Source organism: Mesorhizobium ciceri biovar biserrulae WSM1271, from assembly GCF_000185905.1.
GTDB lineage: Bacteria > Pseudomonadota > Alphaproteobacteria > Rhizobiales > Rhizobiaceae > Mesorhizobium > Mesorhizobium ciceri.
This window is the reverse complement of sequence record NC_014923.1, coordinates 2,489,431-2,604,258: the sequence shown is the minus strand read 5'-3', so window position 1 is coordinate 2,604,258 and position 114,828 is coordinate 2,489,431. Positions and strand designations below refer to the sequence as shown.

Genomic DNA, 114,828 nt, shown 5'->3' with positions numbered 1-114,828 from the left:
GGCACGGCCTTCCCTGCGACGGCGCGCCTCTTCCTGCATCAGAGCGAGGATAACATGCGCCATGTCGGTGCCGCCTTCGAGATGCTCGGCTTCGTAGAACGAGCCGTCATCCTCGATGGTGATGTTGCGGAGGTGGACAAAGTGGATGCGGTCGGCGAATTCCTTGACCATGGCGACGATGTCATTGTCGGCCCGCGTGCCATAAGAGCCGGTGCAGAACGTCAGGCCGTTGGCGGGGCTGTCGACGGCGTTAAGGATGAAACGCGCATCCTCGGCTGTCGAAACGATGCGTGGCAAGCCATAGAGCGAGAAGGGCGGGTCGTCGGGATGGATGCACATGCGCACCCCCTCCTCTTCGGCCACCGGAATGATCTCGCGCAGGAACCAGGCAAGGTTTTGGCGCAGCTCCTTTGGTCCGATCGCATCGTAGTCCGCCAGGGCCTCGCGAAAACTGTCCCTGTCATAGCTGCGCTCGGTCGCCGGCAGGCCGGCGATCAGGTTGCGTTCGATCCTGTCGATCGCTTCGCTGCTCAATTCCTTCAGCCGCGCTTCCGCTTCGGCGATACGGGCAGCGGTATAGCCGGCTTCGGCATTGACGCGCTTCAGCACGAACAGGTCGTAGGCTGCGAAATCGATGGCGTCGAAACGCAGCGCATAGCCCGTCGTCGGCAGCCGATAGGCGAGATCCGTGCGGGTCCAGTCGACCACCGGCATGAAATTGTAGCAGACCGTCGCAATGCCGGCCTTGGCGAGCGCGCGGATTGAGTCGCGATAGTAGCCGGCGTAGCGCTCGCGTTCCGGCGCGCCGATCTTGAAGGAGTTGTGGACCGGAATGCTCTCGACCACCGACCATGTCAGGCCGGCGGCCTCGATGACACGCTTGCGCTCCAGAATGCTCTCGAGCGGCCAGGCGCGCCCGTCATAGATATCGTGCAAGGCGCTCACCACGCCGGTCGCACCGGCCTGCCTGACATGATCGAGCGTTACCGGGTCGTTTGGTCCATACCAGCGCCAGCACTGTTCCATTGCCGCTTCCTTCTGCGAGAGGATGGCAACCTATTGTTGGACCACAATGGGTGTCAAACTAGGAACCGGTTTCGGACAGCGAATGAAGGAGTTTTCCCAATGAAGGATTTCGACGGCAAGGTTGCCTTGGTGACGGGGACAACCGGGATTGGCCTCGCAACCGCCAGACGCCTCGCTGCAGGGGGCGCCGCGATCATCGCCTGCGGCATCGACCGCGCGGCCAACGCTGCGTTGAAAGCGGAACTGGAAAGCTCCGGAGCCGGGGCGCTGGTGATAGGCGCCGACGTCTCCGTGCCCGATCAGGTTCGCGACGCGGTCGCGGCCGGCGTGGAGCGGTTCGGCGGCCTCGATATCGTCGTCAATTCGGCGGCGGTGCATCCGTACGGAACCGCCGTCAGCACCGATTTCGAGACCTGGAACAAGGCGATGTCGGTCAATGTCGGGTCGATCTATCTGACCGCGCATTTCGGCATCCCGGAAATGGTCCGCAGGGGCGGCGGCGCCATCGTCAACGTCGCTTCGGTGCAGGGCTTTGCCTGCCAGCAAAACGTCGCCGCCTATGCCACCACCAAGGGCGCCATCCACACGCTGACGCGTGCCCTGGCCCTGGACCATGCGCGCTCCGGCATCCGCGTCAATTCCGTCAGCCCCGGCTCGATCCGCACTCCGATCCTGGAGAAGGCCGCCCGCGGCGAGAACGGCACGGACGCCGATGTCGAGGCCGCCTACAAGCGCTTCGGCGAAGCGCACCCCATCGGGCGCATCGGCGAGCCGGAGGAGGTGGCCGAACTTATCGCTTTCCTGTGTTCGTCGAAGGCCGGCTTCTGCACTGGCGCGGACTACAAGATCGATGGCGGCCTGACCGCCGGCATCGGCGTGAAGTAGATCGCGAATGGGGCTTGGCCTTTAGCGGGAGCGGCCGGCATCCGACAATTGGTTTGCCGAATTCTTGCAGATCAATGCTCAAGCAAATCGAACACCGCACGGGCCACGCCGAACACGAAAGGGGGCGGTGCGATCGATGAAATAATAGGCATTCTTGCCGATTGACAAAAACATCAACAGGCGACCAAGATCATATGACCATCAACGATATTGGTCCCGAGGTTGCCCCTCGGCATTGGCGTAAAGGAGAGCCAGATGCCCCTTCAGCAGAGAGTGACCCATCGTCCGAAACAACGTCCCGCCGCTCCCATCCTTGCCGCCGCACTGCTAGGCCTCGGCCTGATTACAGTGCCCGGCATCGGCCACGCCGAAGGGATCACGCTCAAGATTTTCGGCGGCTCGGCGCTCGACGAACTCGCGCCGCGTCAGCCGCCGGACGAGCAGAAGAAAATCCAGCAGCAGGTTATCGACGGCTTCCTCAAGGCCAACCCCGACGTCGCCGCGATCGAGTGGGATGCCCAGGGGCCACAAACCGATTCCATTCAGCGCGTGATGACCGCAAAACTTGCAAATCAGGAAATGGATCTGATCGCCTGCCCGGCCTTCTACACCAATGGTGCCTATGTCAGGCGCAAACTGGTGATGCCGATTACCGACAAGATCAAGCCGTTCCAGGACAGGATCGACGCCGCTGCACTTGGCGCCTTCACGGTCAACGGGCAAGTCTATGGCGTGCCGATCTCGACGCTGTCGACATCGACGATCTTCTACAATGTCGATCTCTTTCAGAAGCTCGCCATTCCTGTCCCGCCAACCTATGACGACCTGAAGGCAGCCGTGCCGAAGTTCAAGACCGCGGGCGTGATCCCTTTGCTGCATCAGGGCTCGAACACCGTGATGTGGCCGATGTGGTACTTCGAGACCTTTTCGCAGGCATCGGGCGACCCGGTCGGCAAGACGCAGAAGAACCTCGAGGGCACGGCGAAGTTCACCGACGCGCCCGATGTCGAGGGGTTCAAGCTGATCAAGCAATGGGTCGATGATGGCATCCTTTCCAAGGATTCGCTTTCCGTCGACCAGGACGGCATGCGTGCGGCCTTCGCCGCCGGCAAGAGCGCCATGTATTATGGCGGCACCTGGGAAATTCCGTCGCTCCAGTCGAGCGTCAAGGACTTCAAATGGGGCGTCTTCGCCTTTCCGAAAATGGACGGAACGCCGGGCGCGCCTGGCCATGGCGGCGGTGCCGACAACGGCATGTGCGTCGCCTCCTCGATCCCGCCCGAGAAGCTCGATGCCGCGGTCAAATTCATCGAATATCTGACACGGCCTGAAGTCGCGACGCTCTACCTCGCGCCGGAACAGCCGATCGCGGCCTCGATCAAGGGCGTGCCGCAGGTCGACGATGCCTATGCCGTCGAACTGCGCAAGCAGGCCTTCCCGAACACGATCAAGTTCCTCGACTGGATCTGGCCATCGGAGGTCGCGAGCGCCACGGCTTCGGCAATCGCCGGCATCGTCGGCGGCACCACGACGCCCGAAGACGCCGCCGCATCGATCCAGACCATCTTCGACGACCTCAAGGCCCAGGGCAGCTGGCCGCCCAAATGAGGCCCTGAAGTAGCGCCTGCAAGCGAGCGCCCATCCAGCCGGGCTGATGCCAGGAAAGAAGAACAGAGGCTGCCTGCTTCGGGCAGCCTCGCCCATCGGAGAGAACACATGACGACACATCGCGCCGAACGGCAGCGCTTCTCGATCGGTTACCATCTGAACAGCTGGGACCTGACCGGCCTTCCGCTCAGGCCAGCCATCAAGTTTCTCGCCGACCAGGGCTTCGGCTGGTTCGAGATCCTCGCCTTCACCAGCCTGTCGGACCAGTACGCCCGCAAATACATGCAGCTCGGCAATCAGGCGCCGATGGGGGTGACCACCGACACCGACATCTTGCGGCGCTATGCGCTGCTGTCGGAAGGCCAGAGCGAATATGGCATCAAGCTCTCCTCCTTCTACGTCAATGCGATCTTCACCAACCCCGTCGCCTGGCCTTATGAACGTGACGTGCTCGTCGGGCTGACCAGGATGTTGAAGGGCTTTGGCTCACCGGTGCTGGTTCTCGGCGGCGGTCCCTCGGAAGCCGCTGCCGGGGCGCACACGGCCGACGACTACCGCGCCTTCTGCCGGGCGCTCGAGGATATCGGCAGGCGGACGAAGGACCTTGGCATCGAGACGGTCTATCACCCGCACCTCGACACCTTCATCGAGCGCCGCGACCAGCTCGATCGCATGATGGATGAATTGGATACCAACCTCGCTGGCCTGTGCATCGATCCGGCGCATCTCGCCCACACCAATTCCGATCCGGTCGACGCGGTCAAGACCTACATTTCGGCCGTGCGCTATATGCATTTCAAGGACACCAGGGTTGATCCGGCGCTGAAGGGCTATGACCGCTATGGCGCCTTTTGCGAGCTCGGCGCCGGGGTCGTCGATCTTGCCGGCATCGCCGACGCCCTGCTGGAGGCAAACTACGATGGCCTCGCCATCATCGAGCTGGATGCGTCCAAGAAGACAGCAGAGCAAAGCACGCTCGAGAGCATCGCCTATATCAGGGACACGCTCGGGCTGGTGCTGACCCCGCAAGGCGCGAAGGCCACATGAGCACGCGACCGCAAGAGGCGGCTCCTGTTTCGAGCCGATCCGGCACCTGGCGCTTCGACGCCGGGGACGGGGCTACGGCCTTCGTCATGATCCTGCCCGCCGCGATCCTCTTCGGTCTTTTCTACCTCTGGCCGTTCGTCAACGGCTTCTGGCTCAGCCTGCACAATTGGGACGGGTTTTCCGACCCGACATGGGCGGGCTTTTCCAACTACATGCGGCTGGCGCATGATCGCACCTTCCTCGGCGCGCTGCGCAACAATTTGATTTTCGTCGTTGCCGTCGTGGTCCTGAAAAACGCGCTCGGCCTCGGGCTGGCGCTGCTTCTGAACCGGGCGCTGCTTGGCCGCGCCTTCTTTCGCGCCGCCGCCTTCATCCCGGTGACGATGTCCTTCGTCGCCGTCGGCCTGCTCTGGTCCTGGATCTACAATCCTGTCTTCGGCCTGCTCAACAGCGGGCTCGATCTCATCGGCCTCGCCGGGCTGAAACGATCATGGCTCGGCGACGCCGACATCGCGCTCTACTCGATCATCGTCGTCGATGTCTGGAAATGGCTCGGCTTCCATGCCGTCATCTATCTGGCCGGGCTGCAGACGATCCCCTCGGAGCTTTATGAATCGGCGAAGATGGACGGCGCCGGCCCCTTGCAGCGCTTCCGGCACGTCACCGTTCCGATGATGACGCCGATCATCTTCATCAACACCATCCTCGGCCTTTCCGGCGCCTTCGTGCGCAATTTCGACATCGTCTATGTCTTGACCAAGGGCGGCCCGAACCACGCCACCGAAGTGGTGCTCACCTACATGATGAGCAAGGCCTTCCAGGACGGCGCCATGAGTTACGCCGCTGCGATCGGCTATGTTCTCTTCATGATCGTCGGGCTGGCCAGCGTCGGCCTGCTGGCCCTGATGCGGCGGCAAAGGCTCGACGTCTGATGAGAGCCGCCAACCTTTCGCTGAACGATGGCGCCGCCGGCTCTCGCCGTCGCGGGCTCATGCAGCGCCTCGGCATGCGCGGCATCCTCGAACTTGGCGGCATCTATGCCGCGCTCATTCTCGTGCTCTTCGAGACCCTTTATCCGCTGCTTTGGGTGCTGTTCGGTTCGCTCAAGACCAAGCAGGAAATGCTCAGCAATGTCTGGGGTCCGCCATCGAGCCTGGTGCTGCAGAACTATGCCGATGCCTGGCGGATCGCCGGCATGGGATCGCGCATCGTCAACAGCATCTTCGTCACCGGCTCGGCATTGATCATCCTGGTGGCCGTCGCGACGCCGTGCGCCTATGCGGTGGCGCGTCTTCGTTTCCCCGGACGCGGTCTTGTGGTCGCAGTCGCGGTTGCGGCCATGCTGGTGCCGCCGCAGGTGATGGCCATTCCGCTGTTCCTGGTGGCGCGCGATCTCGGCCTGATAAACAGCCGGCTCGGCATTGCCTTCATCTATGCCGCGACCTCGCTGCCGCTTTCGGTCTTCATTCTGCGCAGCTTCTTCATCACGTTGCCGGCCGACCTCGAAGATGCCGCGCGCATCGATGGCGCCAGCCGGCTCGAGATCCTGATCCACATCATGCTGCCCCTGGTGCGGCCGGGCGTGGCGCTGATCCTCATCTTCGGCTTCATCGAGATCTGGAACGATTTCTTCCTGGCCTTCCTGCTGTTGCGCGACCCTTTGGTGCAGACCATCCCGCTTGGGCTGGTCAGCTTCTTCCAGCAATACGACTCGCTCTGGACGCTCTATTTCGCCGCGTTGACGATCACGACACTGCCGGTGATCGTCGTCTTCGTCGCCATGCAACGGCAGTTCATCGCCGGCCTGACGGCCGGCGCCGTGAAGGGTTGACATGCAGGATCGCGTTATTGGCGTCGGCGTCATCGGCTGCGGCGAGATCGCCCAGCTGATGCACTTGCCTTATCTCATGGAGTTGCCGGCGTTTCGCATCGCCGCCTTATGCGACATCTCTCCCGGCACGGTCGACAAGGTCGCGGAACATTATGGCGTCACTGCCAGATATACGGACCATCGCGCGCTGCTTGCCGATCCGAATGTCGATGCGGTCGTGATCTGCACCTACGATCATGGCGAGATGGTTGCCGATGCAATCCGCGCCGGCAAGCACCTGATCGTCGAGAAGCCGCTTGCCTTCACGCCCGAGGAGGCGCGCCCGCTGGTCGAGCAGGCCGAGCGGAGCGGCCTCGTCGCCCTTGTCGGCTACATGAAATTCTATGATCCCGGCTATGAGATCGGGCTGGAGCGCATCGCCGCCATCGGCCGGCCGAAATCGATCCATGTCCACGATTTCGCGGGCCGTTTCGACCGTTATGGCCAACTCTACACGCAGACCAGGGTCACCGACGTGCCGGCCGATGTGTTGGCGGCGGGACGCGAAACGGTCGCTCGGCGCATCGAGGCGGCGCTCGGTGTGGACCATGCCGGCTATCGCGATCTCTATCTTGTACTGCTCAGCCTCGCTAGCCACGACCTTGCCGTCATGCGCGGCGCTTTCGGCACGCCGGACTGCGTCGTGCATGCACAGCAGACCGGTCCCAACCAGCTGCTGGCCGTGCTCGATTATGGCGGCGTCCCTTGCCTCTTCGACATGGCGCTTGCCCAGTATGAATGGTGGGACGAGTGGATCCACGTGCATGGCGAGCGCGACGAGGTGCGGATCGAATTCCAGAACCCCTATTTCCGCAATGCCTCGGCGACTGTCCGGCTACGTGAAACGACAGGCGAGGCTGCATCCGAACGCGTTTTGCCTGGCGTTCCGGATACGTCGTTCCGCCGCGAATGGCTGCATTTCGCTGATTGCATTCTTGCCGGCGTTAAGCCGCGCACGCCGCTTTCGGGCGGGCTCGCCGATCTCGATCTTGCCGTTCGGATCATCCAGGCAATGCCGCCGAAAAGACTTTAGCGAAATTTCGGAAACGCACCGCCATCAGGGGCGTTGGCCCAGCTCTGCAGGGTCTGGCCGCCGTCGATCAGCCAATCCACGCCTGTGACGTGCCTCGCCTCGTCCGAGGCCAGGAAAGCCACGGCGGCCGCGACATCGTCCGGCTGGCCGATGCGGCGCAATGGAATGCGGTCGGCGAAATGCTGGACGCTGCTCTTGAATTCGCCGTCACCGGAAGCCGGCACGCCAAGCGTCGTCTCGATCACGCCGGGGCAAATGGCATTGACGCGTATGCCGTAGGGCGCGGCATCGAGCGCCGCAACCCGCGTCAGGCCGACCACGCCGTGTTTGGAAGCGACATAGCCGGCACCGCCCGAAAGGACGTCCCAACCGGCCATGGATGAGCCCATGTTGACGATCGAGCCACCGGTCCCCGCCTTGATCATCGCCCGAAGCGATGCCTGCAGGACGAGGAAGATACCGCGCAGATTGATACGGATGGTCGTATCCCAGTCCTCGACCGGCAGGTCGTGAACGGGAGCGACGACGCCGGAAATGCCGGCATTGTTGAACGCCACGTCGAGGCCGCCGAACGTCTCGACGGTCGCCTCGACGGCGCGCCGCACATCCGCTTCATCGGTGACGTCGGCTTCGATGGCAATGGCGTTTTCACCCAGTGAGCGAGCCAGTTGCTGCGCCGCCGCGCCATTGCGATCGACAATGGCGACGCGCGCGCCTTCGTCAAGGAAACGCCGCACCGCCGCGCCGCCGATCGCGCCGGCGCCGCCAGTGACAAGGATCTTCTTCTGGTCGAATCGTTTCATGCCCCGGTCTCCGGCTTTGGATAGGAACGCCATGAATATTGTGGTTCGAAGCCGATCGTTTCGCGCGCATTGACCGTGTCGAGCACGGCGCCAAAGCCGGCGATCGGCCGCGATAGAGCGACATCGGGATAGACCCGGCGCACGAGCGCTTCGGTTTCCTCTTCCATGAAGGTGTCGGCGGCGCTGAGCAGGACGCGCAGATGGCCGTCGCCTTGCCATTCAAGCGCCCGCAGGAAGCCCTGCCCGGCGTCGCGCGCGTCGAGATAGGCCCACAGGTCGCGGGCACTGTCGGCAGTGGCGCGGCGCGGCCCGACGCCCTCGAAAAATGAACCCGGCGTCTGGATCCACGGCATACGGATACTGACCGCCGAAAAGGCGCCGCGGCGCACCGCCGCGTCGACGATTTCCTCGCCCAGCCATTTCGACAGGCCGTACGGATCCTGCGCGCCGACCGGGTGGTCCAGGTCGACCGGCAGATAGGGCGGCCGCACAGGTTTTTCGAAAAAGGGATAGCCGAAAACGCTGAAGGATGAGGCATAGATGAAGCGCCTGGCGCCGGCCATGGCGGCTGCCTCGACCACATTGTAGGCGGTCGCGATGTTGGTCTTGAACACCTCGCCGCCGGCCCGACCGGTCGGCCGCGGAATGGCCGCGACATGCACAGCGGCATCGCAATCGCGCACCAGCTGCAGTGTCGATCCCAGATCGGTCAAATCGGCGGTTGCGTGGCGCCATGCGACCTCACCCGGCACCACGGCGTCGACACCAAGCACATCGTGGCCGGCCGCAACCAGAGCCTCGGCCACATGGCGGCCAAGCAGGCCGCTGGCTCCGGTGACGATGGTTTTCATATCTCGGCCTCGGCTCCGCAATTCAGCGGCTTGAATATCATTGATGGTCATACAAATCGAGCACATGCCTGACAAGCGTTGTCAAGGCCATTTCGCGATGGGCAAATAGCGCATACGCTTGTCGGAGCGCGGTGCGCAAGGCCGACCAGCACGCTTTGCGTCGAACGGGATTGACTTGGCATCCACTAGGGTTTTTTGTATGAGCATCAACGATCGGTCAAAGGAGCTCGCCATGTCCGTGGACAGTTTTTCCTCACATCGGCACGATGATGCGGTGCGCCTCGATCCACGCCGTGCGGCCATTATCGTCATCGATATGGTCAATGAGTTCTGCAAGCCCGGCGGGGCCATGGTCCTGCCTGGGTACGAGACGCTGGTCGCGCCGCAACTGGCCGTGATCGAGGCCGCGCGCGCCGCCGGCGTGCCGGTGATCTGGGTCCATGACAGCCACCGGCCGGGCATGCGACGCGAGCGCGAATGGCTGAAGCGCACACCGCATTGCCTGGATGGAAGCTGGGGGCCGGAGATCATCGAGGATCTCGGCGCCCGCGCTGATGAGATCCATGTCATCAAGCGGCGCTACTCGGCCTTCTTTCAAACCGACCTCGACCTGACGCTGAAAGACATGCAGGTCGACCAGTTGGTCATTTTCGGCGTGGTCACCAACATCTGCGTGCGCTCGACCGTCCATGATGCCTTTTTTCAGGGCTATGAGGTGGTGGTGCCAAGCGATTGCTGCGCAGCGACGGGACCGCGCGAGCAGGAAAGCTCGCTCTACGACATAGCGACCCATTTCGGCGTGGTCAGCGATTCGGCTGATGTCGTCGCAGCCCTCCGCGACGGGACGTCGCTTCAACCAGCGGAGGTCGCGGCTTGAGCTTTTCCAAACCGGCGACATCCGAGACAGCGGCGATAGGAGTCCGGTGTGACGACTGAAAAGAAACCGCAATCCGAAAAAGGCGCGACCTCGAAAACGCCGAGCGGCGATGCACCCCCGAGCCGCGAGCAAGTGCTGCAGCAATACGCCGAGACCGGCTATGAACTGGACCGTCACCCGGCGCACGTCATCCGCCGGGCGCATCAGCGCGCGACACTGCGCTTCCAGCAGGTCATGGCCGGTGAAGACCTTTCGCCAACGCAATTCGCGGCGCTCGCCACGATCCTCAAACATGGCGAAGTCTCGCAGAACCATCTCGGCCGGCTGACGGCGATGGACCCGTCGACCATCAGCATCGTCATGCGCAAGCTGCTCAAACACGGGCTGATCACGCGCAGCGCCTCCGAAACCGACCAACGCCTGACGATGATCGCGCTGACCAGCAAAGGGACCCACTATACGCTGGAACGGCTCGAACGCAGTGTCGAGGTCGGGCGGCGGTTCCTGTCGCCGCTCTCACCGGCTGAGCAGGCGACGCTGCTTCGCCTGCTCCAGCGCATCAACGACGACGACCCATCGAATGGCGACGGCGGCAAATAAGCCGCGTCCAGTTTTTTTCCATAACAGCAAAAGTGAGAACCGATGTCGTCCGACCCCCAGTCGTCTGCCAACACGCTCGTCGTCCGCAATATCGGTCTCATGCTGAGTGGCGATCTCGGCCAGCCGATCATCGACGCCGACACCATCGTCGTGACCGACGGGCGCATATCAGGCATTGGCAAGGCGGATAACGTCGACAGCGGCAATGCGACAACAATCATCGATGCGATGGGCTGCGCGGTCGCACCAGGGCTTATCGACAACCACGCCCATCCAGTGGCCGGCGACTGGACGCCACGGCAGAACCAGATCGGCTGGATGGATTCGACCGTGCATGGCGGCGTCACCACGATCATTTCGGCTGGCGAGGTCCACACACCGGGCCGACCGCGCGATCTTGTCGGGCTGAAGGCGTTGGCGATCGCGGCGCAGCGCACCTTCTCCAACTTCCGTCCGAACGGCATGAAGATCCTGGCCGGGGCACCGATCCTGGAACCCGGCCTTACCGAGGAAGACTTCCGCAGTCTCGCCGAGGCCGGCGTGACACTTGTCGGCGAGGTCGGACTTGGCGGCGTCAAGGACGGTCCGACCGGCCGGCAGATGATCGCCTGGGCGCGCAAATACGGCATGACCTCCATGACCCACACGGGCGGTCCGTCACTGCCCGGTTCCGGCCGTATCGGCGCGGATGTCGTGCTGGAGGTCGACGCCGACATCGTCGCCCACGTCAATGGCGGGCCAACCGCCCTGCCCGACGCGGAAATACGGCAGATCTGCGAGAAGGGTTCGAGGGCGCTTGAGATCGTCCACAACGGCAATCTGCGCACCGGACTGTTCGTGCTCGACCTGGCAAGGCAGCGCGGCGAACTTTCGCGCGTCATCCTCGGCACCGACAGCCCGGCCGGATCCGGCGTGCAGCCGCTCGGCATCCTGCGAACCCTGACTATGCTGGCTTCGCTGGGCGGTATTGCGCCGGAAGTGGCGTTCTGTTTTGCCAGCGGCAACACGGTGCGCGTGCGCGGACTGGATGATCGCGGCATCATCGAGGTCGGGCGCGCCGCCGACCTGATCTTCATGGATCAAGCGATCGGCGGTGCCGGCGACGGGCTGCTCGACAGCGTGGCGCTCGGCAATCTTCCAGGCATTGGCATGGTCGTGATCGACGGCGAGGTGCGGGCAGGCCGCAGCCGCAACACCCCGCCGGCGATACGGGTGCCGGAAATCGTCCCCAGTTGACGACGTTCAGGGTATGTTGAGGTTCAGGTTGCGACGAGCCGTTATATGCGCGAAGTTTTTGCTGCCTCGGCCAGCTCGGCCATCAGCTTGCTAGCGGAACGCAGTTTTTCTTTGCCCAAGCGATTGGACAGTTCCGCTTTAGCCAAGTTCCACAACGGGAGCGCATCGACGACAAGCTTGCGCCCAGATATCGTTAGGCCAATCTGCTTTCCCAAGCGGCCGCGTCCGCCCTTTGAATGAACCAAAAGTTGCCCTTCCAAGTTCTGAAGATTTCGGCTCAGGGTCGTCGGGTCGACTCCCGCGCTGTTCGCAAGATCGACGAGTGTCGTTCCCTCAACCGCTCCGATGCCCACGAGGAGGCTGAACTGCTCGGCCGTCAGCCCGAGCGGTTTGAAGCAGGCGTTGTAATAGCGCGTGACCGCACGCGCCGTCGCACGAGCCTGAAAGCCCGGACACTCCGCCGCGACGCCTTTCAAAGTTTCCGGATCAAAACCGCTCACGTCCGCCCTCTAGACAATTTCATCCTCGGATAATAGTGTATATGCATTATTAGGAGAATTCCATGCCAGCGTACGTGCATATCAATCTGCGCATCATCGACGCCGCCAAACAGGCGGCTGTCGCTCCGCGCTTTCAAGCGGCTCTGCAAGAGGCCGGCGGGCGCATCTTACATTTCGGCCCTGTTGCGCAGGTTCTTGAGGGCGAGGACGCGCCGCTCCCGATGGCCGGCGTATTTGAATTTGCAACCCTCGCTCAAGCGCTGGCGTTCTACAATTCCGAGAGATACGCGCCGATCAAGGCCGAGCGTCGGGAAGCCCAAGAGGCACGGATGTTCATAGTCGAAACCGGCTAAGAACGCCCTCGTCGAGTTGCATCATTTCGGACGCCAAACAGAACTCATCCGACGGCTGGAAACTGAACTCCGGTTCTATTTCTTCGACTTTTTTGTGTGTCGCAAATATCTTTATTTCTCAGAACCGGAGCGCAGCGTACTTTCGGGTACGCGAGCACGGGAAGCGCAGGAAATCAACGTTTGCAGGCCGGCATCGCCTGAATGTCGGTTATCCTAGCTGACGCCGTCCTTGCCGACGACCTTGTCTTTGGTCAGTCCGCCGACGCGCGGGTGCGGCCTGCCGGAATCGGTGACGGCGATAGCGACGACGATCTCGTCGGCACGCGGTGCGTCGGGAACACGAACCTCCATGCCGTCGAAATGGCTGCGCACCCGCGCCGCGTCCTTGTGGCCGAGCGGAATATCGAGCGGCACGCCGAGGCCGCCGCGCTTCTTCGATGAAGGAATGAGCGCGGCGCCCTTGCCGAGCACATCGCGGAACGGGGCGCCGAGCTTTGGATGAAGGATGGCGGCGGCATGTTCGAGCTCGCCATCGGCGCCGACGGCGGCCGCCTTGCCGAAGCTCTCGACCCGGTCGCCGGCAATGCCCAGAGCAGCGACGGCGCGCCTGGGCAAGATTTCGCCCAACGCTTCGCCGATGGCGCTGAGTGCCGACAGATCCTCGACGTAGGTACCCACATAGGGGTTGCGGATGACCGCAATGGCTGCGGCACGCCGCGTCGGCGGATCGACAGGCCGCCCGCCTTCGATCCGGGTTTCCTCGACGATGGTGATGATACGGCGGATTTCCGGGCTCATCGCAATCCGTCCTCGCCCTTGATGTCGGCGGCGGCAAGGCCGCCGACCCGTGCATGGACGCGTCCGCCGGTGGTCATCGCCAGGATGACCGCCATTTCGTCGCTGCGCGGCGCATCGGCAATGCCGATCTCGATCGCATCGAAATGGCTGCGCACATAGGAGGCGTTTATGTGCGTGATCGGGATGTCGATGCGCGTTCCGGGGCCGCCGACTTTCTTGGTCGAAGGCACGATCGCCTTGGCATTGCCGAGCAGTTCGCGCATCGCGTAGCCGCCCGGATTGTGCCAGAGCGCGCCATGTTCAAGCTCGCCGGCGGCGCCGACTATGGCACCCTTGCCATAACCTTCGATGGCCTGGCCGCCCTCACCAATGGCGTCGATCAGGCGCCGAGCCATATCGAGACCGAGCGGCTTCAGGTCTTCCATGAAGCCGGTGATCTCTTCGACATAGCGTCCGGCAAAAGGGTTGGCGATGACCGCGACGATCGCGCCTCGCTTGAGCGGGCGTGCCGCGTGGGGTCCGCCCTCATGGAATATCTCTTCGATCTGAACCAGAAATTTCCTGACCACCACAGCCGGCATTGTTCTCTTCCTTCATCCCGCCGTTCATAAAACTCGTTAGAGTATCAACAATTATGCCTATCGACATTTGTCAAGCACAGACGTCGGGCAAGCGGACGAAGGGCCAAGAAAACTGCATCGGATGACGATTGACAGCCTGTTAAGCCGCTCCTAAACTCATATGACCATCAACGAACTCGCCGTTGTCCCGGCGATGTGTGGGGGATGGTCAAAGCGTGGCTTCAAAAGCTGAAAAAAGCTGAAGGGGAATGACATGAAAAGGGCGCTCAAGAGTTTATTCCTGGCCGGCACGATGCTTGCCATTTCGTTCGGACCGGCCGCCGCACAGGCCAAGGTTTCCGTGGCCGCCATCTCGGGATACTTTGCACAGGGTTTTGGCGTTTCGATCGTCAACGGCCTCAACAAGGCCAAGACCGATTTCGGCATCGATCTCAAGCTGGTCGACACCGGCAATCGCGCGCTCGACTACCAGCAGCAGTTCGAGAATCTTGCCAAGGGCAAACAGTACGACCTGATCTTCGTGATGGGCTGGGAGCTGGTGGACTCGCTGCAAAAGGTCAGCGCCGAATATCCTGACCAACGCTTCGTGTTCATCGATGGCGTCCTCGACAACCCCAAGATGATCTACGCCAATTTCGCCGAGGAGCAGGGATCCTTCGTCGCCGGCGCGCTTGCCGGCATGATCGAAGCCAAGGGCACCGCCTTCGACAAGATCGGCGACGGCAAGGCCATCGGCTTTGTCGGCGGCCGCGATATCCCGGTGATCCGCAACTTCCTGGGCGGCTACGAGCAAGGCGCCAAATATGCCGCGCCCGACGTCAAGGTGAACTCCGTCTTCGCCGGAACCTTCGACGACCCGGCCAAGGGAAGCGAACTTGCCCAGGCGCTTTACGGCCAAGGCTCCGACATTGTCTACAACGTCGCCGGCCCGACGGGTGAAGGCGTGATGCAGGCAAGTGCCGCGGTCGACAAATATTCGATCGGCGTCGACATCGACATGTGCGGCTCGGCCCCCGGAAATGTGCTCGCCAGCATGCTGAAGCGCGGCGACATCGCCGTCTATACGCTGATCAAGGACGAGGTCGAGGGCCGCAAGATCACCGCCGGCACCCGCACTTTCGACCTCGCCTCGGGCGGTGTCGAGGTCAAGGTCTGCGATGACATCGCCGCCAAGATCCCGGCAGAGATGACCGCCAAGCTCGACGAGATCAAAAAGGGCATCGTCGACGGCAAGATCGTGATCGCCAAGGCGAAATAAGCCAACACCAGCGCCTCCCTCCCAAGAAAGCGCTAGACTGATCCGCCGCGGCTTGCCGCGGCGGATCAGTGTCCAATCTGCGAGAGCCATGTTGTCGAACACGCCGGGGTCGCCGACCCTCCACAGCAATGCCGCGATGGCCGTCGAGTTGACTGGCATCACCAAGCGTTTTGGCGCATTCGTCGCCAATGACGGCATCGATCTTGCGGTCCGCCGCGGCGAGATCCACGCCATCATCGGCGAGAACGGTGCCGGCAAGACGACGCTGATGAACATCCTGTTCGGCCTCTTGCAGCCGGACGAAGGCTCGATCCGGCTGAACGGTGAAGAGATCGTGATCGCCGACCCGTCCGTGGCGATAAAGGCCGGCCTCGGCATGGTTCACCAGCATTTCAAGCTGGTTCCCTCGCTCTCGGTTGCCGACAACGTCTTTCTCAGCATGGAAATCCGTCGCCATGGACTGATCGACCACGCTGCGCAGGTGGCGCGAACGCGCGACCTGTCGAAGCGCTTCGGCCTGCAGGTCGATCCGACCGAGCGCGTCGGGTTGCTCTCGGTCGGCATAGAACAGCGCATCGAAATCCTGAAGGTCCTGGTGCGCGGCGCGCGCACCATCATCCTCGATGAACCGACCGCCGTGCTGACGCCGCAGGAGAGCCGTGAATTGTTCCAGACGTTGCGCAGCTTCGTGGCCGAAGGCATGACGGTGATCTTCATTTCGCACCACCTGGAAGAGGTGATGGAAGTGTCCGACACGGTGACGGTGCTGCGCAACGGCAGGAAGGTGGCGACCCGGCCGACGGCCGAGCTCAGCAAGGACGAGTTGGTGCACATGATGGTCGGCCGCGAAGTGAGCTTCGACCGCCGGCCGCGCGCTTCGCTGCACGGCGACGTAGTGCTCGAAGTGAAGGATCTGTGGGCGCGCGACGATCGCCTGCTGCCGGCTCTTCGCGATGCCAGTTTCACGGTCCGCTCCGGCGAGGTGGTGGGAATCGCGGGTGTGGCCGGCAATGGACAGACGGAGCTGGCGGAAGTGCTTTCGGGCCTGCGGCCGGCAAGCCATGGCGGGGCCTGGCTGAAGGGCCAGAATCTCACCGATCTCTCGCCCGCCGCGATCCGCCAGGCAGGCCTCGCCCATGTTCCAGGCGACCGCATGGTACGCGGGGTCGATCGCAACGCTTCGATAGCGGCCAACACCCTGATGGGCCGCCAGCATCGCGCACCATGGAGTCGTGGCGGCATGCTCAACTGGAATGCCATAAATCAAAACGCCGAAACGCTGATCAAGAGCTTCGATATTCGCGCGCGCGGACCGAGCGATGCGGTCAAGCGGCTTTCGGGCGGAAACATCCAGAAGGTCGTTCTGGCACGCGAATTCACCGATGGCGCCGATTTCCTGCTGATCGACCAGCCGACGCGCGGCGTCGACATCGGCGCCCAGGAGGCCATTCATGACGAGATCATGCGCCAGCGCGCCGCCGGCCGCGCGATCCTGGTGATTTCCGTGCAACTCGACGAACTGGCCGCCCTTGCCGACCGCATCCTGGTGATGTTCAACGGGCGGATCATGGGCGAGGTCTCTGGCGATGACGCCGACGAGGAGCGCATCGGCATGATGATGGCAGGCGTGGCCGCGCCGGAATTCGCCGCGGAGACCGCATCATGAAAGACCATTTGCATGCCGTTTCCGGCCAGGTCATCGCCATCGGCGTGGCACTGCTGATGGGCGCGATCATCATCCTCATGGTCGGCGAAAGCCCGGTGCGTGTGTTCATGACACTGTTGCGCGGCGCCTTCGGCGATCAGGAGAAGATTGCCGGGACCTTGCTGCAGACGACGCCGATCCTGATCTGCGGTGTCGCTGCCTGCATCGGCTTGCGCGGCGGCATGTTCAACGTCGGCATCGAGGGCCAGCTGTTCCTCGGCGGCTTCGCCGCCGCCTGGGTCGGCTTTGCCATGCCCCTGCCCGCGGGCATTCACACGCTGGCAGCACTGGCGCTGGCGGTCGTGGCGGGGGCGGCCTGGGTCGCCATCCCCGCCTATTTCCGCGCCCGCTACAACACCAACGAGGTCGTCTCGACGATCCTGTCGAACTACGTGGCGGTGCTGCTCACATCCTATTTCACCATCTTCCTGTTCAAGCGGCCGGGCGGCTGGTCGGAGACGCCGCCGATCCTGGCGACATCCTATCTGCCGGAGATCTTCGCCTTCTCGCGGTTGAACTGGGGCCTAGTCATTGGCCTGGTGCTGGCGGTCGGCGTAGCCCTTGTCTTCCGCTACACCAGATGGGGTTACGGCGTCACGATGGTCGGTTCGGCGCCGAAATTCGCCGAATATGGCGGCGTCAACGTGAAACGGCAGGGTTTCCTGGTCCTGCTGCTTTCAGGGGCCGTCGGCGGGCTGGCCGGCGGCGTCGAGACGCTCGGCGTCCATCACCGCTTCATGGAAGGATTTGCCCCCGGTTTCGGCTTCGACGGGCTGATCGCCGCCCTGCTTGCCAATGGCTCGCCTGTCGCCACCATCTTCACCGCACTGTTCTTCGGCGCCCTGCGCAACGGATCGCTGCTGCTTGAGGTCGACACCAGCGCGTCGCGCGAGATCATCACCGTGATCCAGGCGCTGATCATCCTCAGCGTGTCGGCCCAGGTGCTGGTGAGAAAGCGCGGCGACAGCCAGGCAGGGGAGCGGCGATGGAAATTCTAGACAAGCTCATCAACGTCGCGCTGATCGCGGCGACGCTTCGCACCACCGCGCCCATCCTTCTGGTCGCGCTTGGCGGCTCGTTCACCACCAAGGCCGGCATCTTCAACATCGGCCTCGAGGGGCAGATGCTGGTCGGCGCCTTCTTCGCCGTCCTTGGTTCGATCTGGACCGGTTCCGCACTGGCGGGCGTCGCCTGCGGCGTTGCGGCGGCGCTCGTCTTCGCCCTGGTTTTTGCTGTCCTGGTGGTGAGCTTCAAGGCCAATGAAGTTGTCGTCGGGCTGGCGCTCAACATCCTGGCCGGCGGCATGACGATCTCGCTGATGAAAGCGATCTTCGGCACGCGCGGTTCGATCGTCGGTCACGGCATCGTCGGCCTGCCGAAAGTCCAGCTGCCCGGCGCCCGCGACCTTCTCGGCTCCTGGGCGCCGCTGATCTCCGGCTTCACGCCGCTCGTCTATGCCGCCTTCATCGCCGTGCCGCTGCTGGTCGTCTGCTACAACAGGACGCGGCTCGGCCTCTATATCCGCGTCGTCGGCGAAAAGCCGGAAGCCGCCGAGGCGCTTGGCATCTCGATCACCCGCGTCCGCTACATCGCATCCCTGCTGTGCGGATTGCTGGCGGGCCTCGCCGGCGCGCATCTGTCCCTCGGCTACATCACCATGTTCACCGAAAACATGTCGTCGGGCCGTGGTTTCATGGCGGTGGCGATCCTGATCTTTTCCAACGGCGATCCGCTGAAGGTGCTGGCCGGCTGCCTGCTGTTCGGCTTCGCCGATGCCTTTTCGTTGCGCCTGCAGACGTTTGGCTATCCGTCCTACCTGGTTCTCACCGTCCCCTATGTCGTCGCGCTGATCGCATTGTTCGCGCTGTCCTACCGGGCGCGCCCGAGGATCATCGCGGAGACGCTGGAATCGATGCGGAAACTGCTGTCGGTAGACAGGAACACCGAACCCGGCGGCAAAAATCCCCAGTGAAGGAAGCCTTTATGGAACGCATAATCCTCGACGTGGATTCAGCCGGCGACGATATTCTCGCCGTGCTGTTTGCAGCGGTCAATCCCAAACTCCGGCTCGAGGGCGTGACCACCGTGACCGGTGCGGCCGGCCCGATCGAACAGGTCACCAACGTCGTCCTCAACACGCTGACGCTCGCCGGGCGTGACGACATCCCGGTTCACGCCGGCGCGTGGCGGCCGATCGTCGGCAACGCCAAGGCCGACATGGAGGCGCCGGTGCATTTCGAAAAGCGGCTCGTTGCCCGCTTCGGCGATCGCCTGAAGAAGTTCAACCCGCCGGCGCCGACGCCGGTGCGGCAGGCCACGTCGGGACATGCGGTCGATTTCATAATCGAGACGGTCATGGCCAATCCGGGCGAGATCACGCTGGTGACGACCGGCCCGCTGACCAACGCGGCGATGGCGCTGTTGCAGGAGCCGCGATTGACCGGTGCACTCAAGCGGCTGATCGTGCTCGGCGGCAATTTCCAGACGCCGGGCAACATCACACCCCTGTCGGAATACAACATCTGGGCCGATCCGGAGGCGTCGCGCATCGTGCTCAACGCCGATGTCGAGAAGATCCTCGTCCCCCTCGACATCTGCGAGGACAACCGCGTCGCCGACTCGATGCTGACGCGCGACGACATCGCCGACATGCAGGCCGTCGCCAGGGACAATCCCGTCCTTGAGATGATCGCCGACAGCTTCCCGATCTACATCGACATCTGGCGCGAATTCTTCGACCTCGTCGGGTTCCCGATGGATGACGTGATCACCGTGGCGCTGGCTTTCGATCCCGGCCTGGCGACGATGACCGAGCCGCTGTTCGCCGACGTCGTGCTCGACGGCCGGCTGGCGCGCGGCCAGACCGTCGCCTATCGCGGCCGGCAATTGCTGCCCGGCGGCGGGCCCAAGACCACCCGCATCTGCACCGGCCTGGACGGCCGGCGTTTCCTCGACGGCTTCAAGAAAACCATAGCGCGCTACGAGCGGGCGGCGTGAAAGACGACATGATGACCAAGCCAACTCCTATCCTGTTCGACTGCGACCCCGGCCACGACGACGCCATCGCGCTGGTCATGGCGCATCGCTCGCCGGCCATCGAACTCATCGGCGTCACCACGACCTGCGGCAATGCGGAGGTCGAGAAGACGACCGCCAATGCCTTGCGCATCCTGGAGTATATCGGCGCCGGCGACGTGCCTGTCGCGCAGGGCTGCCACCGTCCGCTGGCGCGCCCGCTGGTGCTCGGCACCGCCGATGGCCCGAGCGGGCTCGAGGGCTCGCCCTACCTGCCGCAGGCGACGATCAAGCCGGTTGACCAGCATGCCGTCGATTTCCTGGCCGACAGGCTGCGCGCCGCGCCCGAACCGATCCTGGTCGTTGCCACCGGCCCGCTCAGCAATATCGGCCTGATGATCCTCAAGCATCGCGACGTGCTGCCCAAGATCAAGGAACTGATCTGGATGGGCGGCGTGTTCTACCGCAAGAGCGAGATCATCACGCCGACCGAATTCAACGCGTTCTGCGATCCCGAAGCGCTGAAGATCGTGCTGGACAGCGGCGTGCCGATCCTGATGGTCGGCCTCGACGTCACCATGCAGGTGCTGATCGAGGCGCCGCAATATGCCGAACTCGCCACCATCGACACGCCGCTCGGCCGGCTCGTCAACGACTGGCTGCTGTTCTACGAGAAGCTGCACCGCAACTCGATGGGCGTCGGCGGCGCCATGCACGATCCGCTGGCGCTGGCGCTGGCCATCGACCCGACTTTGGTGCGCACGCGCCCTGCCCATATCGGCGTCGATCTGTCCGGCACCTACGCCTTCGGCGCGACCATCGCCGACTACTGGGGCGAGCGCGGTGAAAAGGACAATGCCCGCATCGCCCATGAGGTCGACGCGGACCGCTTCTTCAAGCTGATGTTCGATCTCCTGCGGGACTGAACATCCAACGGACTGAGGGTTAGCGGAACAGATATTTCGAGACTTCCGGGTTGCCGCGACGCCACATCACATTGTCCAGGAAGTAGTGGTGCACGTTGATGAATATCCACGCGATGAAGAGGAAAAGCGACGAGCCGAGCACCTGTTTGTCGTAGGGAACCAGGGCACTCAGCGCCATCGGCACGAGCCAGAAACCGAGAGCACCGAGAATTGTGCCGGCGACGATGAATATCAGCACCCGCAGCCTGTACATCGGCCCAAGAATGGACAGCACCCTGAATTCCGGATCCTTGACGGCATCCGCGCGGTCGCGCTCGACATTGGTCTGGTAACGCCAGACGACCGCCAGATACTGCAACGAATGGAGCGCCGGCACCACGAGCAGCCAAAGCGGATTTAGAGCCACGAACAGAATCCAGGCATAGAGCGACACGACGTAAGCGACGACGCCGTTATACGGCAGCGCGCCGCCATGTTTGCGCCAGCGATTGACGAACATCACGGCGGTGGCCGCCGAGGAGGCAGCGGCGACCGCGAGCGCGATGTTGAGGAGCCAGGGCGGGACAGCGAATGTGTAGTAGTCCAGGCCCCAGTACTGCCTTTCGGTGATCACCACGTTTGTCTGGAGCCAGGCGAACAGCCACACGGCATATCCGTTGAACAGCAGCGCTTTCTTGTCCTGGTCGCTGAAGAATTTGCGCTTCAGCACCGCGTCCACCATCAGCATGCCATAGCCTTGCTTGACGTAGTGCCAGCCGACGAAAAAGCCCATCGCGTTGGTGGCATATCCCAGCAGGCGGGCGTTGCCGGTTACGGAGCCATAGGCGAAGAAAGCGACCATGATCATTGGGACGGCAATGCCCGCGATGATGTAGCGGATCTGGAGACTTCTGTCGTATCCGTCACCGCGCACCTTGCGTGCGAAATTGCGATAGAAAATCTGGTAGGAATGGGCAAAGTGCGGCTGGTTGATGAGATGCGACAGCAAGAACGCCGCCAGCGCCACGACGCCCTCATATTTGAGCGGCACGAAATACAGGATCGGCAGGATCAGGAACGCGCTCCCGCCAAGCATGAAAAAATCGACGAACGGACCGAACAGATATTTCTGTGGAGGCGCCGCGACCGAGACCGGAGCATCCGCCGAAAGGTGAAGCGCCATGCTGCCTTCTCCCTGTGATTGTTATTTAGCCATCACCCTGATAGGAATTTTTTCTTGACTCCCTGCACTCAGCTATAGTACATTTTTGCCCATGGTGCTGATTTGCGCCAGCGACCCGCCGCACAGGCGGGTTTTTTGTTTGTTCCGTCAGCCAGCGCGCCGGCGAAGGCTTCGGGGAAGTGTCGATCGCAGCGCGTTCAGCCGCGCGAACTATCGAGGTCAGTTGAGCTGATTGAGGATCCCAGAACTGCTCGCCAGGATCAAGCTCTTGTAGATCAGGAACGCCAGCGTACAGATCGCGGCCAGCGAGATCGGCACGCCGAACGGCACCATGCCCTTGCGGTCCAGATGCTGGACGATGAGCCGAAAAGCACCCGCTGGCAGCAGGAAGGGGTTTTTCACGATCGCCGCGGTGGCCAAGGCGAAAACCAGGAGCAGCACCGAAAACACCGCGAGAGCGCCGCCGCTGATCAGGAATGGCACGACTGCTATTAGCTTGACATCGCCGGCGCCGATCTTGCGCAACGCCCAGAAGGGCAAGAACGCCACGAACAACAAAAGCCCTGCACCGGCGCTCAGTCCCATGTCCCACCACGACCCGGACTGGAGCGAGAGCAGCAACAAGCCCCCGGCGCCCAGGCAGAGCAGCAGCAGCACGTCGCGATTGGAAATCTTCTGGGTGGTGAAATCGACCCAGGCAATCCTTGCCAGCAGAGGGATTGCGAGCACCTTCAGCAGCAGGGCCTCGACGAGCAGCATGCTAGCGCTCGACGTTCTGCACACTTGACGACAAAAGCTTCAGATTGTTGGCGACGGTCGGGTCGTTGGGCGCCAGCTCATAAGCCTTGAGGAAGTTCGAGCGGGCATCCTGCAACTTGCCGCGCAGCAAGTAGGAATAGCCGACATTGTTGTAATATTCGGGCGTCGCGCCGACCAGCTTGAAGGCCCTGGCATAGGCCCGGTCGGACAGGTCGAAGCGATGGATCCGGTCGGTGCAGGCAGCCAACCCCATCCAGGCGTTGCCATCATTGGGCGCCAGCTGCGTCGCCTTGAAGAACAGCGCGCCGGCATTGCCGTAATTTTCGGCGCGGAACTGGTTCTTGGCCTCCGCGACGGCCTGGTCGGAGGCGTAATACTCGACGTCGCTGACCGTTTTCAGCCCGTCGAAAGCATCGCCAAAAGACGTCACGTCGCCCTTCGACGGCTCGTTGGTGCGCACGACACCGTCGGTTGTGTCCGCCGTCTGGCAACCGGCAAGCACCGCCATGAGCAGACAGGCCGCGGCCGCGATAACCCTCTTCATCAATGTGTCCCCTTGGGGTCCCCGACTCACATTAGGACCAAATCATATACCAAACTAGAAGATAATGCCCCTCATGCGAATGATGACCGGCAACATGATCACCATCATCACGACCGGGAAGATGCAGAGGCCCAGCGGAATCATCATCTTCACCGGCAGAGAGTTGGCGCGTTCCTCTGCACTCAGGATTCGTTGCCCGCGCATCTCCGCGCTATAAACACGCAAGGCGTCGGTGAGACTGGTGCCGAGTTCTTCCGACTGCCGGAACAGGACAGCCAGTGCCCGCGCCTCGTCAAGTCCGATGCGATCGGCGAGTTCACGTAGCGCTTCCCGCAACGGTTTGCCGGCGCGCAACTGCAAGTTCATGATCGACAGCTGTATTCCCAACCATTTGTGGGTAGCGGCCATTTCATGGCTGACGCGTTCGACCGCCCCCTCCAGGCTCATGCCGGCATCGGCGCAGGTGATCATCATGTCCATGAAATCGGGGAAGGCCCGGCGATAGATCTGTTTCTGGCTGTTCTCGAAACGGTCGAGCAGAATGGAAGGAATTACCATGCAGGCGAGACCGAACAGGGCAGACCCGGCAAGGGTGATGAAACCGGGCAGGTGCGGCGGCAGAACCCGCGACAGGAGTGCATACATTGCCAGAAAACCGAGGCAGACCGCGACAAGGCGGGACAGCGTATAAATCAGCGGTGCGGTTGATTGATAAAAGCCGGCGCGAAACAGCTTCGCTTCCAAGGCGTTTGGCTCTTCCCGCTCCTTCTCGATCGACTTGAAGTAGGCATCGACCGGCCGTTGCGCCGCAAGCTTGGCAAGCTGGTCTTGTCCCAGCATCGATCGGCGGTCGGTAATTCCTTCGCCCATCAGGCTCTGCGCGACCAGCTTTCGTGTCTGCAGAGCCGGCAAGAAGACAAGCGCACCGAACAGGAAGAAGGACACCGCCGCCACAAAGACGGCAATGGACACCAAGAAGCCCAGGTCCTGAATGTTCGAAAACAATTTCTTTTGTCGCTCCCAGTCAAAAATCGAAAGTAACCATCCGGTACATGATGAAGTCGCCAAGCAGCGCCCACAACCCGAAAATCAGGAACACCGGGAAGACGAGCGGGTTGCTCCAGACGGCGCCGTAATAGGTTGGCGCAAGGATTTGAAGTGTGAAGAACATCACAATAGGAAACAAGGAGATGATCCACGCAGAGACGCGACCTTCCGCCGAAAGAGCCCTGATCTTCATTCGCAATTTCTGACGTTCACGCATAACAGAGGAAAGATTGGCCAGAATTTCCGTAAGATTGCCGCCAGTCTTGGACTGGATCGACAGCGATACCGACAGCAGCTGAAGGCCCTCGAAGCCGACACGCTGCGAAAGCTTGCGCACGGCCTGCTCGATGCTGAGCCCAAAGGTGATCTCATCGGAGACGATGCCGAACTCGGTGCCGAGTGGATCGGGCATTTCGCGCGCAACCAGACCGATCGCGACCGACGCCGGGTGTCCGGCGCGCAGCGAACGAACAATCATGTCGAGCGCATCCGGCAGCTGTTTAGCAAATTTCCGGATTCGTTTGTTGCGGGCGCGCCGGAGGACGAGAAGCGGCAGGACAAGCCCTATGACCAAAAAGATAAGAAGCGACGCCAAAGCCGAAAAATTGAAGAATACCAGCAGCAACGCCATCGCCAGCCCTGCGAGCAGAAATGTTGCGGCGAAGGTCAGGGGATTCCCGGTGATGCCGGACTGGGTATAGAGCCTGTTCAACCAGACCATACCGAAAAGAAAATCGCCGGAGTCCGTGAGGCCACGCTCCCGCAGCAATCCCTGTAACGTCTGTTCGGCCGGGACCTCGCCAGCGAGCCGTTTCAATCTGCGATTGACTGCCATTGACCGGGAGCGGCGGCCGGCAAAGGAAAGATAAAGAGCTTCGCCTGCCAAAATGACCGAAGCTGCCGCCAGCATGTAGATGAAATATAGCAGAGCTTGACCAGTCGGCATCAGAGGGCAACCTGCGGGTTGAAGGCGTCCTTGGCGAAATGATGACCAAGCGTCGCCGCCTCCGGAGCGAAGCGCGGACGGACCCCGGTGGCGCGAAAGTCTCCGACGACCTTGCCCTCGGCCGTCACCTCACGGCGGACGAAATGATAGATTTCCTGAAGCTGCACGACATTGCCCTCCATGCCGGTCAGTTCCGATATGGAGGTGACACGCCTGCCGCCATCCGAGAGACGCTGTGTTTGCACGATAATATCGATGGCGGAGGCAATCTGCGCCCGGATCGAGTCGTGCGTCATCGGCATACCGGCCATGCCGACCATCTGCTCCAGCCGCGAGATCGCATCGCGCGGCGTGTTGGCATGGATTGTGGTCATCGAGCCTTCATGGCCGGTGTTCATCGCCTGCAGCATGTCGAAAGCTTCCTCGCCGCGAACTTCGCCGACGATGATGCGGTCCGGCCGCATGCGTAGCGCGTTCTTCAGCAATTCACGCTGGCGCACCTCGCCCCGACCTTCGACATTGGGCGGGCGCGTCTCGAGCCGGCCGACATGCGGCTGCTGCAATTGCAGTTCGGCCGCATCCTCGATGGTGATCAGCCGCTCTTTCGAGGGAATGTAGCTCGACAGGGCATTGAGCAACGTGGTCTTGCCACTGCCGGTGCCGCCCGAAACCAGGATCGATTTGCGCGCCTGGACGGCGATCCGCAGCAGGTCGATCATCGGCGGACGGATCGAATTGAATGCCATCAGACGTTCGAGCGAATAGGGATTTTTCGAGAATTTGCGGATCGACACCAGCGGACCGTCGACGGAGATCGGCCGCACCGCGATGTTAACGCGTGATCCATCTTCCAGCCGCGCGTCAACCATGGGCGACGATTCATCGACACGCCTGCCGATGGCCGAAACGATCTTGTTGATGACACGCAGCAGATGCGCCTCGTCCCGAAACCGGATTGGCGTCTCTTCGACGATGCCCCGCCGCTCGATGAAAACGCGCCTGTGGGTGTTGATCATGATGTCGGTAATGGAATCATCCTTGAGCAGCGGTTCGATAGGCCCGAGACCCAGCATCTCGTCGGCGGTGTCGCTGGTCAGTTGGTCGAGTTCGCGCGCGTTAAGGGGAACGGTGCGACCGCGCACGAACTCCCTCACGATCGGACGGATCTCATTCAGGATCTCGTCCTTGGAAGCGCTTTCGAGAGCGGTCAGGTTGAAACGATCGATCAGATGGCGATGAATCTCGACCTTGAGCGTCAGAAAATCATCGCCATGCGATTCAATATCAGCGGCGGTCGAAAGGGGCTGAGCAACAGGCGACACCGCCGGCGGCTCGACCTTTGTCACTGCCTGGTGTTCGCTTGGCCCCTTGATGAACCGCCCCAGCATAATCGCTTATACTCCCCTCGGACTCATTTTAGCGGAAACTAACTGTTAACCAAGGGCGGCACAAGCGCCCGGATGACTCGCGCACCTGCAATACTTTCTACATAGTTAAGATCGGAATCCAGTAATAACGTGTTTATTTGCCATGGCTGCCTGTTCGCGGCCAGCGTGTCCGATCCCGCGTTCCGAGCTTGTCTGGCTTTCGGTGCCCATTCGGCCGACAGACCACCTAAGCCCTTAGATATAAAGGCATATGCATTATTGCTAATGATTCCTCAATATGGCCACATCCGCGGCTAAATTGTGAACGAATGGTTAAGGGCGCCTGAAAAATGAGAAGAATCAATCTGTTGAGAACATTGGTATCTGTAACGTTCTTGCCGAATCACGTATATGAAAGTTAAGGAACCCTTAATCTCGTTTGACTCTGCGTTTTCTCGGGACCTAGGATCGAGATGACGGGGGATGCTTGGGTATGGATTTCATCCTTTGCTCTGTCTCGTCGGGTTTGAAACTCCAAAGGGAGAAATTGACATGAAGAAGCTCATGACGATGACCCGGCAGTTCCGCGATGACGAAAACGGCGCTGCCATGGTCGAATACTCTATCCTGATCGGCATCATTGCCGTTGCATCGATTATGACTGTCCTCGCGATCGGCGGATGGGTGAACGGTCGTTTCTCGGCGCTCTGCACCGCCCTCGAAGCAGCATCAGTCGGTTCGTGTAACGCGACGACTGGCGTCGGCACCTGATCGCCTGACTACATTCAGGCCCGGGTCGTTCGAGCCGGGCCTGAGTCCGATCGCAGCGGGCGAATCCCGCATTGGGGCTTGGGGCTTGGGACATGCGCGCCAATACGCTTATCATGATCGTTCTCGCCGGCGTGTTCGGCGTTCTGGCCGTTGTGCTGGTCAATATCTGGCTGGCCGGCCAGCGTAGCGCCATGGCGCAAACGGGCGTGGTCCAGGGCAGCACGGTCGTGGTTGCGGCAATGCCGCTGAAGTTCGGTGACGCTCTGAGCGCAGATAAGCTGCGCGAAGTCGCATGGCCGGCGGGCGCGGTTCCAGCCGGGGCATTCAAGTCAACAAAAGACCTGTTAGCTGGCGACGGTGCCAAGCAAGCACTGCAATCGATCGGCGTCAATGAGCCGATTCTTGCTACGAAAATTACCGGCCCCGGCCAGCGCGCCACGCTTTCGGCGGTGCTCGGCGAGGGCATGAAGGCCGTGTCCATCCGCGTCAACGACGTGCTCGGCGTCGCCGGCTTCGTTTTCCCGGGCGATCGGGTCGATATTCTACTCACCCGCACGGCGCGCGGCGACGATGGCGCGGACAAGAGTTTTGTCGACGTGCTGCTGCAGAGCATGAAGGTGCTCGCCATCGACCAGGTGGCCGACGAAAGCAAGGATAGCCCGACGGTGGTGAAGTCGGTGACGCTCGAGGCCAGCACCAGGGACGCGCAGAAGCTGACACTGGCGGCAGGGGCCGGCCAATTGTCGCTGGCGCTGCGCCAGGCCGCCGCCAGCAAGGGCGAAACGACCGAGCGGGTGACGCTTTCCGACCTGACCGGCGAAACGCCGGCCGATGTCGCCGCCAGGCAGGCGGAGCTCGACAGGAAGGCAGCGGCCGAAGCGGAGGCTGCCGCCGAGCGCAAGCGCGCCGAGGACAAGATTGCCGGGTTGACCCAGGCCGTGGAAAAAGTGGGAAGCCGTCTCGACGAACTGGGCCGGGCTAAACCGGTTCCTGTCGCGGCACCGGAGACGAAGGAAGTCCTCAAGGAAGTGGTCAGGTACGTGCAGCCGGAACCTCCGGCACGGGCGACAATAGGCGTTTTTCGGGGCGTGAAGCTCGAGACATATGACGTGCCGCGACAACCATGATAAGGTGCGGCTAATAAAACGGTGCTGCCATCGGCAGTAAATTGGGAGACGGGGATGCGGGGTTCTTGGTTAGGGATAGTGACGACCGCGTTGTCGTGTCTGGCGGCGCTGTTGCTGTCGAGCCTGGCGGTTGATGCGGCCGACCGTTTCATCGACGTCTCGACCCCTGCAGTCCATCGTATTTTCCTGCCCATGTCGCAATCGGTGACGATCCAGGTGAGTGCCAATCTGGGTGACATCGTCGTCGGCGACGAGAAGATCGCCGACGCCCAGCCGATGACCGACCGGACGCTCTATGTCATTGGCAAGGGCGCCGGCACCACCACGGTCAATCTATTTTCCACGGATAAGCGCTCGCTCGGCGCACTCCAGATCGAGGTCGGCGTCGATGTCAGTGACATGGCGCAGGCGATCCGCCAGGTCGCGCCAAAGTCGCGCATCGAAGTGGGCTCGGTCAACGGCAGGGTCAGGCTTGGCGGCCATGTGAAAGACGGCGCCACGCTGGCGGCGATCATGGCCGTTGCGCAGCAATATGGCCCCGACGCCGTCATCAACTCGGTCATCGTAGACGACAGCCAGCAGGTCAATTTGGAAGTGCGCGTGCTGGAAGCCAAGCGCAACACCGGCCGCGATCTCGGCGTATCGATCAAGAGCAGGAACGGCGATGGCACAACACGTACCGGTACCGGTGTCGCTGCGGTCGACGAGGACGGCGTCGTGCTCGGACCGGGCGGTCTGCTCAGCGGCCTCCTGTCCAACTCGGCTCCCTTCGGAGCGCTGATCACGCGCGTCATCGACAGCAACATCAAGGTCGACCTGATCATAGAGGCGCTCGAGTCCAAAGGCGCGGTGCGCACGCTCGCGAACCCCAACCTCACCACGCTTTCCGGCGAGCAGGCCAGCTTCAACGCCGGCGGGGAAGTGCCTATCCGCACTCTCGACAAAGATGGCGAGATAAGCATCGTGTACAAGCAATTCGGCGTCAATCTACTGTTCACGCCGGTCGTACTCGACGACGGCAAGATTCATATGAACCTGGCGCCGGAAGTCAGCGACCTGACGGGCTTCACCACCGCCGGCGACCCGATCTTCACCAACCGCAAGCTGGCGACCGTCGTTGAATTGCGCGATGGCCAGAGCTTCGCCGTCGGCGGGCTTCTGTCCAGCAAGACCACCAAGCTCCAGGACCAGGTGCCATGGCTCGGCCAGGTGCCTGTGATCGGGACGCTCTTTCGCAGTTCGAGCAACCAGAAGGAAGAAACCGAGCTGGTCGTCATCGTCACGCCGCATATCGTGCGGCCGGTGAAGCCTGGGGAGCAGTTGGCGACACCGTTCGACAAGACACGGCCCGCCAACGATCCGGAATTCTTCGTGCTCGGCCAGTTGGAAGTGACCAAGGACATGGTCCGCAAATATGAAACCGGCGAAGGCGTCACCGGCCCCTATGGCCACATGCTCGACTTCAAATCGAAGGACAAGATGCTCTATGTCAAGAAATAGCGCCTTGATCCTCATTCTGTGCGCCAGCGCGTTGTCGGGCTGCGCCGCGGACTATCTGAACCATTACGACTCGGTGACCCTGGCGGCCGGCGATACGCAGAAATTCAATTCGATGCTGCAGACGGTCGATCCGCTCAACCCGGCTTCCAGGAATACACATATCGAAGGCGACGGCACGCGCGCCGCGGCTGTTGCCCAAGCCTACAAATATCCACCGCCACCGCCGCCGCCACCAGCCATCACGGTCAATGTCGGCGGGTCGGGTGTGACGCAGTGAACTGAACGGAAGGATGCGGAGGGCGTCGGGCATGCGAGGGGCTCTGGCGCAAGAAAGCAGAGAGTAAGGTCATGTTGGGGACCATTCGTGCCTTCTGGAACGATCAGAGAGGAATAGCGCTGATCCTCGTCAGCATCACGCTGCCGGCAATCATTGGCTTTTCCCTATTGGCCATCGACATGAGCCGGATCAACAATCTGCACAATGATTTACAGAAGGGCGCCGACAGCTTTGCACTTGCAGCGGCGGCCGAGCTAGACGGAAGCAGCGGGGCCTGGGTGAGGGCTGAACGCGCAATGGACGTGCTTGTTCGCAATGAGAGCCAGTTCTCGACAGCAGGCCCAAGAATCCTATTGGCCGGCCAACCGGGAGGCACACAGCGATGCAATAGTGCCGGAAGTATCTCATGGTGCTTTCTGAAAGCTATCCCTGCCGCGGACGGCATTCAGATAACAGTAGCCAACCAGGCAACTTATCTCGCGGACGCCGATCCCGCCGTGGGGGAAGGGCAAACACGGTTCATCCAAGTGACTGTCACGCCCACAGGCTTTGATGCAATCTTCCCGGCTTCCTTTTTGTCGTCCGGCGCCAGCAACAGCTTTAACGTAGGGGCAGTCGCCGTGGCGGGCTTCACCTCGGGCGTCTGCGATTTCACGCCTGTCTTCATGTGCAACCCTTATGAGATGGTGAACGGGACCAATTCGGCGGGCGGATACACACTGGCGCAGGCCGTTTCTAATCCAGATGTCCATCGTCGGTTGATCGAACTGAGGAAAGTCGGTAGCGGAGCTGCCGCCGGTCCCGGTAACTTCGGCTTTCTCGAGCCTCCGGCAGGTGTGGGAAATGGTGCCCAAGCTCTGGCTCAAACCATTGCGACGTCAAAGCCTATTGGCTGCTACAATTCTGCAAGCGTCTCGACGAAGACCGGTCAGAACGCCGGTCCGGTGCAGGACGCCTTCAACGTTCGTTTTGGGATTGGAGCCGGCGGCACCTTCAATAGCCCCGAATACGGTCCTTCCGCGAATGTCCGAAAAGGGGCAAAACAGGTCAAAGGCAGCGTAAACCAATGCCCTGCCATGAACCAGCTTTCGTTCACGGAGGCTGGAACAAAGGGCCTTCCGCGCGATGCGACAACTCCCTATCAGGGGGGCCGTATGGGCGACGGAAATTGGGATTTCGCCGGCTATTGGAGCACCAACTTCGGTTCCGCTGCCCATCCATCTTCATGGGATACGACCAAACCGACGCGCTATGAGGTTTACCGTTACGAGATATCAGCCGGGTTAGTGGGCACCGCGTCGACAGGTGGAGAGCTCGGAACACCGTCGGCTGGTTGCCAACCACCTGTCACATCGGTGGACCGGCGTCTGCTCTATGGTGCAATCCTGAACTGCAATGCACTCGAAGCTGCAGGCAAGGATTTGTCCGGGCATAGCACCGATCTGCCGGTCGAAGCCTTCGGCAGCTTCTTCCTTACGGAACCGGTCATGTCAGCGTCGGATGATGCTTCCGTGATGGTTGAACTGGTCGACATCACTGGTCACGACGGTCAGAAAACGCTTGATAATTTCCTCCGCGACGAAGCCCAGCTTTACCGGTGACGATGATGATCGCAACGCTAGGCCATCATCTCAATAGATTTCAACGCGATGGGCGCGGCACAGCGCTCGTCGAAATGGCGCTGATCGCGCCGCTGATGCTGATGTTGTCGGCGGGCGTGTTCGAGTTCGGCAATTTGATCCACGACAAGCTGCTGATGGAGGCTGGGCTTACGGATGGTGCCCGCTTTGCCGCGCGCTGCAACAGTAAGTTGTATACCGATGCTGGGCTCGCGGCGATCGACTGTGCGGGCGTAGCCACAAACATCGCGGTGTTTGGGAAGACGGCAGTGGGAGTGTCAGGCGTTCCAGACGTTCCGCGTATCAGTGGCTGGCGGACAGCGGATGTCACGGTGACCATGAACAACACCTGCCAAGAGGCCGTGGTGGCCGGCGTGACCAAGTATCGCTCCACCACGGCACAAGTCTGCGTCGTCCGCGCGGTCGGCACCTACCCATACACTGGGATCGGGATGCTCTCCATCATCGGCATCGGCCCGATTATCCTCGGCGGCCTTCACGAGGAGCGGTTAATCCGGTTCTGATCATGATCAGGGACTTCGCAAAATCCGAGGACGGTGCGACGATGGTGGAGATGGCCATCGTATCGACGCTGCTGTTTACCCTTGTGCTCGGCTTCGTCGATTTCGGTTATGCGTTGTATCAATGGAACGCCGCCACCAAGGCCGTGCAACTCGGCGCACGTCTGGCCTCCATTTCCGATCCAGTTGCCACCGCACTTACGGGAGCCGGACCGACGACGACACCGGGCGCTCCGGTCGTAGCTGCCGCCTATGGACCCTTCGTCTGCAAATACACCGGCAGCGCAGGAGCGTGCAGCAATGCCGGCGCATTCAATGCCGCTAACTTCAGCCGCATCTTCCGCGGCGACACGGCAAACACCAACGATAACGCCTGTCCAGCGGCGGGCACAGACCAGCGAGTTGGCATGTGCCACTTCTTTCCCGGGCTGCACCGCGACAACGTGGTGATTACCTACAGCGCCACCGGCTTGGGCTACCAGACCCGTCTGGGCGGACCTGTTCCGACAATAACCGTCAGCCTGCAGAATTTGACCTTCAATTTCTTCTTTCTGGGCGGACTGCTCGGATTCGGAAACATCACCATGCCCTCCATGCTCAGCACCGTCACGGGCGAAGATTTGAAGAGCACCGCGCCATGAACGCCATCAACACCAAGGTTACGCCGACCAAGCGCAAGCAGGTGGCGCTGTTTTCGTCGGATCCGAATTTCAAGCGCGATGTGGCGACGCGGCTCGATGCGCTGGCGATCTATGACGTCAGGGTCTCCGAGACGAGCGACTTCCTCAAGGGGCCGCCGGCCGACACGCGCCCGGGCATCGTCATCCTCGATCTCGGCAATGGCGAGCTGCTCGGCAGGCCGGGCATCGTCGAGGCGCGCGCGCTGTGGGCCAGCGTGCCGCTGATCGCGGTTTCCGACGAGCTGAGCTCGGAGCAGACGCGCGTTTTGGTGCGCATGAACGCCTCGGACTGGCTGCACAAGCCGCTCGACGGCAAGGAGCTGCTCAATGCGGTGACCTTCCACGACACCGGCAACCAGGGAACGAAAAGCCGGATCATCACCTTCATCAGCGCCAGCGGCGGCGCCGGCGCCACGACGCTGGCGCTGTCGGCGGCCGAATTCCTGGCGTCGAAATCGGGCGAGCGCGCGGCGTCCACCTGTCTCGTGGACCTGGATTTCCAGAGCGCCAATTGCGGCGCCTATCTCAATCTGTTCAACCAGTTCGACCTTGCCGGCATCATCGGCCAGCCGGAGCGGCTCGATGTCGAGCTGATGGACGTCATCAAGCTGTCGCGCCCGTCCGGCCTCACCCTCTACGCATTCGAGCGGCCGCAACTGCCGTTCGAGCCGCATGGCAGCGATTTCGTCTTCCGGCTGCTCGACCTCGTCGCCTACCGCTTCGACGACATCGTCATCGACCTGCCCAATCTGGAAACGCCCTGGCACAATTCCGTGCTGTCGACGAGCGACGAGATCTTCATCGTGTTCGAACTCAATGTCGCTTCGCTGCGGCAAGGCAAGCGGCTCTACAAGAAGATCCGCGAGCTGCGCGGCAATGCGGTCAGCATCACGCTGGTCGCCAACAAGCACAAGCGCAAATGGTTCGGGAACCATTTTTCGCGCAGCGAGCTCGAAAAGATCTTCAAGGCGCCGCACATCAAGTCGGTCGCGCTGGACAATGCGCTTCTGACCGATGCGCTGAACAGGGCCATCCCGCCTTCCGAAGTGGATGGGCGGGCGCGCTTCAACAAGGATCTGAAGCGGATGTTCAAAGAGCGGCTCGATGACGCTGCCCGATAGATACCGGATCGCCCCAAAGCTCGCCGGCGCCTGCGTGCTCGGCATGGCGCTGGCGCTGTCCGTCCACGGCTTCGCCGAGGCGCGATCAGCACTTTCGGAGCGGCCGCCGCTGCCGGCGATGGGACCCAGCCTGCGCAAGGCCGTTACCTTTAGAACGGCCGAGCAGCCGGGAACGATCATCATCCGCAAGGACGAGAAGGCGCTTTACCTGGTGACCCGCCAGGGCCAGGCGCTGCGCTACCAGATCAGCGTCGGGCGCGACGGGTTCGGCTGGACCGGCATCGTCAAGGTGGGGGCGAAGACCGAATGGCCGGAGTGGCGCCCGCCGCAGGAAATGCGCGCGCGCCAGCCGGAGCTGCCGAAAATGGTGCCCGCCGGCCCCTACAACCCGCTCGGCGCAAGGGCGCTCTACCTGTCGCGGGACGGGCGCGACACGCTCTACCGCATACACGGCACCAACGACCCGTCGGGTGTCGGCTTCGACGGGACATCGGGCTGTTTTCGCCTCACCAACACGGATGTGATCGATCTTTTCAAACGCGTCGCGGTCGGCGCAAAGGTGGTGGTCCAATGACGATGATCAGCGAACCGGACATGCCGGCGATCGATATCGGAAACCAGGAACAGCGCGAACCGGCTGCCGCCGGGAAACCCAGCAAGGCAAAGACGATCGCCGTCATCGTCGCCGGCGGCGCGCTTCTGATCACCGCAGTCAACATGGCGGCCGCGGTCTATCTCTATCGGGGCATGAGCGACCTGCGTTTCGTCGAGGCGCGGCTGGAGCAGCTCGGCGCATTCGAGCAGCGGATCGCAGCCCGGCTCGACACGGTCAACAACGGTTTTCAGAGCCGGTTCGAGAAACTGGACAGCCAGTTGCAAGGCAGCTTCAACGAGATCGATGCCAGCATTGCCCGGCTTGGGCAGACTATGCCGGTCGCCGGCGGCGAGGCCATGCCGGGCGTGGAAGAACCGTCCGAAATCGCCACCAGCACGCTGGCGCAAGCGCCCGAAGCCCTCGGCGGCGAGAGCGCGAGCGAACCCGGCGTCATCGAAGCGCCCGCACCCAGGAGGAGAATCGCATCGGCGTCGCCCCCTGCTCCCAGCTCCAATTACCAGCGCATCCAGCAGCCCGACGGCAAGGTCTATTACCGCCGGATCAACTAGACCCGGCAGAGCCCGGATCGTGCAAGGTGTAAGTGGCGAATGATCTAGAGATCGCGCTGCAGCGCCAGGATGCGGATGGCCCGGACGGACCGCTCCCGCGCCTCGGTGAGAAAGGCGATGTGGCAGTAGGCACAGGCCACGAAGCCCAAAAGCAGCACCAAGCTGTTCTTGAAGGTGAAATCGACGGCCAGCGAATAGGGAAGACCCTTGGGCGACGTGAATTCGGCAATCGTGCTTGCCGTTTCCGAATGGCTGCCGACCGCGATCATCAGCCCGGCGAAAATCAGGGCGATATGGTTGGCGAGGAAGAAGAAAGCCGACCGCTTGGCGTGGCACGCCATCCAGCAGACGATCGATGCGGCGGCAAGGATAGCGGCTTCGAAAGCCATGGAACCGCCCAGCCAGACATCCACCTGCTGCCAAAGCACCGTCGACAGAGGGCGCAGTTCAAGCCATAGCCACCATGCGGTGGGGCTGGCTGGATAGATGCCCAGCAACAAGGTCGCCATGCGCTCCCCTGCCAGGACCGCCAGAATGAGAAACGGAAAGGCGAAAAGCAGAAGCGGCTGGCGTTTCATGTTCCCTCGACAATCTGCAGGCCAGGATAGACCGCATAGATTGCTCAAGGCTTAACAGCCCTACTTCCGGCCCTCTCCCGATTGCGAGCGTTCGAGGACGGCGAAGAAGATCACGGTGAGCAGAAGGACGATCAGCAGCAGCACGAACGCGGCTGCCGCGCCTTCGTTGAGCGAAAGGCCGAGAAAGGCGCGGCGATAGGCAAAGAAGCTCAGCACCTCGGTCGCGTTGCCCGGCCCGCCCTTGGTCAGGACATAGGGCAGATCGTAGGTCCGGAACTCGTTGATCAGCTGGATGATGATGGTGATCGCCGCAACCGGCCGGAGCATCGGCAGCGTGATGTAGAGGAATTGCTGCCAGCCGCGCGCGCCGTCCACTTCAGCAGCCTCATAGGGATCGCGCGGCAAAGCGGCGAGCCCCGCGGCGAGGATCAGCACGACGAAGGACATTTGCTGCCAGATGTCGATCGCCGCCATCGTCCAGAGTGCCATGCCTGGCGTGCCTAGCCAGTCGAGGCGCGGCAGGCCTGATATCTCCATGAGATGATTGGCGATGCCGAGATTGGGCTGGAGCAGCATGCGCCAGATCAGGGCGACGCTGATCGGCGACATCGCCATGGGAATGGTCAGAACCGCGAAATAGACCGGCTTCATCCGGACCGTCCGGTTGAGCATCAGGGCAATGCCGAGCCCGATCACGAATTCGCCGACCACGGTCACCGCCGAATAGCGCACGGTGAGCCAGAGCGCGTTCCAGAACAGCTCATCGCCGATCATCGAGGCGAAATTCTTGAACCCGACAAGCGGCAGGAGCTGCGGCTTGATCAAGGTCATCGAGGAGATCGAGAGGATGCAGGCATAGGCCAGGGGAAAGCCCATCACGATCGCCAGCAGCAGCAGGCCGGGCAAGGCAAAGGCCCAGCCGGTCCGCCACTCGCGGCCACGGGCAGCCCATCCTTTTTTGATCGCATTGTGCATCGTGGCCGAGCCTTGGTCGGGGTGGCGTTGCTGATCTCGTCAAGATCCGGGGTCTGGAAAATCCGGCGCGGCTGACATCGCCGCGCCGGGTCTCCTTGCCGAGCCGGACCGCTATTTGTCGAGGAGCCCCTGCAGGCCGTCGGAAGCCGCCTTCAGCGCCGCGTCCGATGTCGCCTGGCCGCCAGCCGCCAGCGAAAGCTGGGTACCGAGCAGATCCTCGTATTGCGCCGAATAGGTGAAGATCGGGAACGACTTGCCGGTCGCCACCACATCCTGGGCGGTCTTGTAGAAGGGATATTTCGCCAGCACCGCCGCATCGGCATAGACATCGCTGCGCACGGGCGCGTGGCCCTCGAGCGCGCGCTTCACCGAAACATCCTTGCTCTGCACCCACTGGATGAAGGTCCAGGCGGCTTCCTGCTCTTCCGGCGACGTGTTCTTGGGAATGCCCCAGCCCCAGCCGCCGCTCTCGCCATGGCCGCCCGGCATCACCGACAGGCCGACCTTGCCGGCGACCGTCGGACACTTCACGGCATCGTCCATCTGCGGCAGCATCCACCAATAGGTGACCATGCTGAAGGCGGAACCGCTGCACATCAGACGCATGGTGTCGTCGAGCGTCGCCGACACGGCACCTTGCTGGGCGCCGTGCTGGATATTGTCGACATAGAGATCGAGCGCCTTCTTGGCCTCTGCCGTGTCGAGGCTCGCCTTGCCGTCGGCATTGAGATAGCTGCCGCCGGCGGAGAACAGATAGTTGGAGAATTCCATGCTGTTGGGATCGCCGCGCTGGCCCTGCATCGCGGCTCCGGCGACGCCGGCATTGGCCTTCATGAATTTGGAAATCGCCACATAATCTTCGAGCGTCGTCGGCAAAGCGAGCTCCTTGCCGGTTGCCGTCTTGTAGGCGGCCTTGAGCTTCTCATCGCCGATCAGGTCCTTCCGGTAGAGGAGGCCCATCGAGTAGTTGTACATGGGCACCAGGAAAAGCTGGTCCTCGGTTCGGCCGAGCAGATCAAGCGTCGAGGGAATGAAGGGGCTCAGATCGTATTTGGATTTCTCGACGAAGGGTTTCAGGTCGGCCAGCCAGCCGGCCGCCGGAAATTCGCCGGCCCACAGGAAGTCGACCTCGAGCACATTGTAGTAGCTCTGCGGCGCGGTCAACTGCGACACCAGCTTGTCGTGCATGTCAGGATAGCCGATCTTCTCAAACTCGACCTTGATGCCGGTCTGCTTCTCGAATTCGGGCAACAGCGCTTCAATGATCTTGGTTTCCGGCACGTCCTCCATCAAGGCGTGCAAGGTGATGGGCTCAGCCGCCCTGGCCGGAAGCGATGCGCCGACAACAGCTGCCCCGCTCACGGCCGTCATCAGCATTTTGATCAAGGTCTGCTTGTTCCAAGTCATAACTCTCTACTCCTCTTTCCCTCTGGACGCGGCGGTGATCCCGCCACGATTTCATAACCGGCTAGCGAGCCATGTCGGCTCTCGGAGCGGCCGGCCTATTTCACGCTGCCGAACGTCAAGCCCTGGACGATGAAACGCTGGATGAAGCGGGAAGCCACGACCAGCGGCAGGATGGCAAGGACGACGCCGGCAGAAACCTTGGCGATCTGGACGCCGTTCGAGGTCTGCAACGCCGCAAGCGCAACCGGTATGGTTGCCGTCTTCGGCCCGCTCAAAACCAGGGCAAACAAAAACTCATTCCACGCCAGGATGAAGCCGAGCACGCCGGCGGCCGCGATACCGGGCATCGACACCGGCAGGACAATACGCCAGAAGGCGCCCCAGGCGGTCGCGCCGTCGGTCATCGCCGCCCATTCCAGATCGACTGGAATGCCCTCGAAGAAGCCCATCAGGATCCAGGTCAGGAAAGGCAGGTTGAGCGCGGCATAGACGATGATCAGCCCCGTCAGCGAATTGCTGAGCTCCAGGCTTCGGAACAGCGTGAAGGTCGGCAGCACCAGCGCCACGGGCGGCAACATCTGCGTCGCCAGAACGGCAAAACGCGCCCAACGACCGCCCGTGCGGAAGCGGGCGAAGGCATAGCCGGTGGTGGCGGCAAAAGGCAATGCGAGCAGAACCGAGCCGAGCGCGACGATCAGGCTGTTGAGGTAGGACTGACCGAAGCGGCTCGACAGCAGCGCCGAATAATTGTCCGTCGTAAAGGCCGGCATCAGCTCGTTGCTGTAGGACAACTGCTCGGGGACGAAGCTTGTCCGCAGCACCCAGAGCGGTGGCAGCAGCACGATGGCGCAGACGACAATCAGCCCGAAATGCAAGCCGAAGCGGCGACGAAAGGCCGGCCGTTCGTTTCTGTCCATGCTGGTCATCGCGTGGCCCCCATGAGGCTCGGCCGCGCGATGACCAGTTCGGTTTCGGGATCAAAGAGGTGCATCGGCAGCGGGTCGATGTAGAGTTCGACCATCGAGCCGACGGGCGCCGTGAAATAACGGCTGAGGCGGGCGGCGATCTCCAACGGCTTGTCGCCCCCCGCGGGGTGAGCATCATCCCTGCCGGTGGCGTGACCGGCAATCTGGCCGATCAGGACGTTCTCGGCGCCGAGAGCCTCGACGGCCACGACCCGTACGGCAATCTTCTGCCAGTCCGGCTTGTCGGGGCTTTCGTGGAAATCCTCGGCTCGCACGCCCAGAATGACGCGGCGCCCGGCACGCTCGCCATAAGCGTTGCGGTGGCGGGCGGGGACGGCAAGCACGGCACCGCTGTCGGTCAGGACGGAGAGCCCTTCGCCAGGTGCGGCCTGAAGCGTGGCCGGAATGAGGTTCATCGGCGGCGTCGCCAGGAAGCGTGCGACGAAGGTGTTGACCGGGTCGGCATAGACTTCAAGCGGCCGGCCGGCCTGAATCAGGCGACCATCGCGCATGATGCATATGCGATCGCCCATGGTCATCGCCTCGACCTGGTCGTGGGTGACATGGACGATGGTGCGGCCGAGGCGCCGGTGCAGCTTCACGAGTTCGAGCCGCATCTCGGCACGCAGTTGCGCATCGAGATTGGACAGCGGTTCGTCAAGCAGGAAGGCCGCCGGTTCGCGAACGATCGCCCGGCCGAGCGCGACACGCTGCCGCTGGCCACCCGAAAGCGCTGCCGGCTTGCGGCCGAGAAGGTTCTGCAGACCGAGCAGGTTAGCGGCGTCTGCAATCTTGGCATCGATGACCGCCGCGTCGGTGCCGCGCATCTTCAGCCCGAAGGCCATATTCTGCCGCACCGACATGTGCGGATAGAGCGCGTAGCTCTGGAACACCACGGCGACGTTTCGGTCGCGCGGCGCGACATTGGCGACGCTCTTGCCACCGATGCGAAGATCGCCGGAGGAGATACTCTCCAGGCCGGCAATCATCCGCAGCGTCGTCGACTTGCCGCATCCCGACGGACCGAGAAAGATCACGAATTCACCATCGGGAATGGTGAGATCGACCTCATGCACCCCGTAATTGCCATTGCCGTAGAGCTTGGAAACGCGATCGAGCTCGATAGACGCCATAGACTTTCCTCATGAACCCGTCTGACCCGGCTGACGCCGAAGGCCGAAGTCGAGCGAACGGTCATCTTAGAGAACAAAATATAACATTAAAAGCCTAACTTCTGATCATATGTGTTCACTTTTTTGGATAGGCGCGTGCCCGCATCAGCATCCGGCTACAGCCGCCGAAAGCCGTCAGGTCATGTAGACGCCGCCGGTCACGTTGACGCCCTGGCCGGTCATGAAGCGGGCTTGATCCGAGCAGAGGAACACGACGACGTCGGCGACATCCTCCGGCAGCTCGAGCCGGCCGAGCGGCGTCTGCGCGATATAGTCGGCGACCACCCGTTCGGGCGTGACTTGCCGCAGATGCGCCTCCCATTCGACTTCGCGCGACTGCATGCCGGTCTTGACGAACCCGGGACAGACGGCATTGACGCGTATCCCCTTGGGCGCGAGCTCGCGGGCAAAGGCCTGCGTCCAGCCGAGCACGGCGAACTTGGATGCCGAATAATGCGCCAGGAGCGGCGCACCGACCTTCGCGGCAAGCGAGGCGGTGTTGACGATGCAGCCCGTGCCCTGCTTGACAAAATGCCGTCCAGCGATCTGATTTACCAGGAATACACCGCGCGCATTGACCGAAAAGTTGAAGTCCCACTCCTCATCGGTCAGATCGAGCGCGTGCTGCATGGTGGACACGCCGGCATTGGCGATCAGGATATCGCAGCCGCCAAGCGCTTCCAGTACGGTGGCAAAGGCCGCCTCGACGGAATCGCGGCGGCGGACATCGACCGTGACGGCGGCGGCACCGCCACCAATTTCCTCAGCCGCCTGACGTGCCGCCTTGGGATCCAGATCGCCGATCGCCACGGCGACGCCCTGCCGCGTCAGGGCGGTCGCGATCGCCCGGCCGATCCCCGCGCCACCGCCCGTCACGAAGGCTCGCTTGCCCGCGAGTTCGGCAAGCACGGGAGGCGTGACGGAGACAGCCGGCATGGTCGTATTCTCTCTGCTTGTTGGCGAAACGCATTTTGTTGATATCGAGATGCATACCAATAAAATCGAACACTGCAAACATATTTTTGTTTGAAAATGTTTGATCATGCGGTAGTGTGAAGATCAGCAGACCGCTTCGTCGGCGGCTTACCCACCGGATACATCGATGGCAGACGACACCACCCTTCCTGAGACATCGCCGCATGGCGCACCGCGCGACGCCGATCGTCAGCGCCTTCTCGCGCACGACCGGCAGGCACGCATCCTGGCTTTGCTGCGCCGGACGGGGTCGCTCACCGTCGCCGCGGCAGCGGCCGAACTTGCCGTTTCCGACATGACGATCCGCCGCGATCTCGTCGAACTGGAACGCGAGGGTAGGCTGGTCCGAATCCATGGCGGCGCGATCGAGGCCGACAACCCGCCGCTGGTCGCCATGGACAGCGAAGAGCCGAGTTTCGATTCGCGCTTGCGCCAGCGCCGCGACCCGAAGGCCGCGATTGCCGCGGCCGCGGCCGCGCTGGTTTCGGGATACCGCACGATCGCTTTGGATGTCGGCACCACCACCTATCTGATGGCCGAGCACCTCAGGGACCTTCCGCACGCCAAGGTGTTCACCAACAGCCTCAGGATCGCGGCGGCGCTGAATGGCGGTGTGCCCGAAGTCTATGTTGCCGGCGGCCGCGTACGGGCCGACGAGATGTCGACCGGCGGGCCTGCGGCCATCGCCCAGTTCGAGGCGCTGTGGTTCGATGTCGCCGTGATCGGCGTCTCCGGTATCACAGCGGACGGCCTCTTCGATTATTCCTTCGATGATACCGATATGAAGCGCGCCTATCTGAGGCGGTCAGGCACCAAGATCGTCCTGTGCGATTCCGCCAAATTCCTGCGCATGTCGCTGGTGCGGATAGCGCCACTGTCGGACATCGACATCCTCATCACCGATGCCGAGCCGCCGGCCAAGATCGTCGCGGCGCTCGCCGCGGCCAAGGTCGACCTGCGCATCGCGCCGCCACTGACGCGCGACTGAGGCGCGCCATTTCACTTTATCCCCAAGGAGAAGACTCGATGGTATTTGAATTTTTCGGCGACAAGAAGAAGGCTGTCATCTCGATGGCACATATCGGTGCCCTGCCGGGAACGCCCCTCTATGATGCCGATGGCGGCCTCGACAAGCTGATCGATGGCGTACTCTCCGACATCCGCAAGCTGCAGAACGGCGGCGTCGATGCCATCATGTTCGGCAACGAGAACGACCGCCCCTATGTCTTCAAGGCGCCGCCCGAGGGCATTGCCGCCATGACTGCCATCGTCCAGGCGGTGAAGCCCGAGCTGAAAGTGCCGTTTGGCGTCAACTATCTCTGGGATCCGACTGCCAGCGTCGCGATCGGAGCCGCCACCGGAGCCCGTTTCGTGCGCGAGATCTTCACCGGCCTGTTCGCTTCCGATATGGGCTTGTGGGAGCCCGATTGCGCCGCCGCCTCGCGCCTGCGGCACAACCTTGGTCGCGACGACATGAAGCTTCTCTTCAACATCAATGCCGAGTTCGCACACTCGCTCGACCAGCGCCCGATTGAATTGCGTGCCAAGAGCGCGGTGTTCTCGTCAATGGCAGACGCGATCCTCGTCTCCGGTCCGATCACCGGCCAGCCGGCCGACCAGTCCCACCTGCGCAGCGTCTGCGAGACGATCAAGGACGTGCCGGTCTTCGCCAACACCGGCGTGAACATCGACAATGTCCGCGACGTCCTTTCGCTGGCGAGCGGCGTCGTGATCGGGACCCATTTCAAGATCGGTGGCAATACCTGGAACGCCGTCGACGGCGATCGGGTCAAGCGCTTCATGGATGTTGTCGCCACTTTGCGCTGAGGACGGCTTCCACGGCGATGCCGGCCATCGCGCCGGCTCGCGGTGATCATATCGATCGTTGCAGGCCGGCGTCCGGAATGATCGACTGGTATCGAGCAGTGCGACACAACGAGGCAGACAGGTTTCGCCCGCCTGCCCTTCCCAGCATTTCAATGGATTCGACATGGCGTTCGTTCTCGGTCTCGATATCGGCACCACCTCGACGATCGGCATCCTGATCCGGCTTCCCGATCAGGTGCTGGGCCTCGCCTCGCGCCCCGTCACGCTGCACTCCGAGCATGCGGGCTGGGCCGAGGAAGATCCCGCGCAATGGTGGACCAATGTCCGCGACATCGTGCAGGCGTTGCTCAGGACCAGCGGCATCAAGGCCGAGGAAATCGTGGCGGTCGGCACCACCGGCATGCTGCCGGCGGTCGTTCTTCTGAACGAGAAGGGCGAAGTGCTGCGGCCGAGCATCCAGCAGAGCGACGGCCGCTGTGGCGCCGAAGTGGCCGAACTGCGGACCGAATGCGATGAGACGGCTTTCATCGCCAAGGCCGGCAACGGCATCAACCAACAGCTCGTCACCGCAAAGCTGCGCTGGATTGAGCGTCACGAGCCGGAGGTGTTCAGCCGCATCGCCACCGTTTTCGGCTCCTACGATTATATCAACTGGCGCCTCACCGGCGAACGTGCGGTCGAGCAGAACTGGGCGCTGGAGGCCGGCTTCGTCGATGTTTCGACGCACCGGATCGACGATGATCTGGTGGCGCTCGCGCACATACCGCGCTCGGCCGTGCCACGAAAGATCGCCTCGCATGAGATCCTCGGTTCCGTTTCGGCGAAGGCCGCCGATGAGACCGGCCTGATGGCGGGGACACCGGTCGTCGGCGGTGCAGCCGACATGATCGCCTCCGCGCTTGGCGCCGGCGTCGCCAAGCCGGGCGATGTCCTCCTGAAATTCGGCGGCTCGATCGATATCCTGATCGCTACCGATCAGATCAAGCCCGATCCGCGCATGTATCTCGATTATCACCTGGTGCCGGGCCTGTTCATGCCCAATGGCTGCATGTCGACAGGCGGCTCCGCCCTCAACTGGTTCGTACGCAATTTCGCCGGCGGCGAGATGGCCGCGGCACAGGCCGAGGGTATTTCCGTACACCAGCGGCTCGATGCGCTGGCGGCAGAGCGTCCCGCCGGTGCCGACGGCCTCATCATCCTGCCCTATTTCCTTGGCGAGAAGACGCCGATCCATGATCCAGCGGCCCGCGGCGTGATCGACGGCCTGACGCTTTCGCACGATATCGGCCATGTCTGGCGCGCTTTGCTCGAGGCCTATGCCTTTGCCATCGCGCATCATGTCGAGGTGCTTAACGACATGGGCCATCGGACCGAGCGCTATCTCGCCTCCGACGGCGGCTCAAGCAGCAAGGTCTGGATGCAGATTGTCGCGGATGTCTTGCAAAAGCCGGTCCAACGCCTGACCGGGCACCCCGGCTCTTGCATCGGCGCTGCCTGGACGGCGGCGATCGGCACCGGCCTGACCGACGACTGGTCGGGCGTTTCCGGTTTCGTCAGCTTCGCCGACCGGCTCGATCCCGACCCGCGCAAGGCCGACATCTACCGCGACGGTTATCGCCGCTATCGCGATCTCTATGCACGCCTATCGGCTCCTGGCGCGACCAAAGCGGGATCGCCATCGTGATGTATCGCGCCGTCGCCTGGGACATCGACGGAACGCTGATCGACAGCGAGCCGTTGCATCATCAATCTCTCCTCGCCGGCTGCCGCAACTGGAACGTCGATCTTGACGACCTGCCCGACCAAGCCTTTCGCGGCATCCATATGGGCGACGTCTGGACAATGCTGCGTCCGCGCCTCCCAGTCGGGCTTGACCAGGCGGAGTGGCTCGCCGCCATCAATGCCCACTACGTCGCCAACCGGGCGGACGCCATCCCGATCCCCGAGGCGGTCGAGACGATCCGGACCCTGGCTGACCGCGGCATCCCGCAGGTCTGCGTGTCAAATTCCGGCCGGCAAGTCGTCAATGCCAATCTCGATGCGCTCGGCGTGCTCGACCATATGAGGCTCACAATCAGCCTCGACGACGTTTCGGTCGGCAAACCCGACCCAACGCCCTATCGCGAGGCCTGCCGGCAGCTCGCCATAGCTCCGGGATCCGTCGTCGCTGTGGAAGACAGCCGCACCGGCACCAAGGCCGCACGGGCCGCCGGTCTGTTCGTGGTTGGCTATCTCCCCAGCGGAGGCCCGCTCAGCGACATCGATCTCAGTGCCAACCGTCTGTCGTCGATCCTGGACCTGTTTCCCGGCTGAGGGTTTGCGCGTCGCCGCGTCCGGGTGCGCGCTTGGGCAAGCCGGAGGATCGGGCGTCCGCCGGCTGGTCCCAAGCGAATGCCTTGGCAGGAACTGACGAACGTTGGACCGGGTTCCGCTCGTTCCGCATTCGCCTTGCGTCTCGCCGAGCGAGCGGTCCATGCCGCTCGGTCTGCGCAAGTGACGGGATATTTGTTGTTAAAAGCTGCATATCCCGTTTCTCGCATAGGTCAGAGAAAATTTTCTCGCATCTCCATGATGCCTCTCAACCATTTGTTTTCCAGCATTTTTTTAATCCGGCATGATTGGCTCGCGCCGACCAATGCCAGAATTCCTCTTGCGCCGAAGCTGAATTTTAGGCATTCAGGATCAAGTTTGTATCTTTAACATGCAAACCTAATTATCGGAGGATCTGAATGCGGCGTCTTGGTATCCATTCATTTGTCTGGACAAACGGCCTGACCCAGGAGGGCCTGGAAATGGCACTCGCCAAGTCGGCGGATCATGGTTACCGGCTGATCGAGTTCGCTTATCTGCGGCCCGAGAAATTCGACCTCGACCGCCTGGCGAAGCAAGCCAAGGAACTGGACATCGAGATCGTGGTCACGATGGGCCTGTCGGCGGATGCGGACGTCTCGAGCGAGGACAAGGCCGTGGTCACCAAGGGAAAGGCGCTCTTGTCCGACGCGGTCAAGGCGGTCCGCGACATCGGCGGCATCCGATTGGGCGGCATTCTCTATTCGATGCACGGCAAGTATGACGGGCTGCCCACGCGAACCGGCTGGATGAACAGCGCCGACGCCATCGCCGCGACAGCCGAGGTGGCCAGGGATAGCGGCGTGCAGATCGTTCTGGAAGTGGTGAACCGCTTCGAGTCCAACCTCTTGAACACGACCGCGCAAGGCCTGAAGTTCATCAAGGACACCGGCCGTGACGACGTCTTCCTGCATCTCGACACGTTCCACATGAACATCGAAGAGGCGAGCCAGGCCGAGGCGATCCGTCTGGCTGGGGACAAGCTCGGTTATTTCCACTTCAACGAGAACTACCGCGGCTATCTCGGCACCGGTACGATCGATTTCGCGAGCATCTTTTCCGCGCTGGTGGACATTGGCTTCCACAATCGCGACGTCACCTTCGAGAGCTTCTCCAGCGCCATCGTCGATGAAGCCCTGTCGCGTGTGTGCGGCATCTGGCGCGACACCTGGACCGACAACAATCCGCTCGCCGCGCATGCCAAGGCTTTCATCGAAAGCCGTTGGGAAGAAGCCGTGCGCCGGGCCGAGATCAACAAGGCTGCCTGAAGACGAAAGGGCTGCGGGCCGACAAGCGCCCGCGCCATCTCATCCCGAGGAGGACGGGAAGATGACGCAGAACGAAGCTATCACCAACGAGAACGGCGCCACCGCGCCGCTTCTCCTCAGCGCCGAAAATGTCGCGAAGCGCTTTGCAGGCGTTCCCGCCCTGGTCGACGGGCGGATTCGGTTGCGCGCCGGGACGGTCAATGCCTTGTGCGGTGGCAACGGTGCCGGCAAGTCCACCTTCCTCGGCGTGTTGATGGGGATGCTGCGGCGCGACGCCGGATCCGTCACGGTGAAAGGCCGGGAGGTGAATTTCTCCTCCCCCGCCGAGGCGCTCGATGCCGGTATCGCCATCATCACCCAGGAGCTTAGCCCGTTCCTGGACATGACCGTCGCCGAGAACCTCTATCTCGGCCGCGAACAGCGGCGCGGCCGCTTCTTCGTCGACGACAAGTGCATGCTAAGCGACGCGGAGGCGATCCTGGCGCGGTTGAAATTCAACATCCCCGCTGGTGCGCGGTTGCGCGATCTTTCGATCGCGCAGGCCCAACTCGTCGAGATCACCAAGGCAATCAGCCGCCGCAGCGACATCCTGATCATGGACGAGCCTACCTCGGCCATTGGCGAGCGCGAGGCGCAGATGCTGTTCGACGCGATCCGCACTCTGACCGCGGAGGGCGTAGGCATCATTTATGTCTCGCACCGCCTGACCGAGATCTTCGAGATCGCCGACGATTATACGGTCTTCCGCGACGGCCGTTTCGTAGGCGGCGGATCGATTTCCGAAATCGACCGCAAGGGCCTGATCCGGTCGATCGTCGGCCGCAACCTGTTGGACCATCATCGCGAACCGAAGGATACCGGCCCGCAGAAACCCTTGCTCGAAGCCCGCGGCTTTGCATCGAAGGGAAAGTTCGCCGACATCGACATGACCGTTCATGCGGGAGAGATCGTCGGCATATACGGGCTTCTCGGCTCCGGTCGCAGCGAGTTCGTGAATGCGCTCTACGGAAACGAGCCGCGGGATTCCGGCCAGGTGCTGATCGAGGGCAAGCCCATCGATCTCAAGACGCCCGCCGATTCCATCGGCGCCGGCATTTCGCTGGTTACGGAGGACCGCAAGCAGACGGGCCTGTCGCTGACCGCGTCGGTCGCCCACAACATCACCGTGGCCAACCTGCCGCATTATGCGCGCAAGGGCTTCATGAACGGATCGGCGGAAGCCAGGAGCGTGGTCGAGCACATCAAGCGCTTCTCCATCAAGACGGCGTCGCCGGACCTGCCCGTCCAATCCCTGAGCGGCGGCAACCAGCAGAAGGTTGTCCTTGCGCGCTGTGTCGATACCAACCCCAGGATCCTGATCTGCGACGAGCCGACACGCGGCGTCGACGAAGGCGCCAAGCGCGAGATCTACGCCTTCCTCGGCAATTTCGTGAAGGCGGGAAACGCCGTGCTGATGATCTCGTCCGAGGTGCCCGAAATCCTCGCCAATGCGGATCGCATCGTTGTTTTTCGCCGGGGCCGCATCGCAGGCGAGGTCGCCGGACCCGAGGCCACCCAGGAAACCCTCGTTCATCTGGCTTCCTAGCCAGACGATCCATTTCGTGGAGAAGAATCCAATGGTATCCGCCAGTCAAAGCATGAGCGGCATGAGCCTGGGAAAGTTCATCGCCCGTTATGGCATCGTCATCTCGTTTATCCTCCTGTTCGTCGTGTTGTCGCTGGCGTCGCCGAACTTCCTGTCCACCAACAATCTGCTGAACGTTCTGCGGCAGGTCTCCATGAACGGTGTGCTGGCTGTCGGCATGACCTTCGTGATCCTGACGGCCGGCATCGATCTCTCCATCGGTTCGCTCCTGGCGCTGGCCGGCGCCGTGGCGGCCAGCCTGGTCACCGGCGCGGATGCGTTCAATCCGCTCCTAGCAGTCGCGGCCGGCGTCGCCGTGGGCGCGCTTTGCGGCGCCGTCAATGGCGGGCTGATCGCCTACTTCAAGGTGCCGGCCTTCGTCGCCACGCTCGGAATGCTGAGCGTGGCGCGCGGCGCGACGCTGCTTTACAGCGGCGGCCGCCCGATTCCCAATCTCAGCCTCGAATTCCGCTGGCTCGGACAGGGTCTCGTGCTCGGCATACCGGTACCGGTGATCATTTTCGCCATCGTCTTCGCTGTCGCGGCGATCGTCCTGCGCTATTCCATTTACGGAAGACGGGTCTATGCGGTGGGCGGAAACCCGCGCAGCGCGAAGACGAGCGGCATCAACACCAGCGGCATCATCTTTTCGGTTTACGTCATCATGGGCGCGCTGGCCGGTCTCGCGGGTGTCATGCTGACGGCCCGCACCACGTCCGCCCTGCCACAGGCGGGCATCGGCTACGAACTGGATGCCATCGCGGCGGTGGTCATCGGCGGAACAAGCCTCACCGGAGGCATCGGCCGCATCGGCTACACGCTGGTGGGCGTGCTGATCATCGGCATGATCAGCAACGGTCTCGATCTGATGGGGGTGTCCTCATACTACCAGCAGATCATCAAGGGTTCGATCATCGTCCTCGCGGTGCTGATCGACCGCTCCCGAGCCGGGAGAGAGTAACAGGCGCAAGCGGCGCGGCCGCACGCAACATGGAGGAAATGCACATGAAAACGACAAGACGCTTCCTGATGGGAGCAGCGGCCGGCCTTGCCCTTGCAGGCATGGTGTTCGGGGGGAGTTCGGCCGACGCCAAGACGTTGAAGATCGCGGCGATCGTCCAGAGCCTCAACACCGAGTACAATGTTCTGTGGGCCGATGCCGCCAAGGCGCACCCCGCGCTTGCGGACGGTACCGCCACGCTGACAGTTCTCGACGGTCGCCAGGACGTGCTGACGCAGTCGAACCTGTTCGACACAGCCATCACCGAAAAATACGACGCGATCATCTTCATCCCGGTCGACATCGACGCCGGCAATGAACCGATCGAGCGCGCGAAGGCAGCCGGCATCCCGGTGTTCGGCTCCAACACGATGGTTTCCAACACCGCGCTCTACGACGCCTACATCAATTCCAACGATGTCGAGGCCGGCGAAATGCTGGCCAAGGCGGTGATCGACAAGGCCGGCCCGCAGGCCAAGGTCGTGATCCTGGAAGGGATGCTGGGCCAGTCGGCCCAGGTACAGCGGCTTGAAGGGATCCAGAAGGTGCTGAAGGAAAATCCCGGAGTGACCATCCTGGAGCAGAACACCGCCAACTGGTCACGCGCCGAGGCCATCACGCTGATGGAGAATTTCCTGACCTCGCATGGCGATGCGATCCAGGGCGTCCTGGCCGAAAACGACGAGATGGCCGTCGGCGCCATCGAGGGCATCCGCAACCACGGCCTGGATCCCAAGACGGTTCCGGTCGCCGGCGTGGACGGCATCAAGGACGCGCTTGAAGCCGTCAAGCGTGGCGAACAGTCGATGTCCATCCTCCAGGATGCCAACGGACAGGCGCAAGGGGCGATCGACCTCGCGCTGCACAAGATCGTCGGCGACAGCTACAAGCCGCGCGCGGCTGTCTGGGACGTAAACGGCGGCAAGCTCGCCTGGAACGACGGCAAGGACCAGCATTACTACGTGCCGTGGCTGGCGGTGACCTCCGAGAATGTCGACAAGGTGCTTGTCGGCAATTGACGCTCCAACAGGAGGATGCCGCTCGCTCGCGGCATTCTCCTTCGCGTCCGGCGCAGCGGGAATTGCTTGCTTCCGACATCAGGCGGTTCATTCTTTTGAGGACTTTGCGTTGCCGGAGGAAAAACAAGCTCGGGTGAAGTATAGGCTGGGAACGAACATGCGGAGTCCGCCATGAACCATGTAACCTTCGCCAGCAGCTCGCCTCGCAGGATCCGCCAGAGCAATTCGGTAGCGACGCTGAACGCGCTCCACCGCTTCGGCCCTTTGAGCCGGGCCGATCTCGCCAGGCATATGGGGGTCAACCGCTCGTCCGCCGGCAATATCGTCCTGGAGTTGGTCGAGGCCGGACTCGTTCGCGAAGTCGCGGAGAACGATGTCGCGAATCCGGCGGGCCAGCCCAGGGCCGGAAGACCGGGTATCCTCGTGGAAATCGTGCCTGAAGCCGTTTTCTTCGCCGGCATAGAGATCGGTGTCGAACATATGACATGCGTCGAGATCGATCTCGCGGGCAAGATCGTTCGCAGCGCCATGACGCGCTTCGAAGGACATGACAGCGATCCGGAGGCCGCGGTCCACATGGCGATCGAACAGGTGTTTCTCGAGATGCGGAAGGATAGCCTGGCGCGATGTCAGGGCATCGGCATTGCGGTGCCCGGACAAATGAACCAGGATGGTTTCATCCACGTCGCACCGATCCTGGGGTGGCGCAATGTCGATCTCACAGGCCTTGCCCGCAGCCTTCTTCCGGCCGAGATCCCGGTATCCGCGGAAAATGACGGCAACGCATTCGGCATCGGCATCACATACAGCCAGCCGGAAGCGGCGAGCGGCGTCACCTTCTTCATGGTCATCGAAAACGGCGTCGGTGGCGGAATTGTGATCGACGGCAAGTTGTTCCGCGGCGGCAATGGCCTGGCCGGAGAAGTCGGCCACCTCAAGACACGGAACCCGACATACCGGAATCTGGAGCAGGCCTTCGGGCGCGACCGCATCCTGTCATCCTATCGCCAGTACAGGCCGGACGCCGACTTGGACTTGTTCCTGCGTGACGTCCGCGATCGTGTTCCTCAAGCGGTGCAGCTCGCCGAAGAATGGGCTGTCTTGTTCGCATTTGCAGTCGTGCAGATCTCGCGGCTGATCGACCCGAACCGCATCGTGCTGGGCGGGTCCGTCGCGGAATTGTATCCATTGGTCGCCGCACGGGTCGACGCGCATATCCGCGAGCTCCAGGCCGCGACCTTTCCTGTCCCCGAGATCGTTTTCAACGAGAGCGCCATCTATGGAGCTGCCTTCGGAGCCGCTTGCATGATGCATCAGCGCTTCATGTCGCTCGACAACCAGATGCTCAACAAGGACGCGGTTTCCGGTCCAGACGCCTCGGCGTCGTGAAACCGCAAACGACACCACACCCAGGATTGGACGCTTGATGAACGACCTCCCCCAAACGCTTGCACCGGACTCGCTCGGGCCAACCGTGACGATTGGAGAAATCCTGGTAGAGATCGTCGCGAGGCAGACAGGCACCGGTTTCCGGGAACCGATCGACCTCATTGGCCCCTTTCCGAGCGGCGCGCCCGCCATCTTCATCGATCAATGCGCGCGTATGGGCGGAGCGGCCGCGATGGTGGGCGTGGTGGGCGACGACGATTTCGGCGCGGTCAACATGGAGCGCCTGAAGCGAGATGGCGTAGACACTTCCGCCATCGCTGTTTCCGCGGATTATCCGACGGGCAGCGCCTTTGTCCGCTACCGCACGGACGGAAGCCGCGATTTCGTCTACAACATCGCCAAATCCGCCGCCGCTCGACTGGAATGGACCCCGCAGGTCGAGGCGCTGATCGCGCGTTGCGGGCATATCCACGTCATGGGAACGGTGTTCGCAAGCCCCGCAGCCTGGGCGATCACCGAACGCGCGATCCCGCTGATCAAGGCACGCGGCGGCACCATGTCGCTCGATCCGAACCTGCGCAAGGAATTGCTGGCGCACGGCCAGACCGAGGAGAAATTCGCGAGCCTGGTGGACAAAGCGGACCTGCTGCTGCCGTCGGGCAATGAATTGTTCCTGGCCGCCGGCACGGACGGGGAGGAACGCGCGATCGAGGCGCTGTTCAGACGAGGGGTCAAGGAGATCGCCGTGAAGCGCGGCGAACATGGCGCGTCAGCCCGTCAAAGCACCGGAGCCCGCGCCGATTGCCCCGGCCTCATCGTCGAGGAAACGGACCCCACCGGCGCCGGCGACTGTTTCGGCGGAGCCTATGTCGCATGCCGGCGGTTAGGGATGCCGCTGCGGACTTCGCTCGAATTCGCCAATGCGGCAGGGGCGCGCAACGTCACACGCCTCGGCCCCATGGAGGGAGCCGGCACGCGGGCCGAACTGGAAGATTTCATGGCAAGAACGGCGAGAAGAAGCTGATGCGTGTGGCGATCGAAGATGTGCCGGGCCTGCACAGGGAAGGAAAGAAAATCGGGGTAACCTCGGTGTGCTCGGCGCACCCCCTGGTGCTGAAAGCCGCACTGCGGCACGGCCGGGACACGGGCACCACCGTCCTGATCGAAGCGACGTGCAACCAGGTCAATCATCTGGGCGGCTATACGGGCATGACGCCGTCCGATTTCGCGGCGATGGTGAAAGCGCTCGCGGCAGTCGAGCAGTGCCCGACAGAGCTGATCGTGCTTGGCGGGGATCATCTCGGTCCCAATCCCTGGAAAGACCGGCCCGCCGAGGAGGCGATGGCGCAGGCCGGGACAATGGTCGATGCTTATGTCCGCGCCGGCTTCCGCAAGATCCATCTCGATGCATCGATGGGCTGCGCGGGTGAACCGGCGACGCTAGACGACCATACGGTGGCCGAGCGCGCAGCCAGAATGGCGGGCGTCGCGGAACAGGCGGCCGCGCAGAGCGGCGGGGCAAGCCCGGTCTACATCATCGGGACGGAGGTGCCGCCTCCCGGTGGCGCCGATCACGCGTTGGATGCGATCACCCCGACCAGTCCGGAGGCGGCTCGCCAGACACATGCCATTCACGCCAAAGCATTCCAGGCCGCCGGGCTTGAAAGCGCGTTTTCCCGCGTCATCGGGCTTGTCGTGCAGCCGGGCGTGGAGTTCGGCAACCAGAATGTGATTTTTTACGATCGGACCAAGGCCAGCGATCTGGCGGCAACTCTGAACACATTGCCGTCGCTCATTTTCGAAGCCCATTCGACGGACTATCAGGGCGAGAGGCCGCTGCGTGAACTCGTTGAGGACGGCTTCGCCATCCTTAAGGTCGGCCCCGAGCTGACCTTCAAACTGCGCGAGGCGCTGTACGCGCTCGACCTGATCGCTTCCGATCTGGTGCCTTTCTATGGCGAGCGGCCGCTTTATCAGGCCATGGAAGAGCTGATGCAAGCCGCGCCCAAGAACTGGGCAAGCCACTATCATGGCAGCGATGCCGACAGACGGACGCTGCGCCACTACTCCTATTCCGATCGCATCCGATATTATTGGGCGACCCCGCAAGCCCGTGCCGCCTGCGATCGGCTCTTCGACGCGTTGAAGGGCCGCAAGGTGCCGGTGACGCTGTTTCTCCAGCACCTGCCTTCGGCGCTCGCTTGGGCTGACCGAGCCTGCGACGTCGAGGAGATCGCGATCGATCACGTCCAGCGAAGCATCGAGATCTACGCCCGGGCCTGCGGCACCTGAGCCCTCGTCCGGTTCTTCAAGGCCAGAGCGGATGGGCTGGCGGGCGGCAGAAATGCTTACAGCGATGGTCCCAATCGGATCGGGCTGCCGTCGCTGAAACGGGATTGACGGAACCTGTGGAGATTGTGCCCGGGCTCGTTGCCCTGGATCAAATCGGACAGAATGCGGCCAATTCCGGGTCCTATGCCGAAGCCGTGGCCACTCATCCCGGTCGCGACAACGAGGCCTGGTATCGCAGCGGCGCGATCGACGATGGGCACGACATCAGGCATCGCATCGATCATGCCCGCCCAGCTCGCCTTGAGCGGCACAGTCGTGAACTGAGGGAAAAGCTCCCTGAACCCGCCGTCGATGGCGCGGAGCGCCGACGTCTCGGGAGCCGGATTGAGGACGCGCATCCGTTCGAAAGGGCTTTCTTCATCCGCGTTCCATCTGCGCGGGGTCGACCAGCCGTCCGGGTAGCCTCGCGGCGCGGCCGGCAGGTAGCGTGTGCCGAACGGATTGGCCATCAGGGCGCTGACATATTTGCCTGCATGGCGAAATGCATCCGGCCCTATGTAGAGTTGGCTGCTGCCTCCTGATGCGAGCGTGTACCCGCCATCCTGCCTGCGCCGGAAAGCGATGCGTTCGTCCGCGGCGGCACCGGCGTGGATTTCCGCCATCGGCGCTGTCGCAGCGACGGTCGCCCTGACGCTGAGCTGCGGAATCGAGATGCCGTGGGCGCGCAGGAACAGCGACGTCCAGGCGCCGCTGGCGACGAGGACGCTCGAGGCCGCGATGAGCCCTTTCTCGGTCCAGACGCCACTGATGCGTCCCGCGGAGATGTCGAGCATACGTGCCGCGCAATTCTCGATGATCGTCGCGCCTTCGCGGGCCGCCAGGCGAGCAAGCGCGGGCACGGCGACCCAAGGTTCTGCCCGCATGTCCGATGGAGTGATCATTGCGCCTTTGAACAGTCGCGACATGGCCGGGATCAGGCTTGCCAGCTCACCCTGGTCGAGGAGACGCGTGTCGACGCCATGAGCCTGGGCGATCTTCAGGAATTTCGCGAAGCCGGCCATCTCCTTGTCTGTTCGCGCAAGATAGGTAACGCCCGTCTGCTTCAGTCCTATGTCCTCGCCACATTCCTGTGCCAGTTGCCGCCAGAGGCGCTGCGCTTCGATGACGATCGGCAGTTCGTCGGCATCGCGGCCCTGCTGCCGGATCCAGCCCCAGTTGCGCGAGGATTGCTCGGCGGCGATGCGGCCCTTTTCCAGCAGCGTCACCGAGATGTTGCGGCGCGCCAGGAACAGTGCCGTGGTCACGCTAATGACCCCGCCGCCGATGATCACGACGTCCGAGGTCCTCGGCAGGGGCTGCTGGAACTGGATCGGGGTGGCTTCGGTGAAGGGGAAGATTGTCAAAGAGCACTATCCTTTGGTATTCCGCAGCGGCGTCCGGTCTACGCACTTGATATCAGGGCAGCGATATCTGGCCGCCGTGAGATGTCGATACCACGCGAGGAGATTGATCGTCAGCTGCTGCTTGCCGGGAACGACGAGGCCAGATCGCGGCGCCGGCAAATCCACGCTTCTGAAATCAATTTCCGGGCTCATGGCGCCGACCGGGGGCACGCTTGCCTTCAACAGCGAGTCGATCGCCGGCCAGGCGCCGGAAAAGCTATGCCGGAAGGGCCTGGCACTGGTGCCGGAAGGCCGCAGTATCTTCCGGACACTGACGGTGCGGGAAAACCTGCTGCTCGGCGGCATGATCCGCAAGGACAAGGCCGAAGCGGCCGCCGATCTGGGAACGGGTTCTGGAAATCTTTCCGATCCTCAGGACCCGCTACCGCGGCGTTGCCGGCCACCTTTCCGGCGGCGAGCAGCAGCAGCTTGCCATCGCCCGCGCCATCCTGCAGCGCCCGTCGCTGATGATGATCGATGAACCGTCGCTTGGCCTTGCGCCGCTGGTGATCGACCAGGTCTACGAAAGCCTCCGCCAGCTTAACGCCAGCGGGCTGACCCTGCTCGTCGTCGAACGGTCCACCGCTCGCATTCTCGACCTCGCTTCCCGCGTCTACGTGCCGCGCAACGGCCATAACGCGCTGGAGGGTTCGGCAAGCGAGCTTGCCGACGGGCATGCGCTGGAAAAGGCCTATTTCGGCTATGGCGATCGTCAGACGGCGCACGCATAATCGGGCAGGCAAGGGCTACAACAATGATTTTCGACTACTGCATCATCGGCGGCGGCATCGTCGGCCTGGCGACGGCCATGCGGCTGCTGGAAACATATCCCGGCTGCAGCCTGATCCTGTTGGAGAAGGAGGAGGCTCTCGGCAAGCACCAGACCGGCCACAACAGTGGTGTCATCCATGCCGGCATCTACTATCCGCCAGGCAGCCTGAAGGCCGAGCTCTGCCGCAAGGGCGCGGATGCCACCAAGGCCTTCTGCCAGGAGAACGGCATCCGCTTCGATGTCTGCGGCAAACTGCTCGTCGCCACCTCCGCACTCGAAATGCAGCGCATGGAGGCGCTCCACGAACGCTCGAAGCAGAACACGATCGAAGTCCGGCGCGTCAGCGAGGGTGAATTGAAGGAGCGGGAACCGAACATCCGCGGTCTCGGCGCGCTTTTCGTGGCCTCGACCGGCATCGTCAGCTATGCCGATGTCTGCCAAGCCATGGGGCGGCGCATCAGGGCGCTTGGCGGCGAGATCCGCCTGTCGACGCGCGTCACCGGCATTCGCGAAGTCATCGATTCCGTCGATATCGCGTCGGCCAGCGAAAACTGGCAGGCGAAAAAACTGGTGGTCTGCGGCGGTCTCCAATCGGACCGGCTGGCCGTGCTCGCCGGGCTTTCGATCGAGCATCGCATCGTTCCCTTCCGCGGCGAATACTATCGCCTTCCCGCATCGAAGAACGACATCGTCCGCCATCTGATCTATCCCGTCCCGGATCCAGCCCTGCCCTTCCTTGGCGTGCACCTGACGCGGATGATCGACGGCAGCGTCACGGTCGGGCCGAATGCCGTTATCGGTTTTGCCCGCGAAGGCTATCCACGGCTTTCGTTCAATGTTTCGGACATGGCCGACTACGCGCTGTTTCCCGGCTTCTGGAAAACCGTGTTCGCCAACCGCGGATCTGCGGTAACGGAACTCCGCAACTCGCTCTGGAAGCCAGGCTATCTGGAGGAGTGCCGGAAATACTGTCCGAGCCTCGAGCTCGCCGACCTGCTCCCGCACGAAGCAGGCATCCGCGCACAAGCCGTGCGCAAGGACGGTGCCCCCATCCATGATTTCCTGTTCGCACAAACGGACCGCATGCTGCACGTCTGCAACGCGCCTTCCCCCGCCGCCACCTCGGCGATCCCGATTGCAGAGATGATTCGAGATCGCCTCATACAGGGCTGCTGAAAATGAGGCGGTACGCACTGGAGCCCAACTGAACGCTGGAGTATCCGTCTTGGCCAAGAAGGGAATTAGGGCACCGGCCGCGGCCAACGCAGCTTTTGCGTCGGAACCAGATCGGCGCACCACCAGGCCCGCAATCCCGCTCCCGGCGAAAGGGTAGCAACTTGGCCCGCGGTTTCCGCAAGCAAAGGTTCCGTGTGGACGACGGCTTTTTTGGCTGCGCAAAGATCTCAGGCGAAACGACGGCTGACGTCATTGGCAGGGTTCGCTCCGGGCTAACCGCCATTTTGTCGACCGTCATAGCTGGACGGCCTCCCTATGGCACCAGAATGGTACACGTCCATAGGACGCACCGACACCCAAGCCAGCCTAGCTAACCAGAAGCCTTTAAGTCTTTGAAATTATGTCGCTATTTGTGGTACCGTTGGCTGGGATCGAACCAGCGACCTCCGGATCCACAATCCGGCGCTCTAACCATCTGAGCTACAACGGCACGTTGCCTGAGCGGATCGAAACAGAAACTCATCCGCCGCTCTGTCGTTCGGCGATGCGTCCTTACGGGCTTATGGATTCTAATTCAAGGCTTTTGGAAAGCAAAGGTCACTTACCAACATCGACGCGGCATTCGCCCAGCAAGAAGGCGCAGGCAAGGACCAGGCGACGGACAAAGAAAAAGGCCGGCGGGAGGAGGTGCCGGCCTTTTCCTGTTACGAGCCAGCGGGAGGAGGTGCTGGCTGGTCACCCCGGGGAGCAGAGGGAGGAGGTTCCACTCACCGGGTATTCCTTGATGGCTGCCATCATACACCTGATCGTTTTTAAGAAAATGCGACCTTTTGTTGCATCTTCAGATCATGCGCAAATGTTAGGCAACCTTGATTTCCTTCATCGCCTTCTCGAAGGCGGTCTTGATCGGCTTGGAGACGTCCTCGGCGGCCTTGGAGGCAACGGCCTGGAAGTCCTTGGCCTGCTCGACGGTCGATTCGACGCGCTTGCGCAGGAAGGCGGTCTGCAGCTCGACGACTTCCGACAGCGACTTGGCGCCGATCAGGGCTTCGAGGTGGGAAAAACCGGCCTCGGCATTGGCACGCAAAGCGGAGATGGTCTTGAGCGACAGGTCGTTGGAAACGGTCTTGGCGGTCTCGTAGGTCGACTCCAGAGCCTTCTGGGTCTCCTCGGCGCCGGTCTTCAGCTTGGCATAAGCCTCTTTCGACTGCTCAACGCCCTTTTCGGCGAAAGCGCGAATCTGGTCAGTCGCCTTGGAAGCGTCGAAGCTCGGGAATTCAACGTTTTCGATCGTCTCGGCGGTCTTGGTCCTGGACATTTTCCATCCTTTTCAGCGGCAGCGGCTTTGACAGAAAGCCGTCTCGTTCATGTATGATGGCAATATAAAGGCAAATTTTGTGCATTGCAATATCTTTGTTGCAGTGCACCATAAATTTCTTTTGGGCCGTTAACCAAGAGCCCAGATTCCAGCCTTTGCACGTTCTGGCTTGTGGACCTTCGCGCCTCCGGCTTTTATTAACAAAGCGTTAACTGCAAAATCGCCGCTCCGTGAGGTCCGCCAAGCGCATGCCGTCCGAATATTCCTTCCTCGATGTCGCCGTGCTCGACGCGGTCCGCCAGCGCTTTGCCGCAGGCGACGCGATCGCGATCCTGTCGGCGGATCTGGAGCAGGTGATCTGGGCCAATGGGCCAGGAGCCGCGATGTTCGGTTATCCCGACATCGAGGCGATCATAGGCGCCTCGGCGCAGTTGCCCGTGATCGCCAGGCGCCAGATCATGGCGACCAGCGGATTTCCCGAGATTGGCAGCGACCGCGCCATCATGGTGCGGCTGGCGACCGGCATGACCAGCCGCGCCGTCGGCTTCCTGGCCAGTGCGGTGACCATGCCGGACGCCGAGAAGGCGATCATGCTGGCAGTGCCGGCGGCTCAGACAGGGTCACGCAGTGCCGGCGAAATCGCCGCGCGCGCCATTAGCGGCTTCACCGAGGATGGTCATTTCATCGCCTTTGTCGATGCCAGGGGCAACGTCGAGGCGGCCTCGGAAGGATTTTCGGCACTGGGCATCCTGCCGGAGACGCTGGCAGCACTGGTTGCCGACGTCGCAGCCGAGAGCGACCGCATTGTCAAGCGCCTTGTCCCGGGCGGCACGGCCTCCTACCCGGCAGGTCTGGCAAGATTGACCGAGGAGCGGCATCTGCTGGTGGTGATCGACGAGGACCAGCTCGACGACACAGCCCCTGCGGGCGAACACCTCACGCAAACCATTGCCGAGGCGGCACCAGCTGGCGATGCGGCTTCGCAGCCGGAACAGGGTGGCGAGACACCGACCGAGGAACCAGGCGCCGCACTGCCGACCGAGGACGTCGCCGCATCGCAGCCGCATGCGATCGCCGACGCGATCGGGCAGGCGCCGACGGCTGCCAACAGCGATCAGGCGGCAGCAGAGCCCACACCGGCGCAACACGACCATTGGTACTTCAACGCCGGCGAGGACGGAGGGGAACAGGCGCCGCGACCAGCTGCGTCCGGACCTGAAGCGCCTCAAGAGCCGGCGGCCCTGGAAGTCCAGTCCACCTCCGCGGCCACGCCGACGACCGTCTCGGCGATAGACCGCGCAGCGGCGCCGGTGCGCTTCGTCTGGCGCACGGATGCCGAAGGCAAGTTCAGTGCGCTGTCGCCGGAATTCGCCGACATCGTCGGCAAGCCGGCGGCCGACGTGATTGGCCGACGCTTCAGGGATGTCGCCGCCACATTCGGCCTCGACCCCTCGGGCGAGATATCGGGGCTCCTCGAACGGCGCGATACCTGGTCCGGGCGCTCCGTGCTGTGGCCGGTCGTCGGCACCGATCTGAAGATACCCGTCGACCTGGCGGCGCTGCCTGTCTATGGCCGCAGCCGCGCCTTCGAGGGTTTCCGCGGCTTCGGCGTCGCCCGCGCCAGCGACGCGGTCGTCGATCCGGAGGCCATCGGCATGGCGCTGGTGCCCAATGGCCGGGCGCCGGCAACGCCGGAACCGCAAGTCATCCAACCCGCGCCCGAACAGCCGAACGCTGAGGAGCCCAGGGCCGAGGACGCTCAGGCATCGGATCCGTTCAAGGGCGAGGTGCCGGCGCTGACCATCGTGCCGAAACAGGAGCGGCGCTTTGCCGACAAGGTGATCCGGCTCGCCGAACATCGCCAGCCAGCCAACGACAAGGGCCTCTCGACCCTGGAACGCAGCGCGTTCCGCGAAATCGGCGAGCGGCTGAAGAAGGATAGTGCTCCGGTCGAGCCACCAGAGACTGAGACTGCTGAGGCGTCGGCAGCGGAGACCGAGGCTCCGGTTAAGGTGTCCGACGACCCGATGCGCGCCGGCGGCATCCCTGCGTCAGGGCCAGAGAACGAACCGGTCGAGCCATCCGAGACCGATGTCGATGCCGAAGACGAGCAGAATCTGGCACGGCTTGACGGTCACCCGGACGAAGCTGCTCGTGAAGCCCCCCCTGGGATGAATGTGACGGGCTCGTTGCTGGACTATGCCGGCCAAGATGACGAACGTGGCCCCGTGGCGGCGGAACCAGAGAACACCACTGCGGTTTCGCCCGGCGAAGAGCCTGAAGCCACTGACGCGACACATGACGTCCTCGATGACGACAGCATGACGTCAGCAGATTTTCGCGATGCCGAAGACAGCGAGGATTGGGCGCAGCCCGACGAGGAAGCCGCGTCGCCTGACGAGCGGGCGGTTGCCGAGCAAGCCGTCAATGCAGGCGACGCTGCGGAAATACGCGTCGAGCGCCCTCGCCTGCAGGTTCCGCCGCTCAAGGCCGAAGGGTTCGTGCCGTCGGCGTTTTCCGCCGGAGATGAACACAAGGCCCCGGACACGTCGCTGCTCGGTAAGCTGCCCGTGCCGCTGCTCATCCATTCCGGAGACCAGTTGCACTATGCGAACGAGGAATTCCTCAGCCTGACCGGCTATGAGGCGCTCGACGATCTGGCGGATGCCGGCGGCCTCGGCGCGTTGTTTGCCGACCCCTATGCCGACGACGGCGTTTCCGACGGCACCGATCGCGCGCTGCGGCTGAAGACGCGTGATGGACAGGAATTCCCGATCGAGGCCATTTTGCGCTCTGTCCCCTGGCGCGACGGCAAGGCGCTGATGCTGGTCGTGCGACGCTCCGGCGAGGACGATGCGCCGGCGAGCCTGCATGTGGTTGGCGACGAGCAGACGCAGCCGGATATTTCCGAGCTCAAGGCGCGCATCGCCGAGATGCGCACCATTATCGACACCGCCACCGACGGCGTCGTGCTGATCGGCCGTGACGGCACCATCCGATCGATCAGCCGGCCGGCCGAAGCACTGTTCGGCTTCGACAGCGACGATGTGACCGGCAAGCCGTTCGCCTCGCTGTTTGCCATCGAAAGTCAGCGCGCGGCACGCGACTATCTCAACGGACTGTCCGAGCCCGGCGTGGCGAGTGTCATGAACGACGGCCGCGAGGTTATCGGGCGCGAATCGCAAGGCCGCTTCATTCCGCTGTTCATGACCATCGGCCGGCTGCCCAACGACAGCGGCTTCTGCGCCGTCGTTCGCGATATCACGCAGTGGAAGCGGGCCGAAGAGGACTTGACGCAGGCACGTGCGGTGGCCGAGCGCGCGTCCTCGCAGAAGACCGATTTCCTCGCCCGCATCAGCCACGAGATCCGCACCCCGCTCAACGCCATCATCGGCTTTTCCGAACTGATGGTCGACGAGAAGTTCGGACCTGTCGCCAACGACCGCTACCGCGACTATCTGCGCGACATCAACCGCTCGGGCAATCATGTGCTCGACCTGGTCAACGACCTGCTCGACATCTCCAAGATCGAGGCCGGCCAGCAGGAGATGGCCTATGAGGCGGTGTCGCTCAACGACACGCTGGCCGAGACGGTGGCGATGATGCAGCCGCAGGCCAATCGCGAACGGGTCATCATCCGCTCCAGCTTCGCTTCGCGGCTGCCGGAAGTGGTGGCGGACCTGCGCAGCGTGCGCCAGATCGCGCTCAACATCCTGTCGAATGCCATCCGCTACACCCAGGCCGGCGGCCAGGTGATCGTCTCGACCGCCTATGAGACGTCGGGCGACGTCGTCATGCGGGTGCGCGACACCGGCATCGGCATGAGCCATGCCGAGATCGAGCAGGCGCTGAAGCCGTTCAAGCAGATCAACGCGCTGAAGCGCGGACGCGGCGACGGCACCGGGCTTGGACTGCCTTTGACCAAAGCGATGGTGGAAGCCAACCGTGCCCGGTTCACCATCAATTCGACCCCGGGCGAAGGCACCTTGGTCGAGGTCGCTTTTCCATCGACCCGTGTGCTCGCGGAATAGATCAGCCCTCCACGCTTCGATCCCGATAAAAAGAAAAAGGCGCCCAAAGGCGCCTTAAGAGATGGGATTGCTGTCACAACGGGGGCTTGAGCGAATTCGGATCCTCGGGGCTGAGGAACGGGATTTCTCCCTCAAGTTACCTGCGACTATCGACGCCGGACCTTAACAACTCCTTACCGGGGCGCCGGAAAATTTACGAATGTGTACCACTCATGAAATCTAGGTAAATTCTAGCGAGATATTTCGTTAACCATGCCGGAACGTCTTTTTTCATGCATGTCGTTGTCTCAAAACCGGGCCACTTTTGAGCGACATGCATTAGCAGCTACTCGGCCAATTGCGGCAGGTTCTTGAACAGCTCAAGCGCCTCTGGATTGGCGAGCGCCTCCTTGTTCTTGATGGCGCGGCCATGCACCACGTCGCGCACCGCAAGCTCGGTGATCTTGCCCGATTTGGTGCGAGGGATGTCGGTGACGGCGACGATCCTTGCCGGCACGTGACGCGGGCTCGCGCCGCTACGGATTTTTGCCCGTATGCGTTTTTCCAGATCCTCGTCGAGCTGCACGCCGGCGGCCAGGCGCACGAACAGGATGACGCGCACGTCGTTGTCGAAGTCCTGCCCGATGCACAAAGCTTCCAGGATCTCAGGCATCTGCTCGACCTGATTGTAGATCTCCGCCGTGCCGATCCTCACCCCGCCCGGGTTGAGCGTGGCGTCGGAGCGGCCATGGATGATGAGGCCGCCATGCTCGGTCCATTCGGCGAAATCGCCATGACACCAGACATTGTCGAAGCGCTCGAAATAGGCCGCCCGGTACTTCTTGCCATCGGGGTCGTTCCAGAAGCCGATCGGCATCGCCGGAAAGGCTTTTGCGCAGACCAACTCGCCCTTCTCCTGTCGGACCGGCCTGCCGTCGTCGTCCCAGACATCGACGGCCAGGCCGAGGCCGGGTCCCTGGATCTCGCCGGTCCAGACCGGCTGCGTCGGCACGCCGAGCACGAAGCAGGAGACGATGTCGGTGCCGCCGGAGACCGAGGCCAGATGTACGTCCTTCTTGATGCCGTCATAGACGAAGCGGAAATCTTCCGGCGACAGCGGCGAGCCGGTGGAGGAGATTGCCCGCACAGTGGACAGATCATGCGTGCGGATCGGCTTGAGGCCGGCCTTGCGCACGGAATCGATGAACTTGGCCGAGGTGCCGAGGAAAGTCATCTTCTCGGCATCGGCGAAATCGAACAGCACATTGCCGTCGGGATAGAAGGGCGAGCCGTCATAGAGCAGCAGCGTCGCGCCCGAAGCGAGACCCGACACCAGCCAGTTCCACATCATCCAGCCGCAGGTGGTGAAGTAGAAAAAGCGGTCGCCGTCGGTGAGACCGGCATGCAGCCGGTGTTCCTTGACATGCTGGATCAGCGTGCCGCCGGCCGAATGGACGATGCATTTGGGAATGCCGGTCGTTCCCGACGAAAACAGGATGTAGAGCGGATGCGAAAACGGCAGCGGCTCGAAGGCGACGGGCTTGCCGGCGAAGGGCGACAGCGCCTCTTCCAGCGCCACCGCCTTGTCGATGATCCCGGCGACATCGCTCGATGTGCCGAGATAGTCGACGACCAGGATCTTGTGGACAGTGCCGAGCTTGGCCGCGACCGCAGCGATCTTGTCGGCGACTTCGATCGCCTTGCCATTGTACCAATAGCCATCCGGCGCGATGAAGACGACGGGCTCGATCTGGCCGAACCTGTCGAGCACGCCCTGCTCGCCGAAATCGGGAGAGCAGGACGACCAGACGGCGCCGATCGAGGCGGCGGCCAGCATGGCGGCGACGGTCTCCGGCATGTTGGGCATCATGGCGGCAATGCGGTCGCCCTTCTTCACCTTGAGCGACAGGAAAAGCTGCTGCAGCCGCGAGGTCAGCGCGTGCAACTCGTTCCAGGACAGCCGGCGCTCGACCTTGTCTTCGCCGCGAAACACGATTGCGTCGCCTGAGCCGGTCTTCTTCAGCAGATTCCCGGCGAAATTCAGTGTCGCATCGGGAAAGAAAGAAGCGCCGGGCATCTTGTCGCCGTCGACGAGCAGCTTATCGCCCTTGTCGCCGACGATGCCGCAGAAATCCCAGACCAGGCTCCAGAACCCTTCACGGTCCTCGACCGACCAGGCGTGAAGCTGCGAATACGAGGAAAACGCTACGCCGGCTTTCACTCCGGCGGTTTTGGTGAAGGCGGTCAAGGGTGCTGCGTCAATCTGGTCTTGCGTCGGTGTCCAGAGCGGTTGTTCGGCAGCCATGATCGTTCCTCCACGGTCGCCATCGCTTATGCATATCGCAGCGCAGCAGAGCAAGATTTTGTTCGGCTGATGCGACCAGATGTGCGCAAATGCCATCGCCGGGCCATAAAGACTTGAAATGCCTCAGCCCTAAGTCGTAGTGACAACTTGAAGTCGTAGTGACGGCCGGAAGTCCTGGTCACGACTGGAGTCGTGGTGACGACCGGGGTTACACCCGTCGCGCGATTTGTCGGAATGGAAGCATACGGGGCCATATGCCATCATCTATGATCCGGCGCGGAATATGGGCGATCGGCGCTGCCGTGATCGTCGTCGCGCTGGTCGTTGCCGCTCTGCCGCTGATCGCCTCCACCCGTATCGTGCGCGATCGCATCGCCTGGGAAATGAGTGCGTGGAGCGGCTTCCGTGTCGCCATCGACGGTTCGCCGCGTATCGAGGTCTGGCCGACATTCCGCGCAATCCTGACCGATGTGACGCTGTCACAATGGACCGACACCGAGGCGCCGCCGGTGGTCGAGGCAGAACGGGTCGAGGTCGACCTTTCCGCCATGGCGGCCTTGCGCGGCGACGTGGCGTTTTCGACGGCGCGGCTGGTGCGGCCGACGATCCGGGTCCAGCGCACGCCTGCCGGCCTTTTCCTGCCCGCTGTCCCGACCGGCGGGCGCATCACGCGCTCCATCGACACGGCGCGCGGCCTGGTCAACGCCGACCCCGCCAAACCGGACCTCGACAAGCTGCCTACCGACACCTTCGGCACGGTCGAGTTTCGTGACGGCCGCATGGTAGCCTCCATCGGCGGCAAGGACGTCGAGATCCTGAGCAGCTTGAACGGTCAGGCAAATTGGGCGGCGATGAACAGCAATGCGACGCTGTCGGCAACCGGCATCTGGCGGGGCGAAAGCGTCGCGCTGGACGTCGCCTCGGCCAAACCGCTTGTGCTGTTTGCCGGCGGCACGGCGCCGCTGACACTGTCCTTCAAGGCGGCGCCCGCCACCTTCTCGTTCGACGGCACGGCCAGCATGTCTGAAAATACCTATTTCGACGGTCAAGCGAAGTTCTCGGCGCCCTCGCTGCGGCGTGTCCTGGAATGGTCGCAGGCCGGCATCGCTCCGGGTGCGGCGATCGGCTCGGTCAGCATTTCGAGCAAGATCACCGCGACCGGCGGGCGCGTCAAGTTCGACAACACGGCGATTGCACTCGACAACAATCCGGGGATGGGTGCGCTGGACCTCTCGCTTGGTGAAGCACAACCGGTGATCTCCGGCACGCTCGCCTTCGACACGCTCGACCTCAGATCGTTTCTGTCGGCCTTCACCCCGCTGGTGCCGACCGGAGGGGCGGGGCCTGGCGAAATCGACACAAGTTTCGCCGACAAGATCAATCTCGATCTCAGGCTGTCGGCGGCGCACGCCACGGCGGGGCCGATCCAGCTCGCCGACGTCGCCGCCACGGCCCAGGTCAAGGATGGTCTGTCCGTCTTCGACATCTCCGATGCCTCGGCCTTCGGCGGCAACATCCAGACCAGCCTTCGCTTCGATCGCAAGCCGGAAGGCTCGCAGGTCGAAATCCGCCTTCTGGCGTCCGACATCGACGGCGGTGCTTTCGGCACGGCGGCAGGGATGACGCGGCTGGTGCCGGTCGGCACGGGCACCGTCTCGGTGATCCTCAAGGGGCCGGGCAGAACCTGGGATTCCATCTTCGACAATGCCGACGGCTCGGTCTCGGCGACCTTCGGGCCGGGTGCGTTGAGCAAGCTCAACCTGCCGGCCTTCCTCAAACATACCGAACAGGGCGGCTTCTTCGCGCTCGACGATGTCTCCGACGGAACGTTGCCGATCGACGGTGCCGAGATCAAGGCAACCATTTCGAAGGGCGTGGCGCGAATCGACAAGGCCGAGGCCAATTCAGCGAAGTACAAGATCTGGCTGTCCGGCATCGCGTCCTACGCCGGGCGCGGACTGGCCTTGTCCGGCGGCGTCATTCAGCCGGATCAGGCGGCAACGCAGGCCAACGGCCAGCAAGGCCCCAACCAGTCGTCGTTCTTCGTCGGCGGAACCTGGAGCACGCCGTTCATTTCCCCGATCAGCCGCGGCGTTTCCGGGGAATAGGCCGCCACCGCGCCTCCTATCTTTCACCCGCGCTGCGCGGCCTGCTCGTCGAGCTGGCGCTGCACCTCACGCCGCTTGTTGGCAAGCGAGGCGATGATGACGCCGATCGCCACGACGGCGATCAGGATGGTGCAGGCGGCGTTGATTTCCGGCGTCACGCCGAGGCGAACCTGGCTGTAGATCTTCATCGGCAGCGTCGTCGCGCCCGGCCCCGAGGTGAAGCTGGCAATGACCAGATCGTCGAGCGAAAGCGTGAAAGCCAGCATCCAGCCGGAGACGATCGCCGGCATGATGACCGGCAATGTGATCTGGAAGAAGGTCTTCACCGGCGTTGCGCCAAGATCCATCGCGGCTTCTTCCAGCGAGCGGTCGAAAGTCATGAGGCGCGACTGCACGACCACGGCGACGAAGCACATGGTCAGCGTGATGTGGGCGAGCGTCACGGTGAGGAAGCCGCGGTCGAGCCCGACGGCGACGAAGAGCAGCAGCAGCGACAGGCCGGTAATGACTTCCGGCATGACCAGCGGCGCAAAGACCATGCCGGAAAACAGCACCCTGCCCTTGAAGCGCGTGTAGCGGGTCAAGGTGAGTGCCGCCAGGGTGCCCAGCACCGTCGCAACCGTGGCCGAGATCAGGCCAACACGCGCCGTCACCCAGGTCGCGTCCATGAGACCCTGGTTGTGGAACAGCGAGACGTACCATTTGGTCGAGAAACCGCCCCAGACCGTGACCAGTTTCGATTCGTTGAACGAGAAGACGATGAGCAGCACGATCGGCAGGTAGAGAAAGGCAAAGCCAAGCACGATCGAGGTGATGTTGAAGCGGCTCCAGGTGGCGTTCATGAGGTCACCTGTCCATTTCCTGAGCGCGCGCCTGAGCCCGCTGGAAGAGCATGATCGGCACGATCAGCAGCAACAGCAGGATGACGGCCACGGCCGACGATACCGGCCAGTCGCGATTGGCGAAGAACTCGTTCCACAACGTCTTGCCGATCATCAGCGTCTGCGATCCGCCGAGCAGATCGGGAATGACGAATTCGCCGACGGCCGGAATGAACACCAGCAGACAGCCGGCGATGACGCCGGGCAGCGACAGCGGGAAGGTGATTTTCCAGAACGCACTGGTCGGCGGGCAACCGAGATCCTTGGCCGCCTCGATCAGCGAATAGTCCATCTTCTCGAGCGCGGAATAGAGCGGCAGCACCATGAACGGCAGGTAGGAATAGACGATGCCGATGAAGATCGCCGTATAGGTGTTGAGGATGATCAGCGGCTGGTGGATGACGCCGGTGGCGAGCAGCAGCTGATTGAGCAGCCCTTCGGGCTTGAGAATGCCGATCCAGGCGTAGACGCGGATCAGGAACGAGGTCCAGAACGGCAGGATCACCAGCATCAGCAAGGTCGGGCGGATCGTCGCCGGCGCGCGCGCCATGCCGTAGGCGATGGGGTAGCCGACGAGCAATGTCAGGACCGTCGAGACCGCGGCGATGATGACGCTGGTCACATAGGCGTTGAAGTAGAGCGCGTCCTGCGTCAGCCAGGTGTAATTGTCGAGGCTGAGCTGTTTCAGCTGAGCCAGGAACCCTGAGATACCGCCGCTGAAATCGAGCGCCGGCGTATAGGGCGGAATGGCGATCGCCGTCTGCGACAGCGAGATCTTGAAGACGATGACGAACGGAATGAGGAAGAAGAACAGCAGCCAGACATACGGGATGATGATGACCAGTCGGCCAACGAAGGCAGCACCCAGCCTGGCAAGGATGGATTTGCCGGCATTGGATGCCGGAGAGGCTGATGCGGTGGTGACGGCGGCGCTCGACATGGTCGCCCCCTACCGCGTCAGCACGACGCCGGCGTCGGGCCGGAAGGAAACCCAGGCGCGGTCGTTCCAGCTCAACGGATCCTCGGTGATGCGGGCCGCGTTCATGGTGCTGGCGCGCACCACCTGGCCGTCGTCCAGCCTGACATGATAGACGGTCATGTCGCCGAGATAGGCAATGTCGTAGACCTCGCCCTCGATGGCGTTGACCGCCTCGGCCGGCTTCTTCGACGACACCTTGATCTTTTCGGGCCTGATGGCGAAGGTGACGGCCGTCCCGGCCCCGGCGGTGCCGGCATTGTCGGTGCGGATGGTGATGCCGTTGCCGGCGTCTATGCTGGCGCTGCCCGCCTCGCCACGCGCGATCTTGCCCTCGAACATGTTCACGTTGCCCACGAAGCCGGCGACGAAACGCGATCCCGGCGCCTCGTAAACTTCGGCCGGCGTTGCCACCTGCATCACCTCGCCCTTGTCGATGATGGCGATGCGATCGGCCATGGTCATCGCCTCTTCCTGGTCGTGGGTGACGACGACGAAGGTCAGGCCGAGATTCTGCTGCAGGTCCATCAGTTCGAACTGCGTCTCTTCGCGCAGCTTCTTGTCCAACGCGCCGAGCGGCTCGTCGAGCAGCAGCACCTTCGGCCGCTTGGCGACCGAGCGGGCGAGCGCGACGCGCTGGCGCTGGCCGCCGGACAGTTGATGCGGCTTGCGCTTGGCGAACTGCTCGAGCTTGACCAGCTTCAGCATCTCGGCAACGCGCGATGCGATTTCGGGCTTCGGCATGCCATCCTGCTTGAGGCCGAAGGCGATGTTGTTCTCGACCGTCATATGCGGGAACAGCGCATAGGACTGGAACATCATGTTGACCGGCCGCCGGTAGGGCGGGATGCCGCGCAGATCCTGGCCATCGAGCAGAATGCGGCCGGCTGTCGGCTCCTCGAAGCCGGCGAGCATCCTGAGCAGCGTCGACTTTCCACAACCGGAAGCACCGAGCAGCGCGAAGAACTCGCGCTCGAAGATGGTCAGAGACAGATTGTTGACGGCGGTGAAGTCACCGAACTTCTTGGTGACGTTGTCGAACTGGATGTACGGCTTGGCGTTCGGGTCGTTCCACGGTGCAAAATCCCTGCGGATGCTGCCAAGCGATTTCATGTCCCACTCCGTCCTGATTTTCTTGCTTCTTGCCCCAGGTAAAAACGGTCCCGGCAGGTGACTGCCGGGACCGTGTCGGATTGCTTACTGGCCGGTGACGATCTTGGTCCAGGTGCGCGTGATGACGCGCTGTGTCTTGGGATCGTATGGCGAGACGGTGTAGAGCTTCTTTATGGTCTCGGCATCTGGATAAACCGAAGGATCCTCCAACAGTGCCTTGTCGACGAATTGCTGCGAAGCCTTGTTGCCGTTTGCGTAGAGCACGTAGTTCGACGACTTGGCGATAACTTCCGGCTTCATCATGTAGTTGATGAACTCGAGCGCCTCCGCGACATGCGGCGCGTCGGCAGGGATCGCCATCTGGTCGAACCACATCTGCGCACCCTCCTTCGGCACGGAATAGCCGATCTCGACGCCCTGCTTGGCCTCGACCGCGCGATTGCGGGCCTGGAACACGTCACCCGACCAGCCGACGGCCAGGCAGATATCGCCGTTGGCGAGCGCGTTGATGTATTCGGAGGAATGGAACTTCCTGATATAAGGTCGGACCTTGAGCAAGGTCTCCTCGGCCTTGGCGATATCGTCGGGCGATGTGCTGTTCGGGTCGAGGCCGAGATATTTCAGTGCAGCCGGAATGATGTCGGCCGGCGAGTCCAGCACGTAGACGCCGCAGTCCTTCAGTTTGGCCAGGCTGTCGGGATTGAAGAAGACATCCCAGCTGTCGATCTTGTCGGTGCCGAGCGCCGCCTGCACCTTCTTGATGTTGTAGCCGATGCCGACCGTGCCCCACATGTAGTTGACCGAGTATTCGTTGCCGGGGTCGTACTTGGCCGTGCGTTCCGAAACCGTATCCCACATGTTGGAAATGTTGGGCAGCTTCGACTTGTCGAGCTTCTGGAACACGCCGGCCTGGATCTGGCGCGCAAGGAAATTGCCGCTGGGCACGACGACGTCATAGCCGCTGCCGCCGGCAAGCAGCTTGGTCTCAAGGATTTCGTTGGAATCGAAGGTATCATAGACGACCTTGATGCCGGTTTCCTTGGTGAAATCGTCGATGATCGAACTGTCGATGTAGTCCGACCAGTTGAAGACGTTGACGACACGATCTTCGGCGTGACCGCCGACGGTGAAAAATGTCAGGAATGCCGACGTTGCCGAAAGCCAGAGCGCTTTGCGGATCATGCTATTCTCCTTTGATGAGTGTTCCTTCACCGGCTCGTCGCGACATCAGCGCGACCGGCATTTTCTTCAGACTATTGAGCTTTCCAAGGGGCGACAAGCGCGAACTGCCGAGACCATGCAGGCGGTTCGATGAGATGGTTGGATGCCCCTGAGGCGGCCTGGGAGGCGCGCCAATACCGTCAGAGGCTTTCGCCATGGCGCGGGCAGAGATACGACGATATGGTCCGGTCCCGATCGGACCGGCTGGGAGACTTGGCAAGATACGCCTGTCTTGTTGTTGCCGTATTCCCAGCCTGCCCGTGCCGCAGCGACGTTGTCAATGGCAAAGCTGCAGGCCGCTTCAATTAGGTGACGGCACCCCGGTGACCCCTGCGCGTTCGGGCCTTGCCTGGCGCTTGAATTCGAGCCCGATATGGACGAGCAGCGCCGTGACCACAACCGCGCCGCCGATGATGGTGCGCCCCGACGGCACCTCGGAATGAATGAGCCAGACCCATATCGGGCCGAGGATCGGCTCGAACGTGCCGAGCAGCGCCGCGATGGCCGCCGGGATCAGTCGCGCGCCGGTGGCGAAGAAGGCCAGGCCGAGGCCGAGATTGACCACGCCGAAGGCAAACAGAAAGCCCATGTCACTGACAGATACGGCGAGGGTCGATGCCTGCGAGACGGCAAAGCCGGCCGCGAGCATGGTGCCGAGGCACGTCGCCGGCGTCATGCGCACGCCGGAGAACCGCCGGGTGATGACGGTGGCGACCGAAAACATGACCGCGATCAACAGCGCCAGCCCATCGCCTATGGGCGAGACGGCGCCATCGAGCGATTCCGACACCATGATGGCGACGCCGGTGATGACGGCGGCGATTGCCACCCAGGTCGCGACACCAACCCTTTCGCGAAACAATGCCCAGGCAAACAGCGCCGCCAGCAACGGCACGCCTGCCTGCATCAAAAGGATGTTAGCGACGGTGGTGTAGGCGAGCGCCACGACGAAGGCGGTCGATGCCGTGGCAAAGCAGATCCCGACGGCAAGGCCGGGCAACCCCATGTCACGGAACAGCTTCAGCATGCCACGCCAGCCGTCACGCCAAACCATGAAGCAGACCAGGAAGGCGGCTGCCCACACGGATCGCCAGAAAATGACCGTCCAGCTGTCACCGACAGTGATGAAGCGGGCGATGGCGCCGCCGAAACTCCACATCAGCGCCGACAGGAAGACCAAAAGCATGCCGACGCGCTCCTCGCGCGGCGAGACGGCTGGCGATGCGACGATCGGCGATGCGGTATCGATCATGGCTGCCACTGTCGGGCTCTTGTGGACGGGACGATGCGCAAGGGACGACAAAAAGATGCTCTGTTGGCGTAACGCAAAGGCGCAGGCCGGAACTGAGCCAGCGGCCGCCGACAATTGTGGCACCTTGCTCCATTTCAGAAGAACACGGCGTCACTGAAAATCGAAAGCACTCAGGCCCGTCACCATCTCGTCGAGGCCGAGCGGGCGCGTCACCGGCGGTTCTGCCCGCGCCAGGCAGCCGACGCGTTCGCAAAGCCGGCAAGCAGGCCCGACCGGCGTCGCCGCGACGGTGCCGGCCTTTGCGGTGATTGCCGCACCGGGCAATGCCGCGCCATAGACGATGTCGTCACGAAAGCCGATGTCGCAACCGAGCAGCAGCGCGGTGCGGCGCGGGCGTTCCGAGAATGCGCCTTGCGGCCCTTCCAGCGTGCGGGCGATGCACAGGAACTCGGCGCCGTCGGGCATTTCCACTGCCTCGACGAAGACCTGGCCGGGCTGGGTGAAGGCGACATGCACGGGCAGCTTGGGACAGCCGCCGCCAAAGCGGCTTTGAGGAAAGCCCTGGCTGCCGGCCTTGCGGAAGCGGTTGCCGGCATTGTCGACCTCCAGCATGAAAAACGGCACGCCCGAGGCACCCTGCCGCTGCAGCATGGTCAGCCGGTTGGCCGCCTGTTCGAAGGAGACCCCGAAGCGCGAACGCAGGACATCGATGTCGTAGCGGGCGCGCACGGCAGCCGCGTGAAAGGCCTGATAGGGCATCATCAGCGCATGCGCCGCATAACGGCCAAGTTCGAAGCGGGCCAGGCGGCGCGCCTCGTCGGTGCTCAGCTTGAGCGCCTGGATCTCGCCGGCGACCGCGACCGTCATGCGGATCAGGCAGGCCTCCATCGCGACTTCGCGCAACTGGTCGAACGGCGACAGGCGTTCGGACAGGAACAGGCGCTGCGAATGACGATCGTAACGGCGGCGCCAGTTCGGCATGGTCGCGACCGGCAGCACCTTGACCACGATGCCATATTCGCGCTTCAGCCAGGCCTTCAGCGCGCCGAACAGATCGTCGCCGGGATCGAGCACCGAGGTGAACGCCGCGGCCTCCTCCTCGAGGGCAGCGAAATGGTTCGGCCGGCGCTCGAAAATCTCGTGCACCTCGTCGATCGGCAGGCGGGCGCCGGAAAGCGCCGTCGCCCGACCCTCGCGTGCCAGCAATTCGTTGAGGTCGGACAGGCGCTCGGCCTGCTCGCGATAGGCGCGGAACAGCTTTATCACGGCCGCGGACGCATTGGGCGCCGCCTCGGCAAGCTCGATCAGTTCCTGATCACCCGGCAACTCGCCGACCAGCAGGGGATCGGTGAACACTTCCTTCAACGCAGCGACAGATCCCCTCGCCTCGCCCTGCAGCTCGTGTGGATCGACCTTGTAGACGGAGGCCAGCCTGAGGATCAGCTGCACCGTCAGCGGCCGCTGGTTGCGCTCGATCAGATTGAGGTAGGACGGCGAAATGCCGAGACCCTCGGCCATCGCCGTCTGGGTCAGGCCCTTGGCGTTACGAATGCGGCGGATGCGCGGCCCGGCGAAGATCTTCTGGTCAGCCACGGACTGTCCTTTACAGCAATTTACACGAATTTCCTGGGCACGGGCCTTTTACAATATGACAAATTTACAACGCACTTCTGTCAAACGCAACACAGGTTTTCTCTTATATCCTCTCAGTTTACCTGTTTTTTGTGGCTGATTTCGCGCAGAAATGTAAATCCAGTCATACCCAACTACCCCCACATGATTGACGCCTTGACACAGATCAGCAATTCCTCGGAGTGACCAATGACTGATTTTTACAACCTCGTCCCATCGGCGCCGGAAGGTCGCTTCGACGGTATCGAACGACCCTACTCGGCGGCGGATGTGAAGCGTCTGCGCGGTTCGGTGCAGATCCGCCAGAGCCTTGCCGAAATGGGCGCCAATCGGCTGTGGAAGCTCATCCACGAGGAGGACTTCGTCAACGCGCTCGGCGCCATGTCCGGCAATCAGGCGATGCAGCAGGTGCGCGCCGGGCTGAAGGCGATCTACCTGTCGGGCTGGCAGGTTGCCGCCGACGCCAACACGGCTGGCGCGATGTATCCGGACCAGTCGCTCTACCCGGCCAATGCGGCGCCTGAACTGGTCAAGCGCATCAACCGGACGCTGCAGCGCGCCGACCAGATCGAGACCTCCGAAGGCAATGGGCTTTCGGTCGAAACCTGGTTCGCGCCGATCGTTGCCGACGCCGAAGCCGGCTTCGGCGGGCCGCTCAACGCCTTCGAAATCATGAAAGCCTTCATCGAGGCGGGCGCCGCCGGCGTCCACTATGAGGACCAGTTGGCGTCGGAAAAGAAATGCGGCCATCTCGGCGGCAAGGTGCTGATCCCGACTGCGGCGCACATCCGCAACCTCAACGCCGCGCGCCTGGCGGCGGACGTGATGGGCACGCCGACCCTGGTCGTCGCGCGCACCGATGCGGAAGCCGCCAAGCTGCTCACCTCCGACGTCGACGAGCGCGACCAGCCTTTCGTCGACTACGACGCCGGGCGCACGATTGAGGGTTTCTATCATGTCAGGAACGGCATCGAGCCCTGCATTGCCCGCGCCATCGCCTATGCGCCTTACGCGGATCTGATCTGGTGCGAGACCTCGAAGCCGGACCTGGCACAGGCCAGGAAATTCGCCGACGGCGTGCGCAAGCACCATCCCGACAAGCTGCTCGCCTACAATTGCTCGCCGTCGTTCAACTGGAAGAAGAACCTCGACGACGCGACGATTGCCAAGTTCCAGAAGGAGCTCGGCGCCATGGGCTACAAGTTCCAGTTCATCACGCTCGCCGGCTTTCACCAGCTCAACTACGGCATGTTCGAATTGGCGCGCGGCTACAAGGCGCGGCAGATGGCGGCCTATTCCGAGTTGCAGGAAGCGGAGTTCGCGGCCGAGGCCGATGGCTACACCGCGACCAAGCATCAGCGCGAGGTCGGCACCGGCTATTTCGACGCCGTGTCGATGGCGATCACCGGCGGCCAGTCGTCGACCACCGCCATGCATGAATCGACGGAGCACGCGCAGTTCAAACCGGCCGCCGAATAGCGAACAGAAAAACTCAGAGGAAACGCCCGACAGGGCTTGGGCCACAAGGAGAAAACCAATGGCATCGATAAGCCGCGTCAAGGAACGCGCCGAGGAACAGTCGACGACGATGAGCGTCGACCAGCAGGCGACGATCCGCATGCTGGCCAACGACCTGCACCGCCTCAACCAGTCGGTTATGAAGGCGGTCGAGGCGGGCGTCTCGGTGGAACTCGTGCGCTCGGCACGACATCACGGCGGCGACGGCAACTGGGGCGATCTGCTGATCCCGGTGATCGTCACGCAGCAGAGCCACGGCTGACTGAAATTCATGCAACCGACCCTTCACCTGCGCAGCCCCTGCGCAGGTGAATTTTCTTTTTATGAAATGCACGTGTGGACAGTCGAGTACAGTAGCGTTGCTTGAAATTCACTGTCCCGGCGATGATTTCGGGCACTTTTATTTCAACTTGACATAGGCTGCGATCTCACGCCAATTGCGCTCCGGATTCAACTCTGCATTGAAATAGGGGCGAGCTTCTTGGCTGACTTGTGTGCCCGGTGAATCGCGAAGGCGAGACTCCAAGACATCCGAATCTGGTGACCCGCGGCTCAACCACCGAGGCGATCCGTGATCCGTCGCAGGTGCTTGTCGTCGGCAGGTCGCCAATCAATCGCGTGGTGATTTCAAAGATCGTCGAGCGATCCGGGCTCAAGCCGATTTCGGAATCTCCCGACACGGCGGCAAGGATCTTGCGGTCGCTCATTCCCGGCGCGGTTGTCCTTGACGGCGGCGCCGACAACAAGGACTGCGACAATCTGATGTCCAGCATCGACGCGTTGCGCCGCGCCTCGGGCAAATCGCTGCCACCGGTAATCCTGCTGTCAACCAAGAATGGCACCACGGAAAGCCTGGGCCTGTCTGGTGTCATCGACGTGGTGATCGCCAAGCCGATCACGCCCGAACGGTTGCAACCGGTGATCGATCGCCTGATCGGCCGCTGAGGCAATTGCGGGAAAGTGTGTAGCGGTTTTTCCGTCCGGAATCGAAACCAGGTAAGGCCGGGCGACCACGGATCGCCCGGCGATCAGGGATCGATGATGCTTTCGATCAGTCCGGGCAGTTGTCCGAGATCGGATATCTGGCGGAACCTCGATTCGGTTACCGGCGCTTCGACATGCTCCAGCACCCAGGTCAGTTCATGCGGCACATGAACACCCCAGCCGCCGGCCTCGATGGCCGGCACCACATCCGACTTCAGCGAGTTGCCGACCATCATGCTTTTCGCCGGACCATCGCCGTGGCGCTTGAAGAGCCTGCTATAGGTGGCTGCATTCTTGTCGCTGACGATCTCGACCGCGTCGAACAGATCGCCAAGGCCTGAGCCAGCCAGCTTGCGCTCCTGGTCGAAGAGGTCGCCCTTGGTGATCAGCACGAGGCGGAATGCGCCGGCAAGCTTTTCGACCGTCTCGCGGGCGTGCGGCAAGGCCTCGATCGGATGGCTCAGCATCTCGCGGCCAGCATCGAGAATCTCCGCTATGACCGAGCCCGGCACGCGGCCTTGCGTGACCTCGATCGCCGTTTCGATCATCGACAGGGTAAATCCCTTGATGCCGAAGCCATAGACAGCGAGGTTGCGCCTTTCTGCCTCCAGCAATCGTGCCGAGATGTGCTCCGCTTCGCCATGGTCGACGAGCATGGCGGCAAAGCGCTTTTCCGTCAGCCGGAAGAACTGCTCGTTCTGCCACAACGTGTCGTCGGCGTCGAAGCCGATCGTCGTCAGTTTGTCATTGCGCCGCATTGAACGCCTCGATTGGAATTGGGACGGCCGAAACTAAGCCGATTGGCGTGATTTTCAACCGCACCGGGCAATGCCCGACGCGGCTCCCCTTCCCTTCCATAGGAGGGCACGGCTATACTCCACAATCCGCAACCCAATCTGGTGAATGATGCCGCCTGCAAAAAAGGAAGTCCGTCCGTCGAGCCGCGGAGGACGCGCCCGCACGCCTGCCTTCGTGAAAAACCAACGAGGCGTCAAGAACTGGAAGGAAGTCAGCGCCTGGCTGGAATGGCGCGGCATCGAGGACATCGAGTGCATCACGCCAGATCAGGCAGGGGTCGCGCGTGGCAAGATGATGCCATCGAAGAAATTCACCTCCAACACCTCGCTGGCGCTGCCGTCGGCAGTCTTCATGACGACGATATCCGGCGGCTACCCCGAGGATGGCAACGGCTTCCACTACCCCGAAGACGACGGCGACCTCAAACTGATGCCCGACCTGTCGACGCTGACGGTGGTGCCCTGGGAAGAAGACCCGACGGCAGCGGTCATCTGCGACCTCGTCCACCAGGACGGACGCTCGGTCGAGTTCACGCCGCGCAACGTGTTGAAGCGTGTGGTGGCCGCCTATGACAAGCTCGGCCTGAAGCCTGTGGTGGCGCCCGAGATCGAGTTCTACCTGGTGCGCAAGAATCCCGACCCGGACTATCCGCTGACCCCGCCGGTTGGCCGGTCGGGACGCGCGATCGGCGGCGGCGCCGGCTATTCGATCGCCGGCGTCAACGAATTCGACGAACTGATCGACGACATCTACCATTTCTCCGAAAGCCAGGGCCTGGAGATCGATACGCTGATCCACGAGGAAGGTGCCGGCCAGTTGGAGATCAATCTGCGCCATGGCGACCCGATCGAACTGGCCGACCAGGTGTTCATGTTCAAGCGCACCATTCGCGAGGCGGCGCTGAAGCACGAGATCTACGCCACCTTCATGGCCAAGCCGATCCAGGGGCAACCCGGCTCCGCGATGCACATCCATCAGTCGATCATCGACAAGAAGACCGGACAGAACATCTTTTCGGCCGCTGACGGCTCGGAAACCGACGATTTTTTCCACTTTATCGGCGGCATGCAGAAGCATGTGCCGAACGCGCTGGTGATGTTCGCGCCCTATGTCAATTCCTACCGCCGGCTGACACAGGCGGCGTCGGCGCCGGTCAACAACAAATGGGGCTATGACAACCGCACCACGGCGTTTCGCGTGCCACGCTCGGATCCGGCGGCACGGCGCGTCGAAAACCGCATCCCGTCCTCCGATGCCAATCCCTATCTGGCGCTGGCGGCATCGCTTGCCTGCGGGCTGATCGGCATCACCAACAAGATCAAGGCCGAGCCCCCGGTCCTGACAACGGCCAATGCCGACGAGATCGACCTGCCGCGCGGCCTGCTCGAAGCCGTCGACCTGTTCGAGGGCGACGAGGAACTCTGCGCTCATCTGGGCAAGTCGTTCGCCGCGACCTATGCGGCGATCAAGCGCGCGGAATTCGAGACCTTCATGGAAGTGATCAGTCCGTGGGAGCGGGAGTATTTGTTGCTGAATGTGTAGGGGAGTAGGGGAGTAGGGGAGTAGGGGAGTAGGGGAGTAGGGGAGTAGGGGAGTAGGGGAGTAGGGGAGTAGGGACGGATGACCGAAAAAACAGGGTCCTACAAGGACTTGCTGGTTTGGGAGCAGGCGATGGATCTTGCGGTGGCGGTCTACGGTGCTACGAAATCCTGGCCCAAAGAAGAACTTTATGGACTGACCAGCCAAGTGCGGCGCTCTGCAACGTCGGTGCCGGCGAACATAGCCGAGGGGTATGGCAGGGAAATTCGAGGCTCCTATCTGCAATTTCTCCGTATTGCCCAAGGATCATTGAAGGAACTGGAAACTCAGCTTCTGATTGCTGAACGTATTGGCATCGCGCCGAAAGCGACGTCCGGCCCATTGTTGGCGAGTACCGAAAGTGTGGGAAAGCTTCTTCGACTTCTCATCCGTAAACTTGCAGCCGAATAGCCTCCCCTACTCCCCTACTCCCCTATTCCCCTATTCCCCTATTCCCCTATTCCCCTACTCCCCTACTCCCCTACTCCCCTACTCCCCTACTCCCCTACTCCCCTACTCCCCTACTCCCCTACTCCCCTACTCCCCTACTCCCCTACTCCCCTACTCCCTGCGAGCATCATGCCCTACCAATCCCCGATCTCCCCCGGCCGTTCCTGGTATGAGGACACGGCCGGCCCGCGGCCTGAATACCCGGCGCTGGATGGCGACCGGACATGCGACGTCGTTGTCATCGGCGGCGGTTTTACCGGCCTGTCGGCGGCAGCGCATCTGGCCAAGGCGGGCGCCAATGTCGTTTTGATCGAGGCGTATCGCTTCGGTGATGGCGCCTCCGGGCGCAATGGTGGCCAACTTGGCACCGGCCAGCGCGCCTGGGCCGAGGACCTGGAAGCCGAGTACGGCTTGTCCCGCGCCAAGGCGCTGTTTGATCTTGCCGAAGAGGCGAAGGCGCATCTCCTCGAATTCACCGCCGCCAACCAGATCGATATCGACTATATGCCGGGCCAGCTCTCGGTGGCGCACAAGCCGCGCTATGTCGATGACTACAAGGCGCATGCCGAGATCATGGCGAGCCGTTTTTCCTACCCGCATATCTCGTTCATGGATGCCAGGGAGACGGCGGAGCGGCTGGGCTCGACCGCCTATTTCGGCGGCACGCGCGACACCGGCACAGGGCACATCCATCCGATGAAGCTGGTGATCGGCACGGCGCGGGTGGCAGCGCTTGCAGGCGCGCAGCTGTTCGAGGGGACTCAATCAACCGGCATCATGTCCAGTGGCGGCAAGGTCAAGGTTTCGACACCGAGAGGCACGGTGACGGCGCAGAAATGCCTGATCGCGGTCAACGCCTATGGCGGCACGCTCGAGCCGGTGAGTGCCGCGCACGTCATGCCGATCGGTTCCTTCATCGGCGCGACGGTGCCTCTGGGAGCGGACTCGAACGTTTTGCCGGGCGGCGAGGCGGTCGACGATTCCCGCTTCGTCGTGCGTTATTTCCGCAAATCGAAGGACGGGCGGCTGCTGTTTGGCGGACGCGAGGTCTATGGCGTCAACGATCCCCGGGATATCCACATCCACATCCGCCGCCAGATCGCGGAACTCTATCCGGCGCTCGGGGATGTCGAGATCACGCATGGCTGGGGCGGCTATGTCGGCATTACCGTGCCGAGAAAGCCTTTCGTGCGCGAAGTGATGCCCAATGTGATCTCGGCCGGCGGCTATTCCGGCCACGGTGTCATGCTGTCGAACTACTTCGGTAAACTCTATGCCGAAACCGTTGCCGGCAACCGCGACCGGCTGAAGCTGATCGAGGATCTGAAAATCCCGCCTTTCCCTGGCGGCCGGCGTTTCCGTACGCCGCTGCTGTTCCTGGCGCTCAACTGGTTTGCGCTGCGCGACAGGATCTAGCCGGCCGGCCTGATGTAATATTGTAATATTTGTTGTAACATTTGTTGCCCGTGCGACGCATTGCGCAATTTCCCGCAAAGGCGCAGAATCCTCTATGTTGGCGTACTGATGCCACAATCGCAGGCGAAAGCTGCCGGTTCTGGGCGATTGTTCGGGGATTGTTGCGGGCCTGCCCGCGTTGTTTTTGGGACCGATGCGGATCAGACGCCGGACTTCCGGCACCGATCGAAAGAACGTCGGCCCGCTTATGGAGGTGGCAAGAGTGAGAGAGCCCTTCAGTTTCGGTACGCCGGAACGTCGGCGCTTTGCCATGCAGTTCGGATACGACATGCGGCCGTCCTTCTGGCAGGAAGTCCGTTCGAACTCGCATCTGGTGATCGCCGCGATCGGCACCGCCGCGCTGCTTGGGGTCGCCGCCGTGGCGCTGTGGCTGGCGCTGCCGGCCAGCGACAGACAGGCGGCAGCGAGCCCCGAACAGACCATTCCAACGGTTCCGGTGAAGACGACGAAAATAACCCCGGTTGGGGCCGCGGTCGCTGCGGCAGCCGTGCCGCAGGCGCGCAAGTCCGACGCAATTCCAACAACTGTGGCGGCCGCGCAAGACAACATTCCCGCACTCGCCGCCAATGACCCGCGCTGGACCGGTTCCCAGCTGAAGGCCGCATCCGCGTCCGATTCGACTGCTCCCAGCCAGGTGGCGGACAAGGCACCCGACAAGCAAACGGCGGCATTCGCGCAGCCGGCAGCCGATACCGATGCCGCCACCGAACTTGCCAAGGTAGCCGCGCCCGGCGCAACCGCGGGCAACCATCCCGACGGCGCACAAACCGCCGCCATTCCCGAGGTGCAACCGCAAGTGCCGGCTCAAGAGCCAGCGGCAGAAGGTGATGACAGCCAGGCCAAGGCGAAGCCAAGGAAAGCCGCAGCCGCCGGAACAGGACGCATCCTGAGGGCCGTGACCATGCGAAGCGGCCCGAAGAAAAATGCCGCCGCCATCGGTACGGTGCCAGCCAAAACCTCGGTGCAGGTGATGAGCTGCAAGAAATGGTGCCAGATCACCTACAACGGCAAGACCGGCTGGATCTACAAGAGCTACATCAAGACCGGCGCCTGACGTCTACCGCCTTGGGTGAGGCACGCCCCTTGTCTTGGCGCCTATCGTTCCCAAAACCGCTGCAGTGCGGAGCAGGCTTGCTTGATCGCCCGAACGGCTTTCGAAGACATAGCCGGCGGAACCGACGATTGCCGACCCTCGCCGGCTGACGGAAACCTCGATCGTGAAGGCCTGCTCGGGTATCTTTGCACCTGCCGATGTTCCGGCCTTGACGAAGTTGGCCAGCGTGGGGCCGGCTCGACTTACGACCAGATCGCCGCGCCGCGAATTGACCGTGAATGTGCTGTAGAGATCAGGCAAGGAGATCGAGCGCAGCCTGGAAAAGTCCTGCAGCTCAGCGACGGATTCGAACGGTGCATGCTTGAAACCACCCACGACTTCGACTTTTTGCGTGGCAGCGGCCGCAAAGATGCTGGCGCCGCTGCGCGAATATTCGACCGCGATCGCAAGCCAGTTGGACATCTCCGGATCGACGCCAAGCGAGGCGAAACCCTGGGCAAGCAGATTGTGATCGGCGGCGTTGAGATCGATCAGGCCCGAATGCCCCTGCAATCGTGTCACGACAGTCAGCTCGCCGGCCAGGCAGGAGACGGGTTCGAAATTCAGCGGCAGTCCGATATCGGCGCCATCGCTCGACAGCCGCGCCGCCAGCACATTGGTCAGGCCTTCGCGAGCAGGCCGAACCGCTGGCTTTCGGTCTCATTCGAAGCGATCTTGAGCCGCGTCCAGGCGGTCAGGGCGAAGGTAGAGGTGATGGCGGAGACGATGAGGAGGAAGACAAGGACAGCGACGAGGGCGAAGCCGGAGGATTGGCACTCGCAAGAGGCCGATGAATCACGGGGATTTTCTTCGACCACAGTCCACCATCGAGAATAAAAGTGTGCTGTCACCCTACAATTGTTGTTTATCTTTCTTTAAATCATTCATCCCAAATCAATCTTAAATTTTTGTTTATTGGTATATATTGGTCAAATGTTAATCCATCAAAATCAAAAGTAATCGATTCATCTTTTGCTATTCCCCTTAATTTTGACCCAAAATAGGATAACGAGCTCATTACAACCTTAAACTCACTCAATCCAGTCAACTTTATTCTTGATGTTACTTTCCCGTTTCTTATGAAGATTGCCTCTGTTTCATATAAATCTTCTTCGCTTTTATTTTTATTGATTTTTGTTATTCCAAACTCAAATAAATCATCTGAGTTCAAAACTTCCAGCCTCTCCCGAAATAGAAATTTCATAGCTACATTTTCCATATTGGAAACGGCGGCAAGGGTTTCCCTGCCCTACAAGCGGCATATCTTTCACTGGCTATTGCCATACAAGCTGCATACCAATTTCTACCAGCTTTGGTTGTGCGCCCGCCACCACGCCCCGAGGATAGCAATTGGCACTGCGCCTCATCAGCGGCAAGCTGTTCCTCACAAGGGTCGTCATCCGGCGGCCCAGCTGGCGGCGGAGGCGGAGGCGTCGTACGCCGTTCCGACGGCATCGGGCAAGATTGTGGCCCTGGCTGCGGGGGCGGGGGACGTAAAACGCAGTCCAAGGGATTGCCACCCCAACACCACCATCGATTCCCTCCTGGACCTGGAACCCAATACAACCCGCTCGGATCCACCTTCATCAGCGGGCTGTTGCCGACATACGCCCACCTTGACGGCCCATTCGGCATACCGAGCGGATCGGGCTGCAGATAGCGCCCGATGGAAGCATCATAATGGCGGTGCCAATTGTAGGCGAGCCCCGTCTCGATCTGGAACTATTGGCCGGGGAAGCGCTGGTTGAGCGTCGCCGTGCCACTGATGCTACGCACCTCACCGTAAGGTAGATAGCTCGCCTGCCAGACGACATTGCGGCCCTGGTCGGTCATCATGACCGGCCGTTCGAGATGGTCAGTCAGCACGTAATAGAGCACCGGCGTGATGCCGGCGTCGGCGACCATCGCCAGCGGGCGGCCTTCGACCCAGATGTATTCGGTGACCAGCGCGCCGGACGCGTCATATTCGGCGATTACATTGCCGTCGAGGTCGTGCACCATGTGCAGCGTGGCCGACGAGGCGGCGATGGTGCGCGAGACCAGCCGCGACAGGTAGTCGTAGATGTAGGCGCCTGCCGTCGTGCCGTTCGTGGTGGCGCCCGAGAGCTGGCCGGCGGCATTGTAGCTGTAGGTCTTGGTGAGCTCCGGCGAGACGGTCGCGTCCTGCGTGACGTTGCCGGCAAGGTCCGACTGGAAGCCGCGGCTCGGTGCGCCGCCGGTGAGGATGCCGGTCAGCCGGCTGGAGCCGCCCTGAAGGCTGTAGGTATCGATAGAGGTGACGCCACCAATGGTTACGGTGCGCTGGGTGATGTTGCCGACACCGTCGATCGTATAGGTGAGGCTGCCCCACGGCCCATCGGCATTCTCGATGAAGCCGTTGGCCGTATAGGTGTAGGTCTCATTGTTGGCGGGGTTGATCCTCGATTGCCGTGAGATTGCGCTTGTCCTGGTATTGCAGCGGATGAGATCCTGGCCTGCTACCCAGGCGTTCAGATGCAGCGGCCGCCGTCGACCTCCAGCGCCACGCCGGTGATGAAGGCGGCTTCGTCCGAGGCCAGCCAGAGTGCGGCGTTGGCGATGTCGAGCGGCGTCGAGAGCCGGCCGAGCGGGATCGATGCGCGGAACTTCTCGCGGATTTCGGGTGTGTCGGCGCCCATGAATTTCTCCAGCATGCCGGTCTCGCCGGCAACCGGGCAGAGGCAGTTGACGCGGATGTTCTTCGGCGCCAGTTCCACCGCCATCGATTTGGTGGCGGTGATCGCCCAGCCTTTCGACGCATTGTACCAGGTGAGGCCGGGGCGCGGCCGCAGACCCGCGGTGGAGGCCGTGGTCAGGATGACGCCGCCGCCCTGCCGCTCCATGATCGGCACCACGGCGAGTGCCGCGTGATAGATCGCCTTCATGTTGACGGCGGTTATCAGGTCGAAGGTCTCCTCGTCGACATTGAGCATGTTCGCCGTTGCGATGGGTGTAGCCGGCATTGTTGACCATGATGTCGATGCGGCCGAATGCGCTTTTGGCGGCATAGATCATCTCGTCGAATTCGGAGCGCAGCGAGACATCGGTCTGGGTCCAGATCGCCGCTTCGCCGATCTCGCCGGCGACGCGCTCCGCGTCCTTGGCGTTGAGATCGGCGACAACGACCCTGGCACCCTCCTGCGCAAAGCGCCTGGCGATGCCCTCGCCAAAACCGGACGCAGCACCGGTGATGACGGCAACCTTGTTTTCCAGACGCATGTTTTTCCCGCTCATGATTGATGACGATCAACCGGCGCGCCGATAGCGCACATCCGCGCGAACCCGTGGCTTCTGGCCGGATTGCTCGAAAGATGTGCGGCCATCGCCGATTTCTCCTTTGGCTTTCGCGTCGATCCCGCTCTATGCTGCAACTGCGAAGGCTTCCGGTGCCGCGCCTGTCGACAAGCCTCCGGGTCATCGGACTGTCAAGGGGCAGGCGCATACACCCAGATGTGACACCATGGCACTGGAAAATTTAAATCGATTAGATTATATCAGCCGCGTCACAGCGACCGGCGTCAGAGCGGACAGACCATGACCAGCCAGATCATCCCCGTCGATCCTTTCGACTTCATCATTTTCGGCGGCACCGGCGATCTGTCGGAGCGCAAGCTTCTGCCGTCGCTCTATTATCGCCAGCGCGACCATCAGTTTTCGGAGCCGACACGCATCATCGGCACCTCGCGCTCGAAGATGAGCGACGAAGAATTCCAGGCCTTCGCCAAGCAGGCGATCTCGGACCACGTCAAACCGGCCGACATCGACGCCAAGGAACTGAAGACCTTTCTGGCGCGGCTGTCCTACGTCTCCGCCGATGCGACGAGCGGCGCCGGCTTCGACAAGCTCAAGAAGGCGATCGGCGACAGCGACCGCATCCGCGCCTTCTACCTGGCGGTGGCGCCGGCGCTGTTCGGCGACATCTCGCACAAGCTGAAAGAGCACAATCTGATCACGCCGAACTCGCGCATCGTGCTGGAAAAGCCGATCGGCCGCGATCTCGATTCGGCACGCAAGCTCAACGACCTGGTCGGCGACGACTTCCACGAAAGCCAGATCTTCCGCATCGACCATTATCTCGGCAAGGAGACGGTGCAGAACCTGATGGCGCTGCGCTTTGCCAACGCGCTCTACGAACCGTTGTGGAATTCAGCCCATATCGACCATGTCCAGATCACCGTGGCCGAGACCGTCGGCCTGGAGGACCGCGTCACCTATTACGACAAGGCCGGCGCGCTGCGCGACATGGTGCAGAACCATATGCTGCAGCTCTTGTGCCTCGTCGCCATGGAAGCGCCGTCGTCGATGGATGCCGACGCCGTTCGCGACGAAAAGCTGAAGGTGCTGCGGGCACTGAAGCGCATCAACGGCAACGAAGCGCCGAAGCACACCGTGCGCGGGCAGTATCGCGCCGGGGCTTCGGCCGGCGGACCGGTGAAAGGCTATGTCGAGGAACTCGGCAAGGACAGCAACACCGAGACCTTCGTCGCCATCAAGGCCGAGATCGGCAATTGGCGCTGGTCGGGCGTTCCGTTCTATCTGCGTACCGGCAAACGGCTGGCGACGCGGGTTTCGGAAATCGTCATCGAATTCAAGCCGATCCCGCATTCGATCTTCGGCGACAGCGCCGGACCGATCTTCGCCAACCAGCTTGTCATCCGGCTGCAGCCGGACGAAGGCGTCAAGCAGTTCATCATGATCAAGGATCCGGGCCCGGGCGGCATGCGGCTGCGCCAGATTTCGCTCGACATGAGTTTCGCGCAGTCCTTCGACGGCCGCGCACCGGACGCCTATGAGCGGCTGATCATGGACGTCATCCGTGGCAACCAGACCCTGTTCATGCGCCGTGACGAAGTCGAGGCGGCGTGGAAATGGATCGACCCGATCCAGAATGCCTGGGAAAGTGCCAGGCAGGAGGCGCAGGGCTACACGGCGGGCACCTGGGGTCCATCGGCCTCGATAGCGCTGATCGAACGTGACGGGCGGACATGGCACGAGAGCAATTGAACAGCGCCGCCTACAGCTGGAACGGCTTCACCGGGCGCCAGGAACTGGCGGCGGCCCTGGCCGGCCATGTTGCAGGCAGACTGACCAAGGCGATCGCCGAGCGCGGCACGGGGTTGCTCGCCGTCTCCGGCGGCACCACGCCGGCAAAATTCTTCGCCGCCCTTTCAGCGATACCCATCGCCTGGGACAAGGTGATCGTGACGCTGGTCGACGAGCGTTTCGTGCCGGCCTCCTCGCCACGCTCCAATGCCGGGCTGGTGGCCGCCAATCTGTTGCAGAACGCGGCCAAGGCGGCTCGTTTCGTGCCGCTCTATCACGAAGCCACCAGCATCGAGGATGCGGCCTCGTCCGACGATGCAGCGCTCCGATCCTTGCCCTGGCCGCTCGATGTCGTCGTGCTCGGCATGGGGCCGGACGGCCACACCGCCTCGTTCTTTCCCGATGCCGCCGACCTGGCAACACTGCTCGACCCGTCTTCCGACAGGATCGTGCTGCCGGTTCATGCGGCAAGTGCGGGCGAGCCGCGGCTGACCCTGTCGCTGGCCCGCATCGTCGAAGCCGGCTTCATCGCGCTGCACATCGAGGGTGAGGACAAGCGTATCGCCTTCGACGGCGCGGTGGCGCCCGGGCCGCGAAAGCCAATCCGCGCCGTGCTCGACGCAGCGCAAAAGCCCGTAGAGGTTTTCTGGGCACCCTGATTCTCGATTTACACCGGTCCCGGCAAACGGCGGGAGGATGTTTCCGGGACCTCGCCTGAAAGGACCGACACCATGACCGCCAGACGCGACATCGAAGCCATTACCGAACGCATCCGCCAGCGCTCTAAGCCCGGCCGCGAGCGTTATCTCGGCCGCATCGCCGAGGCGTCGAACCGCACCGCCAACCGGGCCGTTTTGTCGTGCGGCAATCTCGCTCACGGCTTTGCGGTGTGCAGCCCCTCGGAAAAGCTCGCGCTGGGCGCCGACAAGGTGCCGAACCTCGGCATCATCACCTCCTATAACGACATGCTGTCGGCGCATCAGCCGTTCGAGAGCTTCCCCGCGCTGATCAAGGATGCAGCCCGCGAAGCCGGCGGCATCGCCCAGGTGGCAGGCGGCGTGCCGGCGATGTGCGACGGCGTCACCCAGGGCCAGCCCGGCATGGAGCTGTCGCTGTTTTCGCGCGATGTCATCGCCATGGCCGCCGCGATCGGCCTGTCGCACAACATGTTCGACGCCGCCGTCTATCTCGGCGTCTGTGACAAGATCGTGCCGGGGCTGGTGATCGCCGCCCTCACCTTCGGCCATCTGCCGGCGGTGTTCATTCCGGCCGGACCGATGACATCAGGCCTGCCCAATGACGAAAAGGCCAAGGTCCGCCAGCTCTACGCCGAGGGCAAGGCCGGACGCGCCGAACTGCTGGAGGCCGAGTCCAAATCTTACCATGGACCGGGCACCTGCACCTTCTACGGCACGGCGAATTCCAACCAGATGCTGATGGAGATCATGGGCCTGCACACGCCGGGCGCGTCCTTCGTCAATCCAGGCACGCCGCTGCGCGAGGCTTTGACCCGCGAGGCGACCAAGCGGGCGCTGGCGATTACCGCGCTTGGCAACGCCTATACGCCCGTCGGGCGGATGATCGACGAGCGCTCGATCGTCAACGGCGTCGTCGGCCTGCATGCCACCGGCGGCTCGACCAATCACACCATCCACCTGATCGCCATGGCGGCGGCGGCCGGCATCGCCATCACATGGCAGGATATTTCCGACCTGTCGGAAGCGGTGCCGCTGCTGGCGCGGGTCTATCCGAACGGCCTCGCCGACGTGAACCATTTCCACGCCGCCGGCGGGCTCGGCTTCCTGATCCGCGAACTGCTCGACGAAGGCATCCTGCATGAGGATGTGCAGACGGTGTGGGGCGAAGGCCTGCGGCCTTATGCGGTCGAGGCAAAGCTCGGCGCCGACGGAGGCGTGGTGCGCGAAGCCTCGCCGCGGACAAGCGGCGACGAGAAGGTGCTGGCGCCTTTCAACAAGGCGTTCCAGGCGACCGGCGGCCTAAAGGTGCTGTCAGGCAATCTCGGCCACGCCGTCATCAAGACTTCCGCGGTGAAGCCGGAGCGGCGTGTCATCGAGGCGCCGGCCAGGGTCTTCGACAGCCAGCAAGGGCTGAACGATGCGTTCAAGGCAGGCACGCTGACCGGCGATTTCATCGCCGTCATCCGCTTCCAGGGGCCGAAGGCCAACGGCATGCCGGAACTGCACAAGCTGACCACCGTGCTCGGCATCCTGCAGGATCGCGGCCAGCGCGTGGCGCTGGTCACCGACGGGCGCATGTCGGGCGCCTCCGGCAAGGTGCCGGCGGCGATCCATGTCACACCGGAAGCGGTCGAGGAGGGTCCTATCGCCAGGATCCACGAAGGCGACATCATCCGGCTCGACGCCGATGCCGGCACGCTGGAAGTGCTGGTGCCGGCCGGCGATTTCGCGCTGCGCCGGACGGCGGATGCCGACCTCATCGGCAACGAGTTCGGTTTCGGCCGCGAGCTGTTTGCCGGCTTCCGGCAATTGGTCGGCCGCGCCGATCATGGCGCCAGCGCCTTCGGCACGGCCTGACGGCAGTTCTGCGCAACCCATGAAAAGGGGCGGCACTTGGCCGCCCTCTTGCGGTTGTGCATACGATTCTATTGCACGGTTAGCTCGGCTCGCTCGCCGGCCTTGACCGTCACGTTGCCTTCTTTCGAACTGTTGTCGGATTTCTCCGAGACGACGGCATAGTCGCCCGCCGGGATCGCTGCCTGGTACTTCTGGTCGAATGCATAGCCAAGCGACTTGCGGTTGCCGTTGATGTCCTTCTTGGCCTCGAAAATCTCGATCTTCGAGGCTCCCGGCGCGGTGATCGCCAGCACGCCGGCATTCATTGCGATTTTCAGATCCTGAAATTCGCCGACCTTGACGGTGAACGGCTGCTCGACAACGGCGAGATCAACCGTCGCAATCAAGACATAGTCATCGGCCGGCAGATCGAATTTGCTGTCGGGTCCGTAGGCATAGGTCACCTCGTCCCTGGTTCCATCGATCTTCTTTTTTGCCTTGAGCACCTTGAAGCCGATGCCTGAACCGTCCGCCTTGTCGCCGCCGGCAGCATAATAAGCATTGGCAACGACATGGCCGACACCGACAATCATGTCCTTTTCCACGGTCTTGCCGGCAGCCAGCGGAATCGTTTCGGTAGCCACGCCCTGCCCGATCGTGACCGTCACTTTCTCGTTGCCGGCCGGCAACACGGCTTTCGTGGTCCCATAGAAGGTGGCGGGCATGTCAGCACCCGGATAATCGATGACGATAGCCGCGCCATCGACGACATCTGCCCCCTCGCTCGGTCGCGGATGGATGATGAGCGTGCCGGCATTCAAGTTGAAGAGAGGCTCGTAGACTTGGCCCGCCTCGATCTTGACTTTCTGCTCGGTCTTGGCCTGGCCGTCGCTGGCCACGACGATATAGTCGCCCGGTTCCAGATTGGCCTTGTAGGCGCCGTATTCGGTACTGACGTAGTCGCCGCGCGTACCGTCGGGTTTCGCCTTGTAGATCTCCCAGGCGTTGCCGTCAGTGACGGGATCGCCGCCCTCGGCAAGCACCGCTATCGGCAGGAAATTGAAGTCCGGTTTGGCCGGCTCGGGCGCGGGTGCCGGCGCAGGTGCCGGAGCCGGTTCAGGAGCCGGCGCTGGTGCTGCCACGGTCTCGGCAAGCGCCTCCTGCAGCGCCTTCTCGTCGGAGGCCTGGATGTATTTGCCGCCGGTGTTGTCGGCGAGGCAGGCGATCTGCTTGCCCTCGTCGGCGGTCAGGCCGAAGCCGACGACATCGGCGGTGAAGTCGACGCCGGATGCCTCGAGCTCCTTGCCAAGCGCGCAGGGGTCGCCGCCGCATGTTTCGAGCCCGTCGGTGATGAGCACGACGGTCGCCTTGTCCTCGGTGTATCTCAGCGCCTCGGCCGCCTGTTTGACCGCCGCCGTCAGCGGCGTCTTGCCGAGGAATTTCAGGCTGTCGGCGGCGGCCGAAATGGCGCTGCCCGAACCTGCCTGCGGCGGCACGATCAGCTGGATGTCGTCGCAGCTGCCCTTCTCGCGATGGCCGTAGGCCATGAAGCCGATCTCGTCGTCGGTGGGGACCGATTGAAGCACGGTTCGAAGCGACTCGCGGGCGATTTCGAGCTTGGGCTTGCCGTCGATCTGCGCCCACATCGAGCCGGACGCATCGAGAATGATGATGACCTTGTTTGCGGCGAAGCCGAACGTCGTCATCGACAAAAGGAGGATCGCCGCAGCGACGCCCCGTGCAAGTCCCGCCATCGAAATCTCCTAAATCCGCCCCTGATCCGGGCGGCAAGCTATTTGACGCGGCGCCGGGACACAAGTCCGGGCGCCCGGTGCGCAGGGCTGCGGACCCAGCTTAACAAAAGTCCTGACGACAGCCAGTTCGGCGGCGGCAGCAGCCTTTTCCCTGGTAATAGGAATTTTTTCTTGACACCATGACCTCAGCTAAGGTACATATTTGGCTATGGTGCTGATTTGCGCCGGTGACCCGCCGCAATAGGCGGGTTTTTTCGTTTGATTCGCCCGTCAGCTTACGCGCGGCGAAGGCCCCGAAAGAACCCATTAACCCGAATTCATGGCCTTGGCCCGATGCGCCGGGGCCGAATGCCGAACTTTCAACAAAAACGAAAACCAGCTTAGTAAGTCGTGCGGCGTTCTTCCGAAGGCGGCCTGCCGAATTGCAGCCGGTAGCTCTGGGCGAAGTAGGAATGCGAGGTGAAGCCCGTCGCGATCGCCACGTCGAGGATCGGCATGTTGGTCTGGCGCAGCAGTTCGCGCGCCCGCTCCAGCCGCAATCGCATATAGTAACGGCCGGGCGTGACGCTGAGATGGCGCAGGAACAGGCGCTCGACCTGGCGCACCGAAAGGCCGGCGGATTTGGCCAGCTGTACCGCCGAAAGCGGCTCGTCGAGGTGGTCGGCCATCAGTTCGACGATGCGCCTGAGCTTCTCCGACTTGCCGGTCAGGTCGCGTTCGGGTCCGACGCGCTGACGGTCGCCGGCCGAGCGGATGCGTTCGTGCTGGAACTGGTTGGCGACGCCATTGGCCAGGTTCGAGCCGAAATCGCCGCGCACGATCTCCAGCATCAGGTCGATCGAAGTGGTGCCGCCGGCACAGGTGTAGCGCTTGCGATCGATCTCGAAGACGTTGCCGGTGCAGTTGATGTCGGGGAATCGCTCGACGAAGCCGGCACGGTTTTCCCAATGGATGGTGCAGCGATAGCCTTCGAGCTGGCCGGCCTCGGCCAGCAGGTAGGACCCGACCGACAGGGCGCCCAGCGCATTGCCGCGCCGGCCCCAGCTTCGCAAAGCCGCCAGCACCTTGCTCTTGCCGGGGAATTCGGTCGTCAGCCCGACCGAGACGAAAAGGATATCGACCGGCGGCAGGTCGGCAACGGCGTAGTCGATCTTGAGCGGCAGGCCATTGGAAGCCATCACCGGATCGCCATCGGCCGACACCGTGGTCCAACCGTAGAAGTCGCGGCCAAGCAACCGGTTCGCCGACCGGAACGTATCGATCGCGGCAGCCAGCGAGAACATGGAGAACTTGTCTACCAGCAGGAATGCGAACTGCCGGCCGCCTTGAACGGGGTCAGTCATGACCGGCCGTTCTGAGGGAACACTGGGGTTCGGCAAAGCTGCAGCTTTCTGGCGGGTCAGAAGGACGGCCGTTTCAATCCGGCCGCAAGGTAGGCGGAGGCTAACGTATTGGCCATCAGCATGGCAATGGTCATGGGGCCGACACCGCCGGGCACCGGTGTGATGGCGCTGGCGGCCCTGGCCGCTTCGGCATAGGCGACATCGCCGACGAGGCGGGACTTGCCCTCGCCCTTTTCCGGCGCCGGGATGCGGTTGATGCCGACATCGATGACGGTGGCGCCTGGCTTCACCCAATCACCCCTGATCATCTCCGGCCTGCCGACGGCCGCGACAAGGATATCGGCGGTGCGGGCCAAGGCCGGCAGATCCCTGGTGCGGCTGTGGGCGATGGTGACGGTGCAGTTGGCGGCAAGCAGCAGGTTGGCCATCGGCTTGCCGACGATGTTGGAGCGGCCGACGACGACGGCGTTGAGGCCGGACAGGTCCTTGCCGCGCACCCGCTCGATCAGAAGCATCGAGCCGGCCGGCGTGCAAGGCACGAACGCTGTTTCGAGTTCACCGGTGCCGAGCTTGCCGACATTGATGAAGTGGAAGCCGTCGACATCCTTTTCCGGCGCTATGGTCTGGATGATCTTGCCGGCGTCAATGTGGGCCGGCAGCGGAAGCTGCACGAGAATGCCATTGATGGCCGGATCGGCGTTGAGGTCGCCGATGATCTTCAGCAATGCCTCTTCGGAGGTTTCGGCCGGCAGCGTATGCTGGACGGAATGAAAGCCGCATTCCTTGGCGGTGCGCGACTTGGACGCGACATAGACCTGGCTGGCCGGATCCTCGCCGACGATGACCACGGCAAGACCGGGCTTGGCCTTGCCCTTGGCGACAAGTTCAGCCGTCAGGGTCTTGACCGTCCCCACAACGTCCCCGGCAACGCTCTTGCCATCAATCACTTCAGCCATGGACCACCCTCAACACCAGAATGCCCAAGCGCGTCGCTTCCGGAAGCGACGCGCTTTTCGATCTTTCACAGCGTGGCATCTTCACGAAAAATCCAACATGCAATCCCGCCAAAGCGCCGTCCCATGCCGTTTACGCGAAACCGGCATGTTTTTGTACGGCACCGCGCAGATTTTTGTGGCTCAGAAGTAGCGGCGGCGCGTGCGGCTCTCGGTCAGTTCGCGAACCGCTTCGCGGAATTCGCGCAGGCTGGCGCGGATTTCCTCGATTGGCGCTTGCTGCTCGGCATCCTCCACGGCCCGCGACGGCTCCGCAGATCGCTGATGAGGCTGAGGCGCCTGCTGCTGCGCGACGGGCGGCTGTGGATAAGACTCGGAAGCGGGCTGAGCCGGATCGGACTGCTGCCCGGCATTGGCGGCCGGCATCGAACGCGGATAGGGATAGCCCGGCTGCTGCGCGTAGCCCAATGGCTGCGCGTAGGGATAGAGCTGCGGCCCGGAATATGGCCGCTGCGTCATCATGGGAGGCGGCAGTGGCGGCTGCGCCGTCTGCTGCGGATGGCCGCCGGGCTGGAAAGGTGGTGCCGGGTATGCTGTCGCGGCCGCCTGCCGGGGCTCGAAGGCCGGCGCCGGCCGGGGATAGGCGCGGTATTGCGGATCCTGCGTTGGCTCCCCGTTTTCGGCAGAGGCCCATTCGACGGTATCGAACGGCTCCTCCCGGGATGGCCTGCGGGAGACGGACTTGTGCAGCCTCGACAGCAAGGCACCGATCCGGCCGGGACTTTCTGCCGGCGAGGCCTCGGCTTGCTGGACAGGCGGTGGCACGGCCGGCGGTGGTGATGCAGGCGGGGGTGTCGATGGCTGCGGCGCTGGTGGTAATGGCGGCGCCGGCGGCGGCGCTGCCCGATATGCCTTGTCTTCGTAAGGCGTCCGGCGTTCGTCCGTGCCATGGTCGCGACGCGAGCGCGAATTGGCGGTGTCACGCAGGCTCTCATAGGCGCCACGCATGGCTCCGAGGCCAATGCCGGAGGCGAAACCCAGCAACAGGCCGGCGAGCGCGACCACGACCCGCGACGGCCCGTTCGGCTCGAGCGGCGCGAAGGCCTTCGAGATCACATTGATGTTGGCGGTGTTGATGTCCTTCTGCTCGCCGGTCTCCTTGGCGCGCAGCAGGTACTGTTCGTAGACGGAACGCTTGGCGGTCGCCTCGCGCTCCAGTTCGCGCATCGACACGAGGTCGCTGTTGACGTCGCCGCTGCGGACCTTCAGCTGCGCCAGGCGAGAGGCAAGATCCTGTTCGAGTTGGACGGCGCGCTTGAGGTCGACCTGCAGCGACGAGCCGATGCGGCGCAGCTCCGAGGCGATGCGGTCGCGTGCGCCGGCAATCTGGGCATTGATCGCCTGGAGTTCGGGGTGACGCGGGCCGAGCCGGATGGCGGCGCGGTCAGCTTCCTGCTTGAGCGACGCATATTGCGAACGCAGATCGCTCATCGTGTTGGAGTTGATCTCCTCCGGCAAGGTGCCGGTGAGAACCGAATTGACGTCGACCGAACGCGCCGAGGCCGCCCGGGCGTTGAGTTCTAGGGTCCGGGCGCGCGCGACCGACAGCTGCTCGTTGAGTTTCAGCATCTCATCGTCGCTGATGAGATGGCCCTGCGCGTCAACGAGATCGTGCGTGGCCCTGAAATCCTCGACCTTGCGCTCGGCTGCCTCGACGCCCTTGCGCAACTCGTCAAGCCTGGCCGTCAGTTCGTCGGTGGCGCGGCCTGCGGTGTCCGACTGTATCTGGCCGAAAGTCTGCAGGAAGACATCCGTCATCGTGTTGGCGATGAGGGCCGATTTTTCGCCATTCTGCGTGGTGGCGCTGACGGTGATGACGAAGGTCTTGCCGCCGCGCTCGACCGAAAGGCTCTCAGCCAGATTGCCGACAGCAAGCGCGCGGCGACGGCTGTCGTCGACACCCCCCGGCCCATCATTGCGGGACAGGATGGAGCGAATGAGCGACATGACGCTGAGGCCGCCGCCGCCTTGCCCATTGAATTCCGGGTCGTTGACCAGATTGAGCTTGTCGACGACCTTGTTGAGAACAGTGCCTGATGTCAGCACCCGAACCTGGTTCTCGACGATGGCCAGCGTGGCGTCGGAAGCGACGACCGACTGGGTGAGATCGCGGTCGGTGAGCTTCAGGTCGCGCGGGTCGACGATCAGTTCGGTGGTGGCCTCATATTTCTTTGGCGTCGACAGCGCAATGGTGATGCCGAGCGCGGCGCCCAGCAGTGTCGTCGTCACGATCAGCAGCTTCGACTTGCCGACACCGCGCACCACCTGCATCGGATCGATCAGCGGCTTCCACTGCTGGCTGTCCGTGCCGTCGTTTCGGGATAACGACGCGTCGCCTGCAGCGTAAGGTTCCGATGTATGATCGGCGCGACGTGCGCCAGCGGTTTCGGCGGCACCGGGCTGTGTCCGTGGCGTGGTTTGCGCGCGGTAAGCTTGCTCATGATCCCCGTCGGCCGCGACCGGATCCCCCGACAGTTTCGGGTTGCGCGCCTCGCGCTGCGAGCGGGCGAGGCGATGACGCGTGGCGGCGTCCTCGCGCCATGACGGGTCTGCCCGGTCGCCGATCGAGACCAGCGACGCGTCGGGTTCGTCGCCACGCACAGCCTGGCCCAGCGCCAGCAACGAGCGCTCGCGCTTCCAGTCTTCGCGGTTTTCCCTGTCGACCATCGTCTGGAACTTTACCCTTGGCGACCTGCGAACGGAGATTGGCCATTCGTTAAGCCACGCTAAACAGGCATGGAAAACAAAAGGTTAATTTTCCCGCGCCGAAGCGTCGGTTTCTCGTTTCGGTTGCATCTATTTTCGACACAAGCCCAGCCGCCAGAACGGCACGTTAAGTTTTCCGGCCTAGGCTCTCCTTGAGACATGACGCAGGCCAGTGACATACCGCAAAGGCGGCCCCTCGCCCGGATCGGCAGCTTTTTGGCCGAACGACGGGGGCTGCTTCGCGACTATTTCTCAGCGATCAGCGGTGCCGGTGGGCGACTGGTGTTTTCGCTGGCCTATTTCATCGCGCTGGCCAACACGCTGTCGATATCCGAATTCGGCATGTTCGCCACCGCGTCGGCGGCCGGCGTCATGCTGTCGCGCATCCTCGCCTTTGGGTTCATCTCGGCGCTTTACCGCACCGCCACCATCCGTCCCAATCTGATCGGCACCTTTTCCGCCGGCTTCCTGTTGCTCGGCGTGCTGTCGCTGCCGCTGCTGGCCGCTGCCTCGTTCGGCGTCTATCTGCTTTTCTTTGCCGACACCGTGCCGCTGTCGGTGTTTGCGGCAATCGTCTTTGCCGAAGCGCTGTTGTGGCGGCCGGTGGAGGTGGCGCTGATCGTCAACAACGGCCTGGGCAAGTTCGGCCGCGCCGCGCTGCTGGCCATCCTGGCGACCGCGCTGCGGGCGCTCGGCGCGGTGCTGTTCATGTTCTCAGCGCAACACAGCGTCTGGATATGGTCCTGGTTCTATATCGGCGCCAATGCCGCCTCGCTGCTGATCGCCTTCGGCTTCTTCTACCCGCGCCAGAGGCTGCGGCTGCGCGTCGAGCTTTATCTCAGGCGATTGGCCGATTCCATCTATGTGGCCGGCGCCGAAGTGCTGTTCTACCTGCAGATGGAGTTCGACAAGCTGCTCGTGCTGGCGATCGGCGGCCCGCATCTGGCCGGCATCTACGCCATCATCATGCGGCTGGTCGACCTGACGGCCATTCCGATCCGCACCTTCTCGATGATGCTGGTGCAGCGCATGATGCGCGCGCCGGAACTGTTGTCGCGTCTGGCGGTCAAGAGCGGCATCGAAGGCGGTGTGTTCGCGGTTTCGACGCTGGCGCTGCTGACACTTGGCATCGTGCTGCATTTCTTCCCCAATGCACTCGGCAAGAATGTCGCCGAGGCTGCCCCGCTGGTGGTGCTGGCAATCTGCGTGCCGGGATTGCGCAATCTTGTCGAATACCAGGCCGAGCTTTTGTTCGCACGCGGCCAAACGCTGGTGCGGGCGCTCAATCTCGGCCTGCTCGCCGGATTGAAGGCGCTGTTGCTGACTTATGTGCTGACGACCATCCTCGACACGCCGAAGCTGGTGCTGTCGCTCAATGTCGTCTTCCTGCTTCTGTATCTCGCCTCGACGCTGCTCACCTATTCGGCGATGCGCAAGCCGGCAAAGCCCGTATAGGGCTTTCTCATTTGTGCATGACTTCTGGACAAACGGAAATCGTTTGTCCGAGAAAACCGGTTTCCGCTTTTCGGGATGATCTAATCCAACCCAATCAGACGGCGGATGCGGCCGATATCGGTGCCGATGAAGGATTGCATGCCGATCGCCACCTGCTCCGGCGCCATGGCGGCAACGAAGCGGCGGAACTCGTCATCCGAAAGCGCTTCGCCGGTCCAGTGCACGCGGCAGAACTCTTCGGAACCGTGGAAGTGGCCGGCTCCGTCCAGCAGATCGTCGACATAGCGGCCGTAGATCATGCATTCGGAGAATTTGCGTGCCGAGCCGACGACCTCGACCCAGTTGCGACCATGGACCCTTTCGATCGCACCGCACATCGCCAGCACGGTGTCGCGCCGCCACGCGATCAGCGTCGAGATGTAGTCATGGTTCGACGTCCGGGACGGGTCGATGCCGAGTGCCGAGCCGGCGTTGCGCGACCAGATGCGATGCTCCTCATGACCTTCGTCCGCCAGCACACCGTCGCGGCGGAACAGGCGCACCTTGCCATCGCGCCAGAAGGCGCCGCAGTCAAAAGGTTTCAGGAAGGCAACATCGGAATCGCAGAAGATGAGCACGTCTTGAGATGCATGCGCTGATATGGCGATGCGGCGCAACTGCTGCACATGCCAGCCGCGCAGCGGCTGGGTCTTCAGGCTGAGCCAGACGCGCCGGCGAAACAGGCTGAACGGATCGTCGAAGGCGTGCAGCCAGCGCGGCAGCAATTCACGCTCGTCGACGACCGTGCGGCGGCCGGTTTCCAATTGGCGAAACAGGCCGACATCGCGATGCTCGACCAGGATGTAATGGTGCGCCGCGCCGGAAACATGGCGATCAAGTGTCTCGCACAGCAGGCGACAGCGCTCGAAATCGGGCGCATAGCTTGCCGTCACGATGGCCGCCGTCGGTGTCTGCCGGAGCGGGCTTGGCTCGACAGCGGCACCTGGCACGAACCTGCTGTTCATTTGGTATCTCCCGCGGCTTCGGGCGCAAGCGAGAATTTCTGCCTGACGACGCGCAGCAGGAACAGCGGGTTGCCGACCACATAGCGGCGCCACAGGCGGCCCGGCTCGACAGCCAACCGGAACAGCCATTCGAGCCGCAGCCGGCGCATCCACAAGGGTGCGCGGGGCACCGCGCCGCTCAGGAAATCAAGCAACGCGCCGACGGCGATCGGCAGCGTGCAATGGCGCGCGTCGATATGGCGTTCGATCCACAATTCCTGGCGCGGCACGCCCATGGCCACGAGCAGCACGTCGGGCCGAAGCGCGGCAATCCGGTCGACGATTTCCTGCTCCTGCGAAGGGGGGAAATAGCCGTCATGGATCACCACGAACCGGTGCTGCACGGCCAGTGCCGCCAGCTTGACCGACGCCGCTTCGGCGTTGACGCGCGTCGCGCCGAGCAGCCCGACGGTCAGCGGCGTCGTCGAGGCCTGCAGGAAGGCCGGGACGAAATCGGTACCATTGAGATTGTCGGGAAACGGCGCCCCGTAGAGGAGCCTCGCCGCCAGATCGATGCCGATGCCGTCGGGCAGGATGAGGAAATCATCGAGTGCTTCGGCGAACACCGGGTCGGTATAGGCGATGTTGGCGTTGTGGGCGTTGAGGAAACTGATCTTGGTGAAGCGCCGCTCGGCAATCAACCGGTTCAGCAGGGCGATGGCATCGTTCCAGCGGACCGCAACCACCGGGATGCCAAGGATCGTCTTCAGCGTGTCGAGCCCGAACGCGGCGCGGGCGGAATGCATGTTCATGCAAACGCCTCCTGCCTGAGAGGGGCGAGCTTTTCGAGGCCGAGCCGGATGGCAGCGTCGAGCGCCTTGACCTGCGAGCCCCGGAACGCGCTGCCGTCAACGTCGCGGATGTCGGCCGCTGCAGCCTCGAGAGCCGTGGCGAAGGCAACGGGATCGTCGGTGACGACGCAATTGGAAGGACGGTGGTCGATGCCGCGCAGCGAACGGCTGGTGGCGACCGAAGGCAGGCCGAGCTCGAAGGTTTCGATGGTCTTCAACTGGACGCCGCTGCCGGCGGTGCTGATCAGCGGGATGACGGCAGCACCGCGCACGAAAGCTTGCGCGTCGGGCACGCGGCCGACAAATTCGACACCCGGGTGCTTCGACGCGACGCCCGAAGGCATGTGGCCCGCAATGCGGATGCGGAAATCGGGCCGCAGATGCGGCACGACCTTGCCCAGGAACCAGTCGAGGCCGATGCGGTTCGGCTGCCAGGTCCAGGTGCCGATCAGTGCGGCGTCGCAGTCGATGCGGCGCGGGCTTTTCAGGGTTGGCGCCTGGGCACCGGTCACCAGCGGCAGCACCGCCGAGCGGTTGTCGGAGGCGACACCGAGTGCGGCGCGGTCTTCCTCGGCCAGGGTGAAGACGAAGCGCGCCCGGCGGCAGAGACGCTCTTCGACGGTCTTGAGCAGCCTCGCCTCGCGGCGAAACAGCAGGCGCTGGAAGAGACCGTCGGCGGCAGCGGCATTCTCCCGCGCCGAAAGATGCTCGACATTGTGGGCAACGAAGATCGAAGGCCGCTCAGCGAACAGCTTTTCGAAGGCGCCGGCGAACTGCACGGAATTCAAGACATAGCCGTCAAACGGTCCGGCACGCTCAATGGCAGCGAGAACATCGCTGTCGGACACGGCGCGCAGCTTGACCGACGCGAAGGTGAGGCCCGAAAGCAGCGCCTTGCCGACCCAGGCCAGCTTTTGCCGCGCGGAGGCATTTTCCGTGCGCACGTCGATCGCACCCAGCACCACGGTGTTTTCGGGGTCGGCCGCGGGCTTCCCCGGCCAGGTAAAGCCGATGACGGTGACGCGCGCGCCAGCGCGCCGCAAGGCAGCGATGATCGCAGCGTTGGCGATCTCGTAGCCCGAGGCGAGAGCGCCGTCGGGCACGATCGATGTGGCGAACAGCAGATGCATCTTACCTATCCAGTGGTGTAGCCGGTAGCAAAGTGCGGTGAACCCTTGATTAAGCCTGCACATTCGACGGCCGAAAGCCGCTGCCTGGCGGGCTTCTCCGTTCAAGGTGATTAACGAAACCTTATCAACCGTGGTGCTACCAGAGCCCAACTCACCATGTGGCTGGACACGGATGATCCCTTTGCCATCGGACGGTTCGGTAACGGTCGCGGGACGCACGCCGCGGCTTGACGTCGAGGCCGTCGAAGCCGTCGTCACCTTGCCGACCTTCAAGCGTCCCGAGCAGGTGCTGGAAACGCTGGCGTCGCTGCGCGCGCAGCAAACCGGCAGACGCTTTGCCGTGATCGTCATGGAGAACGAAGCCGAGGCGCGGGCCGGCGCCAAGGCGGCGCTGCCGCTGTTCGAGCGGGGCGAAATGCCGGGCCTGGTGATCATCGCGCATGAGCGCGGCAATTGCAGCGCCTACAATGCCGGCTGGCAGACAGCCATCCTGCAATTCCCGAACTTCAGGCATCTGCTGGTCATCGACGACGACGAGATCGCCGATCCGCAGTGGCTGGAACGGATGTGCCTGGCTGCCGAAACGCTCGGCGCCGACATTGTCGGCGGCCCGCAGGTGCCCGTGTTTGCCGACCCCGCCCATGCGCGATGGGCAGAGCATCCGGTGTTCGCGCCGCCTTACCGGGAAACCGGACGCGTGCCGGCGCTCTATTCGTCGGGCAATCTTCTGGTCGGGCGCAACGTGCTGATCGCCATGGGTCCGCCCTTTCTCGATCTCAGATTCAATTTCATGGGCGGCGGCGATTCCGACTTTCTCAGCCGGTCGGTGCAAAAGGGCTTTGTGCTGGGCTGGTGCGCCGAGGCCAAGGTGCTGGAAACCGTTCCGGCGCGGCGTATCGAAGCCGACTGGATCCGCGCCCGCAGCCTGCGCAACGGCGTCATCTCGACACTGGTCGAAAAGAAGAAGCGCGCCGGCACGCCAATGGCCGGCGCCAAAGTGTTGCTGAAGAGCCTGGCACTGCTTGCCGCCTCGCCGTTTCGCGGCCTGATCCGGCTGGCGCGGACCCGATCGCCGGCGATCGCCATCTACCCCGTCCATGTGGCGCTGGGCCGCGTGCTGGCCGAATTCGGATATGCCAATGAGCAATACCGCCAGCCTGAGAAAAACTGAGCGCGCGCCGCTCGGCGACGCGTTCACGCGCGAAGGCGTGGCCACCGCCATTGCCGCGCTGCTGTTCACCGTCATCATGGTGTCGTTCCGGCCGTTCCAGCCGGGCGGCGCCGAACTCACCGGTCAAGGCGGCGACATCGTCAACCAGCTTGGCTTCGGTTCGCTCGGCGCCATGTCGATCTTCTCGCTGATGGCCTTTGCCGATCCGCGCGTGGTGCGCTCGCTGCTGAGCCCATCCTGGGTGTTGATGCTGGGCTTCTTTTTCCTCTCGGTGATCCTGTCGACCGATCCGCCTTCGGCGATGCGCGCCGCCTCCTTCACCCTGATCGGCATCCTGACGATGGCAACGATCCTGGTGCTGCCGCGCGACGCCGAAGCCTTCTCGAAGGTGATCATCTTCACCGCCGTCGTGGTCATGGGCCTTTCCTATCTCGGCCTCATCGTCTTTCCGCACGAGGCGATGCACACAGCCGACTCGCAGGAGCCCGAACATGCCGGACTGTGGCGCGGCGTGTTCACCCACAAGAACATTGCCGGGCCGGTCATGGCCTGCCTCAGCTTCGCAGGCCTCTATCTCTACCGGCGCGGGCAGCGCTACTGGGGCGCCGGGATCTTCTTCGCGGCGATGATCTTCATGCTGCACACCGGCTCCAAGACGACAGCCGGCCTGGTGCCGTTCTCGATCCTGATCGTCATGTTCCCGAGCCTGATAGGCATGCGGCTCGGCACGCCGATCCTGTTTGCGCTGGCCATCATCGCCACGGCGGTCGGCACGCTGGGCATCGTCTTCCTGCCGCCTGTAAAACATCTGGCGGCGATCTATTTCCCCGGCATGACCTATACCGGCCGCACGACGCTGTGGGAGTTCGCCGGCAGCATGCTGGCGAAGAAGCCATGGACCGGCTACGGCTATGAAAGCTTCTGGGGCACGCCGCTCTTGCTCAACCAGGACCAGCCCTTCGACCGGCCGTGGGACATCAGAACCATCGTGCACGGCCATGACGGCTATCTCGACATCGCCGTGCTGATGGGCATTCCGGCACTATGCGTGGCGGTCTACACCTTCCTCATCGCGCCGCTGCGCGACTACATGCGCATTCCGTTGCGCAGGGAAAACATCTTTCTCGGCGACTTCTTCATGATGGTGGTGCTGTTCACGGCGCTTAACGCTTTCCTCGAAAGCTTCTTCTTCCATCGCGGCGACCCGGTCTGGCTGTTCTTCGTGCTCGGCGTGCTTGGCCTCAGGCAAGTGTCGCTGCGGCCAATCGCGGTGCGCGATCCCGATCGCGGCTCGCGATCCTGATGGGGCTTCCCCAAGGAAGCGCCAGCGTCTATGTGAAGGCCTTCCTCTGGAGGGCTTTCGATGACGATCAGGCTTGTTCTCGCCGGCTGCGGCAATATGGGCTACGCCATGCTCTCGGGCTGGCTGAAATCCGGCAAGCTCGCGCCGTCGGCGGTTTTCGTGGTCGAGCCCAATGCCGATCTGCGCAATCGCGCGGCAACGCTGGGCTGCGCGACATCAGCCGATGCCGGTAGCATACCGGCCGATGCCCTGCCCGATCTCGTCGTCATCGCGGTGAAGCCGCAGGTGATCCGCGACGTCACGGCCGCCTACAAGCGCTTCGGCGACGGCCGCACCACCTTCGTCAGCATCGCCGCCGGCACGCCTGCCGCCACCTTCGAGGAAATTCTCGGCAATCGCGCGCCGATCGTGCGCTGCATGCCCAACACGCCCGCGGCGATCGGCAAGGGCATGATGGTGGTGTTCTCCAACAAGCTCGTGTCCGATGACACCAAGCGTTTCGTCGCCGACCTTTTGTCGGCGAGCGGCGAAGTGGCCACCATCGACGATGAGGGCCTGATGGATGCGGTGACCGCCGTGTCCGGATCGGGGCCGGCCTATATCTTCCATTTCATCGAAGCGCTGACGGTTGCCGCCGAGAAGGCCGGTCTGCCGACGGCGACCGCCAAGCTGCTCGCCATGCAGACCGTCTATGGCGCCGCCTCGCTCGCCGCCGAAAGCGGCGAGGAACCGGGCGGGCTGCGCCAGCAGGTCACCAGCCCCAACGGCACGACGGCCGCGGCGCTGGCCGTTCTGATGGGCGAGGACCGGCTGACCAATCTGCTGACGCAAGCGGTGGAGGCTGCGCGGCTGCGGTCGGTCGAACTGGGGAGATAAATCCTCAGCTTGTCCCGTACAGCATCTCATCCTGCAGCCGGCGCAAGGCGAACAGCCTCGTCGTCTGGTCGGGCGACGCATTATCCGCCGTCAGCAATTCGCCTTTCGTGACCGGTTTCAGCACCTTGCCGCCCTCGAGCAGGCCGACCGGCACGGCGCGCTGGGCGCGGGCTTCGCCGACGGTCATCGTCCAGGAGCGGTAACAAGTCTCGCCGATCGCATCGAAGGTCTCGCCGGCGACTAGGTCGCGCTTGGCAACGGCGCAGACTTCGGCCACGGGCCGCGGCAACGGCACCATGTCGGGCTTGCCGAAAAGCACGATGCGGGCTGCGGTCAGCGGCACTTCCAGCGATGTCAGATGATAAGGCCGGAACAGGCTGTAATAGGGGCCGTGCCCGATATGTAGATCGTCCATGCGCTCGATGATGCGCGGATGCGTCGCCTCGACGATGACGAAGACGCCGGGCGCGACGCCCTTGCCGACCGTGTAGTCGACGACGCCTTTCTTCGTGAGCAGACCGCCATCCTCGCGCGGGATCAGCACCTTGGCGAGGTCGTCGCGATCGGCCTTGGGGCCGTGCATGCCGGGGACGTCCGGCACCAGCCCGGTGGCGTTGGCGATGGCGCACATCTCGACCATGGTCTTGGAGCCGTCGACGAACTCGACCAGCATGCGCGGGTTCATGTTGCGGCGGATCGCTTCGGCGCGATAGTCGTCCGGTACGGCATCGTGGTTGAGCGGGTTGTTCTTGCCCTTGCCGGCCGACACGATGGTCAGCCCGAGCGCCGACGCAAACTCGATCAGTTCCATGCAGCTCGACGGCTCGTCGCCCGCACCCACCGAATAGACGACGCCAAGCCGGTCGGCCTGCTGCTTGAGATAGCAGCCGATGGTGATGTCGGCCTCGACGTTCATCATCACCAGATGCTTGCCGTACTCCATCGCCATGAGGTCGAAATCGGCGGCGACGCCCGGCTTGCCGGTGGCGTCGATGACGACGTCGATCAGCGGATTGGTGACCAGCATCTCGTTGGATGTGATGGCGATCTTGCCACTTTCGATGGCGCCGGTGACTTTCGACGCGGTGTCGGCTTCGACCGCCATGGCTTCGTCGCCATAGGCGATGCGGATAGCGTCGCGCGCGGTGTGCGGGCGGCGCGTCGAGACGGCGCAGACCGAAATGCCCGGCATCAGCATGCCCTGCGTGACCAGATCGGTGCCCATTTCGCCCGAGCCGATGACACCGATGCGCACCGGGCGGTTCTCGGCGGCACGCTTGGCGAGATCACGGGCAAGCCCGGTCAGGGCGACGTTGGTCATGCAGGAATGTCCACAGCTTCGTGATTTGGGGTCGGATAGCAGGGAATGGGTTCTATTTGCCAACGAAACCCGGTCGCGACCGGCAATTTCCCACGAAATCGTCTCGGAAGGCACGTCCGCCGGGGCTCGATTCGCCGAAACCCAACCAATTGACATTGTAGCGGACAACCCCAATAAAACATTCGTTTGTCAACAAAGGCAAATGTTCACCGACGCGACAGTCGGGAAGCATTCGCCTCTGCGGCAAGTTGGGGAGTGTCTTTGCGCCACGGCGTCAAAGGCTGGATGGAGCATCATTGCGAGGCGTCGAGCGAAGGCTCGCGGCTCCAGGGGAGGAAAAATGGATACTGTTCTCGCGGGCCTAAAAGGGGCCATCGATACGCTTGGCCCGACGATCCTGCTGCCAATTGTCATTTTCGTCATCGCCGTGGTTCTGGGCGCCAAGGTCAGCAAGGCTTTTCGCGCCGCCGTCACCATCGGCGTCGCCTTCATCGGCATCAATCTGGTGCTTGGCCTCATGTTCACGTCGATTGGCGACGTCGCCAAGGCCATCGTGACCAACACCGGCATCCATCGCGACATCATCGATGTCGGTTGGCCCTCCGCGGCCGCGATCGCCTTCGGCTCATCGGTCGGCCTTTGGGTCATTCCGGTCGGCATCCTCGTCAACATCGTGCTGTTGCTGACACGCATGACGCGCACGCTCAATGTCGACGTCTGGAACTTCTGGCACTTCGCCTTTGTCGGCTCGCTGGTGGTCGCCGCAACCGACAACCTGGCCTATGGCATCGCGGTCGCAGCACTTGTCGCAGCACTCTCGCTGTTGTTCGCCGACTGGTCGGCGCGCGCGGTACAGCAGTTCTACGGGGTACCCGGCATTTCCGTGCCGCATCTCGCCTCGGCGCAGATCCTGCCGATCGCCATTGTGCTCAACTGGATCATGGACCGCATTCCCGGGATCAACCGCATCAACATCAACACCGATACGATCGAGCGCAGGTTCGGCGTGTTCGGCGAACCTGTCGTGATGGGCCTCATTATCGGCCTCGTGCTTGGTGCGATCGCCTTCTACAATGCGGGTGATCTCAGCGTGGTGCTGGCCAAGGTTCTGGGCACCGGCATGACGCTGGCCGCGGTGATGCTGCTGCTGCCGCGCATGGTCAAGATCCTGATGGAAGGCCTGCTGCCGGTTTCCGACGCAGCCCAGGCATTCGTGCGCAAGCGCACGGGCGATCGCGAGCTTCTTGTTGGCCTCGATTCCGCGATCCTGATCGGCCATCCGGCCGCGATCTCGTCGTCGCTGATCCTGGTGCCGATCGCGATCATCCTGTCCATCATCCTGCCGGGCAACCGCGTCATCCTGTTCGCCGACCTTGCGGTCATTCCCTTCATCGTCGCCATGACCGCGCCGCTGGTCAAAGGCAACGTGTTCCGCATGGTGGTGATCGGCACGGTGACGCTGGCCATCGGCTTCTACGTCGCCAACGCGCTGGCGCCGCTGTTCACAAGTGCTGCCGTCGCATCGGGCTTCAAGCTGCCGGCGGATGCGCTGCAGATCACCTCGGTGGTCGACGGCTTCCTGTGGGTGCCTTACGTGGTCATCGAGGCGATCCAGGGGCTTGGACTTGTCGGCATCATCGTGATCGCGGTGGTCATCGCGGCATTGTTTGTCCTCTACCGCCGCAATCCGCTCGGCTGGGAGCGGGCCGCGGGCGCCGAGGACGAGCCGGCCGAAGAGACGGCCTGAACCTGATAGGGTCCACCCTTCAAACCGATCGTGCGCCCTCCTCGGGGCGCACGATTTCATCGACGGAGCAAAGAATGTCCGACGGCCTCATGCAGCTTCTGGATCCCGACGCGATCGTGCTCGGATCCGATGCCTCGACCAATGAGGAGATCATCCGCATCCTGGCGGGCCGGCTGGAGACACTTGGCTATGTCAAAAGCTCCTATGCCGACGCGGTCGTGCGCCGCGAATTGACCATCCCGACAGGACTGCCGCTGGAACGCTCCGACAATGTCGCGGTGCCGCACACCGATCCGGAGCATGTGCTGAAGCCTGGCATCGCGATGGGCACATTGAAGCAACCAGTGATCTTCGCCAATATGGAGGATCCCGACGAGATGCTGCCGGTCGGCTTCGTCTTCCTGCTTGCCATCAACGACAAGGACAAGCAGATTGAGGCGCTGCAGGCCGTCATGGCCACCATCCAGAACCCGCAAGCCTTGGATGATTTGAGGTCGGCCAGAACCCTCGAAGACGTGCGAGCCGTACTCGGCTGATAACCAAGGAGAAGCAGAGATGTCCAGACAGAAAACCATTCTCTTCGCCTGCGGCACGGGCATCGCCACCTCGACCGCGGTCAACGTCGCCGTCACCGAGGAAATGAAGAAACGCGGCCTCACCTTCAATGCCCAGCAGGCAAAGGCCACCGAAGTGCCCGGACTGGCCGACACTGTCGACTTCATCGTCGCAACCACCCCGATCTCCGCTTCGGTGACCAAGCCGGTCATCAAGGGCCTCGCCTTCCTCACCGGCATCGGCAAGGACAAAGTGCTCGACGAGATCGAGGCTCAATTGCGCAAGTGACGGTCCAGACGCCACGCGCAGGCTGACGCGGCCTCACACCACCCTGACGTAGCTCGTCATTCCCGATTTCTGGTGCTCGATGATGTGGCAGTGCAGCAGCCAGTCGCCGGGATTATCGGCGACGAAACCGAGCTGAACCTTCTCGTTGGGCTGGATGAGATAGGTGTCGGAAATCACGGGCTGAACCTGGCGCGTCGAGGACGACAGCACCTTGAAGCTCATGCCGTGCAGATGCATCGGATGGGATTGCGGCGTCAGGTTCTCCATGTCGATGACGTAGCTTTGGCCAAGCTTCAGTTCGGCCAGAGGCGCGGTCGGATCCTTGGTGTCGCCGGGCCACGGCACTTTGTTGATGGCCCAGAAACTGTAGCCCAGCGAGCCGCAGATGCCATCGCTCGGGACGTTTTCCGCCGTGGCGCTGAGCGCCAGGGAAATATGCCTGGCACTGGCGAGATCCACTTCCGCCACCGGATTGACCTCCAGCGGAGCAAGATCCCGAATGTCCCGCTTGAGGGAGTTTCCTGTCGCGCGCAGGGTTGCCAGGATTTTTGGCTTGGTGCCTCTGACGTCCCTCAAGCTGACGATCGCGCCTTCCTCGTCGGGCATGCGTATGGCCAGCTCCATGCGCTGGCCGGGTCCAAGCAGCAAGGCATCGGGCGAAAAACGCTCAGGCACCGGATTGCCGTCGAGCGCCATGACAGTCGCCTTTGCACCGTCGACGTGAAAAGCGTAGATTCGCGTCACGTCGGTGATGGCGACGCGCAGCCGCGCCAGTCCGCCGGCCGGCGCATCATATTGCGGCTGGTCGAGCCAATTGGCGGTGCGCACCGTGCCGTAAGTTCCGGTTCTCGCGGCATCGCGCGGCCGGAACTGGTCGATGAACTGACCGTCGTCGCCGAGGCGCCAGTCGCGCAAATTGAGGACGATTTCGGCATCGAATTTCGAATCGTTGGGATTCTCGACCACGATCACGCCGGTCAGGCCATGGCCCATCTGCTCCAGCGTGTTGCAATGCGGGTGGTACCAGAAGGTGCCGGCATCGGGCGGCGTGAAGGCGTAGTCGAAAAGATCGCCGGTGTAGACGTAGGGCTGGACCAGGAACGGCACGCCGTCCATCTTGTTTGGAACGCGAATACCGTGCCAGTGGATCGTCGTCGGATCGTCGATCGCGTTGACAAGGCGTGCAGCGAAGGGCTGGCCTTTTTTCATTCTGAGCACGGGCGGCATTCCGGCGTTGCCATAGGTCAGCACATCCCTGGTCTGGCCGATATCCATCAGCTTCGCCTGGATCTTTGCCGTCTGCAAAACCACCGGCTCAGGCGTGGCAGCGGCCCAGCCACCAAGCCGGCCCATGGCCGAAAGCCCGACCCCGCCTGCGCCGGCAATCGCTGCCGTTTTCAAAAGCCGGCGTCGGGTGAGTACGGTCATTTGACGCTCCAGCTGCAAAGACGGCTGCCCTGGGTTTATCGCAGCCTTGGATCGTAAGCGAGCATCCTGTGCCTAAACCGACTCCGCCACCGGCCTTAAGCAAAAGACGCTGGCGTGGACGGACAATCGACCACAATAAGCATCGCTGGCGGAGCGGCGCGCGACTATTTCGGCCGCGCCCCATAGGCGGCAAGGAATGCTTCGACCGAAGCATCGGCGTGCCGCTCGAGATCCGCCTTCGAACGCGGGTTGCTTCCGGTGAACATGGCTTCGTTCATTGGGATCCAGAGAAGCATTCCGAAGAGATGGCTGGCCGCCAGACGGGGATCGCTGGTCTGCAACAGGCCTCGACTGGTAAGCTTTTGAAAGCATGATGCCACCGAGGCAAGCATGCGTTCAAAACCTTTTTCATACCAGCTCCGGCCAAGCTGCGGCATCCGATCCGCGTTGGCGATAATCAGACGCCGCAGCTTCAGCAGCTCTTCGTCCATCAGCGTCGTTGTCATGCGTCGGGCAAGCTGCTGTAGCCCACCCTCCATGAATTTCGCCTCGGAAAGCAGCATCGTCACGGACTCGACGACATCGTTGGTCTGGCTGGCGGTGGACTCGACGACTTCGCCGAAAAGCGTCTCCTTGTCCGTGAAATGCTTGTAGACAGTCTGCTTGGATGCGCCTGCTTTGGTGGCGATCTCTTCCATGCTGGTTCCATCGTAGCCCTTGGCGATGAAGACGGCCGTAGCCGCTTCAATGATTTCACGATCCTTGCGAGCCGACCTGGTCTCACCATCAATTTTCATAGCGCCTCTCAACCAGTACTAGACGGTACCGTTCCCGCATGGTAGCCATGGTCACAGTACTAGACTGGCTAGTACCCATCAACGGCAGCAAGGCTTAGACCGATGACCAAAATGATCTTCCTCAATCTACCGGTACGCGATCTGCAGGCGGCGACCAAGTTCTATCTCGCGATCGGGGGCACGCTGAACCCGCAGTTCTCGAGCGACCAGTCCAGCTCGATCATGTTCTCAGACTCGATCGGGGTCATGTTGCTGACGCACCAGCATTACAGCCAGTTCACAGCGCGCCCGATCGGCGACCCCAAGCGGGACAGCCAGATGTTGATCGCACTCACCGTCGACAGCAAGGACGAGGTCAATGTCGTAATCGAGAAGGGCGTGGCGGCAGGCGGTCGCGCCGATCCCAACCCGGCGCAGGATCTCGGTTTCATGTTCAACCGCCACATCGAAGATCCGGACGGCAACGTCTGGGAGCTGCTGTGGATGAACCCGTCGGCCATGCAATAGCCCACAGGAATCGAAGCGGGCCAGGATGACACTGGAGAAGCGATCGGCATTCGCCTGTCGCTTCCGCCAGGCGCGCCGGCATCGGCTATTCAGCCGCCTCGGCATAGTGTGCCGGCACGTAGTTGAGGATGGGGCCAAGCCAGCGCTCGACCTCGGTCAACGGCATCGCCTTGCGGCGTGCATAATCCTCGACCTGGTCGCGTTCGACCTTGGCGACGCCGAAATAATAGCTTTCGGGATGCGCCAGATAGATCCCCGAGACGGATGAACCCGGCCACATCGCATAGCTTTCGGTCAGTCTCACGCCGGCATTGCCTTCGCCGTCGAGCAGCCGGAACAAAGTCGCCTTCTCCGTATGGTCGGGCTGAGCCGGATAGCCGGGCGCCGGTCGGATGCCGCGATAGGGTTCGCCGATCAGCTCGTCGGGCGCCAGCGCTTCATCTGACGCGTAGCCCCAGAATTCCTTGCGCACCTTCTCATGCATGCGCTCGGCAAAGGCTTCGGCGAAGCGGTCGGCCAGCGCCTTGACCATGATCGAGGAATAGTCGTCGTTGGCGCGTTCGAAGCGTTCGGCGATCGCCACCTCCTCGATGCCGGCGGTGACGATGAAGCCGCCGATGTAATCCGGCTTGCCGCACTCCGCCGGCGCGACGAAGTCCGCCAGTGCAACATTGGCCTTGCCGTCGCGCTTGGTCAGTTGCTGGCGCAAGGTGAAGAACGTCGCCAGTTCCTGCGACCGCTTCTCGTCCGTAAACAGCCTGATGTCGTCGCCGACGGCGTTGGCCGGCCAGAAGCCGATGACGCCGCGCGGCGCGAACCACTTTTCGGCAATGATCTTGTTCAGCATCGCCTGCGCATCCTCGAACAACTGGCGTGCGGCGGCACCTTGCGCCTCATCCTCCAATATCTTGGGATAGCGGCCCTTCAGCTCCCAGGTCTGGAAGAACGGCGTCCAATCGATGTAGCGCGCGAGCTCGGTCAGGTCCCAGTTCTCGAACACCTTCACGCCTGCGAAGGACGGCTTCGGCGGCTCATATTCAGACCAGTCTATCCGATGCGCATTGGCCCTCGCCTTGGCCAGCGGCAAACGCTGCTTGTCGGCTTCCGAGCGGGCATGCGCATCGGCGACCTTCTTGTATTCGGCGCGCACCGTATCGACAAAGCCATCCTTGCTCTCGTTGGACAGCAAGGATGAGACCACGCCGACCGCGCGGCTGGCGTCGGTGACATAGACCGTCTGCCCCTTGCTGTAGCGCGGGTGGATCTTCACCGCCGTGTGCACGCGGCTGGTCGTCGCGCCGCCGATCAGCAGCGGAATGTCGAAGCCTTCACGCTCCATCTCGGCAGCCATGTGCGCCATCTCGTCCAGCGACGGCGTAATCAGGCCGGATAGGCCGATGATATCGACATTTTGCTCGCGCGCCGTCTGCAGGATCCTGGCCGCCGGCACCATGACGCCGAGATCGATGATCTCGTAATTGTTGCAGGCGAGAACCACGCCGACGATGTTCTTGCCGATGTCATGGACATCGCCCTTGACCGTCGCCATCAGGATTTTTCCGGCCGTTTTACGTTCGCCATTGTCGATGCCGTTGGCGGCGTTTGCCAGCTTCTCGGCTTCCATGTGCGGCAGCAGTCCAGCCACCGCCTGCTTCATCACCCGCGCCGACTTCACCACTTGCGGCAGGAACATCTTTCCCGCGCCGAACAGATCGCCGACGACGTTCATGCCGGCCATCAGCGGGCCTTCGATGACATGCAGCGGCCGCTCGGCGGCAAGCCGCGCTTCCTCGGTGTCGGCGTCGATGAATTCGGTGATGCCGTTGACCAGCGCGTGGCTGATCCGCTGTTCGACAGTCCATTCGCGCCAGGCGAGATCGCGCTCCTGCGCTTCCTTGCCGGCCGTGCCCTTGAAGCGTTCGGCGATCTCCAGCATGCGTTCGGTGGCGGTGCCGCCGGCCTTCGGCGCGCGGTTGAGCACGACATCCTCGCAGGCCTCGCGCAGATCAGGCTCGATCGTATCGTAGACGGCGAGCTGGCCGGCATTGACGATGCCCATGTCCATGCCGCGCTGGATGGCATGGTAAAGGAATACGGCATGCATGGCCTCGCGCACCGGCTCGTTGCCACGGAACGAGAAAGACAGGTTCGACACGCCGCCGGAAATGTGGACATGCGGCAGCGTCGCGGTGATCTCGCCGGCCGCCTCGATGAAGTCGACGCCGTAATTGTCGTGCTCCTCGATGCCGGTGGCGATGGCGAAGACATTGGGATCGAAGACGATGTCCTCGGGCGGGAAGCCGGCCTGCTCGGTCAGGAGCTTGTAGGCGCGGGTGCAGATCTCGACCTTGCGCGCCTTGGTGTCGGCCTGGCCGTCCTCGTCGAAGGCCATAACGACGACGGCGGCGCCATAGGCGCGGACCAGCCTGGCATGATGCAGGAAGGCTTCTTCGCCCTCCTTCATCGAGATGGAGTTGACCAGCGGCTTGCCCTGCACGCATTTCAAGCCGGCTTCGATGATCTCCCATTTCGAACTGTCGACCATGACAGGAACGCGGGCGATGTCCGGCTCGGCGGCGATCAGGTTGAGGTATTCGACCATGGCCTTCTTCGAATCGATCAGACCCTCGTCCATGTTGATGTCGATGATCTGCGCGCCGTTGGCGACCTGGTCGCGGGCGACGTCGAGCGCGGCGACATAGTCGCCCGCCGTGATCAGTTTCCGGAACTTGGCCGAGCCGGTGACATTGGTTCGCTCGCCGACATTGACGAAGGGGATCTCGTCGGTGAGCGTGAATGGCTCCAGCCCGGACAGGCGCATCCTGGGCTCAATGTCCGGAATGGCGCGCGGCGGATACTTCCGCACCGCCTCGGCGATGGCGCGGATGTGCTCCGGCGTCGAGCCGCAGCAGCCGCCGACGACATTGACCAGTCCCTCACGCGCGAAATCCTCGATCTGGGCGGCCATGAAGTCCGGGCTTTCGTCATACCGGCCGAATTCGTTGGGCAGGCCGGCATTCGGATAAGCGCAGACAAAGGTGTCGGCGACACCGGATATTTCGGCCAGATGCGCTCGCATGGCGTTGGCGCCGAGCGCGCAGTTGAGGCCGATGGTGAAGGGGCTGGCGTGCCGCACCGAATGCCAGAAGGCGGTCGGCGTCTGGCCCGACAGCGTGCGGCCGGAGAGGTCCGTGATGGTGCCCGATATCATCACGGGCAGGCGCACGCCCTTCTCGATGAAGATCTCTTCCGCCGCGAAGATCGCCGCCTTGGCGTTCAGCGTGTCGAAGATGGTCTCGATCAGGATGATGTCGGCGCCGCCATCGATCAACCCGCGCAGCTGCTCGCCATAGGCGAGGCGCAAATCGTCGAAGGTCACGGCGCGATAGCCGGGATTGTTGACGTCGGGCGACATCGAGGCGGTGCGGTTGGTCGGCCCGAGCGCTCCGGCGACAAACCTTCGCTTGCCGTCCTGCTGCTCGGCC

103 protein-coding genes, 1 tRNA gene and 2 pseudogenes (2 of these 106 cut by a window edge) are annotated in these 114,828 nt (G+C 62.7%); 60 read left to right on the top strand and 46 right to left on the bottom strand.

Annotated features, from left to right (window positions below):
- Positions 1-1,026: the 5' portion of a mannonate dehydratase gene (uxuA, locus tag MESCI_RS12515; RefSeq protein ID WP_013530312.1), read on the bottom strand. It extends 159 nt beyond the left edge of the window; the window shows 1,026 of its 1,185 coding nt (coding positions 1-1,026); the start codon lies at positions 1,024-1,026; the stop codon falls past the left edge of the window.
- A gap of 99 nt (positions 1,027-1,125) precedes the next feature.
- Here uxuA and MESCI_RS12510 point away from each other — a divergent pair, with 99 nt between their 5' ends.
- From MESCI_RS12510 to MESCI_RS12485, 6 genes are all read left to right on the top strand, one after another.
- On the top strand, positions 1,126-1,911 hold the full coding sequence (locus tag MESCI_RS12510; protein ID WP_013530311.1) for an SDR family NAD(P)-dependent oxidoreductase: 786 nt from the start codon (positions 1,126-1,128) through the stop codon (positions 1,909-1,911).
- 255 nt (positions 1,912-2,166) lie between these two features.
- Positions 2,167-3,519, top strand: coding sequence for an extracellular solute-binding protein (locus tag MESCI_RS12505; RefSeq protein WP_013530310.1), 1,353 nt, complete (start codon positions 2,167-2,169; stop codon positions 3,517-3,519).
- Between the two features lie 108 nt (positions 3,520-3,627).
- Entirely contained in the window at positions 3,628-4,566 is a 939-nt protein-coding gene (locus MESCI_RS12500; protein WP_013530309.1) for a sugar phosphate isomerase/epimerase family protein, read from the top strand.
- On the top strand, positions 4,563-5,498 hold the full coding sequence (locus MESCI_RS12495) for a carbohydrate ABC transporter permease (protein WP_013530308.1): 936 nt from the start codon (positions 4,563-4,565) through the stop codon (positions 5,496-5,498). Before MESCI_RS12500 ends, MESCI_RS12495 begins: the two co-directional genes overlap by 4 nt.
- The gene (locus MESCI_RS12490) at positions 5,498-6,397 is read left to right on the top strand and encodes a carbohydrate ABC transporter permease (RefSeq protein ID WP_013530307.1); all 900 of its coding nucleotides are present in this window, start codon (positions 5,498-5,500) and stop codon (positions 6,395-6,397) included. Before MESCI_RS12495 ends, MESCI_RS12490 begins: the two co-directional genes overlap by 1 nt.
- 1 nt (position 6,398) lies before the next feature.
- Positions 6,399-7,469, top strand: coding sequence for a Gfo/Idh/MocA family oxidoreductase (locus MESCI_RS12485; RefSeq protein WP_013530306.1), 1,071 nt, complete (start codon positions 6,399-6,401; stop codon positions 7,467-7,469).
- On the opposite strand, the gene MESCI_RS12480 is transcribed toward MESCI_RS12485, so the two are convergent.
- The gene (locus MESCI_RS12480) at positions 7,466-8,272 is read right to left on the bottom strand and encodes an SDR family NAD(P)-dependent oxidoreductase (RefSeq protein WP_013530305.1); all 807 of its coding nucleotides are present in this window, start codon (positions 8,270-8,272) and stop codon (positions 7,466-7,468) included. The two genes, MESCI_RS12485 and MESCI_RS12480, sit on opposite strands and share 4 nt — an antisense overlap.
- Entirely contained in the window at positions 8,269-9,123 is an 855-nt protein-coding gene (locus MESCI_RS12475) for an NAD-dependent epimerase/dehydratase family protein (RefSeq protein WP_013530304.1), read from the bottom strand. Before MESCI_RS12475 ends, MESCI_RS12480 begins: the two co-directional genes overlap by 4 nt.
- 232 nt (positions 9,124-9,355) lie before the next feature.
- Here MESCI_RS12475 and MESCI_RS12470 point away from each other — a divergent pair, with 232 nt between their 5' ends.
- The 3 genes from MESCI_RS12470 to MESCI_RS12460 are packed head-to-tail and all read left to right on the top strand — an operon-like array spanning position 9,356 to position 11,836.
- A complete protein-coding gene (locus MESCI_RS12470; protein WP_013530303.1) occupies positions 9,356-10,000 on the top strand; it encodes a cysteine hydrolase family protein in 645 nt (214 codons plus the stop codon).
- A gap of 48 nt (positions 10,001-10,048) precedes the next feature.
- Positions 10,049-10,600 (top strand): MarR family winged helix-turn-helix transcriptional regulator, encoded by a 552-nt coding sequence (locus MESCI_RS12465; RefSeq protein WP_013530302.1) that lies wholly within the window; start codon positions 10,049-10,051, stop codon positions 10,598-10,600.
- Between the two features lie 42 nt (positions 10,601-10,642).
- Complete coding sequence (locus MESCI_RS12460; protein ID WP_013530301.1) at positions 10,643-11,836, top strand: amidohydrolase family protein; 1,194 nt, start codon at positions 10,643-10,645, stop codon at positions 11,834-11,836.
- 41 nt (positions 11,837-11,877) lie between these two features.
- On the opposite strand, the gene MESCI_RS12455 is transcribed toward MESCI_RS12460, so the two are convergent.
- A complete protein-coding gene (locus tag MESCI_RS12455; RefSeq protein WP_013530300.1) occupies positions 11,878-12,336 on the bottom strand; it encodes a MarR family winged helix-turn-helix transcriptional regulator in 459 nt (152 codons plus the stop codon).
- A gap of 62 nt (positions 12,337-12,398) precedes the next feature.
- Here MESCI_RS12455 and MESCI_RS12450 point away from each other — a divergent pair, with 62 nt between their 5' ends.
- Positions 12,399-12,689 carry a DUF1330 domain-containing protein gene (locus MESCI_RS12450; protein WP_013530299.1) on the top strand — a complete coding sequence of 97 codons (291 nt, stop codon included), beginning with the start codon at positions 12,399-12,401 and terminating at the stop codon, positions 12,687-12,689.
- Positions 12,690-12,902: 213 nt separating this feature from the next.
- Here the strand turns inward: MESCI_RS12450 and MESCI_RS12445 are convergent, their stop codons facing one another.
- Both MESCI_RS12445 and MESCI_RS12440 read right to left on the bottom strand, forming a co-directional pair.
- Positions 12,903-13,487, bottom strand: coding sequence for an amino acid synthesis family protein (locus tag MESCI_RS12445; RefSeq protein WP_013530298.1), 585 nt, complete (start codon positions 13,485-13,487; stop codon positions 12,903-12,905).
- Positions 13,484-14,068, bottom strand: coding sequence for an amino acid synthesis family protein (locus MESCI_RS12440; RefSeq protein WP_013530297.1), 585 nt, complete (start codon positions 14,066-14,068; stop codon positions 13,484-13,486). Before MESCI_RS12440 ends, MESCI_RS12445 begins: the two co-directional genes overlap by 4 nt.
- Positions 14,069-14,321: 253 nt before the next feature.
- On the opposite strand from MESCI_RS12440, the gene MESCI_RS12435 reads away from it, so the two are divergent.
- From MESCI_RS12435 to MESCI_RS12410, 6 genes are all read left to right on the top strand, one after another.
- The gene (locus MESCI_RS12435; protein WP_013530296.1) at positions 14,322-15,326 is read left to right on the top strand and encodes a BMP family lipoprotein; all 1,005 of its coding nucleotides are present in this window, start codon (positions 14,322-14,324) and stop codon (positions 15,324-15,326) included.
- An 88-nt stretch (positions 15,327-15,414) separates the two neighbouring features.
- A complete protein-coding gene (locus MESCI_RS12430) occupies positions 15,415-16,992 on the top strand; it encodes an ABC transporter ATP-binding protein (RefSeq protein WP_013530295.1) in 1,578 nt (525 codons plus the stop codon).
- The gene (locus MESCI_RS12425; RefSeq protein ID WP_013530294.1) at positions 16,989-18,029 is read left to right on the top strand and encodes an ABC transporter permease; all 1,041 of its coding nucleotides are present in this window, start codon (positions 16,989-16,991) and stop codon (positions 18,027-18,029) included. Before MESCI_RS12430 ends, MESCI_RS12425 begins: the two co-directional genes overlap by 4 nt.
- Entirely contained in the window at positions 18,017-19,003 is a 987-nt protein-coding gene (locus MESCI_RS12420) for an ABC transporter permease (protein WP_013530293.1), read from the top strand. The genes MESCI_RS12425 and MESCI_RS12420 overlap by 13 nt, the downstream gene beginning before the upstream one ends.
- A gap of 11 nt (positions 19,004-19,014) precedes the next feature.
- Positions 19,015-20,028, top strand: a complete 1,014-nt coding sequence (locus tag MESCI_RS12415) for a nucleoside hydrolase (RefSeq protein WP_013530292.1) — start codon at positions 19,015-19,017, stop codon at positions 20,026-20,028.
- Positions 20,025-20,972, top strand: a complete 948-nt coding sequence (locus MESCI_RS12410; protein ID WP_024502284.1) for a nucleoside hydrolase — start codon at positions 20,025-20,027, stop codon at positions 20,970-20,972. Before MESCI_RS12415 ends, MESCI_RS12410 begins: the two co-directional genes overlap by 4 nt.
- Positions 20,973-20,991: 19 nt before the next feature.
- Here the strand turns inward: MESCI_RS12410 and MESCI_RS12405 are convergent, their stop codons facing one another.
- The 6 genes from MESCI_RS12405 to MESCI_RS12380 all read right to left on the bottom strand — a co-directional run bounded on the left by MESCI_RS12405 (position 20,992) and on the right by MESCI_RS12380 (position 26,818).
- A complete protein-coding gene (locus tag MESCI_RS12405; protein WP_013530290.1) occupies positions 20,992-22,134 on the bottom strand; it encodes a hypothetical protein in 1,143 nt (380 codons plus the stop codon).
- A 219-nt stretch (positions 22,135-22,353) separates the two neighbouring features.
- Positions 22,354-22,893 carry a prepilin peptidase gene (locus MESCI_RS12400; RefSeq protein WP_013530289.1) on the bottom strand — a complete coding sequence of 180 codons (540 nt, stop codon included), beginning with the start codon at positions 22,891-22,893 and terminating at the stop codon, positions 22,354-22,356.
- Between the two features lies 1 nt (position 22,894).
- Entirely contained in the window at positions 22,895-23,437 is a 543-nt protein-coding gene (locus MESCI_RS12395) for a tetratricopeptide repeat protein (RefSeq protein WP_013530288.1), read from the bottom strand.
- 54 nt (positions 23,438-23,491) lie between these two features.
- Positions 23,492-24,442 carry a type II secretion system F family protein gene (locus MESCI_RS12390; RefSeq protein ID WP_013530287.1) on the bottom strand — a complete coding sequence of 317 codons (951 nt, stop codon included), beginning with the start codon at positions 24,440-24,442 and terminating at the stop codon, positions 23,492-23,494.
- A gap of 19 nt (positions 24,443-24,461) precedes the next feature.
- Positions 24,462-25,430 (bottom strand): type II secretion system F family protein, encoded by a 969-nt coding sequence (locus MESCI_RS12385; protein WP_013530286.1) that lies wholly within the window; start codon positions 25,428-25,430, stop codon positions 24,462-24,464.
- A complete protein-coding gene (locus tag MESCI_RS12380; RefSeq protein WP_013530285.1) occupies positions 25,430-26,818 on the bottom strand; it encodes a TadA family conjugal transfer-associated ATPase in 1,389 nt (462 codons plus the stop codon). The genes MESCI_RS12385 and MESCI_RS12380 overlap by 1 nt, the downstream gene beginning before the upstream one ends.
- 531 nt (positions 26,819-27,349) lie before the next feature.
- Between MESCI_RS12380 and MESCI_RS12375 the strand changes: the two genes are divergently transcribed.
- From MESCI_RS12375 to MESCI_RS12330, 10 genes are all read left to right on the top strand, one after another.
- Positions 27,350-27,568 carry a Flp family type IVb pilin gene (locus MESCI_RS12375; protein ID WP_013530284.1) on the top strand — a complete coding sequence of 73 codons (219 nt, stop codon included), beginning with the start codon at positions 27,350-27,352 and terminating at the stop codon, positions 27,566-27,568.
- 92 nt (positions 27,569-27,660) lie between these two features.
- A complete protein-coding gene (cpaB, locus tag MESCI_RS12370) occupies positions 27,661-28,695 on the top strand; it encodes a Flp pilus assembly protein CpaB (RefSeq protein ID WP_013530283.1) in 1,035 nt (344 codons plus the stop codon).
- A 54-nt stretch (positions 28,696-28,749) separates the two neighbouring features.
- On the top strand, positions 28,750-30,195 hold the full coding sequence (locus MESCI_RS12365; RefSeq protein WP_013530282.1) for a type II and III secretion system protein family protein: 1,446 nt from the start codon (positions 28,750-28,752) through the stop codon (positions 30,193-30,195).
- Positions 30,182-30,472 (top strand): hypothetical protein, encoded by a 291-nt coding sequence (locus MESCI_RS12360; protein WP_013530281.1) that lies wholly within the window; start codon positions 30,182-30,184, stop codon positions 30,470-30,472. Before MESCI_RS12365 ends, MESCI_RS12360 begins: the two co-directional genes overlap by 14 nt.
- Before the next feature lie 71 nt (positions 30,473-30,543).
- A complete protein-coding gene (locus MESCI_RS12355; protein ID WP_013530280.1) occupies positions 30,544-32,073 on the top strand; it encodes a TadE/TadG family type IV pilus assembly protein in 1,530 nt (509 codons plus the stop codon).
- A 2-nt stretch (positions 32,074-32,075) separates the two neighbouring features.
- Positions 32,076-32,615 carry a TadE/TadG family type IV pilus assembly protein gene (locus tag MESCI_RS12350; protein WP_013530279.1) on the top strand — a complete coding sequence of 180 codons (540 nt, stop codon included), beginning with the start codon at positions 32,076-32,078 and terminating at the stop codon, positions 32,613-32,615.
- 2 nt (positions 32,616-32,617) lie between these two features.
- Entirely contained in the window at positions 32,618-33,253 is a 636-nt protein-coding gene (locus MESCI_RS12345; RefSeq protein WP_013530278.1) for a TadE/TadG family type IV pilus assembly protein, read from the top strand.
- The gene (locus MESCI_RS12340; RefSeq protein WP_013530277.1) at positions 33,250-34,413 is read left to right on the top strand and encodes a CpaE/TadZ family protein; all 1,164 of its coding nucleotides are present in this window, start codon (positions 33,250-33,252) and stop codon (positions 34,411-34,413) included. The genes MESCI_RS12345 and MESCI_RS12340 overlap by 4 nt, the downstream gene beginning before the upstream one ends.
- Positions 34,397-34,987: a L,D-transpeptidase gene (locus MESCI_RS12335; RefSeq protein ID WP_013530276.1), complete on the top strand. Its 591-nt coding sequence runs from the start codon at positions 34,397-34,399 to the stop codon at positions 34,985-34,987. Before MESCI_RS12340 ends, MESCI_RS12335 begins: the two co-directional genes overlap by 17 nt.
- A complete protein-coding gene (locus tag MESCI_RS12330) occupies positions 34,984-35,577 on the top strand; it encodes a hypothetical protein (protein ID WP_013530275.1) in 594 nt (197 codons plus the stop codon). Before MESCI_RS12335 ends, MESCI_RS12330 begins: the two co-directional genes overlap by 4 nt.
- A gap of 44 nt (positions 35,578-35,621) precedes the next feature.
- Here MESCI_RS12330 and MESCI_RS12325 read toward each other — a convergent pair whose 3' ends face one another.
- From MESCI_RS12325 to MESCI_RS12300, 6 genes are all read right to left on the bottom strand, one after another.
- A complete protein-coding gene (locus MESCI_RS12325) occupies positions 35,622-36,155 on the bottom strand; it encodes a hypothetical protein (RefSeq protein WP_013530274.1) in 534 nt (177 codons plus the stop codon).
- A 60-nt stretch (positions 36,156-36,215) separates the two neighbouring features.
- A complete protein-coding gene (locus tag MESCI_RS12320; RefSeq protein ID WP_013530273.1) occupies positions 36,216-37,130 on the bottom strand; it encodes a carbohydrate ABC transporter permease in 915 nt (304 codons plus the stop codon).
- 111 nt (positions 37,131-37,241) lie between these two features.
- Positions 37,242-38,537 (bottom strand): ABC transporter substrate-binding protein, encoded by a 1,296-nt coding sequence (locus MESCI_RS12315; protein ID WP_013530272.1) that lies wholly within the window; start codon positions 38,535-38,537, stop codon positions 37,242-37,244.
- 95 nt (positions 38,538-38,632) lie between these two features.
- Positions 38,633-39,454 carry a carbohydrate ABC transporter permease gene (locus MESCI_RS12310; protein WP_032808731.1) on the bottom strand — a complete coding sequence of 274 codons (822 nt, stop codon included), beginning with the start codon at positions 39,452-39,454 and terminating at the stop codon, positions 38,633-38,635.
- A 5-nt stretch (positions 39,455-39,459) separates the two neighbouring features.
- Positions 39,460-40,635: an ABC transporter ATP-binding protein gene (locus MESCI_RS12305; protein WP_013530270.1), complete on the bottom strand. Its 1,176-nt coding sequence runs from the start codon at positions 40,633-40,635 to the stop codon at positions 39,460-39,462.
- A gap of 174 nt (positions 40,636-40,809) precedes the next feature.
- Complete coding sequence (locus tag MESCI_RS12300) at positions 40,810-41,610, bottom strand: SDR family NAD(P)-dependent oxidoreductase (protein ID WP_013530269.1); 801 nt, start codon at positions 41,608-41,610, stop codon at positions 40,810-40,812.
- A 166-nt stretch (positions 41,611-41,776) separates the two neighbouring features.
- Here MESCI_RS12300 and MESCI_RS12295 point away from each other — a divergent pair, with 166 nt between their 5' ends.
- The 11 genes from MESCI_RS12295 (at position 41,777) to MESCI_RS12245 (ending at position 54,417) form a co-directional block, all read left to right on the top strand.
- Complete coding sequence (locus MESCI_RS12295; RefSeq protein ID WP_013530268.1) at positions 41,777-42,637, top strand: DeoR/GlpR family DNA-binding transcription regulator; 861 nt, start codon at positions 41,777-41,779, stop codon at positions 42,635-42,637.
- A gap of 38 nt (positions 42,638-42,675) precedes the next feature.
- Positions 42,676-43,476, top strand: a complete 801-nt coding sequence (locus tag MESCI_RS12290; protein WP_013530267.1) for a BtpA family protein — start codon at positions 42,676-42,678, stop codon at positions 43,474-43,476.
- 163 nt (positions 43,477-43,639) lie between these two features.
- Positions 43,640-45,160: an FGGY-family carbohydrate kinase gene (locus tag MESCI_RS12285; protein ID WP_013530266.1), complete on the top strand. Its 1,521-nt coding sequence runs from the start codon at positions 43,640-43,642 to the stop codon at positions 45,158-45,160.
- Positions 45,160-45,789, top strand: coding sequence for an HAD family hydrolase (locus MESCI_RS12280; RefSeq protein WP_013530265.1), 630 nt, complete (start codon positions 45,160-45,162; stop codon positions 45,787-45,789). Before MESCI_RS12285 ends, MESCI_RS12280 begins: the two co-directional genes overlap by 1 nt.
- 416 nt (positions 45,790-46,205) lie before the next feature.
- The gene (locus MESCI_RS12275; protein WP_013530264.1) at positions 46,206-47,093 is read left to right on the top strand and encodes a sugar phosphate isomerase/epimerase family protein; all 888 of its coding nucleotides are present in this window, start codon (positions 46,206-46,208) and stop codon (positions 47,091-47,093) included.
- A 61-nt stretch (positions 47,094-47,154) separates the two neighbouring features.
- Positions 47,155-48,678 carry a sugar ABC transporter ATP-binding protein gene (locus MESCI_RS12270; RefSeq protein WP_013530263.1) on the top strand — a complete coding sequence of 508 codons (1,524 nt, stop codon included), beginning with the start codon at positions 47,155-47,157 and terminating at the stop codon, positions 48,676-48,678.
- A gap of 31 nt (positions 48,679-48,709) precedes the next feature.
- Positions 48,710-49,678, top strand: coding sequence for an ABC transporter permease (locus tag MESCI_RS12265; protein ID WP_013530262.1), 969 nt, complete (start codon positions 48,710-48,712; stop codon positions 49,676-49,678).
- 44 nt (positions 49,679-49,722) lie between these two features.
- On the top strand, positions 49,723-50,736 hold the full coding sequence (locus MESCI_RS12260; protein ID WP_013530261.1) for a substrate-binding domain-containing protein: 1,014 nt from the start codon (positions 49,723-49,725) through the stop codon (positions 50,734-50,736).
- A gap of 171 nt (positions 50,737-50,907) precedes the next feature.
- Positions 50,908-52,125 (top strand): ROK family transcriptional regulator, encoded by a 1,218-nt coding sequence (locus MESCI_RS12255; protein WP_013530260.1) that lies wholly within the window; start codon positions 50,908-50,910, stop codon positions 52,123-52,125.
- Positions 52,126-52,162: 37 nt separating this feature from the next.
- Positions 52,163-53,149, top strand: a complete 987-nt coding sequence (locus MESCI_RS12250) for a tagatose kinase (protein ID WP_013530259.1) — start codon at positions 52,163-52,165, stop codon at positions 53,147-53,149.
- A complete protein-coding gene (locus MESCI_RS12245; RefSeq protein ID WP_013530258.1) occupies positions 53,149-54,417 on the top strand; it encodes a D-tagatose-bisphosphate aldolase, class II, non-catalytic subunit in 1,269 nt (422 codons plus the stop codon). The genes MESCI_RS12250 and MESCI_RS12245 overlap by 1 nt, the downstream gene beginning before the upstream one ends.
- 56 nt (positions 54,418-54,473) lie before the next feature.
- Here the strand turns inward: MESCI_RS12245 and MESCI_RS12240 are convergent, their stop codons facing one another.
- On the bottom strand, positions 54,474-55,820 hold the full coding sequence (locus tag MESCI_RS12240) for an NAD(P)/FAD-dependent oxidoreductase (protein ID WP_013530257.1): 1,347 nt from the start codon (positions 55,818-55,820) through the stop codon (positions 54,474-54,476).
- On the opposite strand from MESCI_RS12240, the gene MESCI_RS33050 reads away from it, so the two are divergent.
- From MESCI_RS33050 to lhgO, 3 genes are read left to right on the top strand one after another with little or no spacing between them, the layout of a single operon-like run.
- Positions 55,714-56,340, top strand: coding sequence for an ATP-binding cassette domain-containing protein (locus tag MESCI_RS33050; protein ID WP_276325695.1), 627 nt, complete (start codon positions 55,714-55,716; stop codon positions 56,338-56,340). The two genes, MESCI_RS12240 and MESCI_RS33050, sit on opposite strands and share 107 nt — an antisense overlap.
- The gene (locus tag MESCI_RS32590; protein ID WP_276325704.1) at positions 56,228-56,590 is read left to right on the top strand and encodes an ATP-binding cassette domain-containing protein; all 363 of its coding nucleotides are present in this window, start codon (positions 56,228-56,230) and stop codon (positions 56,588-56,590) included. The genes MESCI_RS33050 and MESCI_RS32590 overlap by 113 nt, the downstream gene beginning before the upstream one ends.
- Before the next feature lie 26 nt (positions 56,591-56,616).
- The gene (gene lhgO, locus MESCI_RS12230) at positions 56,617-57,807 is read left to right on the top strand and encodes an L-2-hydroxyglutarate oxidase (protein WP_210161361.1); all 1,191 of its coding nucleotides are present in this window, start codon (positions 56,617-56,619) and stop codon (positions 57,805-57,807) included.
- A gap of 413 nt (positions 57,808-58,220) precedes the next feature.
- On the opposite strand, the gene MESCI_RS12225 is transcribed toward lhgO, so the two are convergent.
- Together MESCI_RS12225 and MESCI_RS12220 are read right to left on the bottom strand one after the other, a co-directional pair.
- A tRNA-His gene (locus tag MESCI_RS12225) sits at positions 58,221-58,297 on the bottom strand.
- Positions 58,298-58,666: 369 nt separating this feature from the next.
- Positions 58,667-59,125: a phasin gene (locus MESCI_RS12220; RefSeq protein ID WP_013530255.1), complete on the bottom strand. Its 459-nt coding sequence runs from the start codon at positions 59,123-59,125 to the stop codon at positions 58,667-58,669.
- Between the two features lie 248 nt (positions 59,126-59,373).
- Between MESCI_RS12220 and MESCI_RS12215 the strand changes: the two genes are divergently transcribed.
- The gene (locus MESCI_RS12215; RefSeq protein ID WP_013530254.1) at positions 59,374-63,156 is read left to right on the top strand and encodes a PAS domain S-box protein; all 3,783 of its coding nucleotides are present in this window, start codon (positions 59,374-59,376) and stop codon (positions 63,154-63,156) included.
- Between the two features lie 325 nt (positions 63,157-63,481).
- On the opposite strand, the gene MESCI_RS12210 is transcribed toward MESCI_RS12215, so the two are convergent.
- Positions 63,482-65,440 carry an acetoacetate--CoA ligase gene (locus MESCI_RS12210; RefSeq protein ID WP_013530253.1) on the bottom strand — a complete coding sequence of 653 codons (1,959 nt, stop codon included), beginning with the start codon at positions 65,438-65,440 and terminating at the stop codon, positions 63,482-63,484.
- 254 nt (positions 65,441-65,694) lie between these two features.
- Here MESCI_RS12210 and MESCI_RS12205 point away from each other — a divergent pair, with 254 nt between their 5' ends.
- Complete coding sequence (locus tag MESCI_RS12205; RefSeq protein WP_013530252.1) at positions 65,695-67,548, top strand: AsmA family protein; 1,854 nt, start codon at positions 65,695-65,697, stop codon at positions 67,546-67,548.
- 23 nt (positions 67,549-67,571) lie between these two features.
- Here the strand turns inward: MESCI_RS12205 and MESCI_RS12200 are convergent, their stop codons facing one another.
- From MESCI_RS12200 to MESCI_RS12175, 6 genes are all read right to left on the bottom strand, one after another.
- Positions 67,572-68,390, bottom strand: coding sequence for an ABC transporter permease (locus MESCI_RS12200; RefSeq protein ID WP_013530251.1), 819 nt, complete (start codon positions 68,388-68,390; stop codon positions 67,572-67,574).
- 4 nt (positions 68,391-68,394) lie between these two features.
- Positions 68,395-69,369: an ABC transporter permease subunit gene (locus tag MESCI_RS12195; RefSeq protein ID WP_013530250.1), complete on the bottom strand. Its 975-nt coding sequence runs from the start codon at positions 69,367-69,369 to the stop codon at positions 68,395-68,397.
- Positions 69,370-69,378: 9 nt separating this feature from the next.
- Entirely contained in the window at positions 69,379-70,518 is a 1,140-nt protein-coding gene (locus MESCI_RS12190) for an ABC transporter ATP-binding protein (RefSeq protein WP_013530249.1), read from the bottom strand.
- 84 nt (positions 70,519-70,602) lie between these two features.
- On the bottom strand, positions 70,603-71,700 hold the full coding sequence (locus tag MESCI_RS12185) for a polyamine ABC transporter substrate-binding protein (RefSeq protein ID WP_013530248.1): 1,098 nt from the start codon (positions 71,698-71,700) through the stop codon (positions 70,603-70,605).
- 340 nt (positions 71,701-72,040) lie between these two features.
- Complete coding sequence (locus tag MESCI_RS12180) at positions 72,041-72,991, bottom strand: DMT family transporter (RefSeq protein ID WP_013530247.1); 951 nt, start codon at positions 72,989-72,991, stop codon at positions 72,041-72,043.
- A gap of 150 nt (positions 72,992-73,141) precedes the next feature.
- On the bottom strand, positions 73,142-74,584 hold the full coding sequence (locus tag MESCI_RS12175) for a helix-turn-helix domain-containing protein (RefSeq protein WP_013530246.1): 1,443 nt from the start codon (positions 74,582-74,584) through the stop codon (positions 73,142-73,144).
- 228 nt (positions 74,585-74,812) lie between these two features.
- On the opposite strand from MESCI_RS12175, the gene aceA reads away from it, so the two are divergent.
- From aceA to MESCI_RS12160, 3 genes are all read left to right on the top strand, one after another.
- Entirely contained in the window at positions 74,813-76,102 is a 1,290-nt protein-coding gene (gene aceA / locus MESCI_RS12170) for an isocitrate lyase (RefSeq protein WP_013530245.1), read from the top strand.
- A gap of 58 nt (positions 76,103-76,160) precedes the next feature.
- Positions 76,161-76,403: an SMc00767 family acetate metabolism repressor gene (locus MESCI_RS12165; protein WP_006202762.1), complete on the top strand. Its 243-nt coding sequence runs from the start codon at positions 76,161-76,163 to the stop codon at positions 76,401-76,403.
- 278 nt (positions 76,404-76,681) lie between these two features.
- On the top strand, positions 76,682-77,086 hold the full coding sequence (locus MESCI_RS12160) for an ANTAR domain-containing protein (protein ID WP_224621462.1): 405 nt from the start codon (positions 76,682-76,684) through the stop codon (positions 77,084-77,086).
- Positions 77,087-77,169: 83 nt separating this feature from the next.
- Here the strand turns inward: MESCI_RS12160 and MESCI_RS12155 are convergent, their stop codons facing one another.
- A complete protein-coding gene (locus MESCI_RS12155; RefSeq protein ID WP_013530243.1) occupies positions 77,170-77,883 on the bottom strand; it encodes an HAD family hydrolase in 714 nt (237 codons plus the stop codon).
- 145 nt (positions 77,884-78,028) lie between these two features.
- On the opposite strand from MESCI_RS12155, the gene MESCI_RS12150 reads away from it, so the two are divergent.
- The 4 genes from MESCI_RS12150 to MESCI_RS12135 all read left to right on the top strand — a co-directional run bounded on the left by MESCI_RS12150 (position 78,029) and on the right by MESCI_RS12135 (position 82,481).
- Positions 78,029-79,465, top strand: coding sequence for a glutamine synthetase family protein (locus tag MESCI_RS12150; protein ID WP_027035719.1), 1,437 nt, complete (start codon positions 78,029-78,031; stop codon positions 79,463-79,465).
- A 78-nt stretch (positions 79,466-79,543) separates the two neighbouring features.
- On the top strand, positions 79,544-79,912 hold the full coding sequence (locus tag MESCI_RS12145) for a four helix bundle protein (protein ID WP_013530241.1): 369 nt from the start codon (positions 79,544-79,546) through the stop codon (positions 79,910-79,912).
- A 168-nt stretch (positions 79,913-80,080) separates the two neighbouring features.
- Entirely contained in the window at positions 80,081-81,367 is a 1,287-nt protein-coding gene (locus tag MESCI_RS12140) for an NAD(P)/FAD-dependent oxidoreductase (RefSeq protein WP_013530240.1), read from the top strand.
- Positions 81,368-81,629: 262 nt separating this feature from the next.
- A complete protein-coding gene (locus MESCI_RS12135) occupies positions 81,630-82,481 on the top strand; it encodes an SH3 domain-containing protein (protein WP_027162286.1) in 852 nt (283 codons plus the stop codon).
- A gap of 3 nt (positions 82,482-82,484) precedes the next feature.
- Here the strand turns inward: MESCI_RS12135 and MESCI_RS12130 are convergent, their stop codons facing one another.
- The 6 genes and pseudogenes from MESCI_RS12130 to MESCI_RS12105 form a co-directional block, all read right to left on the bottom strand.
- Positions 82,485-83,135: a hypothetical protein gene (locus MESCI_RS12130; protein WP_164919889.1), complete on the bottom strand. Its 651-nt coding sequence runs from the start codon at positions 83,133-83,135 to the stop codon at positions 82,485-82,487.
- Between the two features lie 5 nt (positions 83,136-83,140).
- On the bottom strand, positions 83,141-83,338 hold the full coding sequence (locus MESCI_RS12125) for a hypothetical protein (protein ID WP_164919888.1): 198 nt from the start codon (positions 83,336-83,338) through the stop codon (positions 83,141-83,143).
- 62 nt (positions 83,339-83,400) lie between these two features.
- The gene (locus tag MESCI_RS12120) at positions 83,401-83,724 is read right to left on the bottom strand and encodes a hypothetical protein (RefSeq protein WP_164919887.1); all 324 of its coding nucleotides are present in this window, start codon (positions 83,722-83,724) and stop codon (positions 83,401-83,403) included.
- Positions 83,725-83,726: 2 nt separating this feature from the next.
- On the bottom strand, positions 83,727-84,236 hold the full coding sequence (locus MESCI_RS33255) for an RHS repeat domain-containing protein (RefSeq protein ID WP_210161360.1): 510 nt from the start codon (positions 84,234-84,236) through the stop codon (positions 83,727-83,729).
- A 6-nt stretch (positions 84,237-84,242) separates the two neighbouring features.
- Positions 84,243-84,923: pseudogene (locus MESCI_RS33415) on the bottom strand (hypothetical protein); the annotation flags it as partial.
- Positions 84,924-85,009: 86 nt separating this feature from the next.
- Positions 85,010-85,757, bottom strand: a pseudogene (locus MESCI_RS12105) (SDR family oxidoreductase).
- 315 nt (positions 85,758-86,072) lie between these two features.
- Here MESCI_RS12105 and zwf point away from each other — a divergent pair.
- From zwf to edd, 3 genes are all read left to right on the top strand, one after another.
- The gene (gene zwf, locus MESCI_RS12100; protein ID WP_013530236.1) at positions 86,073-87,542 is read left to right on the top strand and encodes a glucose-6-phosphate dehydrogenase; all 1,470 of its coding nucleotides are present in this window, start codon (positions 86,073-86,075) and stop codon (positions 87,540-87,542) included.
- The gene (pgl, locus tag MESCI_RS12095) at positions 87,524-88,240 is read left to right on the top strand and encodes a 6-phosphogluconolactonase (RefSeq protein ID WP_013530235.1); all 717 of its coding nucleotides are present in this window, start codon (positions 87,524-87,526) and stop codon (positions 88,238-88,240) included. Before zwf ends, pgl begins: the two co-directional genes overlap by 19 nt.
- Before the next feature lie 72 nt (positions 88,241-88,312).
- Positions 88,313-90,136 (top strand): phosphogluconate dehydratase, encoded by a 1,824-nt coding sequence (gene edd, locus MESCI_RS12090; RefSeq protein WP_013530234.1) that lies wholly within the window; start codon positions 88,313-88,315, stop codon positions 90,134-90,136.
- Positions 90,137-90,204: 68 nt separating this feature from the next.
- Here edd and MESCI_RS12085 read toward each other — a convergent pair whose 3' ends face one another.
- From MESCI_RS12085 to MESCI_RS12070, 4 genes are all read right to left on the bottom strand, one after another.
- Positions 90,205-91,869, bottom strand: coding sequence for a vWA domain-containing protein (locus MESCI_RS12085; protein WP_013530233.1), 1,665 nt, complete (start codon positions 91,867-91,869; stop codon positions 90,205-90,207).
- Between the two features lie 380 nt (positions 91,870-92,249).
- On the bottom strand, positions 92,250-93,212 hold the full coding sequence (locus MESCI_RS12080) for a GlxA family transcriptional regulator (RefSeq protein ID WP_013530232.1): 963 nt from the start codon (positions 93,210-93,212) through the stop codon (positions 92,250-92,252).
- A 56-nt stretch (positions 93,213-93,268) separates the two neighbouring features.
- A complete protein-coding gene (folD, locus tag MESCI_RS12075) occupies positions 93,269-94,168 on the bottom strand; it encodes a bifunctional methylenetetrahydrofolate dehydrogenase/methenyltetrahydrofolate cyclohydrolase FolD (RefSeq protein ID WP_013530231.1) in 900 nt (299 codons plus the stop codon).
- Positions 94,169-94,348: 180 nt separating this feature from the next.
- On the bottom strand, positions 94,349-96,892 hold the full coding sequence (locus MESCI_RS12070; protein ID WP_013530230.1) for a GumC family protein: 2,544 nt from the start codon (positions 96,890-96,892) through the stop codon (positions 94,349-94,351).
- 198 nt (positions 96,893-97,090) lie between these two features.
- Here MESCI_RS12070 and MESCI_RS12065 point away from each other — a divergent pair, with 198 nt between their 5' ends.
- Complete coding sequence (locus MESCI_RS12065; protein WP_013530229.1) at positions 97,091-98,386, top strand: lipopolysaccharide biosynthesis protein; 1,296 nt, start codon at positions 97,091-97,093, stop codon at positions 98,384-98,386.
- An 80-nt stretch (positions 98,387-98,466) separates the two neighbouring features.
- Here the strand turns inward: MESCI_RS12065 and MESCI_RS12060 are convergent, their stop codons facing one another.
- Genes MESCI_RS12060 through MESCI_RS12050 form a run of 3 tightly spaced genes read right to left on the bottom strand, consistent with a single transcriptional unit; the run spans position 98,467 to position 101,350 of the window.
- Positions 98,467-99,390, bottom strand: coding sequence for a DUF6492 family protein (locus MESCI_RS12060; protein WP_013530228.1), 924 nt, complete (start codon positions 99,388-99,390; stop codon positions 98,467-98,469).
- Positions 99,387-100,181: a WecB/TagA/CpsF family glycosyltransferase gene (locus MESCI_RS12055; protein WP_013530227.1), complete on the bottom strand. Its 795-nt coding sequence runs from the start codon at positions 100,179-100,181 to the stop codon at positions 99,387-99,389. The genes MESCI_RS12060 and MESCI_RS12055 overlap by 4 nt, the downstream gene beginning before the upstream one ends.
- Positions 100,178-101,350 carry a glycosyltransferase gene (locus MESCI_RS12050; RefSeq protein ID WP_013530226.1) on the bottom strand — a complete coding sequence of 391 codons (1,173 nt, stop codon included), beginning with the start codon at positions 101,348-101,350 and terminating at the stop codon, positions 100,178-100,180. The genes MESCI_RS12055 and MESCI_RS12050 overlap by 4 nt, the downstream gene beginning before the upstream one ends.
- A gap of 172 nt (positions 101,351-101,522) precedes the next feature.
- Between MESCI_RS12050 and MESCI_RS12045 the strand changes: the two genes are divergently transcribed.
- From MESCI_RS12045 to proC, 3 genes are read left to right on the top strand one after another with little or no spacing between them, the layout of a single operon-like run.
- A complete protein-coding gene (locus MESCI_RS12045; RefSeq protein WP_013530225.1) occupies positions 101,523-102,521 on the top strand; it encodes a glycosyltransferase family 2 protein in 999 nt (332 codons plus the stop codon).
- The gene (locus tag MESCI_RS12040; protein WP_013530224.1) at positions 102,490-103,824 is read left to right on the top strand and encodes an O-antigen ligase family protein; all 1,335 of its coding nucleotides are present in this window, start codon (positions 102,490-102,492) and stop codon (positions 103,822-103,824) included. The genes MESCI_RS12045 and MESCI_RS12040 overlap by 32 nt, the downstream gene beginning before the upstream one ends.
- 60 nt (positions 103,825-103,884) lie before the next feature.
- Positions 103,885-104,700, top strand: a complete 816-nt coding sequence (proC, locus tag MESCI_RS12035) for a pyrroline-5-carboxylate reductase (protein WP_013530223.1) — start codon at positions 103,885-103,887, stop codon at positions 104,698-104,700.
- A gap of 4 nt (positions 104,701-104,704) precedes the next feature.
- Here proC and MESCI_RS12030 read toward each other — a convergent pair whose 3' ends face one another.
- Positions 104,705-106,021 carry an NAD(P)H-dependent oxidoreductase gene (locus MESCI_RS12030; RefSeq protein WP_013530222.1) on the bottom strand — a complete coding sequence of 439 codons (1,317 nt, stop codon included), beginning with the start codon at positions 106,019-106,021 and terminating at the stop codon, positions 104,705-104,707.
- A 340-nt stretch (positions 106,022-106,361) separates the two neighbouring features.
- Here MESCI_RS12030 and MESCI_RS12025 point away from each other — a divergent pair, with 340 nt between their 5' ends.
- From MESCI_RS12025 to MESCI_RS12015, 3 genes are all read left to right on the top strand, one after another.
- Positions 106,362-107,768, top strand: coding sequence for a PTS galactitol transporter subunit IIC (locus MESCI_RS12025; RefSeq protein ID WP_013530221.1), 1,407 nt, complete (start codon positions 106,362-106,364; stop codon positions 107,766-107,768).
- Positions 107,769-107,842: 74 nt separating this feature from the next.
- Positions 107,843-108,304: a PTS sugar transporter subunit IIA gene (locus MESCI_RS12020; protein WP_013530220.1), complete on the top strand. Its 462-nt coding sequence runs from the start codon at positions 107,843-107,845 to the stop codon at positions 108,302-108,304.
- A gap of 19 nt (positions 108,305-108,323) precedes the next feature.
- Complete coding sequence (locus MESCI_RS12015; RefSeq protein WP_013530219.1) at positions 108,324-108,611, top strand: PTS sugar transporter subunit IIB; 288 nt, start codon at positions 108,324-108,326, stop codon at positions 108,609-108,611.
- A 33-nt stretch (positions 108,612-108,644) separates the two neighbouring features.
- Here MESCI_RS12015 and MESCI_RS12010 read toward each other — a convergent pair whose 3' ends face one another.
- Both MESCI_RS12010 and MESCI_RS12005 read right to left on the bottom strand, forming a co-directional pair.
- Complete coding sequence (locus tag MESCI_RS12010) at positions 108,645-110,039, bottom strand: multicopper oxidase family protein (RefSeq protein WP_013530218.1); 1,395 nt, start codon at positions 110,037-110,039, stop codon at positions 108,645-108,647.
- 164 nt (positions 110,040-110,203) lie between these two features.
- A complete protein-coding gene (locus MESCI_RS12005) occupies positions 110,204-110,836 on the bottom strand; it encodes a TetR/AcrR family transcriptional regulator (protein ID WP_013530217.1) in 633 nt (210 codons plus the stop codon).
- A 102-nt stretch (positions 110,837-110,938) separates the two neighbouring features.
- On the opposite strand from MESCI_RS12005, the gene MESCI_RS12000 reads away from it, so the two are divergent.
- Complete coding sequence (locus MESCI_RS12000) at positions 110,939-111,343, top strand: VOC family protein (RefSeq protein WP_013530216.1); 405 nt, start codon at positions 110,939-110,941, stop codon at positions 111,341-111,343.
- An 85-nt stretch (positions 111,344-111,428) separates the two neighbouring features.
- Here MESCI_RS12000 and metH read toward each other — a convergent pair whose 3' ends face one another.
- Positions 111,429-114,828 carry the 3' portion of a methionine synthase gene (gene metH / locus MESCI_RS11995; protein ID WP_013530215.1) on the bottom strand. It continues 410 nt past the right edge of the window, so the window shows 3,400 of its 3,810 coding nt (coding positions 411-3,810); its start codon lies off the right edge, out of view — the gene reads right to left on this strand; it ends in the stop codon at positions 111,429-111,431.

Excerpts from the sequence above, each read along its gene's own strand:
- MESCI_RS12510 (WP_013530311.1), top strand. The coding sequence starts at position 1,126 with ATGAAGGATTTCGACGGCAAGGTTGCCTTGGTGACGGGGACAACCGGG.
- MESCI_RS12505 (WP_013530310.1), top strand. The coding sequence starts at position 2,167 with ATGCCCCTTCAGCAGAGAGTGACCCATCGTCCGAAACAACGTCCCGCC.
- MESCI_RS12500 (WP_013530309.1), top strand. The coding sequence starts at position 3,628 with ATGACGACACATCGCGCCGAACGGCAGCGCTTCTCGATCGGTTACCAT.
- MESCI_RS12495 (WP_013530308.1), top strand. The coding sequence starts at position 4,563 with ATGAGCACGCGACCGCAAGAGGCGGCTCCTGTTTCGAGCCGATCCGGC.
- MESCI_RS12490 (WP_013530307.1), top strand. The coding sequence starts at position 5,498 with ATGAGAGCCGCCAACCTTTCGCTGAACGATGGCGCCGCCGGCTCTCGC.
- MESCI_RS12485 (WP_013530306.1), top strand. The coding sequence starts at position 6,399 with ATGCAGGATCGCGTTATTGGCGTCGGCGTCATCGGCTGCGGCGAGATC.
- MESCI_RS12480 (WP_013530305.1), bottom strand. The coding sequence starts at position 8,272 with ATGAAACGATTCGACCAGAAGAAGATCCTTGTCACTGGCGGCGCCGGC.
- MESCI_RS12475 (WP_013530304.1), bottom strand. The coding sequence starts at position 9,123 with ATGAAAACCATCGTCACCGGAGCCAGCGGCCTGCTTGGCCGCCATGTG.
- MESCI_RS12470 (WP_013530303.1), top strand. The coding sequence starts at position 9,356 with ATGTCCGTGGACAGTTTTTCCTCACATCGGCACGATGATGCGGTGCGC.
- MESCI_RS12460 (WP_013530301.1), top strand. The coding sequence starts at position 10,643 with ATGTCGTCCGACCCCCAGTCGTCTGCCAACACGCTCGTCGTCCGCAAT.
- MESCI_RS12450 (WP_013530299.1), top strand. The coding sequence starts at position 12,399 with ATGCCAGCGTACGTGCATATCAATCTGCGCATCATCGACGCCGCCAAA.
- MESCI_RS12445 (WP_013530298.1), bottom strand. The coding sequence starts at position 13,487 with ATGAGCCCGGAAATCCGCCGTATCATCACCATCGTCGAGGAAACCCGG.
- MESCI_RS12440 (WP_013530297.1), bottom strand. The coding sequence starts at position 14,068 with ATGCCGGCTGTGGTGGTCAGGAAATTTCTGGTTCAGATCGAAGAGATA.
- MESCI_RS12435 (WP_013530296.1), top strand. The coding sequence starts at position 14,322 with ATGAAAAGGGCGCTCAAGAGTTTATTCCTGGCCGGCACGATGCTTGCC.
- MESCI_RS12430 (WP_013530295.1), top strand. The coding sequence starts at position 15,415 with ATGTTGTCGAACACGCCGGGGTCGCCGACCCTCCACAGCAATGCCGCG.
- MESCI_RS12425 (WP_013530294.1), top strand. The coding sequence starts at position 16,989 with ATGAAAGACCATTTGCATGCCGTTTCCGGCCAGGTCATCGCCATCGGC.
- MESCI_RS12420 (WP_013530293.1), top strand. The coding sequence starts at position 18,017 with ATGGAAATTCTAGACAAGCTCATCAACGTCGCGCTGATCGCGGCGACG.
- MESCI_RS12415 (WP_013530292.1), top strand. The coding sequence starts at position 19,015 with ATGGAACGCATAATCCTCGACGTGGATTCAGCCGGCGACGATATTCTC.
- MESCI_RS12405 (WP_013530290.1), bottom strand. The coding sequence starts at position 22,134 with ATGGCGCTTCACCTTTCGGCGGATGCTCCGGTCTCGGTCGCGGCGCCT.
- MESCI_RS12400 (WP_013530289.1), bottom strand. The coding sequence starts at position 22,893 with ATGCTGCTCGTCGAGGCCCTGCTGCTGAAGGTGCTCGCAATCCCTCTG.
- MESCI_RS12395 (WP_013530288.1), bottom strand. The coding sequence starts at position 23,437 with ATGAAGAGGGTTATCGCGGCCGCGGCCTGTCTGCTCATGGCGGTGCTT.
- MESCI_RS12385 (WP_013530286.1), bottom strand. The coding sequence starts at position 25,430 with ATGCCGACTGGTCAAGCTCTGCTATATTTCATCTACATGCTGGCGGCA.
- MESCI_RS12380 (WP_013530285.1), bottom strand. The coding sequence starts at position 26,818 with ATGCTGGGGCGGTTCATCAAGGGGCCAAGCGAACACCAGGCAGTGACA.
- MESCI_RS12375 (WP_013530284.1), top strand. The coding sequence starts at position 27,350 with ATGAAGAAGCTCATGACGATGACCCGGCAGTTCCGCGATGACGAAAAC.
- cpaB (WP_013530283.1), top strand. The coding sequence starts at position 27,661 with ATGCGCGCCAATACGCTTATCATGATCGTTCTCGCCGGCGTGTTCGGC.
- MESCI_RS12365 (WP_013530282.1), top strand. The coding sequence starts at position 28,750 with ATGCGGGGTTCTTGGTTAGGGATAGTGACGACCGCGTTGTCGTGTCTG.
- MESCI_RS12360 (WP_013530281.1), top strand. The coding sequence starts at position 30,182 with ATGTCAAGAAATAGCGCCTTGATCCTCATTCTGTGCGCCAGCGCGTTG.
- MESCI_RS12355 (WP_013530280.1), top strand. The coding sequence starts at position 30,544 with ATGTTGGGGACCATTCGTGCCTTCTGGAACGATCAGAGAGGAATAGCG.
- MESCI_RS12350 (WP_013530279.1), top strand. The coding sequence starts at position 32,076 with ATGATGATCGCAACGCTAGGCCATCATCTCAATAGATTTCAACGCGAT.
- MESCI_RS12345 (WP_013530278.1), top strand. The coding sequence starts at position 32,618 with ATGATCAGGGACTTCGCAAAATCCGAGGACGGTGCGACGATGGTGGAG.
- MESCI_RS12340 (WP_013530277.1), top strand. The coding sequence starts at position 33,250 with ATGAACGCCATCAACACCAAGGTTACGCCGACCAAGCGCAAGCAGGTG.
- MESCI_RS12335 (WP_013530276.1), top strand. The coding sequence starts at position 34,397 with ATGACGCTGCCCGATAGATACCGGATCGCCCCAAAGCTCGCCGGCGCC.
- MESCI_RS12330 (WP_013530275.1), top strand. The coding sequence starts at position 34,984 with ATGACGATGATCAGCGAACCGGACATGCCGGCGATCGATATCGGAAAC.
- MESCI_RS12325 (WP_013530274.1), bottom strand. The coding sequence starts at position 36,155 with ATGAAACGCCAGCCGCTTCTGCTTTTCGCCTTTCCGTTTCTCATTCTG.
- MESCI_RS12320 (WP_013530273.1), bottom strand. The coding sequence starts at position 37,130 with ATGCACAATGCGATCAAAAAAGGATGGGCTGCCCGTGGCCGCGAGTGG.
- MESCI_RS12315 (WP_013530272.1), bottom strand. The coding sequence starts at position 38,537 with ATGACTTGGAACAAGCAGACCTTGATCAAAATGCTGATGACGGCCGTG.
- MESCI_RS12310 (WP_032808731.1), bottom strand. The coding sequence starts at position 39,454 with ATGGACAGAAACGAACGGCCGGCCTTTCGTCGCCGCTTCGGCTTGCAT.
- MESCI_RS12305 (WP_013530270.1), bottom strand. The coding sequence starts at position 40,635 with ATGGCGTCTATCGAGCTCGATCGCGTTTCCAAGCTCTACGGCAATGGC.
- MESCI_RS12300 (WP_013530269.1), bottom strand. The coding sequence starts at position 41,610 with ATGCCGGCTGTCTCCGTCACGCCTCCCGTGCTTGCCGAACTCGCGGGC.
- MESCI_RS12295 (WP_013530268.1), top strand. The coding sequence starts at position 41,777 with ATGGCAGACGACACCACCCTTCCTGAGACATCGCCGCATGGCGCACCG.
- MESCI_RS12290 (WP_013530267.1), top strand. The coding sequence starts at position 42,676 with ATGGTATTTGAATTTTTCGGCGACAAGAAGAAGGCTGTCATCTCGATG.
- MESCI_RS12285 (WP_013530266.1), top strand. The coding sequence starts at position 43,640 with ATGGCGTTCGTTCTCGGTCTCGATATCGGCACCACCTCGACGATCGGC.
- MESCI_RS12280 (WP_013530265.1), top strand. The coding sequence starts at position 45,160 with ATGTATCGCGCCGTCGCCTGGGACATCGACGGAACGCTGATCGACAGC.
- MESCI_RS12275 (WP_013530264.1), top strand. The coding sequence starts at position 46,206 with ATGCGGCGTCTTGGTATCCATTCATTTGTCTGGACAAACGGCCTGACC.
- MESCI_RS12270 (WP_013530263.1), top strand. The coding sequence starts at position 47,155 with ATGACGCAGAACGAAGCTATCACCAACGAGAACGGCGCCACCGCGCCG.
- MESCI_RS12265 (WP_013530262.1), top strand. The coding sequence starts at position 48,710 with ATGGTATCCGCCAGTCAAAGCATGAGCGGCATGAGCCTGGGAAAGTTC.
- MESCI_RS12260 (WP_013530261.1), top strand. The coding sequence starts at position 49,723 with ATGAAAACGACAAGACGCTTCCTGATGGGAGCAGCGGCCGGCCTTGCC.
- MESCI_RS12255 (WP_013530260.1), top strand. The coding sequence starts at position 50,908 with ATGAACCATGTAACCTTCGCCAGCAGCTCGCCTCGCAGGATCCGCCAG.
- MESCI_RS12250 (WP_013530259.1), top strand. The coding sequence starts at position 52,163 with ATGAACGACCTCCCCCAAACGCTTGCACCGGACTCGCTCGGGCCAACC.
- MESCI_RS12245 (WP_013530258.1), top strand. The coding sequence starts at position 53,149 with ATGCGTGTGGCGATCGAAGATGTGCCGGGCCTGCACAGGGAAGGAAAG.
- MESCI_RS12220 (WP_013530255.1), bottom strand. The coding sequence starts at position 59,125 with ATGTCCAGGACCAAGACCGCCGAGACGATCGAAAACGTTGAATTCCCG.
- MESCI_RS12215 (WP_013530254.1), top strand. The coding sequence starts at position 59,374 with ATGCCGTCCGAATATTCCTTCCTCGATGTCGCCGTGCTCGACGCGGTC.
- MESCI_RS12210 (WP_013530253.1), bottom strand. The coding sequence starts at position 65,440 with ATGGCTGCCGAACAACCGCTCTGGACACCGACGCAAGACCAGATTGAC.
- MESCI_RS12205 (WP_013530252.1), top strand. The coding sequence starts at position 65,695 with ATGCCATCATCTATGATCCGGCGCGGAATATGGGCGATCGGCGCTGCC.
- MESCI_RS12200 (WP_013530251.1), bottom strand. The coding sequence starts at position 68,390 with ATGAACGCCACCTGGAGCCGCTTCAACATCACCTCGATCGTGCTTGGC.
- MESCI_RS12195 (WP_013530250.1), bottom strand. The coding sequence starts at position 69,369 with ATGTCGAGCGCCGCCGTCACCACCGCATCAGCCTCTCCGGCATCCAAT.
- MESCI_RS12190 (WP_013530249.1), bottom strand. The coding sequence starts at position 70,518 with ATGAAATCGCTTGGCAGCATCCGCAGGGATTTTGCACCGTGGAACGAC.
- MESCI_RS12185 (WP_013530248.1), bottom strand. The coding sequence starts at position 71,700 with ATGATCCGCAAAGCGCTCTGGCTTTCGGCAACGTCGGCATTCCTGACA.
- MESCI_RS12180 (WP_013530247.1), bottom strand. The coding sequence starts at position 72,991 with ATGATCGATACCGCATCGCCGATCGTCGCATCGCCAGCCGTCTCGCCG.
- aceA (WP_013530245.1), top strand. The coding sequence starts at position 74,813 with ATGACTGATTTTTACAACCTCGTCCCATCGGCGCCGGAAGGTCGCTTC.
- MESCI_RS12165 (WP_006202762.1), top strand. The coding sequence starts at position 76,161 with ATGGCATCGATAAGCCGCGTCAAGGAACGCGCCGAGGAACAGTCGACG.
- MESCI_RS12155 (WP_013530243.1), bottom strand. The coding sequence starts at position 77,883 with ATGCGGCGCAATGACAAACTGACGACGATCGGCTTCGACGCCGACGAC.
- MESCI_RS12150 (WP_027035719.1), top strand. The coding sequence starts at position 78,029 with ATGATGCCGCCTGCAAAAAAGGAAGTCCGTCCGTCGAGCCGCGGAGGA.
- MESCI_RS12145 (WP_013530241.1), top strand. The coding sequence starts at position 79,544 with ATGACCGAAAAAACAGGGTCCTACAAGGACTTGCTGGTTTGGGAGCAG.
- MESCI_RS12140 (WP_013530240.1), top strand. The coding sequence starts at position 80,081 with ATGCCCTACCAATCCCCGATCTCCCCCGGCCGTTCCTGGTATGAGGAC.
- MESCI_RS12120 (WP_164919887.1), bottom strand. The coding sequence starts at position 83,724 with ATGAAATTTCTATTTCGGGAGAGGCTGGAAGTTTTGAACTCAGATGAT.
- zwf (WP_013530236.1), top strand. The coding sequence starts at position 86,073 with ATGACCAGCCAGATCATCCCCGTCGATCCTTTCGACTTCATCATTTTC.
- pgl (WP_013530235.1), top strand. The coding sequence starts at position 87,524 with ATGGCACGAGAGCAATTGAACAGCGCCGCCTACAGCTGGAACGGCTTC.
- edd (WP_013530234.1), top strand. The coding sequence starts at position 88,313 with ATGACCGCCAGACGCGACATCGAAGCCATTACCGAACGCATCCGCCAG.
- MESCI_RS12085 (WP_013530233.1), bottom strand. The coding sequence starts at position 91,869 with ATGGCGGGACTTGCACGGGGCGTCGCTGCGGCGATCCTCCTTTTGTCG.
- MESCI_RS12080 (WP_013530232.1), bottom strand. The coding sequence starts at position 93,212 with ATGACTGACCCCGTTCAAGGCGGCCGGCAGTTCGCATTCCTGCTGGTA.
- folD (WP_013530231.1), bottom strand. The coding sequence starts at position 94,168 with ATGGCTGAAGTGATTGATGGCAAGAGCGTTGCCGGGGACGTTGTGGGG.
- MESCI_RS12070 (WP_013530230.1), bottom strand. The coding sequence starts at position 96,892 with ATGGTCGACAGGGAAAACCGCGAAGACTGGAAGCGCGAGCGCTCGTTG.
- MESCI_RS12065 (WP_013530229.1), top strand. The coding sequence starts at position 97,091 with ATGACGCAGGCCAGTGACATACCGCAAAGGCGGCCCCTCGCCCGGATC.
- MESCI_RS12060 (WP_013530228.1), bottom strand. The coding sequence starts at position 99,390 with ATGAACAGCAGGTTCGTGCCAGGTGCCGCTGTCGAGCCAAGCCCGCTC.
- MESCI_RS12055 (WP_013530227.1), bottom strand. The coding sequence starts at position 100,181 with ATGAACATGCATTCCGCCCGCGCCGCGTTCGGGCTCGACACGCTGAAG.
- MESCI_RS12050 (WP_013530226.1), bottom strand. The coding sequence starts at position 101,350 with ATGCATCTGCTGTTCGCCACATCGATCGTGCCCGACGGCGCTCTCGCC.
- MESCI_RS12045 (WP_013530225.1), top strand. The coding sequence starts at position 101,523 with ATGATCCCTTTGCCATCGGACGGTTCGGTAACGGTCGCGGGACGCACG.
- MESCI_RS12040 (WP_013530224.1), top strand. The coding sequence starts at position 102,490 with ATGAGCAATACCGCCAGCCTGAGAAAAACTGAGCGCGCGCCGCTCGGC.
- proC (WP_013530223.1), top strand. The coding sequence starts at position 103,885 with ATGACGATCAGGCTTGTTCTCGCCGGCTGCGGCAATATGGGCTACGCC.
- MESCI_RS12030 (WP_013530222.1), bottom strand. The coding sequence starts at position 106,021 with ATGACCAACGTCGCCCTGACCGGGCTTGCCCGTGATCTCGCCAAGCGT.
- MESCI_RS12025 (WP_013530221.1), top strand. The coding sequence starts at position 106,362 with ATGGATACTGTTCTCGCGGGCCTAAAAGGGGCCATCGATACGCTTGGC.
- MESCI_RS12020 (WP_013530220.1), top strand. The coding sequence starts at position 107,843 with ATGTCCGACGGCCTCATGCAGCTTCTGGATCCCGACGCGATCGTGCTC.
- MESCI_RS12015 (WP_013530219.1), top strand. The coding sequence starts at position 108,324 with ATGTCCAGACAGAAAACCATTCTCTTCGCCTGCGGCACGGGCATCGCC.
- MESCI_RS12010 (WP_013530218.1), bottom strand. The coding sequence starts at position 110,039 with ATGACCGTACTCACCCGACGCCGGCTTTTGAAAACGGCAGCGATTGCC.
- MESCI_RS12005 (WP_013530217.1), bottom strand. The coding sequence starts at position 110,836 with ATGAAAATTGATGGTGAGACCAGGTCGGCTCGCAAGGATCGTGAAATC.
- MESCI_RS12000 (WP_013530216.1), top strand. The coding sequence starts at position 110,939 with ATGACCAAAATGATCTTCCTCAATCTACCGGTACGCGATCTGCAGGCG.